The 115,343-nt window shown below is 71.3% G+C and carries 94 protein-coding genes and 1 pseudogene (1 of these 95 running past the window's edge); 66 read left to right on the forward strand and 29 right to left on the reverse strand.

Annotated features, from left to right (window positions below):
- Both cysC and LUU90_RS18930 read right to left on the reverse strand, forming a co-directional pair.
- Window positions 1-1,183: adenylyl-sulfate kinase (cysC, locus tag LUU90_RS18925; RefSeq protein WP_275005321.1), on the reverse strand; the 1,183-nt coding region annotated here is incomplete at its 3' end.
- On the reverse strand, window positions 1,180-2,187 hold the full coding sequence (locus LUU90_RS18930; RefSeq protein WP_275005322.1) for a sulfite exporter TauE/SafE family protein: 1,008 nt from the start codon (window positions 2,185-2,187) through the stop codon (window positions 1,180-1,182). The genes LUU90_RS18930 and cysC, both read right to left, overlap by 4 nt.
- 239 nt (window positions 2,188-2,426) lie before the next feature.
- On the opposite strand from LUU90_RS18930, the gene LUU90_RS18935 reads away from it, so the two are divergent.
- The 4 genes from LUU90_RS18935 to LUU90_RS18950 all read left to right on the forward strand — a co-directional run bounded on the left by LUU90_RS18935 (window position 2,427) and on the right by LUU90_RS18950 (window position 7,925).
- On the forward strand, window positions 2,427-3,308 hold the full coding sequence (locus LUU90_RS18935) for a 3'(2'),5'-bisphosphate nucleotidase CysQ (RefSeq protein WP_275005323.1): 882 nt from the start codon (window positions 2,427-2,429) through the stop codon (window positions 3,306-3,308).
- The gene (cysD, locus tag LUU90_RS18940) at window positions 3,305-4,207 is read left to right on the forward strand and encodes a sulfate adenylyltransferase subunit CysD (RefSeq protein WP_275005324.1); all 903 of its coding nucleotides are present in this window, start codon (window positions 3,305-3,307) and stop codon (window positions 4,205-4,207) included. Before LUU90_RS18935 ends, cysD begins: the two co-directional genes overlap by 4 nt.
- The gene (cysN, locus tag LUU90_RS18945) at window positions 4,207-5,529 is read left to right on the forward strand and encodes a sulfate adenylyltransferase subunit CysN (protein ID WP_275005325.1); all 1,323 of its coding nucleotides are present in this window, start codon (window positions 4,207-4,209) and stop codon (window positions 5,527-5,529) included. The genes cysD and cysN overlap by 1 nt, the downstream gene beginning before the upstream one ends.
- Before the next feature lie 203 nt (window positions 5,530-5,732).
- Window positions 5,733-7,925, forward strand: a complete 2,193-nt coding sequence (locus tag LUU90_RS18950) for an acyltransferase family protein (RefSeq protein ID WP_275005326.1) — start codon at window positions 5,733-5,735, stop codon at window positions 7,923-7,925.
- Between the two features lie 28 nt (window positions 7,926-7,953).
- Here LUU90_RS18950 and LUU90_RS18955 read toward each other — a convergent pair whose 3' ends face one another.
- Window positions 7,954-9,456 (reverse strand): S8 family peptidase, encoded by a 1,503-nt coding sequence (locus LUU90_RS18955; RefSeq protein ID WP_275005327.1) that lies wholly within the window; start codon window positions 9,454-9,456, stop codon window positions 7,954-7,956.
- A 238-nt stretch (window positions 9,457-9,694) separates the two neighbouring features.
- On the opposite strand from LUU90_RS18955, the gene LUU90_RS18960 reads away from it, so the two are divergent.
- Together LUU90_RS18960 and LUU90_RS18965 are read left to right on the forward strand one after the other, a co-directional pair.
- Window positions 9,695-11,803, forward strand: coding sequence for an acyltransferase family protein (locus LUU90_RS18960; RefSeq protein ID WP_275005328.1), 2,109 nt, complete (start codon window positions 9,695-9,697; stop codon window positions 11,801-11,803).
- Between the two features lie 130 nt (window positions 11,804-11,933).
- The gene (locus LUU90_RS18965) at window positions 11,934-14,048 is read left to right on the forward strand and encodes an acyltransferase family protein (RefSeq protein ID WP_275005329.1); all 2,115 of its coding nucleotides are present in this window, start codon (window positions 11,934-11,936) and stop codon (window positions 14,046-14,048) included.
- Here LUU90_RS18965 and LUU90_RS18970 read toward each other — a convergent pair.
- Window positions 14,045-16,240, reverse strand: coding sequence for an acyltransferase family protein (locus tag LUU90_RS18970; RefSeq protein WP_275005330.1), 2,196 nt, complete (start codon window positions 16,238-16,240; stop codon window positions 14,045-14,047). The genes LUU90_RS18965 and LUU90_RS18970 overlap by 4 nt on opposite strands.
- Before the next feature lie 102 nt (window positions 16,241-16,342).
- Here LUU90_RS18970 and LUU90_RS18975 point away from each other — a divergent pair, with 102 nt between their 5' ends.
- Complete coding sequence (locus LUU90_RS18975; protein ID WP_275005331.1) at window positions 16,343-17,071, forward strand: FMN-binding negative transcriptional regulator; 729 nt, start codon at window positions 16,343-16,345, stop codon at window positions 17,069-17,071.
- The gene (locus LUU90_RS18980; RefSeq protein ID WP_275005332.1) at window positions 17,068-18,651 is read left to right on the forward strand and encodes an amidohydrolase; all 1,584 of its coding nucleotides are present in this window, start codon (window positions 17,068-17,070) and stop codon (window positions 18,649-18,651) included. Before LUU90_RS18975 ends, LUU90_RS18980 begins: the two co-directional genes overlap by 4 nt.
- Before the next feature lie 144 nt (window positions 18,652-18,795).
- Here LUU90_RS18980 and LUU90_RS18985 read toward each other — a convergent pair whose 3' ends face one another.
- Both LUU90_RS18985 and LUU90_RS18990 read right to left on the reverse strand, forming a co-directional pair.
- Window positions 18,796-19,149 (reverse strand): DUF202 domain-containing protein, encoded by a 354-nt coding sequence (locus LUU90_RS18985; protein WP_275005335.1) that lies wholly within the window; start codon window positions 19,147-19,149, stop codon window positions 18,796-18,798.
- Window positions 19,146-19,505, reverse strand: coding sequence for a YidH family protein (locus LUU90_RS18990; RefSeq protein ID WP_275005337.1), 360 nt, complete (start codon window positions 19,503-19,505; stop codon window positions 19,146-19,148). Before LUU90_RS18990 ends, LUU90_RS18985 begins: the two co-directional genes overlap by 4 nt.
- Before the next feature lie 221 nt (window positions 19,506-19,726).
- Between LUU90_RS18990 and LUU90_RS18995 the strand changes: the two genes are divergently transcribed.
- Window positions 19,727-21,472, forward strand: a complete 1,746-nt coding sequence (locus LUU90_RS18995; protein WP_275005338.1) for a glycosyltransferase family 61 protein — start codon at window positions 19,727-19,729, stop codon at window positions 21,470-21,472.
- A 65-nt stretch (window positions 21,473-21,537) separates the two neighbouring features.
- On the opposite strand, the gene LUU90_RS19000 is transcribed toward LUU90_RS18995, so the two are convergent.
- On the reverse strand, window positions 21,538-23,349 hold the full coding sequence (locus tag LUU90_RS19000) for a gamma-glutamyltransferase family protein (protein ID WP_275005571.1): 1,812 nt from the start codon (window positions 23,347-23,349) through the stop codon (window positions 21,538-21,540).
- A 352-nt stretch (window positions 23,350-23,701) separates the two neighbouring features.
- On the opposite strand from LUU90_RS19000, the gene LUU90_RS19005 reads away from it, so the two are divergent.
- The 5 genes from LUU90_RS19005 to LUU90_RS19025 all read left to right on the forward strand — a co-directional run bounded on the left by LUU90_RS19005 (window position 23,702) and on the right by LUU90_RS19025 (window position 28,822).
- Complete coding sequence (locus LUU90_RS19005; protein WP_275005340.1) at window positions 23,702-24,346, forward strand: ABC transporter permease; 645 nt, start codon at window positions 23,702-23,704, stop codon at window positions 24,344-24,346.
- Window positions 24,343-25,581, forward strand: a complete 1,239-nt coding sequence (locus LUU90_RS19010) for a betaine/proline/choline family ABC transporter ATP-binding protein (RefSeq protein WP_275005341.1) — start codon at window positions 24,343-24,345, stop codon at window positions 25,579-25,581. Before LUU90_RS19005 ends, LUU90_RS19010 begins: the two co-directional genes overlap by 4 nt.
- The gene (locus LUU90_RS19015) at window positions 25,581-26,366 is read left to right on the forward strand and encodes an ABC transporter permease (RefSeq protein WP_275005343.1); all 786 of its coding nucleotides are present in this window, start codon (window positions 25,581-25,583) and stop codon (window positions 26,364-26,366) included. Before LUU90_RS19010 ends, LUU90_RS19015 begins: the two co-directional genes overlap by 1 nt.
- Window positions 26,367-26,442: 76 nt before the next feature.
- Window positions 26,443-27,387: a glycine betaine ABC transporter substrate-binding protein gene (locus LUU90_RS19020; protein WP_275005344.1), complete on the forward strand. Its 945-nt coding sequence runs from the start codon at window positions 26,443-26,445 to the stop codon at window positions 27,385-27,387.
- Between the two features lie 103 nt (window positions 27,388-27,490).
- Window positions 27,491-28,822 carry an Nramp family divalent metal transporter gene (locus tag LUU90_RS19025; protein WP_275005346.1) on the forward strand — a complete coding sequence of 444 codons (1,332 nt, stop codon included), beginning with the start codon at window positions 27,491-27,493 and terminating at the stop codon, window positions 28,820-28,822.
- Between the two features lie 73 nt (window positions 28,823-28,895).
- Here the strand turns inward: LUU90_RS19025 and LUU90_RS19030 are convergent, their stop codons facing one another.
- Complete coding sequence (locus LUU90_RS19030; protein ID WP_275005348.1) at window positions 28,896-30,080, reverse strand: glycosyltransferase; 1,185 nt, start codon at window positions 30,078-30,080, stop codon at window positions 28,896-28,898.
- Window positions 30,077-31,009: a hypothetical protein gene (locus LUU90_RS19035; RefSeq protein WP_275005349.1), complete on the reverse strand. Its 933-nt coding sequence runs from the start codon at window positions 31,007-31,009 to the stop codon at window positions 30,077-30,079. The genes LUU90_RS19030 and LUU90_RS19035 overlap by 4 nt, the downstream gene beginning before the upstream one ends.
- Before the next feature lie 127 nt (window positions 31,010-31,136).
- Between LUU90_RS19035 and LUU90_RS19040 the strand changes: the two genes are divergently transcribed.
- Genes LUU90_RS19040 through LUU90_RS19050 form a run of 3 tightly spaced genes read left to right on the forward strand, consistent with a single transcriptional unit; the run spans window position 31,137 to window position 34,475 of the window.
- Entirely contained in the window at window positions 31,137-32,168 is a 1,032-nt protein-coding gene (locus tag LUU90_RS19040) for an alpha/beta fold hydrolase (RefSeq protein ID WP_275005350.1), read from the forward strand.
- Window positions 32,169-32,179: 11 nt separating this feature from the next.
- The gene (locus tag LUU90_RS19045; protein WP_275005351.1) at window positions 32,180-33,241 is read left to right on the forward strand and encodes a glycosyltransferase family 4 protein; all 1,062 of its coding nucleotides are present in this window, start codon (window positions 32,180-32,182) and stop codon (window positions 33,239-33,241) included.
- Between the two features lie 40 nt (window positions 33,242-33,281).
- Window positions 33,282-34,475, forward strand: a complete 1,194-nt coding sequence (locus LUU90_RS19050; protein ID WP_275005352.1) for an acyltransferase family protein — start codon at window positions 33,282-33,284, stop codon at window positions 34,473-34,475.
- 42 nt (window positions 34,476-34,517) lie between these two features.
- On the opposite strand, the gene LUU90_RS19055 is transcribed toward LUU90_RS19050, so the two are convergent.
- On the reverse strand, window positions 34,518-35,345 hold the full coding sequence (locus LUU90_RS19055; RefSeq protein ID WP_275005353.1) for an RDD family protein: 828 nt from the start codon (window positions 35,343-35,345) through the stop codon (window positions 34,518-34,520).
- A gap of 67 nt (window positions 35,346-35,412) precedes the next feature.
- On the opposite strand from LUU90_RS19055, the gene LUU90_RS19060 reads away from it, so the two are divergent.
- The 6 genes from LUU90_RS19060 to LUU90_RS19085 all read left to right on the forward strand — a co-directional run bounded on the left by LUU90_RS19060 (window position 35,413) and on the right by LUU90_RS19085 (window position 42,104).
- Window positions 35,413-36,402 carry a stage II sporulation protein M gene (locus LUU90_RS19060; protein WP_275005354.1) on the forward strand — a complete coding sequence of 330 codons (990 nt, stop codon included), beginning with the start codon at window positions 35,413-35,415 and terminating at the stop codon, window positions 36,400-36,402.
- Between the two features lie 113 nt (window positions 36,403-36,515).
- Entirely contained in the window at window positions 36,516-37,748 is a 1,233-nt protein-coding gene (locus tag LUU90_RS19065; RefSeq protein WP_275005355.1) for a DUF7544 domain-containing protein, read from the forward strand.
- 1 nt (window position 37,749) lies between these two features.
- On the forward strand, window positions 37,750-38,373 hold the full coding sequence (locus tag LUU90_RS19070; protein WP_275005356.1) for a DUF4129 domain-containing protein: 624 nt from the start codon (window positions 37,750-37,752) through the stop codon (window positions 38,371-38,373).
- Window positions 38,370-39,680 carry a DUF4350 domain-containing protein gene (locus tag LUU90_RS19075; RefSeq protein ID WP_275005358.1) on the forward strand — a complete coding sequence of 437 codons (1,311 nt, stop codon included), beginning with the start codon at window positions 38,370-38,372 and terminating at the stop codon, window positions 39,678-39,680. The genes LUU90_RS19070 and LUU90_RS19075 overlap by 4 nt, the downstream gene beginning before the upstream one ends.
- The gene (locus LUU90_RS19080; protein WP_275005360.1) at window positions 39,677-40,741 is read left to right on the forward strand and encodes an AAA family ATPase; all 1,065 of its coding nucleotides are present in this window, start codon (window positions 39,677-39,679) and stop codon (window positions 40,739-40,741) included. The genes LUU90_RS19075 and LUU90_RS19080 overlap by 4 nt, the downstream gene beginning before the upstream one ends.
- A gap of 10 nt (window positions 40,742-40,751) precedes the next feature.
- Window positions 40,752-42,104: a DUF58 domain-containing protein gene (locus LUU90_RS19085; RefSeq protein WP_275005361.1), complete on the forward strand. Its 1,353-nt coding sequence runs from the start codon at window positions 40,752-40,754 to the stop codon at window positions 42,102-42,104.
- A 191-nt stretch (window positions 42,105-42,295) separates the two neighbouring features.
- On the opposite strand, the gene LUU90_RS19090 is transcribed toward LUU90_RS19085, so the two are convergent.
- From LUU90_RS19090 to LUU90_RS19100, 3 genes are all read right to left on the reverse strand, one after another.
- Window positions 42,296-43,429, reverse strand: coding sequence for a hypothetical protein (locus LUU90_RS19090; RefSeq protein ID WP_275005363.1), 1,134 nt, complete (start codon window positions 43,427-43,429; stop codon window positions 42,296-42,298).
- Between the two features lie 171 nt (window positions 43,430-43,600).
- Window positions 43,601-44,287 carry a response regulator gene (locus tag LUU90_RS19095; protein WP_275005364.1) on the reverse strand — a complete coding sequence of 229 codons (687 nt, stop codon included), beginning with the start codon at window positions 44,285-44,287 and terminating at the stop codon, window positions 43,601-43,603.
- Window positions 44,284-45,675, reverse strand: coding sequence for a sensor histidine kinase (locus LUU90_RS19100; protein WP_275005366.1), 1,392 nt, complete (start codon window positions 45,673-45,675; stop codon window positions 44,284-44,286). Before LUU90_RS19100 ends, LUU90_RS19095 begins: the two co-directional genes overlap by 4 nt.
- Window positions 45,676-45,870: 195 nt before the next feature.
- Between LUU90_RS19100 and mtrA the strand changes: the two genes are divergently transcribed.
- The 3 genes from mtrA to LUU90_RS19115 are packed head-to-tail and all read left to right on the forward strand — an operon-like array spanning window position 45,871 to window position 50,038.
- Window positions 45,871-46,551, forward strand: coding sequence for an MtrAB system response regulator MtrA (mtrA, locus tag LUU90_RS19105; protein ID WP_275005367.1), 681 nt, complete (start codon window positions 45,871-45,873; stop codon window positions 46,549-46,551).
- On the forward strand, window positions 46,551-48,311 hold the full coding sequence (gene mtrB / locus LUU90_RS19110; RefSeq protein ID WP_275005369.1) for an MtrAB system histidine kinase MtrB: 1,761 nt from the start codon (window positions 46,551-46,553) through the stop codon (window positions 48,309-48,311). The genes mtrA and mtrB overlap by 1 nt, the downstream gene beginning before the upstream one ends.
- Before the next feature lie 20 nt (window positions 48,312-48,331).
- Window positions 48,332-50,038, forward strand: coding sequence for a GerMN domain-containing protein (locus tag LUU90_RS19115; RefSeq protein WP_275005370.1), 1,707 nt, complete (start codon window positions 48,332-48,334; stop codon window positions 50,036-50,038).
- 110 nt (window positions 50,039-50,148) lie between these two features.
- Here LUU90_RS19115 and hpf read toward each other — a convergent pair whose 3' ends face one another.
- Complete coding sequence (hpf, locus tag LUU90_RS19120; RefSeq protein WP_275005371.1) at window positions 50,149-50,820, reverse strand: ribosome hibernation-promoting factor, HPF/YfiA family; 672 nt, start codon at window positions 50,818-50,820, stop codon at window positions 50,149-50,151.
- 233 nt (window positions 50,821-51,053) lie between these two features.
- Window positions 51,054-51,833, reverse strand: coding sequence for a ComF family protein (locus tag LUU90_RS19125; RefSeq protein ID WP_275005372.1), 780 nt, complete (start codon window positions 51,831-51,833; stop codon window positions 51,054-51,056).
- A 213-nt stretch (window positions 51,834-52,046) separates the two neighbouring features.
- On the opposite strand from LUU90_RS19125, the gene LUU90_RS19130 reads away from it, so the two are divergent.
- The gene (locus LUU90_RS19130; protein ID WP_275005374.1) at window positions 52,047-53,309 is read left to right on the forward strand and encodes a winged helix-turn-helix domain-containing protein; all 1,263 of its coding nucleotides are present in this window, start codon (window positions 52,047-52,049) and stop codon (window positions 53,307-53,309) included.
- A 25-nt stretch (window positions 53,310-53,334) separates the two neighbouring features.
- A complete protein-coding gene (locus tag LUU90_RS19135) occupies window positions 53,335-55,065 on the forward strand; it encodes a cation:proton antiporter (RefSeq protein ID WP_275005375.1) in 1,731 nt (576 codons plus the stop codon).
- Window positions 55,066-55,111: 46 nt separating this feature from the next.
- On the opposite strand, the gene mnhG is transcribed toward LUU90_RS19135, so the two are convergent.
- Genes mnhG through LUU90_RS19165 form a run of 6 tightly spaced genes read right to left on the reverse strand, consistent with a single transcriptional unit; the run spans window position 55,112 to window position 61,571 of the window.
- Complete coding sequence (gene mnhG / locus LUU90_RS19140; RefSeq protein WP_275005376.1) at window positions 55,112-55,438, reverse strand: monovalent cation/H(+) antiporter subunit G; 327 nt, start codon at window positions 55,436-55,438, stop codon at window positions 55,112-55,114.
- Window positions 55,435-55,782, reverse strand: a complete 348-nt coding sequence (locus tag LUU90_RS19145) for a monovalent cation/H+ antiporter complex subunit F (protein WP_275005377.1) — start codon at window positions 55,780-55,782, stop codon at window positions 55,435-55,437. Before LUU90_RS19145 ends, mnhG begins: the two co-directional genes overlap by 4 nt.
- A complete protein-coding gene (locus LUU90_RS19150; RefSeq protein WP_275005380.1) occupies window positions 55,779-56,390 on the reverse strand; it encodes a Na+/H+ antiporter subunit E in 612 nt (203 codons plus the stop codon). Before LUU90_RS19150 ends, LUU90_RS19145 begins: the two co-directional genes overlap by 4 nt.
- Window positions 56,387-58,054: a Na+/H+ antiporter subunit D gene (locus LUU90_RS19155; RefSeq protein ID WP_275005381.1), complete on the reverse strand. Its 1,668-nt coding sequence runs from the start codon at window positions 58,052-58,054 to the stop codon at window positions 56,387-56,389. The genes LUU90_RS19150 and LUU90_RS19155 overlap by 4 nt, the downstream gene beginning before the upstream one ends.
- Window positions 58,051-58,563, reverse strand: coding sequence for a Na(+)/H(+) antiporter subunit C (locus LUU90_RS19160; protein ID WP_275005382.1), 513 nt, complete (start codon window positions 58,561-58,563; stop codon window positions 58,051-58,053). Before LUU90_RS19160 ends, LUU90_RS19155 begins: the two co-directional genes overlap by 4 nt.
- A complete protein-coding gene (locus tag LUU90_RS19165; protein WP_275005383.1) occupies window positions 58,560-61,571 on the reverse strand; it encodes a Na+/H+ antiporter subunit A in 3,012 nt (1,003 codons plus the stop codon). Before LUU90_RS19165 ends, LUU90_RS19160 begins: the two co-directional genes overlap by 4 nt.
- A gap of 301 nt (window positions 61,572-61,872) precedes the next feature.
- Here LUU90_RS19165 and secA point away from each other — a divergent pair.
- The 22 genes and pseudogenes from secA to nucS all read left to right on the forward strand — a co-directional run.
- Window positions 61,873-64,660 (forward strand): annotated as a pseudogene (gene secA / locus LUU90_RS19170) (preprotein translocase subunit SecA); the annotation flags it as partial.
- A complete protein-coding gene (locus LUU90_RS26510; RefSeq protein WP_425596265.1) occupies window positions 64,657-64,818 on the forward strand; it encodes an SEC-C metal-binding domain-containing protein in 162 nt (53 codons plus the stop codon). The pseudogene secA and the gene LUU90_RS26510, both read left to right, overlap by 4 nt.
- A 230-nt stretch (window positions 64,819-65,048) precedes the next feature.
- Window positions 65,049-66,347, forward strand: a complete 1,299-nt coding sequence (locus LUU90_RS19175; protein WP_275005387.1) for a homoserine dehydrogenase — start codon at window positions 65,049-65,051, stop codon at window positions 66,345-66,347.
- Window positions 66,348-66,359: 12 nt separating this feature from the next.
- The gene (gene thrC, locus LUU90_RS19180; RefSeq protein WP_275005572.1) at window positions 66,360-67,475 is read left to right on the forward strand and encodes a threonine synthase; all 1,116 of its coding nucleotides are present in this window, start codon (window positions 66,360-66,362) and stop codon (window positions 67,473-67,475) included.
- Window positions 67,475-68,491, forward strand: a complete 1,017-nt coding sequence (gene thrB, locus LUU90_RS19185; RefSeq protein WP_275005388.1) for a homoserine kinase — start codon at window positions 67,475-67,477, stop codon at window positions 68,489-68,491. The genes thrC and thrB overlap by 1 nt, the downstream gene beginning before the upstream one ends.
- A gap of 365 nt (window positions 68,492-68,856) precedes the next feature.
- A complete protein-coding gene (gene rho / locus LUU90_RS19190) occupies window positions 68,857-70,719 on the forward strand; it encodes a transcription termination factor Rho (RefSeq protein ID WP_425596266.1) in 1,863 nt (620 codons plus the stop codon).
- Window positions 70,720-70,887: 168 nt separating this feature from the next.
- A complete protein-coding gene (gene rpmE / locus LUU90_RS19195; RefSeq protein WP_275005392.1) occupies window positions 70,888-71,106 on the forward strand; it encodes a 50S ribosomal protein L31 in 219 nt (72 codons plus the stop codon).
- A gap of 200 nt (window positions 71,107-71,306) precedes the next feature.
- Window positions 71,307-72,398 (forward strand): peptide chain release factor 1, encoded by a 1,092-nt coding sequence (prfA, locus tag LUU90_RS19200; RefSeq protein ID WP_275005393.1) that lies wholly within the window; start codon window positions 71,307-71,309, stop codon window positions 72,396-72,398.
- Between the two features lie 162 nt (window positions 72,399-72,560).
- Window positions 72,561-73,520, forward strand: a complete 960-nt coding sequence (prmC, locus tag LUU90_RS19205; RefSeq protein WP_275005395.1) for a peptide chain release factor N(5)-glutamine methyltransferase — start codon at window positions 72,561-72,563, stop codon at window positions 73,518-73,520.
- A 46-nt stretch (window positions 73,521-73,566) separates the two neighbouring features.
- A complete protein-coding gene (locus tag LUU90_RS19210) occupies window positions 73,567-74,274 on the forward strand; it encodes an L-threonylcarbamoyladenylate synthase (RefSeq protein WP_425596267.1) in 708 nt (235 codons plus the stop codon).
- On the forward strand, window positions 74,271-75,515 hold the full coding sequence (locus LUU90_RS19215; RefSeq protein WP_275005397.1) for an MraY family glycosyltransferase: 1,245 nt from the start codon (window positions 74,271-74,273) through the stop codon (window positions 75,513-75,515). The genes LUU90_RS19210 and LUU90_RS19215 overlap by 4 nt, the downstream gene beginning before the upstream one ends.
- Complete coding sequence (locus LUU90_RS19220; RefSeq protein ID WP_275005399.1) at window positions 75,512-75,970, forward strand: hypothetical protein; 459 nt, start codon at window positions 75,512-75,514, stop codon at window positions 75,968-75,970. Before LUU90_RS19215 ends, LUU90_RS19220 begins: the two co-directional genes overlap by 4 nt.
- A 157-nt stretch (window positions 75,971-76,127) precedes the next feature.
- Window positions 76,128-77,000 (forward strand): F0F1 ATP synthase subunit A, encoded by an 873-nt coding sequence (atpB, locus tag LUU90_RS19225; protein WP_275005400.1) that lies wholly within the window; start codon window positions 76,128-76,130, stop codon window positions 76,998-77,000.
- Window positions 77,001-77,128: 128 nt separating this feature from the next.
- The gene (locus LUU90_RS19230) at window positions 77,129-77,359 is read left to right on the forward strand and encodes an ATP synthase F0 subunit C (RefSeq protein ID WP_275005402.1); all 231 of its coding nucleotides are present in this window, start codon (window positions 77,129-77,131) and stop codon (window positions 77,357-77,359) included.
- On the forward strand, window positions 77,359-77,937 hold the full coding sequence (locus tag LUU90_RS19235; RefSeq protein WP_275005403.1) for a F0F1 ATP synthase subunit B: 579 nt from the start codon (window positions 77,359-77,361) through the stop codon (window positions 77,935-77,937). Before LUU90_RS19230 ends, LUU90_RS19235 begins: the two co-directional genes overlap by 1 nt.
- Window positions 77,937-78,749, forward strand: coding sequence for a F0F1 ATP synthase subunit delta (locus LUU90_RS19240; protein WP_275005404.1), 813 nt, complete (start codon window positions 77,937-77,939; stop codon window positions 78,747-78,749). The genes LUU90_RS19235 and LUU90_RS19240 overlap by 1 nt, the downstream gene beginning before the upstream one ends.
- A 56-nt stretch (window positions 78,750-78,805) precedes the next feature.
- Complete coding sequence (gene atpA / locus LUU90_RS19245; protein WP_275005406.1) at window positions 78,806-80,434, forward strand: F0F1 ATP synthase subunit alpha; 1,629 nt, start codon at window positions 78,806-78,808, stop codon at window positions 80,432-80,434.
- Between the two features lie 3 nt (window positions 80,435-80,437).
- Window positions 80,438-81,331: a F0F1 ATP synthase subunit gamma gene (locus LUU90_RS19250; RefSeq protein ID WP_275005407.1), complete on the forward strand. Its 894-nt coding sequence runs from the start codon at window positions 80,438-80,440 to the stop codon at window positions 81,329-81,331.
- Window positions 81,332-81,388: 57 nt separating this feature from the next.
- Window positions 81,389-82,864, forward strand: a complete 1,476-nt coding sequence (gene atpD / locus LUU90_RS19255) for a F0F1 ATP synthase subunit beta (RefSeq protein ID WP_275005410.1) — start codon at window positions 81,389-81,391, stop codon at window positions 82,862-82,864.
- A gap of 107 nt (window positions 82,865-82,971) precedes the next feature.
- Entirely contained in the window at window positions 82,972-83,232 is a 261-nt protein-coding gene (locus LUU90_RS19260) for a F0F1 ATP synthase subunit epsilon (RefSeq protein ID WP_275005412.1), read from the forward strand.
- Between the two features lie 12 nt (window positions 83,233-83,244).
- A complete protein-coding gene (locus LUU90_RS19265) occupies window positions 83,245-83,670 on the forward strand; it encodes a DUF2550 domain-containing protein (RefSeq protein WP_275005414.1) in 426 nt (141 codons plus the stop codon).
- Window positions 83,670-84,365, forward strand: coding sequence for an endonuclease NucS (nucS, locus tag LUU90_RS19270; RefSeq protein ID WP_275005415.1), 696 nt, complete (start codon window positions 83,670-83,672; stop codon window positions 84,363-84,365). Before LUU90_RS19265 ends, nucS begins: the two co-directional genes overlap by 1 nt.
- A gap of 79 nt (window positions 84,366-84,444) precedes the next feature.
- On the opposite strand, the gene LUU90_RS19275 is transcribed toward nucS, so the two are convergent.
- From LUU90_RS19275 to LUU90_RS19295, 5 genes are all read right to left on the reverse strand, one after another.
- Window positions 84,445-86,472, reverse strand: coding sequence for a beta-galactosidase (locus tag LUU90_RS19275; RefSeq protein ID WP_275005417.1), 2,028 nt, complete (start codon window positions 86,470-86,472; stop codon window positions 84,445-84,447).
- A 74-nt stretch (window positions 86,473-86,546) separates the two neighbouring features.
- A complete protein-coding gene (locus tag LUU90_RS19280; protein WP_275005418.1) occupies window positions 86,547-87,509 on the reverse strand; it encodes an aldo/keto reductase in 963 nt (320 codons plus the stop codon).
- The gene (locus tag LUU90_RS19285) at window positions 87,506-88,402 is read right to left on the reverse strand and encodes a carbohydrate ABC transporter permease (protein ID WP_275005420.1); all 897 of its coding nucleotides are present in this window, start codon (window positions 88,400-88,402) and stop codon (window positions 87,506-87,508) included. Before LUU90_RS19285 ends, LUU90_RS19280 begins: the two co-directional genes overlap by 4 nt.
- Window positions 88,402-89,337 carry a carbohydrate ABC transporter permease gene (locus LUU90_RS19290; protein WP_275005422.1) on the reverse strand — a complete coding sequence of 312 codons (936 nt, stop codon included), beginning with the start codon at window positions 89,335-89,337 and terminating at the stop codon, window positions 88,402-88,404. Before LUU90_RS19290 ends, LUU90_RS19285 begins: the two co-directional genes overlap by 1 nt.
- Before the next feature lie 53 nt (window positions 89,338-89,390).
- A complete protein-coding gene (locus tag LUU90_RS19295; RefSeq protein WP_275005424.1) occupies window positions 89,391-90,698 on the reverse strand; it encodes an ABC transporter substrate-binding protein in 1,308 nt (435 codons plus the stop codon).
- Between the two features lie 280 nt (window positions 90,699-90,978).
- On the opposite strand from LUU90_RS19295, the gene LUU90_RS19300 reads away from it, so the two are divergent.
- From LUU90_RS19300 to LUU90_RS19310, 3 genes are all read left to right on the forward strand, one after another.
- Window positions 90,979-92,232 carry an N-acetylglucosamine-6-phosphate deacetylase gene (locus tag LUU90_RS19300; protein WP_275005425.1) on the forward strand — a complete coding sequence of 418 codons (1,254 nt, stop codon included), beginning with the start codon at window positions 90,979-90,981 and terminating at the stop codon, window positions 92,230-92,232.
- Between the two features lie 79 nt (window positions 92,233-92,311).
- A complete protein-coding gene (locus LUU90_RS19305; RefSeq protein WP_275005427.1) occupies window positions 92,312-92,932 on the forward strand; it encodes a DUF402 domain-containing protein in 621 nt (206 codons plus the stop codon).
- An 85-nt stretch (window positions 92,933-93,017) separates the two neighbouring features.
- Window positions 93,018-93,626 (forward strand): GNAT family N-acetyltransferase, encoded by a 609-nt coding sequence (locus LUU90_RS19310; protein WP_275005428.1) that lies wholly within the window; start codon window positions 93,018-93,020, stop codon window positions 93,624-93,626.
- An 18-nt stretch (window positions 93,627-93,644) separates the two neighbouring features.
- Here the strand turns inward: LUU90_RS19310 and LUU90_RS19315 are convergent, their stop codons facing one another.
- Complete coding sequence (locus LUU90_RS19315; RefSeq protein ID WP_275005430.1) at window positions 93,645-96,062, reverse strand: glycoside hydrolase family 3 C-terminal domain-containing protein; 2,418 nt, start codon at window positions 96,060-96,062, stop codon at window positions 93,645-93,647.
- Window positions 96,063-96,344: 282 nt separating this feature from the next.
- Between LUU90_RS19315 and LUU90_RS19320 the strand changes: the two genes are divergently transcribed.
- The 3 genes from LUU90_RS19320 to LUU90_RS19330 all read left to right on the forward strand — a co-directional run bounded on the left by LUU90_RS19320 (window position 96,345) and on the right by LUU90_RS19330 (window position 100,011).
- Complete coding sequence (locus LUU90_RS19320; protein WP_275005431.1) at window positions 96,345-97,997, forward strand: extracellular solute-binding protein; 1,653 nt, start codon at window positions 96,345-96,347, stop codon at window positions 97,995-97,997.
- A gap of 71 nt (window positions 97,998-98,068) precedes the next feature.
- Complete coding sequence (locus LUU90_RS19325) at window positions 98,069-99,031, forward strand: ABC transporter permease (protein WP_275005573.1); 963 nt, start codon at window positions 98,069-98,071, stop codon at window positions 99,029-99,031.
- On the forward strand, window positions 99,028-100,011 hold the full coding sequence (locus LUU90_RS19330) for a carbohydrate ABC transporter permease (RefSeq protein WP_275005432.1): 984 nt from the start codon (window positions 99,028-99,030) through the stop codon (window positions 100,009-100,011). The genes LUU90_RS19325 and LUU90_RS19330 overlap by 4 nt, the downstream gene beginning before the upstream one ends.
- Before the next feature lie 20 nt (window positions 100,012-100,031).
- Here LUU90_RS19330 and LUU90_RS19335 read toward each other — a convergent pair whose 3' ends face one another.
- A complete protein-coding gene (locus tag LUU90_RS19335; protein ID WP_275005433.1) occupies window positions 100,032-101,048 on the reverse strand; it encodes a LacI family DNA-binding transcriptional regulator in 1,017 nt (338 codons plus the stop codon).
- 295 nt (window positions 101,049-101,343) lie between these two features.
- Between LUU90_RS19335 and LUU90_RS19340 the strand changes: the two genes are divergently transcribed.
- From LUU90_RS19340 to nrdF, 10 genes are all read left to right on the forward strand, one after another.
- Entirely contained in the window at window positions 101,344-102,648 is a 1,305-nt protein-coding gene (locus LUU90_RS19340) for an ABC transporter substrate-binding protein (RefSeq protein WP_275005435.1), read from the forward strand.
- Window positions 102,641-103,621, forward strand: coding sequence for a carbohydrate ABC transporter permease (locus LUU90_RS19345; protein ID WP_275005436.1), 981 nt, complete (start codon window positions 102,641-102,643; stop codon window positions 103,619-103,621). The genes LUU90_RS19340 and LUU90_RS19345 overlap by 8 nt, the downstream gene beginning before the upstream one ends.
- 1 nt (window position 103,622) lies before the next feature.
- Entirely contained in the window at window positions 103,623-104,519 is an 897-nt protein-coding gene (locus tag LUU90_RS19350) for a carbohydrate ABC transporter permease (RefSeq protein ID WP_275005438.1), read from the forward strand.
- A gap of 55 nt (window positions 104,520-104,574) precedes the next feature.
- Window positions 104,575-106,842, forward strand: a complete 2,268-nt coding sequence (gene yicI, locus LUU90_RS19355; RefSeq protein ID WP_275005440.1) for an alpha-xylosidase — start codon at window positions 104,575-104,577, stop codon at window positions 106,840-106,842.
- A complete protein-coding gene (locus LUU90_RS19360; RefSeq protein ID WP_275005442.1) occupies window positions 106,839-108,275 on the forward strand; it encodes a GH1 family beta-glucosidase in 1,437 nt (478 codons plus the stop codon). The genes yicI and LUU90_RS19360 overlap by 4 nt, the downstream gene beginning before the upstream one ends.
- A 136-nt stretch (window positions 108,276-108,411) precedes the next feature.
- Entirely contained in the window at window positions 108,412-109,842 is a 1,431-nt protein-coding gene (locus LUU90_RS19365) for a serine hydrolase domain-containing protein (RefSeq protein ID WP_275005443.1), read from the forward strand.
- Window positions 109,843-110,243: 401 nt separating this feature from the next.
- Entirely contained in the window at window positions 110,244-110,486 is a 243-nt protein-coding gene (nrdH, locus tag LUU90_RS19370; RefSeq protein ID WP_020017613.1) for a glutaredoxin-like protein NrdH, read from the forward strand.
- Window positions 110,487-110,539: 53 nt separating this feature from the next.
- Window positions 110,540-110,974 (forward strand): class Ib ribonucleoside-diphosphate reductase assembly flavoprotein NrdI, encoded by a 435-nt coding sequence (nrdI, locus tag LUU90_RS19375; RefSeq protein ID WP_275005445.1) that lies wholly within the window; start codon window positions 110,540-110,542, stop codon window positions 110,972-110,974.
- A gap of 38 nt (window positions 110,975-111,012) precedes the next feature.
- Window positions 111,013-113,118 carry a class 1b ribonucleoside-diphosphate reductase subunit alpha gene (gene nrdE / locus LUU90_RS19380; protein ID WP_275005574.1) on the forward strand — a complete coding sequence of 702 codons (2,106 nt, stop codon included), beginning with the start codon at window positions 111,013-111,015 and terminating at the stop codon, window positions 113,116-113,118.
- Window positions 113,119-113,169: 51 nt separating this feature from the next.
- A complete protein-coding gene (nrdF, locus tag LUU90_RS19385) occupies window positions 113,170-114,150 on the forward strand; it encodes a class 1b ribonucleoside-diphosphate reductase subunit beta (RefSeq protein ID WP_275005446.1) in 981 nt (326 codons plus the stop codon).
- 733 nt (window positions 114,151-114,883) lie between these two features.
- On the opposite strand, the gene LUU90_RS19390 is transcribed toward nrdF, so the two are convergent.
- Window positions 114,884-115,343, reverse strand: the 3' portion of a protein-coding gene (locus tag LUU90_RS19390; RefSeq protein WP_275005448.1) for a PadR family transcriptional regulator. The gene runs 128 nt beyond the window's last position; only the last 460 of its 588 coding nucleotides appear in the window; its start codon lies beyond the right edge, outside the window; it ends in the stop codon at window positions 114,884-114,886.

The following is a 115,343-nucleotide window of genomic DNA, read 5'->3' on the forward strand; positions in this document are numbered from 1 at the left end:
GGTCGGCGTCATCGGGCTCCTCGTAGGGCGAGGAGATCCCCGTGAAGTCGGGGAGCTCGCCGGTGCGCGCCCGGGCGTAGAGGCCCTTGCGGTCGCGGGCCTCGCACACCTCCAGCGGCGTGCTGACGTGGACGAGGACGAAGCGTGCGCCCGCCTCCTGGGCCAGGGCCCGCACCCGTGCCCGGCCCGACGCGAACGGCGCGATCGGCGCCGCTATCGCGATGCCGCCGTGCTCGGCCACGAGCGCCGCGACGTAGCCGATGCGCTCGACGTTCATCTCCCGGGACTCCCGGTCGAAACCGAGCCCCTTGGACAGGTGGTGGCGCACCGCGTCGCCGTCGAGCAGGGTGGTCCGCAGGCCGTCGTCCGCCAGCTCGGCGGCCAGGGCGCGGGCCACCGTCGACTTGCCCGAACCGGACAGGCCCGTGAAGAAGACGACGGTGCCGCGTCGGTGGTCGACGGCTGCGGCGCGGGTCACCTCGGCGGCCGAGGCCGGCGGGTAGAGGGCGGCCACGGCGGCGTCGCGCACGTGCGGCAGGTCGGTGACGGCGGAGACGGTGGACGCCGAGCGGTGGGCCGCGAGCGTGTCGGCGCGGGACGCACCGTACGCGGCCGCGATCTCCTCCAGCGTCACGCCGTCCGGTCCGGACCACGGGACGACGACGGTGCGCACGCGTGCGCGGGTGCGCTCGGACAGGGTGTCCGTCAACGCGGCGGCCGCGCGCACGAGGCCCGGGGCGCCGACGGACCCGGGTGCCGGGGTGCGGCGCGAGACAGGGACCAGGAGCAGCACGGTGCCGGCCTGCTCGGCCAGCGCGACGGCGGCGTCGGTCTCCTGGCGCGTGGGCACCTCGGTGACGAGCAGGCCGAGCGCATCGGTGGCGACGGCGTCCCCGGCGTCCAGGTCCGCACGGACCTCACGGGCCGGCCGGCGTACGGCGTCGTCCCACTGGGGGCCGATCGCCGGCGCGAGAGGCTTCAACGGCTCGAGCGTGGCCGGTGTGCTGCCCGCCGGCGGCACGAGGCGGGCCAGCGGTGTGTTCTCCGCGTCCGTCAGCAGGGCACCGGCGGCGGCGTCGGGCCAGGCGTCGGCGAGCACCGACGGCGCGACGGCTCCCCCGAGGGCCAGCTCGAGAAGGTCGAGCTCGTCCTCGGACAGGACGCGTGCGGGGAGGTCGGTCATTCGCGGCGGCTCGTTTCTGCTGGGTCTGCTGGAGGGGCGACCCGACGTTCCACCGGGCCGACCGCTGGGTCATCGCCTTCGGCGTGCACCGCCGGAGCCGAGCGCGCCACGGGTGCGGCGAAACGACGCCGGACCCAGAACCAGATCAGGTTACCGCCGACCAGCGCCGCGACGGCAGCGCCCAGCACGACGGGGAGGCTGGCGCCCAGCAGCTTGAGCGCGGACGCGAGCAGCAGGATCGCCAGGGCGCGCCGGATGATGCCGCCCGGTGCGCGCGACGAGACGTGCGCGCCGAACCAGGCGCCGGGGATCGCGCCGATGAGGAGCGACGTCGTGAGCCCGAGCTCGAAGTCGCCGTACAGGATGTGTCCCAGCGACGCCGCCGCGACGAGCGGCACGGCCTGGACCAGGTCGGTGCCCACGAGCTGTGACGCCTTCAGCGCCGGGTACAGGAGCAGGAGCACGACGATGACCACCGAGCCCGCCCCCACCGACGTCATGCCGACGAGGAGTCCTGCCACGGCACCGAGGATCACGGTCGGGACGGGGCGCACCACGAGCTGCTTCTCCGGGGCCGTGGGCCGGGCGGGGCCCTCGCCGAGCGCCGAACGGCTCCGGACCATCTGCAGCACCGCCCGCACCACGAGGCCGCCGGACGCGATCAGGAGCGCCACCCCGAGCACGGTCTTGAGCGCGGCGTCGAGAGCGTCACCGGCCGGCAGGGCGCGGATGAGCAGGGCGCCGGAGAAGGCGGCGGGCACCGATCCGACGCAGAGCCACAGGACGAGCTTCAGGTTCACGGTCTTGCGCCTCAGGTGCACTATCGCGCCCGCCGGCTTCATGAAGAGGCTCGCGACCACGTCGCTCGACACCGCCACCAGGGGGTCGACCCGGAACACGAAGATCAGCATCGGTGTCATGAGCGCGCCGCCGCCCATCCCGGTCAGGCCGACGATGAACCCGACCATCAGGCCACCGAGGACCAGGGGGATCTCGATGCTCATCAGGGGCGCTCCTCAGGTCCGGTGCTGAAAACCCTTATTCCGATCAACTCCATCGGAATAGTAGGCATTAGACTCTCCTGAGGCGGCTAGAGGCGATTACAGGTCTGCTGGCGCTCGATCGCATGCCGGAATGGTAGCCTCGGCGCGTCCGCCGGACCTTCGCGCACGGCATCTTGGCGCTTGTCGAGCGCCGCGCAGGGCGGCCGGATCACCGGAGAAGACGTCCACCCTGGAGATTGATGAACGCGCCGTTCCCTACGCTCCCTCAGACGTCGCTCGACGACGACGCACTCGCCCACGCACTCGCCTCGGGAGCGGCGGAGGTGCTCCTCGCGCTCCGCGCCGAGGTCGACGCCGCCGGCGGCTCCTTCGTCGCCAAGGAATTCAAGGACGCGGGTGACGCCGCTGCTCAGGCGTGGCTCGCGGCCGCACTGACCGCCGCCCGGCCCGCCGACGCCGTCCTGTCGGAGGAGGCCAAGGACGACTCGTCCCGCACCCGTGCAGATCGTGTGTGGATCATCGACCCGCTCGACGGGACCAGAGAGTTCGCCGAGCGGCACGTCGACGGCCCGCACGCCGGGCAGTGGCGCGACGACTTCGCCGTTCACGTCGCGCTCTGGGAGCGCGGTGCCGGGCTGACCGTCGGGGCGGTGGCCCTGCCCGCACGCGAGCAGGTCCTGACCACCGCGGACGCCGTCGTGCCGGAGGACCGGAGCCAGGCCGTGCTGGCCGGCGTCCGCCCCCTGCGGATCGCCGCGAGCCGCAGCCGTCCGCCCGCTTTCGTGGCCGCTCTGGCCGAACGCGGCGACGTCGAGCTCGTGCCGATGGGGTCCGCGGGCGTCAAGATGATGGCGGTCGCCGACGGTACAGTGGACGCTTACGTCCACGGGGGTGGGCAGTACGAGTGGGACTCCGCGGCGCCGGTCGCCGTGGCACGGTCCCGAGGGCTCGTCTGCACCCGTCTCGACGGATCTGAGCTCGAGTACAACCGGGAGAGCCCCTGGCTCCCTGACCTGTTCGTATGCCCCCCGACCCTGGCTCCGCACCTGCGTGAGCTGCTCGACACCGTTGGTGTCGCGTCCGTGGTCGGGGCAGATAGCAAGGAAGGTGCCCAGTCGTGAAGAGTCACGTTCTGAGCCAGCTGCGCAGCCTGGAAGCCGAGAGCATCCACATCATGCGCGAGGTGGTAGCCGAGATGCAGCGGCCGTGTCTGCTGTTCTCCGGTGGCAAGGATTCCATCGTCATGCTGCACCTCGCGGTCAAGGCGTTCGCTCCGGCGCGGGTCCCGTTCCCGATCATGCATGTCGACACCGGGCTGAACTTCCAGACCGTGCTCGACTGCCGTGACCGGTGGGTGGAGCGGACGGGCGTGCAGCTGGTCGTCGCCTCCGTGCAGGAAGGGATCGACCGGGGACTGGTCCAGGAGGAGCCCAACGGCTCCCGCAACCGGATCCAGACGCCGGTGCTGCTGGAGGCCGCCGAGAAGCACGGCTTCGACGCCCTGTTCGGCGGTGGCCGGCGTGACGAGGAGAAGGCCCGCGCCAAGGAGCGCGTGTTCTCCTTCCGCGACGACTTCGGCCAGTGGGACCCGAAGAACCAGCGTCCCGAGATCTGGAACCTGTACAACGGTCGCGTCCACCAGGGTGAGTCCATCCGGGTGTTCCCGCTGTCCAACTGGACCGAGCTGGACATCTGGGCGTACATCGAGGCCGAGAACATCGACCTGCCTGACCTCTACCTCGCCAAGGAGCGCGAGGTCGTGGAGCGCGGCGGCATGCTCTACGAGGTCAACGACTTCACTCCGCTCAAGGACGGCGAGACCGCTCAGGTACTGTCCACGCGCTACCGGACGGTCGGCGACGCGAACCTCACGGCATGCGTCGAGTCCACCGCGTCCACGCTGCGCGACGTCGTCGAGGAGGTCGCGGCGGTGCGCCTGACCGAGCGCGGCGCCACGCGCGGCGACGACAAGGTGAGCGAGGCCGCGATGGAAGACCGCAAGAAGGAAGGCTACTTCTGATGACGACGACCCTCCCCGAGGCCGGTCCCGCCTCCGAGCCGCACAACGAGGTCGTCAGCGGCGACCTCCTGCGGTTCGCCACGGCCGGCTCGGTCGACGACGGCAAGTCCACCCTGATCGGCCGCCTGCTGTTCGACAGCAAGTCGATCTTCGCCGACCAGCTCGAGTCGGTGGAGCAGGTCAGCAAGGACCGCGGCAACGACTACGCGGACCTGTCGCTCCTGACGGACGGCCTGCGCGCCGAGCGCGAGCAGGGCATCACCATCGACGTGGCCTACCGCTACTTCGCGACGCCCAAGCGCAAGTTCATCATCGCGGACACGCCGGGCCACACGCAGTACACCCGCAACATGGTGACGGGGGCCTCGACGGCCGACGTCGCGCTGATCCTCGTGGACGCGCGCAAGGGCGTCGTCGAGCAGTCGCGTCGGCACACGTTCCTCGCCACGCTGCTCGGGGTGCCGCACGTGGTCGTCTGCGTGAACAAGATGGACCTCGTCGACTACGACGAGCAGGTGTTCGAGCAGATCCGCGCCGAGTTCACCGAGTTCGCCTCACGCCTGCGCGTGCCCGACCTGACCTTCATCCCGGTGTCGGCCCTGGTGGGCGACAACGTGGTGACCAGGTCGGAGAAGATGCCGTGGTTCGACGGCTCGCCGCTGCTCAGCCACCTGGAGCGGCTGCACGTCGCCTCGGACCGCAACCTCGTCGACGTGCGGTTCCCGGTCCAGTACGTGATCCGGCCGCAGCAGAACGACGCGCGCGACTACCGCGGCTACGCGGGCACCGTCGCCTCCGGCGTCATGAAGCCGGGCGACCGGGTGCTGGCGCTCCCGGCCGGCCTGGAGACGACCATCGAGTCCATCGACACGGCCGACGGGCCCGTCGACGAGGCCTACCCGCCCATGTCGGTCACGGTCCGCCTGGCCGACGAGATCGACATCTCCCGCGGCGACATGATCTGCCGCCCGAACAACGCCCCGACCGTCACGCAGGACATCGACGCCCAGATCTGCTGGATGGACGAGTCGGCGTCGCTGGTGGAGGGCAAGAAGTACGCGATCAAGCACACCACCCGGTGGGCACGGGCGATGGTCAAGAACATCAACTACCGCGTCGACGTCAACACGCTGCACCGCGACGAGGACGCAGAAGAGATCAAGCTGAACGAGATGGCCCGGATCCGGCTGCGTGTGACACAGCCGCTCTTCGTGGACGCCTACCAGACCAACCGCCAGACGGGCGCGTTCATCCTCGTGGACGAGGCGACCAACAAGACGGTCGCCGCTGGCATGATCGGCGGGTCCGCTCGCCAGTACTGAGCGGCCGCACCGAACGTCCCCAGAACGTGACCGGGTAGTTCACGGACTCCCTGATACGCTCCACATCGCCGGAGGGCCGCCGACCTGTGTCGGCGGCCCTCCCATGTTGCACACACGCTGCCTGGTCAGGACGCTCATGCTCCATCGGGAAGATCCCCGCGAGCAGCGAGCCGGACCCGCACGCTGACCCGGAGGTACCCCAGGTGACGGTCGTCTCGAGCTCCTTGCCGCCCTCGTCGGGCACGGCCCGGGACGTCCCGAAGCACGCGCGCGCCGTGCCCGGTGGCCGCTTCCGGCGTCCGGGTACCGATCGAGCGGGGCACACAGGCGGCCACATCCCCGAGCTGCACGGTCTGCGCGGTCTGGCGCTCGCCCTCGTCGTGGCGTTCCACCTCTTCGGCAACGGCCGGGTGTCAGGCGGCGTCGACGTCTTCCTGGTCCTGTCCGGTTTTCTCGCGACCGGTTCGCTGCTGCGTCGTGCCGAGCGCCGCGAGCTGCGTCTGGGCGAGCACTACGGGCGCACGTTCTCCCGGCTCGTGCCGCCGGCCCTCCTGGTGCTCGTCGCCACGGCGGGCCTGGCCTGGTGGGTCATGCCGGAAGGTACCTGGAGCCAGACCGGCCGGGAGATCCTGGCCTCGGCGCTGTACTACGTGAACTGGGAGATGATCTCCGGCCAGCTCGCCTACGGCGCAGCGGGTCCCGAGACCAGCCCGCTGCAGCACTTCTGGTCGATGTCGGTCCAGGGTCAGTTCTTCCTGGCCTGGCCGGTGGTCGTCCTGATCCTGGTGGCGCTGGCACGCGCCGCGCGAACCAGCGCCCGTGGCGTGCTGCTTGTGGCGGTCGGGGCCGCGACCGCGGCGTCGTTCGTCTTCGCGCAGGACCTGCATGCCGCCGACCAGCCGGTCGCCTACTTCCACTCCGGGGCCCGGTTCTGGGAGCTGGGCCTGGGCGGCTTCCTCGCGCTGGCGCTGCCGTGGCTGCGGCCCCCGGACTTCCTGCGCCCCGTCCTGGGGTGGGTGGGCCTCGGGCTCGTCGTGTCCAGCGGCTTCGTGCTCGACGGCGGCGCTCTGTTCCCGGGGCAGTGGGCGCTGTGGCCGGTGACCGGCGCGCTCCTCGTCCTGCTGGGCTCGGGAGGCAGGGCTGTCTGGGGGCCACGCGGCCTGCTGCAGGTGGCGCCTCTGCGCTTCGTCGCCGACATCTCGTACGCGCTCTACCTGTGGCACTGGCCGCTGCTCATCGCCTACCTGCACTACACGGACCGGGACCGGGTGGACTGGCTCGGCGCCGCCGCGATCATGACCGCGTCGGTGGTCCTGTCGTGGCTCACCAACAAGCTTGTCGCCGACCCGGCCCAGCGGTTCCGCGTGGCGTTCGGCGGGGTCCGCGCGCTGGTGGCCGCTGCCGTCTGCGTCTCGCTGGTGGCCGGCAGCGCCGTCGTCGGGCTCACCCTGCTCGAACGACGGGACGCGGCGCTGCTGGCCGCCGCGAGCGAGGCGGCCGAGGCGGCGGCCGAGCAGACGGGACCCTCCGAGTATCCCGGTGCGCGCGCTCTGAGCCCCAGGTACAGCGATCCGGTGCCGCACGACGTACCCGTCCAGCCCGCACCGGTGGTCGCGGCGCAGGACCGGCCCGCCGTCGACGGCGACGGCTGCATCGAGAGCAACACCACGACGTCGGCGACCGGGGTGCCCCTGACCTGCGTCCTGACGGACGCACCGGACCCGGACCGGGTGGTGGTCATGGTGGGTGACTCGCACACCATCCAGTGGACGCCCGCGATGACCGAGATCGGCCGGACCGAGAACTGGCGGGTGCTCCTGCTGGCGCGGCGCGGCTGCCGGCTGGCCGTCCCCGCCGAGCCGCTCGTCGAGATCAGCGCCTGCTGGCAGTGGCGGGCCAAGGCGCTCGATCTGCTCAAGCAGATGCGACCCGACGCGGTGATGGTGATCGGGAGCCGCACGTCGCCGACGGCGACCGGTGACCAGGTGCACCCGGACGAGGCACGTGCGTGGCGGCAGCTGGAGAAGGTGGGCATCCGGACCGTGACGATCCGCGACAACCCGCGGTTCGAGTTCGACGTCCCCGCGTGCGTGGAGGAGTCCGGCGGCTCGGCCTGCGCACGGCCACGGTCCGACGTCTACGTGTCGGCCAACCCGGTGGGGGCGGCACCGGGGGTGCCGCAGACTGCGGCGCACCTCGACCTGACCCCGTTCATCTGCGGCCCGCAGCTGTGCGAGGCCGTGGCGGGCAACGTGCTGATCTATCGCGACGACGACCACCTGACGGCCACCTATGTGACGACCCTCGAGAAGCCGCTGCACCGCGCGCTGCGTACGAGGGCCCAGTGGCTCTTCGCGGACCCGATGAACGGCCCGCTGGTCCGTCAGCGCTACTGACGGACCAGCGGGTTCCGCTCGGCGGGGACTAGCCGAGAGTCACGGCGTCGAGGGCGTCGGCGATGCCGTCACCGTAGAAGCTGTTCTCCTCGAGCCCGCCCACGCAGGCCGGCCCACGCGTCGTCGTGGTGCACTCGTGGTCGTCCGCCTGGGTACGGACCGCCGCCTCCAGCTGCGCGGGGCTCCAGCGCGGGTGCGCCGACTTCATGAGCGCCAGGACGCCCGCGACGTGCGGGGACGCCATCGACGTGCCGCTCTTGAGGTCCCAGGTGCCGTCGAGCTCCGTGGACAGGATCGCGCTGCCCGGGGCGGAGACGTCGATCTTGCCGAGGCCGCGGTTCGAGAACGGGCTCAGCTCCTCGGCCTGGGTCAGCGACGAGACCGTCACGACGCCGTCCAGCTCCGCGGGGATGTCCTCGCAGCCGGAGTTGATCACCCGGTTCACGGCCGTCGAGTCGTTGGGGCTCGACGCGTCGGTGGTGTTGTTGGCCAGGTCGGTGGCGGCGTTGCCCGCCGCGGCGGCGTGCACGACGCCCCGCTTGGTCGAGAAGTCGACGGCGCGGCGCACGGCTTCCTTCGCCGCCGCCTGGTCGGGCTGGTCCTCGCACCAGTACATGAACGGGTCGACGTAGTACGAGTTGTTCGTGACGTCCATATGGTGCATGCCCGCCCAGATGAAGCCGCAGACCGCGTACTCGGGGTAGATGAACCCGTCGTCGTTCACGACCTTGACCGAGGCCATCGTGACGCCCGGGGCGACGCCGACGATGCCGACGCCGTTCTGCGCCGCGGCGATGGTGCCGGCGACGTGCGTGCCGTGGTCGGACGTGGTCGGCAGCCAGCCGGTCGCCGACATGTCCGGCCTGCCGCCGTCGGCGCAGTTCACGGACTGGTCGGCGTCGACCTGGCTCGCCAGGTCGGGGTGCGTGGCGTCGATCCCGGAGTCCAGCACGCCGACGACGACGTCGGGTGAGCCGGGGTTGATCTCGATGGCCTCATCGGCCTTGATCATCTCCATGTCCCACTGCGTGGCCTCACCCGGGTCGGGGACGGCGGTGGTGCCGGCCGGCTCGTCGACGGTCCAGCCGGTGGTGTCCTTCTTGGCCTGGCCCACCACGGTCTTGCTCTTCTTCGCCCCCTCGGCCTGGTCCGCACCGGGGGTGCCCTCGGTGGGCGAGACGGTGCGGGTGGCACCCACGGACTCGACGACGCCCGCACGGTCGGCCGCGAGCACGTCCTCGCGGAAGGAGCCGTTGGCGGAGTGCGCCACGACGACGCCGATCTGCGGCCAGGCCTGCACGACGACGCCTTCCGCGCGGGTGACGGCCTTGACGGCGAGGCGCGTGTCACGGGCGCCGGCGCGCTCGGTGTTGACGACGTACGAGAACAGGGCGCCGTCCGGGGTGACGATCGGGACGGGCGTGGACTCCGGCTCGTCAGCCGCGTTTCCGGCGACACTGCCGAGCGCGGTGAGCGCGAGCGCCGTCGCGGTGGCGACGGCGAGTGCTCGCCGGGAGTGGGAGATGCGCATGGATTCACTCTCCTTGAGGTGTGAGCCCCAGATGGGGATTTCCCGCAACCTACCGTGTGCGGAGAAATCTGCCTCACGACAGCGGGGAGGAATCCGTGGTGCGCGTGACGAGTATCCGATGTAACTAGTAGGGTATCTCGCGTCCGCGCGGAGACCGCGGCCGAACCGGAGCGCCTGCTCCCGAAGTCCCAGCGCCCCCGAGACCACGAAGAGCCCGACACGGAATGACTGCCACAGGATGACGGCGACGACGACCAGACCGTCCGCACGGCCCGCCTCAGCCGACGTGCTGCCGACGGCTCCGCCACGGAGGTTCCGCCCGGAGGTCCAGGCTCTGCGCGCCCTCGCGGTGCTGCTCGTCATCGTCTACCACATCGACCCGGCCCTCCTGCCGGGTGGGTACATCGGTGTCGACGTGTTCTTCGTGATCTCGGGCTTCCTGATCACCGGCCACCTGTGGCGCGAGGCGTCGTCCACCGGCCGGGTGAGCCTCATGAAGTTCTGGGCGGCGAGGGCCCGGCGCATCCTGCCCGCGTCGCTCGTCGCGACGGTCGGTACCCTCGCCATCGCGTTCGTGCTCCTCCCGCTCGACCTGCTCGAGCTGTGGTGGCGCCATGCGCTCGCCTCCGTGTTCTACGTCGAGAACTGGACGCTCGCGGCCGATGCCGTCGACTACCAGGCCGCGGACAACGAGCCCACGGCGTTCCAGCACTTCTGGTCGCTCGGAGTGGAGGAGCAGTTCTATCTCTTCTGGCCCCTGCTCGTGGTGCTCGCCGTCCGGCTCCGGTCACACGGCTCCTGGCGGCGCTCCGCGGAGGCCCGTGACACCGCCGGGCTGCGCGTGACGCTCCTGGTGCTCTTCGGCCTCGTCGTCGCCGGCTCCCTCGTCTGGAGCGTCGTCGAGGTCCGAGCGGGAAACCCCGTCGCGTACTACTCGACGCTGACGCGGGTGTGGGAGCTCGGCGCCGGCGGGGTGCTGGCGCTGCTGATGCGGGACACCGAACGGTTCGGGTCGGTCCGCAACACCCTCGCGGTGGGCGGTATCGCCCTGATCGTGGCCGCTGCCTGCTTCTTCGACGACGCGACGCCGTTCCCCGGGCTCGCGGCGCTGGTCCCGGTCCTCGGCACGTGCGCGGTCATCGCCGCGGGGCGTACGTCCGGGCCGGGCTCGCTGCGCAGGATCGCCGAGTCGTGGTCGGTGCAGCGGGTCGGTGACGTCTCCTACTCCCTGTACCTGTGGCACTTCCCGGTGGTCGTCTTCTTCTCCGTCCACGCAGGGCGGACGCCGGAGGGGCCCGACGTGCTGGCGCTGCTCGTGACCTCGTTCACGCTCGCCATCGCCAGCTATGTGCTCGTCGAGCGCCCGGTGCGGACCCTTGCCTGGTTCCGTCCGGACGGTCGCCTGCTCGTCTCCGCCCTGCTCGCCATGGTGCTCGTCGCCGGGCTGACGCTCGCCCTCCCGCTGCGCGCCCAGGGGGTGCTGGGGGAGTGGGACCGGCGGGCGGAGTCGGTCGCCGCGGAGGTCGATGCCCGTGTGGCCGAGAGCATCGCGGACGGGTACGTCCCGTTCGTCGCCGGCGACACGGCGATCACCCCGAACCCGCTGCGCGCCGACGACGACCAGGCGCCCGATGTGGGGCGGTGCCTGGCCGCGCAGGAGGACGAGACCACCCCGGCCTGCGAGTTCGGCGAGACGGAGGACCCGGTCGCGACGGTGGCCGTGGTCGGCGACTCGCACGCCGAGATGTTCACGGAGCCGATCGCCACCGTCGCGGCCGAGCGCGGCTGGCGGGTGGTCTCCTACCTGCACTCGGGGTGCCCGTACAACGCGGAGCGTCGCGACAGCGAAGGAGACGTCGAGGGATGCCTCGCCGCGAACGAGCGGACGCGGGACGCGCTGGCGGCGCTCCGGCCCGAGCTCGTGGTGACGACGTCGTACGAGAACCTCGGCTTCGAGCGCCGGGGCGCGGAGGAGCAGCCCGGGGCAGCCGGCTACGCCGAGGTGTGGAACGAGCTGGTCCGTGCGGGGTCCCAGGTGCTGGTCATCCGGGACACGCCGCAGGCCTCCGAGCGGGTGGTCACATGTGTCACCGAGGACTACGGGAGCCCGGAGCGGTGCGCGAAGTCCAGGAGCAGGGCGCTCGACGAGCGCGACGTCGTGCCCGCGGCGCTCGAGCAGGCGCCCGGGGTGCGCTCCGTCGAGTTCTGGGACCGGTTCTGCGACGACGACACCTGCCCGGCGGTCATCGGTAACACTCTCGTGTACCGCGACCTCCACCACGTCTCGCGGACCTACATGCGCACGCTGGTCGACGACCTACGGGAGGCGCTGCCGCACAACCTGTGAGAGCCCGCTCGGGGGCAGGGCACGCCGAGACGTCACGTTTCCGTAACGCGCCCGTTCTGTGGCATCGTGAGGCCTCGTCTGTCCACAGACGTCCCATCTGCCCCCGAGACAGTGAACGGCGCCCATCAGAATGACGGCCACGACGACCGAACCGTCCGCACCGCAGGAATCAGCCCCCGCGAGACCGTCGGCCCGGCCGCGCAAGTTCCGTCCGGAGGTCCAGGCGCTCCGTGCGCTCGCGGTCCTGCTGGTGCTCGTCTACCACATCGACCCGGACGTGCTGCCCGGTGGCTACATCGGTGTCGACGTCTTCTTCGTCATCTCCGGGTTCCTGATCACCGGTCACCTGTGGCGTGAGGCGTCGACCACCGGCGCGGTCAGCCTCAAGAAGTTCTGGGCGGCCCGCGCCCGGCGGATCCTCCCCGCGTCGCTCGTCACGATCGTCGGCGTGATCGTGCTCGCGCAGATCTTGCTCCCGCCGTCCCTGGTGCAGACGTGGTGGCGTCAGGCCCTCGCCTCAGTGCTGTACGTCGAGAACTGGGCCCTCGCGGCCGACGCCGTCGACTACCAGGCGGCGTCCAACGCGCCCACGGCATTCCAGCACTTCTGGTCGCTCGGTGTGGAGGAGCAGTTCTACCTCGTGTGGCCCCTGCTCGTGGTGCTCGCCGTCGCGCTGTGGGGTGGCGCGCGACGCGCGGCCGCCACCCGCAACCCCGAGGTCCTGCGCGGGCTGCTGCTCGTGATGTTCTCCCTCGTCGGCCTCGCGTCCTTCGCGTGGGGCGTCCAGCAGTCCATGGCCGGCGACCCGGTGGCCTACTACTCGACGCTCACCAGGGTCTGGGAGCTCGCGGCCGGCGGCATCCTCGCGCTGGTGATCCGGGACACGGAACGGCTGCGGCCGCTGCGCAACACGCTCGCGGTGTTCGGGGTCACCACCATCGTCGTCGCGGCCTGCGTGCTCGACGACGGAACGCCGTTCCCCGGGTTCGCCGCGCTCGCGCCGACGCTCGGTGCCTGCGCGTTCATCGCCGCGGGCCGGACGGTGGGCCCCGGCTCGCTCCGGGCGATCACCGACACGTGGGCGGTCCAGCGGGTCGGCGACATCTCGTACTCGCTGTACCTCTGGCACTTCCCGGTGATCGTCTTCTTCGGCGTCCACACGGGCCGCGACCCGGGCGCGACCGACGTCCTGGCGATCCTCGCGACGTCGTTCGCGATGGCCATCGCCAGCTACGCGCTGGTCGAGCAGCCGATCCGCGTCTCGCGCTGGTTCCGGGCCGACGGCCGCATGCTCCTGATCTCCCTGGTCGCGATGGCGCTCGTCGTCGGCCTCGCCGCTTCCCTGCCGCTCCGGGTGAGCGGGACCAACGAACAGTGGGACGAGAACGCGTCGACCATCTCCGGCGAGGAGAAGGAACGGGTCGAGGAAGGGCTCGAGGAGGGGTTCAGCCCGTTCGTCGGCGGGGACACGGTGATCAAGCCGAACCCGCTCAAGGCCGGGTACGACAAGAGCTCGACGCTCGGCAGGTGCCTCGGCGCGGCGACCGAGGACCCGGTGCCGCCCTGCGAGTACGGCGAGACGGAGAACCCGACCGCCACGGTCGCCGTCGTCGGGGACTCGCACGCTGGGGTCCTGGCGGAACCGCTGCTGACCGTGGCCGAGGAGCGGGGATGGCACGTCGTCACCTACCTGTACGGCTCCTGCCCGTTCACCGACGGGTACCGGGCCGACGGCGAGGAGGCGCACATCGAGGGCTGCCACACGGCCAACCAGGAGACCCGGGCCGCGCTGCGCGAGCTCGATCCCGACCTCGTGGTGACGACGTACCTCGAGAGCACCCGCTTCGCCGCGGCGGACGGGGAGAAGGTGCCGGGTGCGAGCGGCCTCGCCGAGGTGTGGAACGAGCTCACCGCGCGGGGCAGCCGGGTCGTGGTGTTCCGGGACAACCCCGCAGCGCGCAAGGACGTGGTGGAGTGCGTCAGCGACAACTACACGGCTCCGGAGGAGTGCGCGACGCCGCGTACGGACGCGCTCGCCGGCCGTGACGTCGTGCCGGCCGCGGCGAAGCTCGCCCCGCAGGTCAAGGTCGTCGACCTGTCCGAGAAGTTCTGCGACGAGGCCACCTGCCCGGCGGTCATCGGCAACATCCTGGTGTACCGGGACGACCATCACGTGACGCGCACCTACATGACCCAGCTCACGGACGACATCCGCGCGTCCCTGCCGAAGCAGCTCGCGCGCTAGCCGCCCGCGCCGTCGTCGAACAGCCAGGGCGCGCCGGCCCGCAGCTGCCGGCCGACGACGGGGGTGAGCGTGCGCACGTACGTGTTCGTCAGGTGGTCGTCGTCCCGGTAGACGAGCACGTTGCCGACCACGGCGTCGCACCGGTCCGGCCCGCAGATCGAGTCGCTGAGGTCCAGGTGGACGACGTCGGCCGGTACGCGGGGCGCCGTCGTCACGGGTGAGACCTCGGCGAGCTGTTCCGCCCGGGGGCGCCCGCACGCCTCCGGCGAGACGGCGTCGGCCATGCAGTCCGGCACGAACCACTCGAAGCGGGGGTTGTCCCGGACGGTGATCACGGCGATCCCGGCGTCGTCCAGGGTGCGCCACGCGTCGACCTGGCCGGGCAGCACCTCCTCCGGCGTGCCGTCCTCGTACGTGCGCGTGCCGACCACGACCACGGCGTCCGGGCGGGCGGCCAGCAGGGCCGGCAGTGCCTGCTCGTTCCACGTGGCGCACGACGGCGACCGGGTCACGCCGGCCTCGGCCGACGTCTCCAGCCGGCATCCGTGCTTGAGCATCTCGCGCAGCTCCCAGCCGTGCTCGCGGGCGAGCGCGCTGAACGCCTCCTCGTACTGCTGCTCGTGCGAGGCACCCGCGAGGTAGACGACGGCGGTCGGCTCCGTCGAGGCCACCACGGTGCACTCCAGCAGCTCGGCCCGGTCGCTGCCCTGGGCGCAGCCCGGGCGGTCCGGGTGGTCGTCGTACGCGACCCAGGTCGCCGGCCGGAACGGGGCGGCGGGTGGCGCGTCGGCGAGCGGCGCGTCCGGCTCGAGCGCGGCGGCGCCCGGATGGTCCGGGGACGGGGCCCGCAGCGCGGCGACGTCGTCCTGCACCCGTGCGTCGTGCCCGGCCGCCGCGGCCTGGGTGCCCCCGAGCACCACGACCGCGACGCCGGCCAGCACCGCGAGCGTCCGCCGGCCCGACGGCGTCGTACCGGCACGCGCGGCGACGTCGCCCGTCAGGTGGGCCGGGCCGGGCACCGAGCTCCCGGCACCTGCCTGCCGCGCGGCGAGACGGACGGCGAGGCGATCGGTGACGCGGGCGAGCACCGGCTCGGCCACGTACCGGGTCGTGAGCCACGCGAGGACGGTCGATATCGTGAGGACCCCGGCGGCGGACACCGGGTTCACGTTCCGGGCGCCGGTCACCAGGAGCCAGAAGACCAGGACCGGCCAGTGCCACAGGTAGAGGGCGTACGAGATCCGCGCGCCGAAGCGGAGGGGCGTGCTGTCCAGCAGTCGCTCGACCCCCTGCGTGGTCAGGGCGGTGGTCGGGGCGGTCGCGATCAGGATCAGGGCGGCCCCGCCCACGGGGACGAGGGCCCACGCGCCGGGGAACACACGGGCGCCGTCGACCAGGAAGCCCGACCCGGTGACCAGGGCGAGCCCGAGCCAGCCCAGGGCGTGCCGCGACCGGACCCGGACCGTTCGGGGCAGGCCCGACCGCAGGGCCAGGGCGAGCAGCGCGCCCGCGCCGATCTCCCAGAACCGGGTGAACGTGCTGAAGTACGCGAGGGGCTGGTTCACGGTGACGAGCCACAGGGCGCCGGCGAACGACGCCCCGGTGGCGATGCCCGTGACGGTGGCGAGCAGGGCGGCGGGGGAGACGCGGTGGTCGCCGATCCGCCGGGCGCAGGCGGCCAGGCCCAGCACCAGCAGCGGCCAGACGGCGAGGAACTGACCCTGCACCGACAGCGACCAGAAGTGTTGCAGCGGGCTCGCGTCCGGTCCGGCGGCACCGTACGCGAGCGAGGCGTGCACCAGCTCCCAGTTCTCCCAGAAGGTCGCCGACGCCCCGACCTCGCGCAGCCCCGCGGACCATCGCAGACGGGGTGCGAGCGTGAGCAGGGCGACCGTGACGACGGCCAGGACCACCAGGGCCGCGGGCAGCAGGCGGGCCAGCGTGCGCGCGTAGTGCGCCGCCAGCCGTAGCGTGCCGGCCTCGGCGCGGCGCAGTACGGTGCCCGTCGTGAAGTACCCGGTCAGCAGGAGGAACACGTCGACACCACCGGAGACCCGGCCATGGCCGAACAGGTGGAACGCGACGACGAGGATCAGGGCGAGGCCGCGCAGACCGTCGACGGCGCCGATCCGCCGCGGCGGGTGGACGGCGGCGGGTGCGGGCGGCGTCGGCGCACCGATGACGACTGGCACGTCGCCGAACGTAGGCGGGGCGTCTTACGCCGAGGTGGAGTGCGGGTGACGTCCAGGTCTCGACTGCGTCGCGAAGCCCGTCGGCGGTGGTTCGATGAGCCTGTGATCCACACGAGCGACTACGAGATCGAGGACGAGGCCCGCGTGCGCGACCTGGTCCGCAACCACGGCTGGGCCACCCTCGTCTCGGTGGCCGACGACGGTGCGCCCGTCGCCTCCCACCTGCCGGTCCTCCTGGAGGAGACGCTGCCGGGGGAGCCGATGAGCCTGCTCACCCACGTCGGCCGGCCCGACGAGGTGCTGCACCGGCTCGACAGCGGCCGTGAGTCGCTGCTGATCGTCCAGGGACCGCACGGCTACGTGTCGCCCGGCTGGTACGACATGACCCCCGCCGTGCCGACGTGGAACTACGTGGCGGTCCACCTGCACTGCGCGGTCGAGCTGCTCGGACCCGAGGAGACGTACGCGATCCTCTCCGACACCGTCGACCGCTACGAGTCGGTCATGCCCGACCCGGTGCGCCTGCCTCGTGTGGAGGAGTACGCCCGGCGCATCGCCCAGGGCGCCGCGGGGTTCCGTCTGCGTGTCACGCGGTGGCAGGGCAAGGCCAAGCTGAGCCAGGACAAGCCGCGGGCCGTGGCGGAGCGCGTGGTGACGGCGCTGGAGTCGGACCCGCACTACGCGCAGCCCGCGCTCGCGGCCGAGATGCGGGCCGAGCTCGGCCGGCGTCCCGGTGGCTCGGCGGGCAGTACGGCCGGTAGCGCGGTGGACGACACGCTCGGCGACCTGCCTGGCGGCGCTGCCGGCGGCCTGCCTGGCGGCGCTGCGTGAGCGCCGGGGACGGCGTCGGCGAGCCGCTGCTGCTGACCGGTGCCCGCCTCGCCGGGCACGGCAAGCCGGTCGACCTGCTGCTGCGGGGCGGCAGGGTGCGCGCGGTCGCGCCGTCGGGCACGCTGGCGGGTGGCGACCTGGGCGACGGCGGCCGGGCCGGCGTCGCGGGTACCGGTCTCGGTGCCGGGCCGGTGGAACGCGTCGACCTCGCGGGGCGCACGGTCCTGCCCGGCCTGTGGGACAAGCACGTCCACCTCACGCAGTGGGCGCTGGTGCGGCGCCGGCTCGACCTGTCGGGCGCCGGCTCGGCGGCCGAGGCGGCGGCGCTCGTCCGCGACCGCCTCGCCGACGGACCGCCCGAGCCAGGAGCCGCGCTGGTCGGGTTCGGCTTCCGGGACGGTCTGTGGCCGGACGTCCCCACGGCGGCCCTGCTCGACGCCGTGGCGGGCGACGTACCGGTGGTCCTCGTGTCCGGCGACCTGCACTGTGCCTGGCTCAGCACCACCGGCCTCCGGTACGTCGGCGTCGACCAGCACCCCACCGGGGTGCTGCGGGAGAGCGAGTGGCTGCCGCTGGCCGCCGTCGTCGACCGGGTGGCCGACGACCTCGCCGACGCCTGGGTGACCGACGCCGCCGCGGCAGCCGCGGCCCGGGGCGTGGTCGGTGTCGTGGACCTGGAGATCACCGACAACCTCACGGCCTGGCGCCGCCGGTTCGCCGGAGGATTCGACGCGCTGCGCGTCCGGGCCGGCGTCTGGACGTCCTGGCTGGACGACGTCCTCGCCGAGGGCCTGCGCACCGGCGACGTGCTGCCGGGCACGGGCGGCCTGCTGCAACAGGGCCCGTACAAGGTGGTCACGGACGGCTCGCTCAACACCCGCACCGCCTACTGCCACGACGCGTACCGCGGCCTGACCGGGCCGGAGGCGCACGGGATCCTGTCCGTGCCGCCGGACGAGCTGGTCCCGCTCATGAAACGTGCCCACGGCGGCGGGCTGGAGTGCGCGATCCACGCGATCGGCGACCACGCCAACGCGCTCGCGCTCGACGCCTTCGCGGCGACCGGCGCTCGCGGCTCGGTCGAGCACGCCCAGCTCCTCGACGTCGCCGACCTCGCCCGGTTCGCCGAGCTCGGGGTGGTCGCGTCCGTCCAGCCGGAGCACGCCATGGACGACCGCGATGTCGCCGACCGGTACTGGACCGGGCGCACCGCCCGGGCCTACCCGTACGGCTCCCTGGACGGCGCCGGGGCCGTGCTCGCCCTGGGCTCCGACGCACCGGTCGCCGCCCTCGACCCGTGGGACGCGATCGCGTCGGCCGTCAGCCGGGCCCGGGACGGGCGCGCTCCGTGGCACCCGGAGCAGCGCATCGGGCTGCGGACGGCGCTGGCGGCATCGACGGACGGGCGCGGGCTGTACCCGATGGCGGGCGGCCCGGCGGACCTCGTGGTGCTGGACGCGGACCCGCTGAGGGACGGCGTCGGGGCCGACGCCGGGGACGGCGGTGCCGCGGACGCCCTGCGCCGGCTGCCCGTGGCGGGCACCCTGCTGGCGGGCCGATGGACCCACCGGTCGTTCTGAGTCCCGGCCCGTGGGTTCCTGACCATCCACCCCGACACGCTGCGCGCGACACGCCGACCGTGGTGTGCAGTGTGTCGGGGTCGATCGTCAGAGGGCGCGCCGCACGGTGCGGTCACCCGGCCAGGCGTTCACCCGGTCGTCCGGTCAGGCGTTCAGCGCGCTCCGGATCAGGTAGGCCCCGCACGCGACGCCGAGGACCAGGGCGGCAGCGGTGGCCAGAGCGATGGGTGCGGCTCCGTGGTCGAGCGAGCCGGTGGTGCGCAGTGCGGTGTTGGCCCGGCGGTAGCCGATCGCAGCGGCGACGTAGGCGGCGACCGCCAGGCCCGCGCCGGTGACACCCGCGAAGACGGCGAGGACGCCGGCCGTCTCGACGGTGAACCGCATGGCGATGAGGCTGGCGACCCCGAACGCGAGGCACGTGCGGCGCCAGGCCAGCAGGGTGCGCTCGGTCTGCAGCCCGGGGTCGTAGACGCTTTCCTCGTCGGTCGCCCGGCTCATACGAAGATCCCGATGGTGACCAGCGCGACCGCGACGATGATGCCCACGACGAGCAGCCCGCCGACGGCGAGGCCGGGCAGCGGCTGGCCCCGGCGCAGCGCCGTCTCGGTGGCGGACCAGCCGAGCCAGGCCTGGATCGCGGCGACGGTGCCGAGGACGAGGAAGACGCCGGCCGCGGCCACACGCCAGCCGGTCGAGGCCGGTAGCGAGAGCGCTTCGAGGGCGAACGCACCGGCGTACATCCCGAGCGCGGTGCGCAGCCAGGCCAGGAAGGTGCGCTCGTTGGCGAGGCTGAACCGGGGGTCCGGCTCGTCGCCGTCGCGGTAGACGCGCTGGGGGAATCGCTTGGCGGTCATGCGCGCGGACACCCGCAGCCGCACCCGTCGTGTTCTGCCTCCGTATGCGCGTTCGTCGTCACCGTCCCAACGGTAACGGCGTCCGAGCGCAGCACGGCGGACGGGCCGCCGCCCCGGGCTGATCACCCTCCACTTACCGGGCGCGAACGGGAGCCAGGAGCAACAATGACGAGATGAGACCCCCCAGGTCCAGCCGGGTCGAGCCTCAGGAGGAGCATCCTGTGGCCCTTCGCCGGCAGCTCGAGCTCATCCGTTCCGTGGCCGACCCTGCTGACGTCCGCGTCCTTGTCGTCCTCTGTGACGACCGCCCGGTCATCGTGGGCCGCAACTTTCAGGACCGTTACCCGGACGCCGACCTCACGGTCCTGTCGAAGGTCCGGGCACGTCCCGAGGGGCGCCCGTTCGGTCTGGTCCAGTTCAGCAGCGACCAGGCCGTCGTGCGCGCGCTCGCGGCCCTGCCGCCCCCCGACCTGGTCGTCGACCTACGGAGCGGGCGCCCGGACGACGTCCGCGCCACCTTCCGCCGGGCCTTCCTCGCCCTGGCTGACGGCGGCCGGTACATCACCCGGCAGGAGCCCCGTACCCCGGCCGACCGGGGCGACCTCGTCGACGACGTCAGGGACCTCGTCGCTCGCAAGGGCATACCGACCCCACAGCGGCGATCCCTGAGCACCGCGCTCGACCTGGGCCTGGTCCAGGCGCTGGCCGGCGTGGCCATCGAGGACGGCTTCCTGGTGCTCCGCAAGAGCGGTGAGCACGTCATGAAGCTCGGTGCGGACGAGACGCGTACGGCGCTCGCGGCGCGGGGCGTCGAGCAGCGCGTGATCGCGCGGGTCCCGGCGGAGCGGCGGACGTCGGCGTCGTCCGTCTGGTCCAGCGACCCGGTGCTCGCCGCCGAGCGGCTCTCCCCGACCATCGACGTGGGTGAGCTGGTCTGCACCGTCTACGAGGACGTGCTGTGCGCACCGCGCCAGGTGGCGGTGGTGGAGCGCCTCCTGCTCCCGACCTCCTACTTCCTGCCGGGGCGAGCAAGTCGCAGGACGCGGGGCATGAGCTACTTCGGCAGCGACTACTCGGCGCTCCCGCCGTCCGACGCCGAGCCGGAGCCGCTGCCCGGGACGTACTACCACCTGGACAACCAGATCGCCGGCCACTACGGGCACGTCATCACGCACGACCTGTCGAAGCTCTGGGCGTGGGACGCGGCACGCGCCGCGTATCCGGACGTGAAGGTGCTGATCAGCCCGGGCGTCGAGACGGGTGAGGTGCCTCGTTACACGTACGAGCTGCTGGAGGCGTTCGGCATCGGCAGGGAACGGGTCCACGTGATCACCGGACCGGTCCGCGCCGAACGCCTGATCACGGCCACACAGGCCTTCCAGCAGCCGAAGTTCCTCAGCCCCGTGGCGCGGGACGTCTGGGCGCGGGTCTCGGAGGGCCTGCTGCCGCGTGCGGGACGAGGCACGCTGCCGGAGCGGGTCTTCGTCGCGCGCAGGGCCGGGTCACGGCGGCAGTGCCTCAACAGCGACGAGGTGGAACGGCGCTTCCGGCGCGCGGGGTTCGTCACGGTCTATCCCGAGGACCTGTCGCTGCCGGACCAGGTGCGGCTCTTCTCGAGCGTGCCGGTCGTCGCCGGCTATGCGGGCTCGGGGCTGATCAACACCGTGTTCTCGTCCGGGCCGGCCACGCGCATCGTGCTGGCGTCGAAGAGCTACTGGGCGACCAACGAGTACCACATCGCCGCCGTGTACGGCGGGGACGTGCACTACTTCTGGTGCGACCCGGTGCCCTCGGACGGACTGCCGGGGCGAGCGCAGGACGATCCCCGGCTCGGGTCGAGCGAACCGGAGAACCAGCCGGCCGCCGGCGGCCGGTTCCATGCGGACTTCGTGTTCGACATGGAACGCGACGGTCCCGCGCTCGACAAGCTCCTGCTGTCGTTGGAGGCGCCGGCCCGGCAGCCGTGACGGGCCCCGCGAGACGGTGTGACGCGGGGCCCGTCACGCACGTGGTGTGACGCGGGTGCCGTGCGTCAGCGTCCTGCGGCGTACCCCTGTGCCCCCCTCGGGTTGGCGGCGGCCCCCAGCAGCCCGGTGGCCGGGTCGCGGGTCACGGCGGACAGGCGCCCGAGCGCCCAGTCGCCGGCCCGGGTCACCACGTGCCCGCGGCGTTCCAGTCCCGCGATGAGGTCGTCGCCGAGCCGGTCCTCCACGACCGCGCCGCCCGGCGTCCAGGTGCGGGGCCAGAACGAGCCGGGGAACGACGTCGTGTGCAGGGCCGGGGCGTCGATCGCCTGCTGCGGCGTGTACCCGCCGACGAGCACCCGGAGCAGGAACAGCAGCTGCCACTGGTCCTGCTGGTCGCCGCCCGGGGATCCGAGCGCGATCAGCGGCTCGCCGTCGCGCAGCACGAGCGTGGGCGTGAGCGTGGTCCGCGGCCGCCGCCCGGGCACCAGGGCCGACGGTGACGCCTCGTCCAGCCAGGTCATCTGCAGCCGTGTGCCCAGGCAGAACCCCAGGCCGGGCACGGTGGGGGAGGACTGCAGCCAGCCGCCCGACGGCGTCGCCGAGACCATGTTGCCCCAGCGGTCCACGACGTCGATGTGGCAGGTGTCGCCCCGGGTGGCGCCGGTGTGCGCGGGAGAGTCGGGCTCGACCACCGAGGGCACCTCGACCGTCGGTTCGCCGACGCCGGCCGCCGCACCGCCCGTCGGCGCACCCGGCAGCGAGCCGGCCGGGGCGCTGGTGGCGTACTCGGTGCGCAGGGTCGGCACGGGCGGCGTCGGGCGGCCCGGCACGTCGCCCGGGCGCACCTCGTGGCTCGCGGTGTCGGTGATCAGCGCACGGCGCTGTGCCGCGTACTCCTCGCCGAGCAGGTGGTCGAGCGGCACGTCCTCGGTGGCAGGGTCGCCGTACCAGACGTCGCGGTCCGCCATCGCGAGCTTCTGCGCCTCCAGGATCGTGTGTGCGCCGAGCTCGGTCGACGGGTCGAGGGCCGCGTCGTCGAAGCCCTCGAGGATCTTGAGCGCCGCCAGCAGGGCCGGGCCCTGTCCCCAGGCGCCGGTCTTGGCGATCGTGTACCCGCGGAACGTCGCGGTGCAGGCGTCCTCGTAGGACGCCTCGAAGCCGGCGATATCGGCGGCCGTCATCACCCCGGCGTGGTCGCCGCCGTCGGCGTGCCGGTGCGGGGTCCGGACGAACGCCTCGACGGCAGCGCCCACGCGTTCGCGCCAGGCGGCCCGGGCGAGGTCTATCGCCTGCCGGCGGTCCGCCGCACCGGAGCCCGCCGCGACGACGGCGTCCAGCAGGTCCGCGTACTCCGGGTTGGTGACGAGCGTCCCCGGCGCGGGGGCCTCGCCGTCGAGCAGCCAGTGGGCGGCCGAGGTGGGCCAGTGGTCGCGGAACAGGCCGGCGACCAGCGAGAGGGTTGCGCTGACCCGGTCGAGCACCGGGTGGCCGTCGCGGGCGTACCCGATGGCGTACGCGAGGACGTCGCCGAGGTCCCACGTACCGTGGTCACGCAGGAGCAGGAGCCAGGCGTCGACGCTGCCCGGCACCGCCGCCGCGAGGGCGCCGGAGCCCGGGACGAGGTCGAGCCCCTCGGCCCGGAAGTGCTCGATGGTGGCGCCGGCGGGCGCCGGCCCCTGACCCATCAGCACGCGTGGGGCCGAGGGCGCGTCGGCGGTGACGAAGACGCCGGTCATGTCGCCGCCGGGCCCGTTGAGGTGTGGTTCCACGACGTGCAGCACGAACGCCCCGGCGACCGCCGCGTCGAACGCGTTGCCGCCCCGTTCGAGCACGGCCTGGGCGCTCGCGGTGGCGATCCAGTGGGTGGAGCCCACCATGCCGAACGTGCCCTGGAGGTCGGGCCGCGTGACGGGGCCGACAGGCGGGGCGAAGGACGAGGTGCCGAACGTGGCCGACGACGGAGCGTGCACGAAAGAGGATCCAATCCGAGGTTGACGGGGACCATTGCATACAACCATGGCTGCCACGGCCGAGGTGTATGCGACGTGATTCCGGGAGCGGTGCGGCTCCGGGGCAGCGCGTGACCGCGCTGGACCACACCTTACGATCGGGTCACAGAAAAGCCAGCAGACGGTCATCTGACCGTTCGGCGCGCCGGCCGCCCGTACGGTGGCGCTGCGCGGGCTGCCAGGCGGCAGGCCGCAGCACCCCCCTACGTAACGAGCCTTTGTGACCTTTACCGAATACCTGACGCGTAACTATGACAACCTTCTCGAGCTCGGTCTCGAGCACCTCAACCTGGTCCTCGTCTCCATGGGGATCGCGCTGGTCGTGGGCCTGCCCCTCGGGATCGTGGCCCACCGCAACGGGTTCCTGCGCAACCCGATCCTCAGCACCGCGGGGTTCTTCCTGACCCTGCCGTCGCTCGCGCTGTTCGCGATCTTCATCCCGGTGTTCGGCATCGGGGCGCCACCCGCTATCGCCGCCCTCAGCCTCTACGCGCTGCTGCCGATCGTGAGCAACACGGTCGCGGGCCTCGCCTCGGTGAGCCCCGCGGTGGTCAAGGCGTCGCAGGGCATGGGGATGACCGGCTTCCAACGGCTCCTCAGGGTCGAGCTGCCCCTGGCCTGGCCGGTGATCCTCACCGGCATCCGTGTCTCCACGCAGGTCGTCGTCGGTATCGCGGCCATCGCCGCGCTCGTGGGCGGTCCCGGTCTCGGTACCGAGATCTTCCGCGGCCTGCGCTCCCAGGGCAACGCGAGCGCCCCCAACCTCGTGTACGGCGGCACGCTCGGCGTCATCGTGCTGGCACTCCTGCTCGATGCCGCCTTCCTCCTGATCCGCCGACTCACCATCTCGCGAGGTATCCGATGACCACCACCGACACGTTGACGCAGCCCGGCCCGGCGAGGTCCGGCGCCAAGCCGATGATCGAGCTCCTGGGCCTCACCAAGCGGTTCCCCGGTACCGCGGAGGCCGCGGTGGACGGTCTCACGCTCACGGTCGACGAGGGCGAGATCACGGTGCTCGTCGGCCCCTCCGGCTGCGGCAAGACCACCTCGATGGAGCTGATCAACCGGCTCATCGAGCCCACGTCGGGCCGGATCCTCATCGACGGCAAGGACATGACCCACACGAACCCGGACGAGCTGCGCCGGCACATCGGGTACGTGATCCAGGAGACCGGGCTGCTGCCGCACCGCACCATCGCGCAGAACGTCGGTATCGTGCCCAAGCTGCTCGGCTGGGACAAGGCGCGGATCGCCGCACGAGTCGACGAGCTGCTCGAGATGGTCGGCATGGACCCGGCGACGTACCGCGGGCGCTACCCCAAGGAGCTGTCCGGCGGACAGCGTCAGCGCGTGGGCGTCGCCAGGGCGCTCGCGGCGGACCCGCCCGTGATGCTCATGGACGAGCCGTTCGGCGCCATCGACCCGATCACGCGAGAGCGGCTGCAGAACGAGTTCCTCCGGCTGCAGCAGCAGGTGCGCAAGACCATCATCTTCGTCACGCACGACATCGACGAGGCACTCAAGATGGGCGACCGGATCGCCGTGCTGCGCAACCAGTCGCACATCGCCCAGTACGACACGCCGGAGAACCTGCTCACGAGCCCGGCCGACGACTACGTGTCGGACTTCATCGGGACGGGCGCCTCGCTGAAGCGGCTGAACCTCAGCCGCGTGCGGGACATCGAGATGGCGACGGACGCGCCGACGGCGAGCGTCTCGGCACCCGTGGCCGAGGTGCGCGCCGCGCTGCTGGCGTCCAGCTGGACGTCCCTGCTGCTGCTCGACGCGGCCGGCCGCCCCGTCCGGTGGGTCACCAGCCGCGACCTGGGCCGCGCCGAACGGGGCGCGGCGCTCGCTGACGTCGGCCTGCCCGTCGAGGCGATCGTCGAGCCTCACGCGACGCTGGCGGACGCGCTCGACGAGCTCATCGCGTCCAACGTGGGCTGCACGGTGGTGGTCGACGGGTCGGGGGCCTATCAGGGGATCGTGGACCTGGAGACGATCATGATCGTGGTCCGGACGGTTCGGGACGAGTACGAGCGGTTCCACCTCGCCCAGAAGCTCGCCCAGCAGCCGGCCGACGGTCGGGCGCGCTGATGGCGGACACCGCACTCGCCACCCGGGCGACCGGCGGGCCGGACAGCGCCGTGCTGCGGCGCGGCGGCTCCGGGCTGAGCTGGTTCGGCATGCCGGTGCTGCTCGCCGTGATCCTGGGTGCCACCTACCTGTGGGTGGGCTCGCTCGAGCTGGACACCATCGAGCGGCGCACCCTCAACGCCGACCAGCTGACGCGGAGCACGCTCGAGCACCTGCACATGACCGCCGTCTCCACGGCCATCGTGATCGTGCTCGCGATCCCGCTCGGCGTCCTCCTGTCGCGGCCGTTCGCCCGCCCGGTGGTGCCCGCGGTGCTGGGGGTCGCGAACATCGGCCAGGGGGTGCCGTCGTTCGGGCTGATCACCATCGTGATTTTGTGGACCTCGCTGGGCTTCTGGCCCATGATCATCGGCCTCGTGGCCTGCTCGATGCTGCCCATCCTGCGCAACACCATGGTGGGGCTGGAGCAGGTGGACCGCACGGCCGTCAAGGCGTCCCGCGGTATGGGGATGTCGCCGCTGCAGGTGCTCCTCAGGGTCGAGCTGCCGCTGGCCTTCCCGGTCATGATCGCCGGCATCCGCACCGCCCTGATCATCAACGTCGGCACCGCGACGCTCGGGACGTTCTTCGGCCAGGGCGGGCTCGGCTTCATCGTCTACAACGGCATCACGCTCAACCGCACGCCCGTGCTCATCACGGGTGTGGTCCTGGTCTCGGCGCTGGCGCTGCTGGTCGACTACCTGGCCGGGGCTCTCGGCCGGCTGCTCGCCCCACGGGGCTTGTGACGCGACGCCCGTGAGCGGGCCTCGCGCGGAGCGGCACTCTCGACGAACAACGCTCTCGAAAGGAGCATCAATGCGCATGAAAAAGGTATTCACCACGGCAGGTCTCGTCACGCTGTCCTTCGGGCTGGCCGCGTGCGGCGGAGGTGACGACGGCGGGTCCGCGACCGGCGGTGCCCTCGACGGCGCCGACATCGTCGTGGGGTCCAAGGACTTCGACGAGCAGCTCGTCCTGGGCAACATCACCAAGCTCGCGCTGGAGAACGCCGGCGCGCAGGTCGACGACCAGATCAACCTCGGCGGCACCGACGCGGCGCGCGCCGCGCTGACCTCCGGTGACATCGACACCTACTGGGAGTACAACGGCACCGCCTGGATCAGCTTCTTCGGCGAGACCGAGGCGATCCCGGACCGCATCGAGCAGTACGAGGCCGTACGCGACCGCGACCTCGAGGAGAACCAGCTGGTCTGGATGCAGCCGGCGGAGTTCAACAACACCTACGCGCTCGCGTTCCCGACCGAGGCCGCCGAGGAGCTGGGCAACCCCACCACGCTCTCCGACCTGGCCGCTCTCGCCCAGGACGACCCGGACGCCGTGACGGTGTGCGTCGAGAACGAGTTCTCCACGCGGGACGACGGCCTGCCGGGCCTGGAGGAGACGTACGGGTTCGAGTTCGTGGGGGACGACGTCACGGTGCTCGACACCGCGCTCGTGTACACGGCGGCGGACGCGCAGGACCCCTGCAACTTCGGTGAGGTGTTCACCTCCGACGGCCGGGTGGCCTCGCTGGACCTGACCGTGCTCGAGGACGACAAGGGATTCTTCCCCCTGTACAACCCGAGCCCCGTCTTCCGCGAGGAGGTCTACGAGCAGTACGGCGACCAGCTCGACGAGATCTTCGACCCGATCTCCGCCGCGCTCACCCAGGAGGAGATGACCATGCTCAACGAGCGCGTCTCCGTCGACCTGGAGCAGCCCGCGGACGTGGCCGAGGACTGGCTGACGGAGCAGGGCCTGCTGTAGGTCCCCGGCTCCGGTCGCGCCCGCGGCCCGACTCGCCCACCCGGCGGGACGGGCCGCGGGCGTGCCTCTTTCCGGCGGGTGAAAGCCTGGGTACAGTCTCGCCATGGAAAAGGACAATGAGGTCACTTCGCAAGGGTTGACCGAGGGGGCGTCCACGCCGGGCGGCGGGGCTGCCGCCGGGTACGACGGACCCCTCGAGAAGCCGCGCTGGAAGATCGTCGGTCCGGGCCTCATCGTCGCCGCCACCGGTATCGGCGCGGGCGACCTCGTCGCCACCATGGTCGCGGGCAGCAACTACGGGTACGCGCTGCTGTGGGCGGTCATCCTCGGCGTGGTCATCAAGATCGTGCTGGTCGAGGGCGCCGGCCGCTGGTCGCTCGCTACCGGCCGCACCATCTTCGACGGCTGGAAGTCGCTGGGCCTCTGGGCGGTCGTCTACTTCGGCATCTACGTGGTGGTGTGGGGCTTCAGCTTCGGCGCCGCCGCGATGTCGGGCACCGGCCTCGCGCTGAACGGTCTGTTCCCGGGGATCGACGTGCGGTACTGGGCGATGCTCGCCGGTGTCGCCGGCCTGCTGCTCGTCTGGTTCGGCAAGTACAAGCCGTTCGAGAACGTGATGGCGGTCCTCATCGGCGTCATGTTCGTCACCGTCGTCGGCTCGGCGCTGCTGACCACCCCCAACCTCGGTGAGATCGCCGCGGGCCTGGTCCCGATCATCCCGGAGGGCGCGGTACTCAACACGCTCGGCCTCGCGGGCGGCGTCGGCGGCACGATCACCCTGGCCGCCTACGGCTACTGGCTCGCCGAGAAGGGCTGGGACACGCCTCGCTGGATGCGGGTCATGCGGATCGACAACGCCTGGGCCTACGTCATGTCCGGCATCTTCGTGGTGTCCATGCTGATCGTGGGTGCCGAGCTCCTGTACTCCGCCGGCATGGCCGTGGCCGACGGCGAGGAAGGGCTCATCGAGCTCGCCGACGTGCTCTCGCAGCGGTACGGGTCCTTCATGGCCCCGCTGTTCCTCGTCGGGTTCTTCGCCGCGACGTTCTCGTCGGTGCTCGGCGTCTGGCACGGGGTGTCGCTCATGTTCGCGGACTTCGTCGCGACCATGCGCAACCTGCCGAGCGACGACCGCCGCCGTGGCGCAGGCGGCACGTACTACCGGATGTACATCCTGTGGCTGACGTTCCCGCCGATGGCGCTGCTGTTCCTCGACCGGCCGATCCTGCTCGTGGTGATCTACGGCGCGCTGGGCTCGCTGTTCATGCCGTTCCTGGCGCTCACCCTGCTCATCCTCATGAACTCGAAGGCCGTGCCGCTGCAGTGGCGCAACCGGTGGTGGATCAACGTGATCCTCGTCCTGGTCGCCGCGATGTTCCTGTTCCTGGGTGGCAACGAGCTCATCAAGGCAGTGGCGCCGCTCCTGGGCGGCTGACCGGGTCGCTGGCGGGGCGCCGCTGGTCGAGCCTGCCGGGACCGGTCCCGACGGGCTCGACCAGCTGGAAGGGTCAGGCGGCCGCTGCGGTCTCGCGCATGCTCTGGACCTTGTCGTAGATGGCCTCGAACGCGTCGAGGGTGCCGTCCACGGCGTGCGCCGCGACGAGCTCCCGGCTGGCCGCGCCCATGCGGCGGCGCAGGTCGGCGTCCGCCAGGAGGTCGCCGATCCGGTTCGCCAGCTCGCGCACGTCGCCCGGGGTGTAGAGCCAGCCGTTGACGCCGGGGCGCACCAGGTGGGGCAGCGCCATCGCGTCGGCGGCGACGACCGGCAGACCCGAGGCCATCGCCTCGAGGGTCACCAGGCTCTGCAGCTCGGCCACGCCGGGCATGCAGAACACGTCGGCGGAGGAGTAGGCGGTCAGCAGCTCGTCGTCGGGCACGTAGCCGCGGAAGCGGACACGGTGCGACACACCGGAGGACGCGGCGAGCGCCGCCCACTCGTCGGCCTTCACACCGGTCCCGACGATCTCGAGGCGGCCGGGCAGGTCGGCGGGGAGGAGGGCGAAGGCCCGGATGATCTCGTCGACCCGCTTCTCCTGGTCCAGACGACCGACGAACAGGACCGTCGGCTCGGTGCGGCCCTCCCGGACGGTGGTGGTGTACCGGTCGGTGTCGATGCCGTTGGAGACCGGGATCGCGTGGGTGAGCCCGGCGTGCTGTGCGAGCAGGTCGACGGCGCGCGGGGTGGGGGCGGTGACGACGTCCGCCTTCGCGTAGACGCGGCCGATGTCCTGCCAGAGCAGGCGCCCGACGGCGCGGTGCATCGTGCTGGGTACCAGGAGGTAGCCGACGAGGTTCTCGGGCATCAGGTGGTTGGTGGCCACGATGGGGAGGCCCGCCCGGTGCGCGGCGTCGACCAGGGCGCGGCCGACGATGAAGCTGCCGTTGGTGTGCACGACGTCGGGCTGGACCTCGTCGAGGACCTCGGTGACCGCCCGGCGGGTCTCCCAGGGCAGGGAGATCTGCAGGTTGTGGTGCGTGGGGTACCGGCTGGAACGCAGGCCGTGCAGGACGACGCCGTCGCGCTCCTCGCGGACGGGCCGGCCGGTCGGCGACGGCGCGACGACGTGCACCTCGTACCCGCGGCGGGCCAGACCGGTGGCCAGGCTGCCGGCGAACCGGGCGGCACCGTTGACGGCAGGCGGGTAGGTATCGGCGCCGATCAAGATCGTGCGGGGAGTACCGGGCAGGTTCACTGTGCTGTACCTCTCGATGGTTCGGGAAGTCTCGAAGGGGTGGAACGCGCCGCGCGGGCCGCGACGGCGTCGGGGTGAAGCCGAGCAAGGACGAGGACCCCGGCGGCGGCGGCGAGTGCCGCACCGCCGAGGAGGAACCAGGTGGCGAGGGGCGTGTCGGCGCCCTCACCGAGGAGGACCGCGCCGAGGAGCACGGCCACTATCGGGTCCACGACGGTGAGGCACGCGACCACGACCTCGGGCGGGCCGGAGGGGTAGGCCTGCTGCACGAGCCAGCCGCCCAGCACCATCGCGACGACGGCGCTCGTTCCCGTACCGAGCACCTGCGGGTCGTACCAGGGGGTACCGCCCGCGAGCTCCTGGAAGATCACCCGCATCAGCGCGGAGAGAAGGCCGAACGCGGTGGCAGCCGCCGTCGCGCAGGCGACGCAGCGCAGCCATCCGCCGGTCGCCAGGCCGCCCGCGCCCAGTGCGACGACGACGGCGCCCACGATGAGGACCGTCGGCAGGGTCGAGCCGGGTGGGGGCACGTCGCCCGTCGCGGCACCGACCGAGGCCGCGACGAACACCGCTACGCCGGCCATGGTCAGGGCGACACCGAGGAGCACGCTGCGGCTTGGCGCACGCCGTGACCGGAGCGAGGAGAACAGCACCGCTACCGGGACGGCGAGCACACCGATCGGCTGGACCAGACGGAGCGGTGCGAGCGCCAGGGCGATTGCATGAACGATCGTGCCGCCTGCCGCGAGCCCGAACCCGGCCAACCAGCCGGGTCGCCGGGCGATCCTGGCGAGGCGGTGGAGGGACAGGACACGTTCGCGGGGGAGTGGCTGCCCGTAGAGGTCGGCGACCTCGCGATGCTGCAGTACCGCAGCGCCGGCGAACAGGGCGGCGCCGAGGACGGCGAGGGCGACCGCTATGGCTGGCATGGGTCAACGGTGACGTAAGGACGGCCTTCTCCGCCACCAGGTTTCCCCCCGGAATCGCATGGGGGTTTACCCCCATCTTTCTCGGACCCCTCCCGCGGCGGCCGCTCACGTGCTTAGGGTCAGCGCGATGAACACCGACACGCACCCGCGTCGCCGTGCCGCGCCGCCGCACGAGGCAGCGCAGCGCGCACCGCACGCGCCCCCGCAGAACGCACCGTACGCGGGACTCGTCGCGGGCACATCCGCGCGCGACGAGGACCGGGAGATCCGGGGCGTCCACGCACACGTCCGGGTGTACGGCGACCCTCTCGCGCCGCACCGGCTCGTGTTCCTGCACGGCCTCCGTGGCGACCACCACGGCCTGGAGCCGATCGTTGCGAATCTCCTGCTACAGCGCCCTGACCTGCAGGTATGGGTGCCGGACCTGCCGGGGTTCGGTGCTTCGGCACCGCTCCCGGACGGTGTGCACGACGTCGCCGGCTACGCCGCCTGGACGGCCGAGCTGCTGGCCGACGTCATACCTCAGGGGGATGCCGTCCGCCCTGAGGGGGACGCGGTCCTGGCCGGTCACTCCTTCGGGTCGATCGTCGCGGCCGCGACCGTCGCGGCGTCCGACGCGCCCGCCGTGCGGGGTCTCGTCCTGGTCAACCCGATAGCGACGGCGGCGCTCGCGGGGCCCCGGCGCGTGCTGAGCGCCGTGACGGTGGGGGTGCACCGGCTGGCCGCGGCGCTCCCGGAGGTCATCGGGACGGCACTTCTGCGTCATCAACTGTTCACCCGGATCGCGAGCGTGGCGATGGTCACAACCCGCGACCGGAGCCTGCGGCGCTGGATCCACGCGGAGCACGACAGGTACTTCTCGGGCTTCGCCGACCGGCGCTCGCTGCTGGAGGCGTTCCACGCGTCCGTCGGGACCGACGTCGCCGCCTACGCCCCGGCCATCGGCGCGCCGACGCTGCTGGTGGCGTCGGAGAACGACGACGTCGCCCCGCTGCCCGCGCAGCGCGTGCTCGAGGCGATGTTCTCGCGTGCGCGGCTCGTCGTCGTCCCGCGGGTCGGACACCTGGCGCACTACGAGGCGCCGGACGTCGTCGCGCGGGAGATCACGGGGTTCCTGGGGGCTCTCGACGAGGCCAGGACCGGGCGGGACGAACAGTGAAGGAAGATCAGGTGAAGATCGTCGTCGACTGCCGATATCTGCGGGTCGGCCGCCACGACGGCATCAGCCGGTACACCGCGGGAATCGTGACCGCGCTGGCGCGTTTGCACCCCGTCGAGGTACTGGTCGACGACGAGCGCCAGCTCGACCACCTGCCTGACGGCCTGCCGTGGCACCTGGTGAGCGCCCCGACGAGCTGGCGCGAACCGTTCGTCGCACGACAGGTACGCCGCACGGGCGCCGACGTCGTGTTCAGCCCGATGCAGACCATGGGCACCTGGGGACGCGACTACCGGGTGGTCCTGACGCTGCACGACCTCATCTACTACCGGCACCCCACGCCGCCCCGGAACCTGCCGGCCGCCGTGCGCCTGCTGTGGCGGGCCTTCCACCTCGCGTGGTGGCCGCAGCGTCTGCTGCTGAACCGGGCCGACGCGGTGGTCACGGTCTCGGAGACCACGCGCGACCTGATCGCGCGTCACCGCCTGACCCGGCGCGAGGTGACGGTCGTGCCGAACGCGCCCGACCCCGTGCCGGAGCTGCCGGCCGGCCAGGCGGCCCCCGCCCGGACCCGTTCGCTCGTCTACATGGGCTCGTTCATGCCGTACAAGAACGTCGAGCTGCCGGCGCGCGCCATGGCGCGGCTGCCCGGGTGGGAGCTGCACCTCATGAGCCCGGTCACCGCCGAGCAGCGGGAGCGGCTGCGGGGGCTCGCCGGCGAAGGCGCGCTCGTGTTCCACGACGGCGCGTCCGACGAGGTCTACCGCGATGTCCTGCGCCGCGCCACGGCGCTCGTCTCCGGATCCCGGGACGAGGGCTTCGGGCTCCCGCTGGTGGAGGCGATGGCGGTCGGTACGCCCGTCGTCGTCAGCGACATCCCCGTGTTCCGTGAGGTCGGCGGGGACGCGGGCGCGTACGTCGACCCGGACGACGTCGACGGGTTCGTCGCCGCGGTCCGCGAGCTCGACGACCCGGGGGTCTGGGCCGAGCGATCCGCCGCCGCCCGGATCCGCGCCGCAGGATACGACTGGAACTCTTCGGCCAAGGTGTTGCTCGCGCTTCTGGTAGGGTGAATTTTGACCGTTATCGTTCCGTGATCTAAGGTCTGCGGCGATGACCAGCCTGAAGAGCACGCCTGCGAACTTGCCCGAGGCAACCGCCACGACCACGGGTGACGAGCGCCGGAAATCCTCCGGCCGGCTCGTGGCGATGGACGGCCTGCGCTTCGGCGCCGCCGCGGCGGTACTCCTCTACCACTTCACGGCGACGTCGACGGTGACCAGCTACTGGGGCGTCGACCCCGTGGACGCGTTCCCGATGCTCAACGAGGTCACACGGTACGGCTGGCTCGCGGTCGAGCTGTTCTTCATGATCTCCGGGTTCGTGATCCTGCTCAGCGCCGACGGCCGGGGGGTCGCCGGCTTCGTCGCCTCACGCGTAGGCCGGCTCTTCCCGGCGTACTGGGCCTGCATCGTGCTGACGGCGGGGCTGCAGCAGGTGTGGTCGGGCGGCCGCCAGACCTCCCTGACCGAGACGCTGGTCAACCTCACGATGGTGCAGGACCTGTTCGCGGTCACCGGCGTCCAGGTCGTCTTCTGGACCCTGCTGGTGGAGCTCAAGTTCTACCTGCTCGTGTTCGTGGTGCTGGCGTTCGGCCCGCTCACCCGCAACCGGGTGCTGGCGTTCGCCACGCTCTGGCCGCTGACGGGCTGGGCGGCGCAGGAGCTCGGCGCCCACTGGCTCACCGACCTGCTGGTGCCGAACTACGCCCCGTACTTCGCCGTCGGCATGCTGCTGTTCCTCGTGTACCGCGACGGCTTCGACCTGATCAGCAGCGCGCTGCTCGTGGGAGGTGTCACGCTCTGCGTGCTGCGTGTCCTCGAGGCCGCCGGCCGGGCGTCCGACCTGCAGGGCGTGCCGGTGAACCCGGTCATCACCGTGATGCTCCTGCTGGCGAGCGTGGTCGCCGTCTGGGCGACGACGCTCCCGGGCCGGACGGTCCCACGCCGTCGGACGGCGGCGGTGCTCGGCACGGTCGGCGCGCTGACGTACCCGATCTACCTGGTGCACACCCAGTTCGGGTACGCCGTGATCGACGTGCTGGCGCACGAGACGACCCGGACGGTCGCGCTCATCGCCGCCGGTGCGCTGAGCCTGGTCCTGGCCGTGGTGATCCACTACGGCGTCGAGCGGCCGACGTCGGCCCGGTTGCGCCGGGCGGTGCAGACCGGGCTGCAGCGGGGTGGTGAGGCGGTGCGCTCGCGCCTCTCGAGGCTGTCGGACACGCAGGCCACCCGGTTGTCCTGAGGCCCGGCCCGCGCGGCCCGGCCGGCCGTTCGGTGGGGCTGCTCAGCGGGGCGGGTCCGCCACCGCGAACGGAAGACGGTGCAGCAGCTCGGCCTGCTCCTCGGCCCGCTGGCGCTCCCGCTGGCCGGCGGCGAGCTCGCGGTCACGGCGCTCGGCCAGGACGGCGTGCAGGAACGCCTCGGGATGGGTCCCGGCCGGCGGCCCGGGGGCCACGTAGCGCTCGATCCGGCCGGCGAGGTCGTCGCCCAGCCTGGCCCGGGACTCGGGTGCGAGCCGGGCGGCGCGGCCCAGGAACTGGCGGGCGGCCAGCGCAAGCCCGTCCGGCAGGCGGCGCATGTCGGCGGTGTGCGCCCACGGGGCCAGGGTCTGGGGCATCACGATCGGGGCCGACGCCGGCCTGCCGCCCCGCACCCGCACGGCGTACGTGCCGGCGGCGAGGTCACCGAGGCGCTTGCCCTTCGCGTTGGCGAGCGACGTGATGGCCGCGATCCCGCCGAGCGTGAGCCACAGCTCGAACACACCGATCAGGGCGCGGACGAGGGCGTGCCGGAACCGGACGGGGCCGCCGTCGTCGCGCACCACGCGGATGCCGCACGCCAGCTTGCCGATCGAGCGGCCGCGCGACAGGGTCTCGATCGCGACGGGCAGGCCCACGACGACCAGCGCGCTCACCACGGAGAAGATGATCACCGCGACGTCCTGGCTCGCCGCGGCGGTCTCGAAGAACCACACGCCGACCCGGACCAGGACGATGATGACGACGACGGCGAGGATCACGAAGTCGAGCATCGCCCCCATCGCCCGGGTGATGAAGGACGCCGGACGCGCGTCCAGCACCACGCCCTCGCCGATGACTATGCCGTCCTGCACGGTTCCTCCGGTCGGGGTGTCGGGCTTTCGAGGTCACGTCGTAACTCTTGTGCGGCAGACTACCGCCGTGGACATCGACGCCTTCACCGCCGTGCACGCCGCAGAGTGGGACCGCCTCAAGGAGCTCTCGTCGCGCCGCCGTCTCGACGGCGCCGAGGCCGACGAGCTGGTGCGCCTGTACCAGTCGGTGGCCACGCACCTCTCGACCGTCCGGTCCGCCGCGCCGGACCCCGCGCTGGTCACGCGCCTGTCGGACGTGCTGAACCGGGCACGTACCCGCATCGCCGGGTCGCACGAGCCCGCGTGGCGCGAGGTGGTCCGGTTCGCGGTGGTGTCGATGCCCGCCGCGTTCTACCGGATCCGCTGGTGGTCGCACGCGGTCACGGCGGCCTGCGTGCTCGTGGCGATCGTCTCCGGCATCTACATCGCCACCGATCCCGACGCGATGAACGACCTGATGCCCCCCGCCGCGCAGGAGGAATACGTGAACAACGCGTTCGCCTCCTACTACGAGCCGGGCGCCGGGTTCGCCGGCGTCGTGTGGACCAACAACGCGCGGATCGCCGCGCTGGCCGTGGCCGGAGGCATCACCGGCTACTTCACGCTGAACGTCCTCTGGATGAACGCGGTGCAGATCGGCGCCACCGGCGGCATGATGGCCGCCCACGACCAGCTCGACCTGTTCCTCACGCTCATCGCGCCGCACGGCCTGCTCGAGCTGACCTGCATCTTCGTCGCGGGCGCCGCGGGGCTGCGGCTCTTCTGGACCCTGATCGACCCCGGGCACCGCAAGCGGTCGGTCGCCATGGCCGCCGAAGGGCGCTCCCTGATCACGACGGTCATCGGCCTCGCGGTGGCCCTCGGCGTCTCCGGGATCGTGGAGGGCTTCGTCACCGGGTCGGAGATGTACTGGTGGCTCAAGATCGTGATCGGCGCGGTGGTGCTGGCCGCGTTCTGGGCCTACGTGTACGTGCTGGGCGGGCGGGCCGCCCGCGCCGGTGCCACCGGAGACCTCGCCGAGCACGAGGCGGGAGCCACCGTGGTCACGGCTGGGTGACAGTTGCGCGGAGCTGCCGCCGCACCGGCCAGTTTCGCGGCCGGCTGTCAGCCCCGCGTACTAGGGTTGCCGCGCAGGCACGACCCCAAGACGACACCCGGGAGCACGCCCCCATGACGACGCCCGAGAGCGCACCCGACCAGCCGGCGCAGCCGACGCCCCAACAGCCCGCAGGGTCCCAGCCCGCCGGCTGGGGCGAGCCGCCGCGGTACGGTCAGTACGCGCCCGGGTACGACCCCGCCGCGCCGCCCGCCCCGGCCCAGCCCCAGTACGGCACACCGCAGTACGGGGCACCCCAGTACGGGGCACCCCAGGGTGAGCCCGCGGCGCAGTACGGCCAGAGCCAGTACGGGCAGTACACCCCGTACTCCTCGCAGGTCCCGGGTTACCGCCCGCCGGCCGACAAGCCCGGCATCGTCCCGCTGCGCCCGCTCAGCCTGGGCGAGCTGTACGACGGCGCGTTCGGCGCCGTCCGCCACAACCCGGGCGTGACGCTGGGCCTGACGGCGATCATCGTGGTCGCGGCCGTCGCGGTCGGCACCCTGATCAGCATCCCGCTCACCACGCTCTTCACCGATCTGTTCGGCAGCCTGTTCGCCGAGGTCGGTTCGGACCCGGCGTTCGAGGACCTGGGCTTCACGCAGGACATGCTCGGCGTGACCTACGGGTCGGCGCTCGGCACCGGCCTGCTGCTCACGCTCGCCACGCCGCTCGCGATGGGCGTCATGGCCATCTCCGTCAGCGACTCTGTCATCGGGCGCAAGATCTCCGTGTCCGACGCCTGGGCCCGCACCGCCAGGCGCGCATGGTTCCTGATCGGGTTCTCGCTGCTCAGCATGCTCGCCGTGATCCTCGCGTACGCCCTGGCCGTCGGCATCGTCGCGGGCCTGTTTCTCGTCGACCCGACCGTCGGTGTGATCGGCATCTTCCTCGTGCTCGCCGCGCTCGTGGTGGGCCTGGTGTGGGCGTTCACCCGCATCGTGCTCATCCCGCCGGCTCTCGCGGTCGAGGGCGGCGGTTTCTGGGAGACGTGCCGGCGCGCATGGAAGCTGACCCGGGGCACGTTCTGGCGGGTGCTCGGCATCTACCTGCTGACGTCGTTCATCCTCAGCATCATCGGCCAGGTCGTCGCGATCCCGGTGGGGCTCCTCCTGGGCCTGTTCATGGTGATGCAGAGCGGCGCTGGTCTCGCGGTCAGCTACGGCATCACGTACGTCATCACCGGCGGCATGAGCGTGCTGTTCCTCGGCGGTGTCGTCGCCCTGCTCTACATCGACACCCGGATGCGACGCGAGGGACTGGACGTGCAGCTGCAGGCCGCGGCTGCGGCCGCGTCGGACAAGTGACATGAGGGCCGATCTGCCCGTCGTCCCGGACCGGGACACCGCACGTGAATGGCTCAGCAGCGAGCTGCAGCGCCCCGAGTACGCCGAGCGGGAGTCGCTGCTGATGCGCCTGATCGGCTGGGTGCTGGACTGGCTGAGCAGGATCGACTGGCCCGTCGCGCCGATTTCCGGCGCGCAGCTCGGGATCACCGTCGCGCTCGTCGCGGCGGTGGTCCTCCTCATCGCCTGGCTCGTGGCCGGGCCGGTACGGCTCGGGCGCGAGCGCGCGCGGTCCGCCGAGGTGCTCGACAGCGACGACGCCCGCACCGCCGCGCAGATGCGCGCCGCGGCCGACGCGGCGGCGGCGTCGGGTGACTGGCGGACGGCGTCCATCGAGCGTTTCCGTGCCGTCGTCCGCTCCCTGGAGGAACGTGTGATCATCGAGCCGCGACCCGGCCGCACGGCCCAGGAGGCCGCGGCCGACGCCGGCGTGCGCCTGCCCGACCAGGCCGCCGGCCTGCGCTCCGGCGCCGACCTGTTCGACGGCGTCGAGTACGGCGATCGTGTCGCCACGGCGGCGGACGACGCGGACCTGCGTGCTCTCGATGCCGCGGTCACCGCCGCTCGCCCCGGGGTCGCCGTATGACGTCCTTGCCGCCGGCCGCGATGCCGCCCAGCCCCGCACCGCCCTCGCCGACGCCACCTACCCCGCCCGCCGGTGCGTCCGGCGCCCCGACGGGACCCGCGGACGACGCTCCGGTGGTCATCGGCGACGACACGACCGGCCGCTCCCGCGCCGCGATCAGGTGGCGCCGGCTGCGCTGGCCCCTGACGGTGTTCGTGGTGGTCGCCCTGCTCGTCGTGTTCCTTGCGGTGGTACGCCCACCGACGTCGGCCGCCCCGTACGCCCCGGACAACCCGGAGCAGGGCGGCGGTATGGCCGTGGCCGAGGTGCTGAAGGACCAGGGGGTGCGAATCACCCACGTGACCACCGTGGCCGAGGCCGTGTCGGCCGCCGGACCGGACAGCACCCTCCTGGTCACGCCGAACCCGTCGTTCTTCGCCGACGACCAGGTCTCCGCCCTGAACCGGACGGGCGCCGATCTCGTGGTCCTCAACCCCGACTTCGGCGTGGTCGGAGGCGTGAGCCGGAACACCCTCGACTCCACGTACGGCGAGGCCGACGCGCCCGTGGCCCCACAGTGCGACGACCCGACGGCGCGGGCGGCGGGCGACCTCGCTCTGCGGCCCGGCCTGACCGACACGTCCACCGCGGGGGACGACGTGCGCCCGGTCCTGTGCTGGCCCGACGGGCTGGGCGCCTACGCCTACGCCCGCCTGGACTTCCCGGACCGGTCGGTGACCGTGGTGACCGACCCGGCGGTGCTCCGCAACGGCACCGTCCTGGAGGAGGGCAACGCGGCGCTCGCGCTGCGGATGCTCGGGCAGCACGAGGACCTGGTCTGGCTGGTGCCGGACCCGATGGACGTCAGCACCGGTGACGACGAGCCCACACCCGCCGAGCTCAGCCAGGTGAACGAGCTGATGCCGCCCGGTTCCGCGCCCGTCGCCCTGATCGCCGTGCTCGCGGCCGTGCTGCTCGCGCTGTGGCGCGTGCGGCGGATGGGACCGCTGATCGTCGAGGACCTGCCGGTGCTCGTCCGGTCGGCCGAGGCCACCCGCGGTCGCGCCCGGCTCTACCGGGCCGCGCGCGCCCGCGGGCACGCGGCCGCCGGCCTGCGGGCGTCGACGGCGGACCGGATCGCCACGCGCCTCGGCCTCGCCCGCTCGTCCGACGCCACTACCGTGGTCGACGCCGTCGTCGCCGCTACCAACCGCCCGTCGCAGCAGGTGGCAGACCTGCTCTACGGCCCACCCCCCGCTGACGACGCCGCGCTCGCCGAGCTCGCGCGCCGACTCGACATCCTGGAGAGCGAGGTCCACCGACCGTGACCGAACCAGCCTTCCCCCAGCAGCCCGCGCCTCAGCCCGCTGAGCCGACGGAGCCGCAGCCGACCCCGGCGCCGCAGCAGACCACCGAGCCGCCCACGCCGCCCGCCCCGTCGCAGGAGCTGCGCACCGCCCTGGCGGCGGTCCGTACGGAGGTGGGCAAGGCCGTCGTCGGGCAGGACGCGGCCGTGACGAGCCTGCTCATCGCCCTGCTCTGCCAGGGGCACGTGCTCCTGGAGGGCGTGCCGGGCGTCGCGAAGACGCTCCTGGTCCGCACCCTTGCCGCGGCCCTGAAGCTGGACACCAAGCGCGTCCAGTTCACGCCCGACCTCATGCCGGGCGACGTGACGGGATCGCTCGTCTACGACGCGCGCACCGCCGAGTTCTCGTTCCGTGAGGGCCCGATCTTCACCAACCTGGTGCTGGCGGACGAGATCAACCGCACGCCCCCCAAGACCCAGGCGTCACTGCTGGAGGCGATGGAGGAGCGGCAGGTCTCGGTGGACGGCACGCCCCGCCCGCTGCCCGACCCGTTCCTGGTGATCGCCACGCAGAACCCCGTCGAGTACGAGGGCACCTACTCGCTGCCGGAGGCCCAGCTCGACCGGTTCCTGCTCAAGCTCGTGCTGCCGCTGCCCGAGCGCGACCAGGAGGTGGAGGTCCTCGCCCGGCACGCCGCGGGCTTCGACCCCCGCAACCTGGCCGCTGCCGGCGTGACCCCCGTGGCCGACGCCGACATCCTCGAGCGCGCCCGCGCCGAGGTGGCCCGGGTCCAGGTCTCGCGTGAGGTGCTCGGGTACGCGGTGGACGTCTGCCGCGCCACGCGCTTCTCGCCGTCGCTCTCGCTCGGCGTCTCGCCGCGTGGCGCGACCGCGCTGCTGCGCACGGCGCGGGCCTGGGCGTGGCTGTCCGGACGCTCCTTCGTGACCCCCGACGACATCAAGGCGCTCGCCCACCCGACGCTGCGGCACCGCGTGCAGCTGCGTGCGGAGGCCGAGCTCGAGGGTGTCACCGCCGAGGGCGTGCTGGACACGGTGCTGGCCTCCGTGCCCGTGCCGCGCTGAGGCCGGGCGCATGGTCGTGACGTGGCGGGCCGCCGCCCTGATGGGGCTCGGTGTGGTTCCCGTGCTGCTCCTGCCGGCGAACGGGACGGTCCTCGTGTGGTCGGTGGTGGTGGTCCTGGCCTGCGTCGCCGACCTGGTCCTGGCCGCCTCACCCCGACGGGTGGCGGTGCAGCGGCGGGTACCGGGTTCGGTCCGGCTGCGCTCCGAGGCGACGAGCGAGCTGGTGCTCCGGAACGTCTCCGGGCGGCGGCTGCGCGCCGTGGTCCGGGACGCGTGGGGGCCCTCGGCAGGCGCGGGTCCGGGGCGGGGGAACACCGAGCGGGTACGCCCCGCGGCGGGCGGATCGGGTCGCCACCACGTGGACCTGCCCGACGGCGAGGCCGCGCGCCTGCCCACCACTCTCGTGCCGACCCGGCGGGGCGACCGGACCGCGGGCGGCGTGACGATCCGCAGCCTCGGCCCGCTCGGACTGGCGGGCCGTCAGGTCACCCTGCCTGTACCGGGCCGTCTCCGGGTGCTGCCGGAGTTCGCGAGCCGCAAGCATCTCCCCTCGCGCCTGGTACGGCTGCGGGAGATGGACGGCCGTGCCGCGGTGCAGATCCGCGGCGAGGGCACCGAGTTCGACTCGCTGCGGGAGTACGTGGTGGGCGACGACGTGCGCTCGATCGACTGGCGCGCCACCGCGCGGCGTCGTGAGGTCGTGGTGCGCACGTGGCGGCCCGAGCGGGACCGGCGCGTGCTGATCGTGCTGGACACGGGCCGTACGTCCGCCGCACGGGTGGGCGCGGCGGACTCGACCGGCGCACCCCGGCTGGACACCAGCATCGAGGCGGCGCTGCTGCTCGCGGCGCTGGCCGGGCACGCGGGTGACCGGGTGGAGCTCGTCGCGTTCGACCGGACGGTGCGCTCCCGCGTGGTGGGCGCGGCCGGCCCTCGGCTCATGCCGGCCATGGCGGAGTCCCTGGCCACCGTCGAACCGGTGCTGCTGGAGACGGACTGGCCAGGTGTGGTGGCGCAGGTCCGGACGCGCATGACGCAGCGCGCCCTCGTGGTGCTGCTCACCACCCTCGACCCGGCGGCCGTGGAGAACGGCCTGCTGCCCGTGGTGGACCAGCTCGCGCGCGACCACACGGTGGTCGTCGCGTCCGTCGCCGACGAGGAGGTGGCGGGGCTGCGCTCCGGCCGGGACTCGGTCGCCGAGGTGTACGACGCCGCGGCAGCCGCGCGCGGTGACCTGGAGCGCACTGCCGTCACGACGATGCTGCGCCGCTACGGGGCGGACGTCGTCGAGGCGCTGCCGGACGACCTGGCTCCCCGCCTGGCGGACGAGTACCTGGCGCTCAAGGCGGCGGGGCGGCTCTGACGATCAGGGCGACCCGCTGCGGGCCCGACGGCGACCCGCTGTGGTCCCGCGGCGGCCCACCCAGTCGTACGCGCCGCCTGCCCTCGCCGCCTGTCGACTGAATGTCGACAGCACCGAGCCCCGTCCGGTGCGGACCCGCCGGAACCGCACCGGCGGGGATCCGCGCCCGAACGGGGCTCGGTCTGCTTCTGTCAGGCGTTGTTGGCCACGATGGCCAGGCTCCGCACCTTCACGTCGAAGTGCGGCGACCCGATGAACTTGTTGTTCGAGGGGCCGAACGACGTGACGCCACGGGTGTATCCCAGCCGGGTGCGGCCGTCGTACTTCCACACCCAGGGCCCACCGGAGGACCCGCCGCCGAAATTGCAGCCGACGATCTTGGACGTGTGCGGGACAGCCTTGACCTTGGCCACGGTGCCCGTGCAGGCCCACATCACCTCGCCGTTGTCGAGGTTGGACGGGTAGCCGAAGATCGCCGCGGTGAAGCGGAAGGACTTGCTGATCATCAGCCCGTTGCCGCCCACGGCCTTGACGACGCGCGCGTTGTTCGCGTTCGTGTAGGTGGACAGGAACCCGACGTCCCGGCCCCAGCCGCGCGTGGTGCCGCCGTACCTGGTCCACGCCCGGAACGTGTGCAGCGTGCGCGCCTGGAACATGCCGTACGGCGCCGGCTCGCTCGCGTACCCGTTGTACTTCGGTACGAAGACCACGTTGTTGTACCAGCTGCCGCCCCGCCCGCTGTGCACGCAGTGCCCGGCGGTGATGACCACACGCTTCGAGCGGGTGTTGAGGGCGGAGGCCGAGCAGTACCGGTCGCCGTTGACACCGCCGATGAAGAGCTTGCCGGTGCTGATCGGGAACCTCTTCACCCCGAGCGGCTGCATGCCGCCGGCCTGACCGACCGCCTCGGCGTCGGCGGGCGCCGCCGGCCGGGTGACGACGACGTCGTCCGCCGCGGCCTTGCCCACGGGCGCCTTGCTCGCGGCGGAGGCGTCGGCCACCATGGTGCGGGCGAGGGTCTGCGCCTTCTCGGCCACGAACGCGCGGTCACCGGCCTCGTCGAGGGATGTGGCCGCGGCCATCCGTTCCGGGGTCCAGTAGTCGAGGACCGCGGGGTCGCCGCCCTGGGCGTCGACCCGGCGCGCTTCCTGCTGCGAGTAGGTCCGGGCCGTCGACCCGTTCGTCTTCAGTACCGGTGCGACGGTCGACACGATACCGTCGTCGTCCGTGGCAGAGACCGGGGCCGTGACCGGGGCCGTGGGCGTCGCGCCCCAGGCCATCGGCACGCTCACCACGGTGGCTGTCAGCGTGACGGCAGTGGCCATGGCGGCTAGCCGTAGCTTCTGAGTACCGCCCATAAAAGTTCTCCTCTGTTTGTCCCGCACGTCCACTTCGACTGCTATCTACCGCTTTCAGTAGGGTAGAGAGGAAGTGTTAGAGGGTCTACCTTTTGCTGGTATCAGGTCGGGCAAGAACTGGTTCAGGACCGGGTGAACTCACACCCCGAGATGGCGGAGCACAGCCAGGACGCGACGGTGGTCCGCGGCGTCCTGCGGCAGATCGAGCTTGGTGAAGATCGCCGCCACGTTCTTCTCGACGGCCCCGTACGACAGGTGCAGCAGATCGGCGATCGCGCCGTTCGACCGGCCCTGGGCCATCAGGCCCAGCACCTCGCGCTCCCGGGCGGAGAGGCGCTCCAGGTGGTCGTCCTGGCGTGCGGAGCCCATGAGCTGCGAGACGACCTCGGGATCCAGCACCGTCGCGCCGCCGGCCACCCGCACGAGCGCGTCGACGAAGTCGCGCACGTCGGCCACCCGGTCCTTGAGCAGGTAGCCCACGCCGTGCGCGCCACCGGCCAGCAGCCTGCTCGCGTACCGGGTCTCGACGTACTGCGAGAACAGCAGCACGGGCAGGCTCGGGTGCCGGCTCCGCAGGCCGAGCACCGCCCTCAGGCCCTCGTCGGTGAAGGTGGGCGGCATCCGGATGTCCGCGACGATCACGTCGGGCAGCGACCCCTCGCGCACGAGCCGGGCGACCTCGCGTTCCAGGGCAGCGCCGTCCCCGACGGAGGTCACGGTATGGCCGCGCCGCGTCAGGAGGGCGGCGAGCCCGTCCCGCAGGATCGCCGAGTCCTCGGCGAGGAGAACCCGCAGGCTCGACGGTGGCTCGTGCTGCCTGGTCATGCGCGGCCGAACGGGGTGGCGGTCGGCAGGGTCACGGTGACCACGGTAGGCCCGCCGGCAGGGCTGGAGAGGTCGAACGTGCCGTCGACGGAGCGCACCCGCTCGGCCAGCCCGGCCAGGCCGGACCGCAGGCCCGAACCGTCGGGCGGCACGACGGCCGCGCCACCCCGGCCGTCGTCGCGCACGCGGATCCGGACGGCGCCGTTCGTGCCGCCGAGCGGCTCGACCAGGACGTACACACCGGTGGCGCGGGCATGCTTGGCCGCGTTGGTCACGAGCTCGGCGACGGTGAAGTAGGCGATCGACTCCAGGGCCGGTGCCAGGCGGCCGTCCGCCTCCACCGCGGGCTCGACGTCCACGGTGACCGGCAGGGCGGACCGTGCGGCGAGGGTCTCGAGCGCGACGGTGAGGCCGCTGTCGAGAGCTGGCGGGTGGATGCCCCTGGCCAGCTCGCGCAGCTCCGTGAGCGCCTCCTTCGTGGACGAGTGGGCGGTGTCGACGAGCTCGGCCGCCTGCTCGACGTCGCCGCCGTCGACCAGGTGCTCGCGGGCCTCGCCGAGCTGCATGGCGACGGCGACCAGGCGGGCCTGCGTGCCGTCGTGCAGGTCGCGCTCGATGCTGCGCAGGCGGGCGTCGGCGTCGTCCACCGTGCCGGTGCGGGACCGCTCGAGCTCGGCGACCCGCAGGCTCGCGCGGGTCGGGCTGAGGAGACCCCGGGTCAGAGCCCGGAAGAGCATCGTGAACATCCGGGTGATCCAGGGCCAGCAGAGGACCACCACGAGGCCGGCCAGCGCGGCCAGCGCGAGGCGCGGCGGGGTGTCCAGGAAGTACGACTGGCCGAACTGCGCGCCGCGGTGCAGCTCGCCGTCGGACCCGAGCTGCGGCGGCAGGAACCGGTACCAGAACCAGTAGGTGAGGCCGCCCAGCCCGGTGCCGAGGAACGTGACGCTCACGGCGAACGACAGGATCGAGAGGGGGAGCGCGACGAACATGAAGAGCAGGGCGCGCCAGCCGGCGGCGTCGCCGAGCATCGAACCGACGGTTCGCCAGAAGCCGCGCGGCCGGACGTACGGGGCGGGCGCCGCGACGTCGACGTCGAGCAGGTCGCGGGCCAGGCCGCGGTAGGCGGCGGCCCAGCCGCGCGCACCGAGCACGACGGCGCCCGCCACGAAGAGCCCGACCACCGTGACGGCGATGCCCGCGGTGAAGCTCACGGCGAAGATCGTGTACGTGAACGCGAACGGCGCGAGCAGCAGGACCAGGGCGAGGTAGCCCTGCTCCCGCCAGGTGCGGCCCGCGAGAGGAGCGGTGAGGAAGCCCGGGCCCGGACGGGTGGCGGGGCCGGTCGCGGAGCCGGCCGCGAGCCGGTCGACGGTCATGGTTGTCATGGTGCCAGGTTGCCCCTTGCCGGGGTCGCGCGACAGGGTGCCGACCACCAGGTTCGACGGGGGACGTCCCCCGTCGGAGATGTCCGGTGCGCCCGAGCGTGGCGAGGTGCTCCTGGCGGGTGAACCTGTGGCCTTCCCGCGCCCTGGCGGGCGGGAAGGCCGGTTTTACTGGACCAGCCTGGCACACTGGAGGGCATGAAGGTACGAGTTCTCGTCGTCGACGACGACACAGCACTGGCGGAAATGATCGGCATCGTCCTCAAGGGCGAGGGGATCGATGCCGTGTTCTGCGCCGACGGCGACTCCGCGCTGGGGATGTTCCGCACCCACCAGCCGGACCTCGTGCTGCTCGATCTCATGCTGCCCGGCAAGGACGGTGTGCAGGTCTGCCGTGAGATCCGCGCCGAGTCCGGTGTGCCGATCATCATGCTGACGGCCAAGACCGACACGCTCGACGTCGTGGTGGGCCTGGAGTCGGGCGCCGACGACTACGTCTCCAAGCCGTTCAAGCCCAAGGAGCTCGTCGCCCGGATCAAGGCCCGGATGCGTCGCAGCGAGGACCCGGGCCCGGAGCGCCTCGTCGTGGGCGACGTCGAGATCGACGTCACCGGCCACACGGTTATGCGCGACGGCGAGCGCATCGCGCTCACGCCGCTGGAGTTCGACCTCCTCGTGGCGCTCGCCCGCAAGCCGTGGCAGGTGTTCACGCGCGAGGTGCTGCTCGAGCGGGTCTGGGGCTACCGGCACAGCGCCGACACGCGCCTGGTGAACGTCCACGTCCAGCGCCTGCGCTCGAAGATCGAGCGTGACCCGGAGAACCCGGAGATCGTGCTCACGGTGCGCGGCGTCGGTTACAAGGCGGGCGCGACACGCTGATGCCGCACGGCCTGGTCACGTGGCTGCGGCGGGCGGTGCACCGGGCCCGGGTGGTCACGGTCCGGTCCACCCGGCGCGCGGTCGCGCAGTGGCGCTCCTCCCTGCAGCTGCGCGTGGTCACCACCGCGCTGGCGATCGGCTTCGCTGCGATCGCCGTGCTCGGGCTGTACCTGTCGACGTCGGTCCGGGACGGCATCTATGAGCAGCGGGTCGCCGCCATCGACAAGGAGGCCGCCGCGCTGACCGCGCGGGTGTCGCAGAACTTCTCGGACACGGCGACCACGTCGGACGGCGAGCTGCAGACCCTGCTGCTGGACACGATGGCGACCCTCGGCGCCACGAGCGGCTCCACCGCGGACGAGTACTTCCTGATGCACGAGCTGGGCACCACCGCGCAGGTGGCCGATTTCGCCTCCCGCGCCGATCTGACCGACGTGGTCATCACCAGCGAGCTGCGCGAGGCGAACCTCGCCTCCGAGGACGACCAGGTGCTGCAGGCGGTCGGCATCCCGACGACGGACGGGTCCGGCATGGACCAGCCGGGTGTCATCGTGGGCTCCACTGTCCAGGCCTCGCCCGACGCCAGGTACGAGATCTACTACCTCTACTCGCTGGAGCCCGAGCAGGAGACGCTGTCGTTCGTGCACCGCGTGCTCCTCGCCGGCGGGTTCGGCATGCTGGCGCTGCTCGGCGTCGTCACCTGGACCATGGCCCGGCAGACGGTGACGCCGGTGACCCGGGCGGCGACGGTGGCGGAGCGGCTCGCCGAGGGGCACCTGTCCGAGCGCATGCCGGGCGCCCGCGGCACCGACGAGATGGCGAGCCTCGCGCGGTCGTTCAACGAGATGGCCGAGAGCCTCCAGGACCAGATCCGGCGCATGGAGGAGCTCTCGGCGATGCAGCGCCGGTTCGTGTCCGACGTCTCGCACGAGCTGCGCACCCCGCTCACGACCATCCGCATGGCGAGCGAGATCATCCACGAGTCGCGGCACCAGATGGACGAGGACGCCGCTCGCTCGGCCGAGCTGCTGCTCGGCCAGATCGACCGCTTCGAGTCGCTCCTGTCCGACCTGCTCGAGATCAGCCGGTTCGACGCCGGCGCCGCCGTCCTCGACGCCGAGCGCCGCGACCTGCGTGACGTCGTCATGTCGGTGGTCGAGCAGGCCGCCCCGCTCGCGAACAGCAAGGACGTCCGGGTCTCGGTACGTCTGCCCGACGCCGACGCGGCGGCCGACTTCGACCCGCGCCGGATCGAGCGCATCCTGCGCAACCTCGTGGTCAACGCGATCGAGCACGCCGAGGAACGGCCGGTCGAGGTGACCGTCGCCGAGGACGACCGCGCCGTCGCCGTCGTCGTGCGCGACTACGGCGTCGGCATGACCAAGCAGGAGGTCGAGCACGTCTTCGACCGCTTCTGGCGGGCCGACCCGGCGCGCGCCCGCACGACCGGCGGGTCCGGCCTGGGCCTCGCGATCGCCCTCGAGGACGCCCACCTGCACGCCGGGCGCCTCGACGCGTGGGGACGTCCCGGGCAGGGCGCGAGCTTCCGGCTGACGCTGCCGCGCAGCGCCGGCGTGCAGGTGGGCGAGCCGCCCGTGACCATGGCGCCCGCGTCGCACGAGCCCGGGCTCCGGACCGGCCAGATCCCCGTGATCAACCCGCCCACCGGCCCGACCCCGACGGCGATCCCGGACCTGTCCGATCCCGGGGACACCGACGCGGTGGGGATGTCCGCCGGCAACGACGTGGAGGTGCACTGATGCGTAGGAGAAACCACGTCGTGACCGCCGTCGCAGCGCTGGTCTGTGCCGTCACGCTCGGGGCCTGCGCCCAGATCCCGACGTCCGGCCCGGTCCGGGTGGGTGACGCGAGCGTGGATCCGCAGGTCGACATCGCGCTGCTCCCGCAGGGGCCGGCGCTCGGTGCCGAACCGCGCGGGATCGTGTCGGGATTCCTGGGCGCGGCCGTCGCCGCCACGACGTCCCCGAAGGAGTACCAGACCGCACGGGAGTTCCTGACCGAGGACGCCGTGGAGACGTGGGACCCCGAGGGGTCGGTGCGGGTGGTCCGTGAGCCGCCGCTGCTGGAACCGCTCGAGAGCAGCGTGGACATCAAGGACGACGAGACCGTCGAGGTGGCCGCGCGCGCGACGACCATCGCGACCCTCGACACCACCGGCGCGTACACCGAGGTGGGGAACCCGCGGGAGCTGAGCTACCGGTTCACGCTCACCAAGGTGGGTGGCGAGTGGCGCATCTCCGGGCTCGACAACGGGGTGCTCGTGCCCGCCAACCTGTTCGCGAACCAGTTCCGGGCGACGCGCCTGTACTTCCCCGCCGAGGGTGCCATCAAGAGCTTCGTCCCCGACCTGCGCTGGTTCCCGCGGCAGTCCTGGCGCCGGGACGCGGTCCAGGAGCTGCTCGCCGGTCCACCCGAGTGGCTGCAGGGGGCCACCCGGTCCCTCGTGCCGGAGGGCACCCAGCTCGTGTCACCGTCGATCCAGGACACGGACGGGGACGAGCCTGTCTCCATCCGGCTCAGCGACCAGATCAGCACCGCCGCTGCCGCCGAGCGCTCCGTGATCGCGGCGCAGATCTCGGCGACCCTCTCCGAGGGTGCGGGCCGTACCGTGTCCGTGGACCTGTTCAGCGGCACCAATCGCCTCTCCGTCGACGAGACGGACGTCGACCTGCCCGCCACCATCGTCCAGGCGATGACGCTGCAGGACGACCAGCTGTACCGCGTCGAGGACGGCAGGCTCGTCGAGCACGACGTGCCCGTGGACCTGTCGGCGTTGGACCCGACGGCGCTCGCGCTCAGCCCGGCGACCACGCCGATCGTGGTCCGGGACGGTACCGACCAGATCGTGAACGTCTCGTCCGACGACGAGGACGGCCCGGTGACGCTCATCGCCGGAACTGACCTGGCGGCTCCTTCGGTCGACAAGTTCGGCAACACCTGGAGCAGCGGCGACACGGGCGAGCTGCAGGTGTCGACCAAGACGGTCGAGGTGGTCGAGGTGGAGCCCGAATGGCTGAGCGGCCGCAAGGTGATCAGCGTGTCGGTGTCGCCCGAGGGGTCGCGCATCGCGGTCGTGAGCCAGGCACCGACAGGTACGCAGGTGCAGGTGGCCGGCATCGTGCGCAACGACCAGGATGTTCCGGTCTCCCTCGCGTCGCCCATCGCGGTCGCGGCCCCGGTAGGCCGCGTCGAGGAGGCCCGCTGGTCCGGGCTCACGACTCTCGCGCTCCTGGCGAGCGATGGCGAGGGCACGTCGGGCGTCTGGACCGCCGGAGTGGGCGGCCTGCCGGGTGCCGGCGGCCAGTCGAAGCAGCTGCCCGGACTGACGGACGTCGAGCAGCTGGCAGCCGGGGTGACCGACCAGGGGATCATGGTGATCACCAAGGACGGTGACCTCGAGCACGAGGAGACGGGCGTCTGGCAGCCGCTGGCCGAGGACGTCGACTTGGTCGCGTACCCGGGCTGACCCGCCGTAGGACGACACCGGCGAAGTAGGACCGCGGCGCGGGCCGCGGTGCTACTTCGCCAGAGTTTCTGTCTCGCTCGTCTATCTCGTCAGGGTCTCGCCCCGGCGGATCAGGTCAGGTCGGTGACCGGCGCCGTGCCGCACGTGTTGTCGAGCTGGATCACACCGAACGACCAGCCCTTCCGCTTGTAGAGCACCGAGGGACGCGACGTCTCCTTGTCGATGAACAGGTAGAAGTCGTGTCCCACCATCTCCATCTCGTAGACGGCGTCGTCGAGCGTCATCGGGTCCGCGTGGTGGAGCTTCTGCCGGATCACCACGGGTGAGTCGCCGATGGTGGTCTCCACGGAGTCACCGGGCTCGGACAACGCGGCCGGCGTCGAGATCTGTGCCTCGGGTGCGTCGGCGGACGCGTCGTCCTCCTCGAAGATCTCCTCGAGAGGGCGGACGTCCACGGGGGCGAGCACCTTGTTGTTCCGGTGGTCCTTGCGCCGGTCGCGGGCGCGACGCAGGCGCTCGTTCAGCTTGTCGATGGCGAGGTCCAGGGCGCCGAAACGGTCGTCCGCTGCGGCCTCCGCGCGGATCACCGGACCCTTCGCGCGCAGTGTGAGCTCCACTCGCTCACGGTTCTCGGAGAGCCGCGGGTTGTTCTCGTGCGTGACTTCCACATCCACTCGACGTACGTAGGGAGACAGCAGCTCTACCTTCGCGAGCTTCTCCTCGACGTGCTGGCGAAACCGGTCCGCCACGTCCGTGTGCCTGCCGACAACGACAATTTCCATGTGCGTATCTCCGCTCCGGGAACTCTGGGCCACGCCGTCCCTTGCCGGCGGCGCGCGCCCGTCTCTACTCGTCTTGGCACCCCCTGCTACCGGTGCCGGGCACGAACCACCTCCCGTCGCGTATACCCCGACAACCTCGTCAGAGCTCCGATCCAGCGTGGAACGTTCAGGCTAACTCCGTCACCTGGGTAACGACAGCCCCAACGGACAGTGAACAAGGCGACAGAGATCTGTCAGACTTTCAGGTTCTGCTCAGTTTCCTGCCGGGATCCCGCGGCGGGCGCGGTGCGGTCCTCGGTCTCGTGCGCCGGAGGCGGCGTCGCTGCCAGCACAGTTGCCCCCACGACGTCGTGACCGGCCTCCTCGAGCGCTCGTTCGACGGCGGCCAGGGTCGCCCCCGTCGTCAGCACGTCATCCACAAGAATGCAGACGGATCTTTGTCCGAGCGCCCGGGACCCGCGTCTCGTCATGCGGACGGCGCCCGAGAGGTTGCGCCCGCGTGCCCGGGCGCCGAGGCCCACCTGGTCCCGCCCGGTGCCCCGACGGGCGAGGGCGGGCACCAGCCGGGCGCGGATCCCCGCGTCGTGCAGCCCCTGGGTGACCGCACGGGCCAGGACCGTCACCGGCTCGCGCCCCCGTGCCCGACGCGCCGCGCCCGTCGAGGGCACGGGCACGACGGCGACCGGCGCGTCGCCGAGCGCGGGCACGAGCACCGGGCCGATACGGGCGGCTGCCCGCCGCATCGCGGGTCCGAGGAGCCGGTCGATGTCGACCCGCCCACGGTCCTTCCAGTGCACGACGACGTCGCGCACCGGCCCGGTGTACGGCGTGAGCGCCCACACGGGTACCGGTGGGACCCTGTCGAGCCGGTCCAGCCGGGGCGCGCCACGCTCGGCACGGTCCGGCGAGCCGGCCAGGTGTGCGGCGCACCCGGCGCACCACCGCACGTCGAGCTCGCCGCACGGACAGGCGACGGGCAGCAGCAGGCGGGCGAGCTCACGGACGGGGTGCACACCACCACGCTCCGGCACCCGCGCCGCCCCCGCTGCTTGTCCACAACCCCACGGTCCCGCGCGTCGCGTACGAGGTGTCCTCGGGGACGCGGGGGACGCGGGGGACGCGGGGGACGTGGGGGACGTGGGGGACGTGGGGGACGCCGACGGCACGTACTCCGCACTCGCCGGTCCGGGCGGGGGAGTGTCAGTGGGTCGGGGCACGATGGTCCTGTGCAGCCGATCTCCCTGTCTCTCGACCAGGCCCGCCGGGTGGCCATCGCGGCCCAGGGCCTGAACCGCCCGCGGGCCGACGGCCCGCGCACGATGCGGCACGTGCAGGGGGTGATCGACCGGCTCGGCCTGCTCCAGATCGACTCGGTGAACGTCCTCGCCCGGGCGCACCTGCTGCCGCTGTTCTCACGCCTGGGGGCGTACGACACCGACCTGCTCGACCGGGCCACGGCGTCGGGTAGGTATGCCCGGCGGACGGGCACGGCCGCCTCCGCCGACCGCCGCCTCGTGGAGAGCTGGGCGCACGTCGCCGCCTACGTGCCCCCGCGCACGTGGCCGTTGCTGGCCTTCCGGCGCCGCTGGTTCGCGGAGGAGTACGACTGGCGCGAGCTGGACGGCGTACGCCTGCCGGACGCCCCGCAGGTCGCCGAGGTACGCGACCTGGTCGCGGCGGAGGGACCGCTGTCGGCGTCCCAGATCCACGACCGGTTCGTCTCCGAGGGGCGTTCGGTGCGCCGCAAGCGGGGTACGTGGTGGGACTGGAGCACCGAGAAGCGCGTGGTGGAGCACCTGTTCTTCACGGGCGAGGTGGTCTCCGCCGGCCGGAACACGCAGTTCGAGCGGTTGTACGACCTGCCGGAGCGTGTACTGCCGGCATCGGCCCTCGACGAGGTGCCCGAGCTCGAGGCCAAGCGGACCCTGCTGGAGCTCGGGGCACGGGCGCACGGCATCGGTGTGGCACGGTGCATCAAGGACTACTACCGGCTCAAGGGGCCGGTGGCGGACCAGGCGCTCGCCGAACTCGTGGAGGAGGGCGTGCTGCTGCCCGCGCGTGTGGCAGGCGGCTCCGAGCAGTGGTTCCTGCACCGGGACGCCGTGCGCCCCCGGCGGGCCACGGGACAAGCGCTCCTCGCACCGTTCGACCCCCTGGTGTGGGAGCGCAAGCGGCTGGAGCGCCTCTTCGGGATGCGCTACCGGATCGGCATCTACACCCCGGCCGCCCAGCGTGTCGACGGGTACTACGTGCTGCCGTTCCTCGAGGACTCACAGCTCACGGCCCGGGTGGACCTCAAGGCGGACCGCGCAGCGGGCGTGCTGCGCGTGCAGTCCGCGCACGCCGAACCGGCACTGACCGCGGACACCCCTGCACGACTGGCGGCCGAGCTTCGCGAGATGGCCCGGTGGCTGGGGCTCGAAGGGGTGACCGTGCAGGCCAAGGGGTCTCTTTCACCCGCCCTGCACGCTGCGACGGCCATGGGCTGAAACATACGGCAACTAAACTCTGCACATGGGAACCGCTGCGATCTTCCTGCTCGTCACGGTCGCGGCCGGTCTCGGAGCGGTCCTGCTCCGGCTGCCGCCCCTCGTGGGCTTTCTGGTGGCCGGGTTCGGGCTGCACGCGGTCGGCCTGGCGGAGCCCGGCTATCTCGGAACCCTCGCTGACCTCGGCGTGACCCTGCTGCTCTTCGGCATCGGGCTCAAGCTCGATGTCAGGACGCTGCTGCGCAGGGACGTGTGGTTCACGACCGTGGCGCACCTCGTGATGAGTGTCGCCATCGCCGTCGGGTTCCTCGGCCTGCTGGGCGTGATCGGGTTCTCGATGCTCGAGGGGGAGGGCCTGGGAGTCCTCGCGCTGCTGGGGCTCGCTCTCTCGTTCTCCTCCACCGTCTTCGTGGTCAAGGTGCTCGACGGCCGCTCCGACCAGTCCGCCCTCTACGGCCGGATCGCCATCGGCGTGCTCATCATGCAGGATCTGATCGCCGTCATCTTCCTGTCCGTGGCGTCGAACCACCCGCCGAGCCCGTGGGCCTTCGGCCTCGTGCTGCTGATCCCGGGCGCCTGGCTGCTGCGCAAGGTGTGGTCGAGGGTGGGCCACGGCGAGCTGCAGGCCCTGTTCGGTGTGGCGGTCGCGCTCGGCCCCGGCTACGCGCTGTTCGACGCGGTCGGGCTCAAGGGCGACCTGGGCGCCCTTGTCATGGGCATGCTCCTGGCCGGCCACCCGGCCGCCACCGAGCTCTCGCGCAACCTGTTCACCCTCAAGGAGCTGCTGCTCGTCGGCTTCTTCGTGTCCATCGGGTTCTCGGGCGAGCTCACCTGGCAGGCCGCGGCGATCGGCCTGCTCATGCTGCTCATGCTGCCGCTGCAGGGCATCGTGACCGCGGTGCTGCTGCGGATGATGCGGCTGCGCAAACGCACGGCGATCCTGTCCGGCCTGGTGCTGGCCAACTACTCGGAGTTCGGCCTGATCGTCGTCGCCGTCGGTTCCCAGACCGGCCTGCTGCACGACGAGTGGCTGGTCGTGCTCGCCGTCGCCGTGGCGGCCAGCTTCGTGCTCTCCTCGGCGGTCAACACCCGCGGCAACGAGTACGCGATGGCGCTCGCCAGGCGTTTCCCGTCCAAGCCCAACGAGTGGCTGCACCGGGAGGAACGGCTCATCGACATATCGGGCGCGGAGGCGCTCGTGCTGGGTATGGGACGCGTCGGACGCGGCGCCGTCCGGCAGCTGCGCGAGGACTACGGCATGAACGTGGTGGGCGTCGAGCACGACCCGGCGCGCGTCGCCACCCTGCGCACCGCGGGCTTCACGGTGGTGCAGGCCGACGCCACCGACATCGAGTTCTGGGGTCGGGTACGCAGTGCCGGGGCGGTCCGGCTCGCGATCCTGGCCATGCCGTTCCACGCGGCGAACCTCATCGCGTTGTCCCAGCTGCGCGCGAGCGGATTCGAGGGCACCGTCGCCGCCGTCGCACGGTACGACGACGACGTGGCCGAGCTCGAGCGGCACGGCGCCGACGCCGTCTTCCACCTGTACGGCACGGCCGGCCTGGCGCTGGCCGACGAGGCGGCGGAGGCGGCGTTCGGTTATGTCGCCGCCGAGGAGATGCGCGACGCGCAAGCGGGACGCCGAGGAGTGCTGGAACCACCGCCGGGGCCGGTCACCGAACCCGTCACCGAACCCGTCACCGAGCCTGTCACCGAGCCTGTCACCGGAGCGGGCACCGGGGCCGGCGCCGCCTGATCCTGCCTGCCGATCCCGCGTGCCGATCCCGCGTGCCGATCCCGCGTCAGCGGCCGCCGTCGTCCATCTCGAGGAACTCGGGCTCGACCTTGCCGGTGCGCAGGCCCGCCGAGCCCACCATGTGGGCGGCCACCGGGGAGGTCATCAGCTGGAAGATCGCCACGAGGACGAGCATGGTGACCGAGCTCCGGTCCTGCAGCCGGAGAGCCACCCCCGTCAGCAGCAGGAGCATGCCGAGCACCTGGGGCTTGGCCACGACGTGCACTCGGGCGAACAGGTTGTCGAACCGTACGACCCCGACCCCCGCGGAGAACGAGAAGAAGGCGCCCAGCAGCAGGCAGACCGCGGCGGCGGCGTCGGTCACGAGACTCATGGGCCCTCCTGCAGGTCGGGGGTGTCCGGGCCGGTCGGCCCGCCGGTCGACGTCGGCCGCGTGTCGTCCGGCCGCCGTTCCTTGGGCGGTTCGGCGGCGGCGAAGCGCGCGACGGTCACCGACCCGATGAAGCCGACCATCGACAGCACCACGAGGATCGGTATCGACTCGGTGCGGCGGGACAGCGCCGCCTCGACCGCGATGGCGCCGACGAGCGCGGTGGTCAGCACGTCGAACGCCACCGACCGGTCCAGCATCGAGGGCCCACGCTCCATCCGGACGACGGCGAACAGGGCGCCCACGGCGAGCAGCGCCGTGGCGACGATCCCCACGACGAGCATCATGGCTGCCCCTCCTTGCCCGGCGTGGCTGCCGGACCGCCGGCCGGTTCGGCCAGGCCGAGCCGGACCAGGTCGGCGCGCGTCGCGAAGGCCCGCAGCAGGCGCTCCTCGAGGGCCCGTACCGACTCCCGGACGCCGTCGGGACCGCCCGAACCGGCGAGGTCGAGCACGTGCAGCCGCAGGGTGCTGCCGGCCCGGTCGAGATCGACCACCACCGTGCCGGGGACCATCGACGACAGCCCCGCGGTGGTGGCGATGAACAGGTCCGACGTCGAGCGCAGCGGTACCGGCACGAGCCCGCCGCGCGGCGTCGGGCCGGGCCGGACGGCGGTCCAGGCCACCTGGAACGACGCGACCACGAGGTCGGAGACGAAGCGTCCGACGAGATGGGCCAGCGGACCGGGCCGCAGCGTCCCGGCGGCGCCGATGGGTGGGAGCGGGAAGGCGAGCGCCACCAGCGCGCCGAGCGCGACACCGGCCAGCACGTTCGCCCACGACAGGTCGCCCCACAGGAGCACCCAGAGCGCGGCGCCCATCACCATCGTCGGCCACAGCGCGGTGATCCGTCGTGCCCGGTCGCGCCACGGACGTTCGGGGTCGGTGCCCGTCATGGTCGGTCCTCCTCGCCGTCGTCGGTGACATCGTCGGACGTGCCGGTACCGCGGGGCGCCCCGTCGGGGAAGACCGCGTCGACGTACGAGTGTCCGTCCATGGCCGTGTCGGCTGCCCGCGCCGCGTAGTCGTAGAGCGGGCCTGCCGCGACGGTGAGGCTCACGCTCAGGGCGACGAGCGCCGCCGTCGGGCCGACCATGCCCCAGGGCAGGGGAGAGGGCTCCGGCACCCTCACGTCCTCGGGAGCGGGCTGCCAGAACGCCTTGTTCCAGGCCCGGACCACCGCGTACAGGGTGAGCAGCGAGGTGACCACCGAGCCGACCACCAGGGCCCAGGCGAGGACCGAGCCGTTCAGCACGCCGGCTTCCAAAAGACCCACCTTGCCGAGGAAGCCGGACAGCGGCGGGATGCCCGCGAGGTTCATCGCCGGCACGAAGAAGAGGATCGCCAGTCCCGGGGCGAGCGTCGCGAGGCCGCCCAGGCGGTCGAGCGACGTCGTACCGCTGCGTCGCTCGACGAGCCCGACCACCAGGAACAGCGCCGTCTGCACGGTGATGTGGTGCACCACGTAGAAGATAGCCGCGGCGGTGCTCGCCTGGGTCGCCAGCGCGACGCCGAAGATCATGTAGCCGATATGGCTGACCAGCGTGAACGAGAGCAGGCGTTTCACGTCGTCCTGTGCCACCGCGCCGAGGATCCCGACGAGCATCGTGGCGAGCGCCAGCACCAGCAACACCGCCTCCAGCGTCTCGTTCGGCGGGAAGAGCAGGGTCTGGGTCCGCAGGATGGCGTAGACGCCGACCTTCGTGAGCAGGCCCGCGAACACCGCGGTGACCGGAGCGGGCGCCGTCGGGTACGAGTCGGGGAGCCACGCCGACAGGGGGAAGATGGCCGCCTTGATACCGAAGCCGAGGAGCAGCAGGGCCTGGATGCCCAGCCGCACGCCGGGATCGATGTCGGGCAGACGTTCGGCGAGCTGGGCCATGTTCACCGTGCCGGTCGCCGCGTAGACCAGGCCGACGGCGAGCAGGAACACGATCGAGCTGAGCAGCGCGACGACCACGTAGACGCTGCCCGCCCGGATGCGCTCGCTGGTGCCGCCGAGCGTCAGCAGCACGTACGAGGCGGCGAGCAGGATCTCGAACCCGACGAAGAGGTTGAACAGGTCCCCGGCGAGGAAGGCGTCAGCGACGCCGGCCGCCAGGATCAGGTACGTCGGGTGGAAGATCGCGACGGGCAGGACGTCACGCTGCCTGCCCTCGTCGGCGTCCGGGTCCTGCGCCTCGAGCGCCTTGCGCAGCTCCTCCGCGTCCTTCGTGGCCGGCGCGGCCCGGTCGTTGCCGTCCGCGATGCCCTGCGCCATCGAGTAGAGCAGCACGCAGAGCAGCATGATGCTGCTCACGAGCAGCATGAGCGAGGCGAGGGGGTCGGCCACCAGGTTGACGCCGACCGGGGCCGCCCAGCCGCCGAGGTCGATCGCCACCGGTCCGTCCTGGGCCACGACCACCAGGCCCGCGGAGGCGGCCGCGACGACCGACAGGGCGACGACCGAGATGATCCGCTGGGCGCGCTGGTACCGGTGCAGCGCCAGGGCGAGCCCCGCCGCGAACAGCGGCACCAGCACCGGCAGGGGGACGAGGGTCTGCACGGTCCACAGGTTCACGATCCGTCACCCCCGCGGTTCCGTGGCTGCTCCACGGTGTCGGGCAGCGCCACCTCGTCACGCGCGGCCACCGCCTCCTCGTCCAGGGTGACGCCGGACTCCACGGCGTCGCTGTCGGCGTACGACGGCGCGTCCTCGATGGCGAGGCGCGCGATGCGGGTGTCCTCCAGGTCGTCCTGCACCTCGTCGTGGCCGTGCAGCTGCCAGGACCGGTAGGCCATGGCCAGCACGAACGCGACCAGCGCGAGCGTGATGACGATGGACGTCAGGATCATGACCTGTGCCAGCGGGTCGCTCATCGGCTCCGGGTCGTCGGTGCCGGTGATCGGCGGGGCGCCGGCCCGCCCGCCGGCCAGCAGGATCGCGAGGTTGACCCCGTTCCCCAGCAGCACGAAGCCGAGGAGCACGCGGGTCAGCGACCGTTCGAGCAGCAGGTAGACCCCCGCGGCGAACAGCACACCCACGGCCAGGAGAAGGGCGCCGGAGGGGACGTTGTCGAGCACGATCACGCGCGGTCACCTCCTGCCCGGTGCGCCGTGCGGCCGTGCGAGCCGACGGCACGGGAGTGGGGCTCGGCCTGCCGGTCCAGCTCGGCGCCGAACGTGCGCAGGATGTCGATGACCAGGCCGATGACCACGAGGAACACTCCGACGTCGAAGAACAGGCTGGTGACCAGGTGCACGTGCCCGAGCACGGGCACGTGCAGGTCGAGGATCGTGCTCTCGAGCGCCGCCTGGCCGGCGAGCAGCGCGACGAGCCCCACGCCCGCCGACAGGAACAGCCCGGTGCCGAGGACGAGACCGGGGTGGACCGGGGCCGCCGCGCCGAGCTCGTAGCGGCCGCCGGCCAGGTAGCGGACGGTCAGCGCCAGGCCGGCGACCAGGCCCGCCGCGAACCCGCCCCCCGGCGTGTTGTGTCCGCTGAACAGCAGGAACAGGGCGAACAGGATCATCGGGTGGAACAGCACGCGGGTGAGCACCTCGAACAGCACGGACCGCTTGCCGGGGTCGAGGGTCGGGCCGGCGAGCAGCCAGGAACCCGGCCGCACCTGCCGGGCGCCGGCGCGTGCGGCGCGCTCGCCGGGCTCGTCGTCCCCGGCGGGGCCGAGGCGCAGCACGTCATCGCTGCGCTGGCGCAGGAAGACGAGCGAGGCGACGCCGGTGGCGGCGACCAGCAGCACCGAGATCTCCCCTACGGTGTCCCAGGCGCGGATGTCGACGAGGGTGACGTTGACGATGTTGTGCCCGCCGCCGAACGTCTCGGCCTCCTCGGGGAAGTCGACGGAGACCGGCAGGTGCACCCGTACGAGCGGCGCGGCGGCGACGAACATCATGACGACGAGGCCCGTGAGGACGCCGATCGCCAGCCTGACCCAGCGGCTCGCCGCCAGCGGCCGGTCCGAGAAGTACGGCGGCAGCCGGCGCAGCACCAGGACCATGACGACGAGCGTCAGCGTCTCGCACAGGACCTGGGTCAGCGCGAGGTCGGGCGCTCCGTGCAGCAGGAACAGAGCGGCGTTGCCGTATCCCGCGACACCCATGAGGAACACCGCCTTGAGCCGGCGGCGCGCGCGGGCGGTCAGGACGGCGGCCACCACGACCACCAGGACGACGACCAGCTGGGCGGGGCCGTCCCACGGCACCATCGCGAACGGGCCGAGGTGCAGCACGTCGTCACGTCCCGCGGCGTCGGCCGCGACGGGTAGCGCGCCCGCACCCGTCTGGCCCACGAGGCCCGCGGCGAGCGCGACCCCCGGGCCGACCGCGAGCACCACGAGGATGACCCCGAGGTAGAAGGGCAGGGAGCCGCGCTGGGTGCCCGCGGTGACGTCGCTCGCGAACCGGTCCAGGCTGCGCATGAGGCGCCGGTAGACGACGTCGGCTCCGTCCGGGAACCAGAGTGCCCCTTGCAGCCGTTCCACGCGTGTGCGCTGCCAGAACATCAGCACGCCCAGCAGGAGCACCGCGCCGGTGACCGCGAGGACCGGGGTGAGCCCGTCCCAGAGGGTGAGGTGCCCGGGGTCGCCGACGGGATAGGTGTCGGCGTACGGGCCGAGCAGCCGCTCGCCGACCTGTGGCACGAGGGCCACCGCGAGGCCGAGGACCGCGAGGACCAGGGGCGGCGCGACCATCCAGAACGGCTGGGGGTGGGCGACGTCCGGCGCCTCGTCCGGCACCTCGTCCTGCCCGACGCCCGACGAGGCGGGCGCGGCCGAGGCCGGCAGGCGGGGCTTGAAGGCCCCCCACAGGAACCGGAGCCCGTAGGCGACCGTCAGGGCCGAGCCCACGGCGACCACCGCGATCATGATCCGGCCCAGCAGGTCGTCGTCGTGCGCCCACGCGGCGAGCGCGGCCTCCTTGGCGACGTAGCCGGCGAACGGCGGCAGACCGATCATCGACGCGGTGGCGAGCGTGGCGGCCAGCGCGGTGACCGGCAGGCGGCGTCCGACTCCCGCGAGCTTGCGCAGGTCGCGGGTGCCCGCTGCCGCGTCGACGACGCCGACGACCAGGAACAGCGAGGCCTTGAACAGGGCGTGCGCGCCCAGGAGCGCCAGCCCGGCCAGCGCCGTCGCCCGCGTCCCGTAGCCGAGCAGGAGCGTGAGGAGCCCGAGCTGGGAGACGGTGCCGAACGCGAGGACGAGCTTGAGGTCGTGCTGGCGCAGCGCCCGGTACCCGCCGAGCAGGAGCGTGGCACCGCCGAGCACGAGCACCACGGTGCGCCAGGCGGCCAGGTCGGAGAACGCCGGCGCGAACCGGGCGATCAGGTAGATGCCCGCCTTGACCATGGCGGCGGCGTGCAGGTAGGCCGAGACGGGCGTGGGCGCGGCCATCGCGGCGGGCAGCCAGAAGTGCGTGGGCACGAGCGCGGACTTGGTGGCGGCCCCGGCCAGCAGGCAGACCGCGGCCGCCGTGACGGCGGGGCCCGACGGCGGGTCGGCGATGACCGCCGAGAGGCTCCAGGTCCCGGCGGTGACCCCGAGCACCACGACACCGACCAGCATCGCGAGGCCGCCGGCGGTGGTCACGATCAGCGCCTGCATGGCGGCCCGGCGGGACGAGGTGCGGTCCGCGTAGTGGCCGATCAGCAGGTAGGAGAACACCGTGGTGAGCTCCCAGAACACGAACAGCAGGAGCAGGTTGTCGGCGACCACGAGGCCCGCCATCGCGCCGGCGAACGCCATGAGGAAGCCGCCGAACCGGCCGAGGCCGCGCGCCTCGCGGGAGAAGTAGGCGCTGCAGTAGAGCATCACCAGGGCGCCGACGCCGCCGACCACCAGCAGCATCACCCAGGCCAGGAGGTCCAGCCTGAGGTCGATCGCGAGGCCGAGCGCGGGGATCCAGGGCAGGTGCTCGGCCGGGGCACGCCCCTCCAGGACGGCGGTGGCCTGGGCTAGCGCGTAGATCGTCGCGCCGGCCGGGCCGAGGGCGAGCACCCAGAAGGCGCGCCGGCCCAGGGCAGCGACGAGGGCGGGGGCGGCGAGAGCCAGGACCCCGTGGGCGAGGAGTACCAGAAGCACGTCCGGACCGTCCTGTCAGGGCTCGTCGACAGGACGTCGTGGCCGCGGTCCCGGGAAGAACCCGGTCGAGCACGGGACGGCATGCCGCGCGAGCGCGGGCGGGTGGGCGATGGTGCTCACTTTATCCGGTGGTCGGGGGAAGGGCCGGAGGGCGCTCCGCGGAACCCTTCTACGGCCGCGGTCGTTACCCCTGGAGCGAACCCACCGGTCCGCCTTCCGTCTTTGGGCCACAGGCGCAGGTTTACGGCCTACGATGGACGACGGCGAAACTTGACGACGACCTGGGAGAACCCGCGTGTCCATCCTCGACAAGGTCCTACGCATAGGCGAAGGACGTGTCCTGAAGAAGCTGCACTCCGTGGCTGAGCAGGTCAACCGCTTGGAGCCCAGCTTCGTCGAGCTGAGCGACACCGAGCTGCGTGAGGAGACCGCACGTTTCCGGGAACGGCTGGCGCACGACGCCACCCTGGACGAGCTCATGCCGGAGGCGTTCGCGGCGATCCGCGAGGCGGCTCACCGCACGCTCGGCCAGCGGCACTTCGACGTCCAGATCATGGGTGGTGCGGCGCTGCACCTCGGCAACATCGCCGAGATGCGCACCGGTGAGGGAAAGACGCTGGTGGCCACGACCGCCGCGTACCTCAACGCGCTCTCCGGCGACGGCGTGCACGTCATCACCACCAACGACTACCTGGCCAAGTACCAGGGCGAGCTGATGGGCCGCGTCTTCCGGTTCATGGGCATGACCACCGGGGTGATCCTGTCGGGCCAGACCCCGGCGCAGCGGCGCGAGATGTACGCCGCGGACATCACCTACGGCACGAACAACGAGTTCGGCTTCGACTACCTGCGCGACAACATGGCATGGTCCGTCGACGACCTGGTGCAGCGCGGGCACAACTTCGCGATCGTCGACGAGGTCGACTCGATCCTCATCGACGAGGCTCGGACGCCGCTGATCATCTCCGGCCCCGCGGCCGGTGACGCGAACCGCTGGTACAACGAGTTCGCCAAGGTCGTGCGCCGCCTGGTGCCGACCGTCGACTACGAGGTCGACGAGAAGAAGCGCACCGTCGGCGTGCTCGAGCCGGGTATCGCGAAGATCGAGGACTACCTCGGCATCGACAACCTCTACGAGTCGCTGAACACGCCCCTGATCGGGTTCCTCAACAACGCGATCAAGGCGAAGGAGCTGTTCAAGCGCGACAAGGACTACGTCGTGCTGAACGGCGAGGTCATGATCGTCGACGAGCACACGGGCCGTATCCTCGCGGGCCGTCGCTACAACGAGGGCATGCACCAGGCCATCGAGGCCAAGGAGGGGGTGGAGATCAAGGCGGAGAACCAGACGCTCGCCACGATCACCCTCCAGAACTACTTCCGCCTGTACGGCAAGCTCGCCGGCATGACCGGTACCGCCGAGACCGAGGCCGCCGAGTTCCAGAGCACGTACAAGCTCGGCGTCGTGCCGATCCCGACCAACCGGCCGCCGCAGCGCATCGACCAGCCCGACCTCGTCTACAAGAACGAGGACGGCAAGTTCAACGCGGTGGTCGCCGACATCGTGGAGCGGCACGCCTACGGCCAGCCGGTCCTCGTGGGCACGACCAGCGTCGAGAAGTCGGAGCTCCTGAGCGCCAAGCTGAAGAAGGCCGGCGTGCCGCACAACGTCCTGAACGCGAAGGAGCACGAGCGCGAGGCCGCGGTCATCGCGATGGCGGGCCGGAAGGGCGCCGTCACGGTCGCCACGAACATGGCAGGCCGCGGTACGGACATCATGCTCGGTGGTAACGCCGAGTACCTCGCCGTCACCGACCTCGCCGAGCGGGGCCTCGACCCGGTCGAGACGCCGGACGAGTACGAGGCGGCCTGGCCGCAGGCGCTCGAGAAGGCGAAGGAGCGCGTCGCGGCGGAGCACGACGAGGTCAAGGAGGCCGGTGGGCTCTACGTGCTCGGCACCGAGCGCCACGAGTCCCGCCGTATCGACAACCAGCTGCGCGGCCGGTCCGGTCGTCAGGGCGACCCGGGCGAGTCCCGGTTCTACCTGTCGATGCAGGACGACCTGATGCGGCTGTTCAACTCCGGTCTCGCCGAGTCGATGATGAACCGGGCCGGTTTCCCGGACGACATGCCGCTCGAGTCCAAGATGGTCACGCGCGGCATCATGTCCGCGCAGGGCCAGGTGGAGTCGCGCAACTTCGAGATCCGCAAGAACGTCCTGAAGTACGACGACGTCCTGTCGCGTCAGCGCAGCGTGATCTACGCCGAGCGCCTCCGCGTGCTCGAGGGGGAGGACCTGCGCGAGCAGGTGCAGCACTTCCTCACGGACACCATCACCGACTACGTGAACAACGCGACGTCGGACGGCCCCTCCGAGCAGTGGGACCTCGACGCCCTGTGGACGGCCCTCAAGGCCGTGTACCCGGTGTCCCTGACGCCCGAGGAGGTCGTCGAGGAGGCCGGTGGTATCGACCGGCTCACCGGCGAGATGCTGCTGGAGGAGATCCTGTCCGACGCGCGGGTGGCCTACCAGGCGCGTGAGGACGAGCTGACGTCGCCGGCCATGCGCCAGCTCGAGCGCCGGGTCGTGCTCTCGGTGCTGGACCGCAAGTGGCGTGAGCACCTCTACGAGATGGACTACCTCAAGGAGGGCATCGGGCTGCGTGCCATGGCGCAGCGCGACCCGCTGGTCGAGTACCAGCGCGAGGGCTTCCAGCTGTTCCAGGCCATGACCGACGCCATTAAGGAGGAGTCGGTCGGGTTTCTGTTCAACCTCGAGGTCACGGTGCAGCAGCCGGACGCGGAGCAGGCCGGCGAGGGCAGCTCGGATCTGCCCGCCGTCGGGCCGGTCCCGCCGCGCGGGCGCCTGGGCACGGGCCAGCCGGACGCGCCGCCGACCACGCAGATCCCCGCGGTGCAGCCTCCGGCCGCACCGGGGCAGGGCCAGCCGCCGGCGCCGCGGCAGCGCCGTGCCGCGGGTGCCGCCACGGAGCCGATCCTGCTCGCGAAGGGGCTCGACACCCCGAGCCGGCCGCAGTCGCTGACGTACTCGGCACCGAGCGAGGACGGCTCGGGCTCGGCGTTCGTGCAGTCGTCCGACGGCGCCCGCCGTCGTGCGGCTCTGCACGGCGAGGCGACCGCCGCCACGAGCGACGGCCGCACGTTCCCGGGCACACCGCGCAACGCGCAGTGCCCGTGCGGCTCCGGCAAGAAGTACAAGGTCTGCCACGGGATCAACGAGGCCTGACCCCGCCCCACCCCGCCGAGGTAGTCGTCTGGCGAGGTAGTCACCTGGCCGTCGCCGGGCGACTACCTCGCCTCATGACTACCTCGCCCCATGACCACCTCGGCGATGTCATGGTGAGACGGCCGCCTCGCGTGTCGGACGCGGCGGTTACCCTGATCGCAACGTCCGGAACTCCCGTGTGGAACTCGCACCGGACCGGACCGTTCCCCGAAGACGAAAGCAGGATCGCTGTGCCTGTCCACCTCCCCGAGCCCGCACGCGGGCTGCGTGTTGCACTCCTCGGCTGTGGCGTCGTGGGCACGGAGGTGGCCCGGATGCTCCTCGAGCAGGGCGCGGATCTCGCCGCCCGCGTCGGCGCACCGCTGGAGCTCGCCGGGATCGCGGTCCGCGACGCGGACCGTCCTCGCGACGCCGTCATCCCGCGCGACCTCCTGACGGAGGACGTGGAGTCGCTGGTGGACGGCGCGGACATCGTCATCGAGGTGATGGGCGGCATCGAGCCCGCTCGTGCCCTGCTGCTGCGCGCCATCGAGAGCGGCGCGGCCGTGGTCACCGCCAACAAGGCGCTCCTGGCGGCGGACGGTCCCACGCTCTACAAGGCTGCCGACTCCGCGGGCGTCGACATCTACTACGAGGCCGCCGTGGCGGGCGCCATCCCGATCGTGCGCCCCGTGCGGGAGTCGCTCGCCGGCGACTACGTGCGCCGTGTCCTCGGCATCGTCAACGGCACCACGAACTACGTGCTGGACCAGATGGCGACGAGCGGCCTCGGCCTCGACGAAGCGGTCGAGCAGGCCCAGGAGCTCGGCTTCGCGGAGGCGGACCCCACCGCCGACGTCGAGGGGTACGACGCCGCGGCGAAGGCCGCGATCCTCGCCAGCCTCGCCTTCCACACCCGCGTCTCGGCCGACGACGTCGCCCGCGAGGGCATCACGGGCGTCACCGCCGACGACGTCGCCTGGGCCGCGCGGACCGGCCACGCCGTGAAGCTGCTGGCCATCGCCGAGCAGACCGGTGAGGGAGTGTCCGTGCGCGTGCACCCGGCCCTGGTCCCGCTGGAACACCCGCTGGCAGGCGTCAAGGGTGCGTTCAACGCGATCTTCGTCGAGGCCGACGCGGCCGGCCCGCTCATGTTCTACGGCCAGGGCGCCGGCGGCCGGCCCACCGCCTCGGCGGTTCTCGGCGACGTCGTCTCGGCGGCGCGCCACCGCGTGCTCGGCGGCAAGGGCCCGCAGGAGTCCACCTACGCGGCCCGCCCGCTGCTGCCCGCCGACGCCGCCGTCACGCGCTACCAGGTCCGCCTGCTCGTCGCCGACCTCCCCGGCGTGCTCGCCCAGGTCGCGGGAGTGGTGGGCGACCACGGCGTATCGATCGACACGATGCGCCAGACCGGTCCCTCCGAGGGCACCGCCGAGCTGCTCCTGACCACCCACGCCGCCCGCGAGGCATCGCTGGCTGCCACGATCGCGGCGGTGCGCATGCTCGAACCGGTCCGCGAGATCACGTCCGTCCTGAGAGTCGAAGGCTGAACCGTGCCCGTGCTGCCCGCTGAACCGAACCTTCCGTCCGCCGCCTCCGGCGGTGCGCCCACGTCGCGCCTCTGGCGCGGCGTGATCGCCGAGTACGCCGACCGCATGCCCGCCCACGTCCGGCAGACGATCGTGACGCTGGGCGAGGGTGGTACGCCGCTCGTGCCCGCGCCGGCCCTGTCCGAGCGCACCGGCGCCGACGTGTACGTCAAGGTCGAGGGCATGAACCCGACCGGCTCGTTCAAGGACCGTGGCATGACCGCCGCGATCTCCGCGGCTGCCGGTCGTGGCGCCAGGGTCGTGGTGTGCGCGTCGACCGGCAACACGTCGGCGTCGGCGGCCGCGTACGCGACGCGTGCGGGCATGATCTGCGCGGTGCTCGTGCCGGACGGCAAGATCGCGATGGGCAAGCTGAGCCAGGCCGTCGCGCACGGCGCACGGCTGCTGCAGGTGGACGGCAACTTCGACGACTGCCTCGTGGCGGCCCGCAAGCTCGCGGACACCCACCCGGTGGAGCTCGTCAACTCCGTGAACCCGGACCGCATCGAGGGCCAGAAGACCGCGGCGTTCGAGATCGTGGACGCCCTGGGCGACGCCCCCGACATCCACCTCCTGCCCGTGGGCAACGCCGGCAACATCACGGCGTACTGGAAGGGCTTCCGGGAGTACGCCGAGGCCGGCGTGGCCAGCCGGACCCCGGCGATGTGGGGCTTCCAGGCCGCTGGTGCCGCCCCGATCGTGAAGGGCCACCCGGTCGACGAGCCGGACACGATCGCCACGGCCATCCGCATCGGCAACCCTGCCTCGTGGCAGCTCGCCGAGGAGGCCAGGGACACGTCCGGCGGCGTCATCGAGGCCGTGACCGACGACCAGATCCTCGCGGCGCACCGGATCCTCTCCGCCGAGGTGGGTGTGTTCGTGGAGCCCGCGTCCGCGGCCGGTGTCGCAGGCCTCCTGGCGCGGCACGAGCGCGGCCTGGTGCCCGCCGGGGCGCGCATCACCATTACCGTGACCGGCCACGGGCTCAAGGACCCGAGCTGGGCGCTGCGTACTCCCGACGGCGGCGACGTGGAACCCGTGCGGGTGTCCGCCGACGTCGTCTCGATCGCCGACGCGCTGTCCCTCTGATGCAGCTCGGCGCCGACCACGTGCGGGTCCGGGTGCCCGCCACGAGCGCGAACCTCGGCCCGGGGTTCGACTCCCTCGGACTGGCCCTCGCCCTGTACGACGAGGTCGACGTGCGCCTCGTCGCGAGCGACGAGGTGGTGGTGGACGTCGACGGGGAGGGTGCCGGGCAGGTGCCCCTGGGGGAGGACCACCTGATCGTGCGTGCGCTGCGCCGCACCATGGACCTGGCGGGCGCCGTACCGACCGGCATCCACATGACGTGCCACAACGTGATCCCGCACGGCAGGGGACTCGGGTCGTCGTCCGCGGCGGTCGTGGCCGGGATCGTTGCCGCGCGTGCCCTGCTGGCCGAGCCGCGGGCCATCGACGCCGCCACCGTGCTGGCGCTGGCCACGGAGTTCGAGGGACACCCGGACAACGCGGCGCCCGCGATCCAGGGCGGGGCCACCGTCGCGTGGACCACCGACGACGGCCCACGCGCCGTCGGCCTCGACGTCGACCCGACGATCGAGGCGACCGTGCTGGTGCCCGACGTGCGGCTCGCCACCGCCCGCGCGCGTGCCGCCCTGCCCGAGCAGGTGCCGCACGGCGACGCGGCGTTCACGGCCGGCCGGGCGGCCCTTCTGGTGGAGGCGCTGGCCCGGCGTCCGGAGCTCCTGTTCGACGCCACCGAGGATCGCTTGCACCAGCCCTACCGCGCGGCGGTCCTCGGAGCCTCCACCGAGCTGCTGCGTGCGTTGCGCGACGAGGGCGTGCCGGCCACGATCTCGGGCGCCGGACCGACGGTCCTGGTGCTCGCGGGACCGGACCACCGGGCCCGGCGTGACGCCGTCCTGGCGGACCTCGTGGACGAGACTGCGGGCTGGCGGCGACTGACCCCGGGAATCGACACGACCGGTGCGCGCGCCCGGAGGATCTCCGGTAACACGGGTGCGCTATCGTCCGCCTCGAAAGGTGCTACGGGGAGTCATGTCCTACCAGGATCGCCAGCAGTACGGGGTGGTAGTATGCAGTGAACCTTCGGGATCGCACGTCCTGAGCCATGGTGGCGGGAACTCGGATTCAACATCGGTCCTCACCGCCTATCCGGTAGAGCTACTTCACAGAGTCTCAGCCGATCAGTCGTGCCCGTTGCAGGCCGTGACCAACGGCCACTGCATCTCGCGAGAAGGCAGACAACGCCCCCGTCAGCCGTCGTCGTCGTACCACGGATGCGAGGTTTTTCGCGTTCCGGCCATTCAGCGCCGGGCGCCCACCATCCCGCGGCCCGCGATCACGCGACAAGCCGCAGTTCGAGGGGGAAGGGTCCTTCGTGACAGACACCACCGATAACGCTCAGTCAGCCGCCGGCCGCACGGCCGGCACCGGAGCACTGAGCAGCATGCGCCTCGCCGAGCTCCAGGCACTCGCCGGAGACCTGGGCGTGAAGGGCACCTCCAGGATGCGCAAGAGCGACCTCGTGGACACGATCCGCGAGAAGACGGGCGGCGCGACGAAGCGTCCGGACCGTGCCGCCTCCGCCGCCGAGAAGCCCACCACCACCAAGCCTGCCCGTGCCGAGGCGCCGGTCGCCGCCGCCGAGGTCGTCGCCTCGGGTGTGCGCGCCGACGCGAGCACGGATGCCGAGAAGGCCGCCCGCCTGGCCGAGCTGGCCGAGGCCGTCGCCGCCCCGCGCGAGCAGGGCGGCGGACGCCGCTCCGGTCGCGGACAGGGCGCCCCCGAGGGGAACGTCGAGAAGTCGGGCGACGACAAGGGTCGTGGCGCCCAGGCCGGCGCCGGTCGGCAGAACGCCCGCGCCAACGAGCGTGGCACCGACCGCGGGGCCGCGCGCAACGCCGAGCGCAACAACGCCGAGCGCAGCAACGCTGAGCGGAGCAACGCCGAGCGGAACAACGAGCGCGCCAACGACCGCGCCAACGAGCTGGACGAGGACCGCAACTCGCGCCGCCGTCGTGGCCGGGACCGTGGTCGGGACCGCAAGCGTGGCCGCGGCCGTCAGGGTCCGGACGTCGCGGGGCTCGACAACGTCCCCGAGGTGCGGGAGGACGACGTCCTGCTGCCGGTCGCGGGCATCCTCGACATCCTGGACAACTACGCGTTCGTGCGGACCTCGGGCTACCTGCCCGGCAACAACGACGTCTACGTGTCGCTGAACCAGGTCAAGAAGGCCGGTCTGCGCCGCGGTGACGCCGTCGTCGGGGCCGTGCGCCAGCCGCGCGACGGCGAGGAGCCGCCGACGCAGCCGACCGGGCGCAACGCCAAGGTCAACAAGGTCAACGCCCTGGTGCGCCTGGACTCCGTGAACGGCATGACGCCGGAGGAGGCGCGCGAGCGTCCCGAGTTCACGAAGCTGACGCCGCTGTACCCGCAGGAGCGCCTGCGCCTCGAGAACCCTGAGGCGACCAAGCTCACGCCGCGCGTGATCGACATCGTCGCGCCGATCGGCAAGGGCCAGCGCGGCCTCATCGTCGCGCCGCCCAAGGCCGGCAAGACGCTGATGATGCAGCAGATCGCCAACGCCATCTCCCTGAACAACCCTGAGGTCCACCTCATGGTCGTGCTGGTGGACGAGCGCCCGGAAGAGGTCACCGACTTCGAGCGTTCGGTCAAGGGCGAGGTCATCTCCTCGACGTTCGACCGGCACGCCTCGGACCACACGCTGGTCGCGGAGCTCGCGATCGAGCGCGCCAAGCGCCTCGTGGAGCTGGGGCAGGACGTCGTGGTGCTGCTCGACGGCATCACCCGCCTGTCGCGTGCCTACAACCTGGCCGCCCCGGCGTCGGGCCGCATCCTGTCCGGTGGTGTGGACGCCGCTGCGCTCTACCCGCCCAAGAAGTTCTTCGGTGCCGCCCGCAACATCGAGGACGGCGGCTCGCTGACGATCCTCGCCACGGCCCTGGTCGAGACCGGGTCGAAGATGGACGAGGTGATCTTCGAGGAGTTCAAGGGCACCGGCAACATGGAGCTGCGGCTGTCGCGGTCCCTGGCCGAGAAGCGCATCTTCCCGGCGATCGACGTCAACGGCTCGAGCACGCGACGCGAGGAGATCCTCATGTCGAAGGACGAGCTCGCGATCGTCTACAAGCTGCGCCGCGTCATGGGCGCGCTCGACCAGACGCAGGCCGCCGAGCTGCTGCTCGGACAGCTGCGGAAGACCAAGACCAACGTCGAGTTCCTGCTGCACGTGCAGAAGACGACGCCGGGCGGTCTGACCGAGGACGACAACGTCGGCGAGACCGTCTGAGGCCCAGCGGAACCGCAGGCTCAGGCGGCAACAGCGCCGTCTGACCTACGTCACACCAGTCTTCCTCGCCCATCCGGGTGAGGTAGTGGCAGAATGATTGGCTGGCTCGCTGGTTCACGTCACTGCTGTTCTGCAGGGCGACCCAGCGGCATCACATCAAGGAGCATCATGAGGGCTGGAATCCACCCCGAGTACGTCGTCACCGAGGTCAGCTGCACCTGCGGTAACACGTTCACCACGCGCAGCACCGAGACGTCCGGCAAGATCAACGCCGACGTCTGCAGCGCCTGCCACCCGTTCTACACGGGCAAGCAGAAGATCATGGACACCGGTGGCCGCGTGGCCCGGTTCCAGGCGCGCTACGGCAAGAAGGCCGACGACAAGTAGCGACTTCGCAGCGCCGGCGGTCCGGCCCGACAACCTCTCCAGGGGCAGTCGGGTACCGGACCGCCGGCGCTGTTGCTTTGCCCACCCTCTTCACCCCACCCCACCGTTGAGTGCTGGGTATTTGTCGAGTCGGCCTGCCGAATCGCACAGATATCCAGCACTCAACGGGGCGGGTGGGCGTTTCAGGTAGGAGAACCATCGTGACCGAGTCGTCGTTCGCCGCCGTCGGGCCGCTGCTCAGCGAGCACACCGAGATCGAGTCGGCGCTGGCGGACCCCGCCGTGCACGCGGATCCCGGGCGCGCGCGCACCCTGGGCCGGCGGTACGCGGAGCTCAACCAGGTGGTCGGCGCGTACCGCGCCTGGGAGCAGGCGCACGACGACGCCGAGGCCGCCGCGGAGCTCGCCGTCGACGACGCGTCGTTCGCCGAGGAGCTGCCGAGCCTCAAGCAGGCCGAGGCGGTGGCGGAGGAGAAGCTGCGCCGCGTGCTGGTGCCCCGCGACCCCGACGACGGCCGCGACGTCATCCTCGAGATCAAGGCGGGCGAGGGCGGTGAGGAGTCCGCGCTGTTCGCCGCGGACCTGCTGCGCATGTACCTGCGCTACGCCGAGCAGCAGGGCTGGTCCACACAGCTGCTGGAGGCCACGGAGTCGGATCTCGGCGGGTACAAGGACGTGCAGGTCGCGGTCAAGGCGAAGAGCGTCCAGGGCCCGGAGGACGGCGTCTGGCACAGCCTCAAGTACGAGGGCGGCGTGCACCGCGTGCAGCGGGTCCCGGTCACGGAGTCGCAGGGCCGTATCCACACGTCGGCGGCCGGAGTGCTGGTGTTCCCCGAGGTCGACGACCCGGGCGAGCTCGAGATCGACCAGAACGACCTGCGGATCGACGTCTACCGCTCGTCCGGCCCCGGCGGGCAGTCCGTCAACACCACGGACTCCGCGGTGCGCATCACGCACGTGCCCACGGGCATCGTCGTCTCCATGCAGAACGAGAAGTCGCAGCTGCAGAACCGCGAGCAGGCCATGCGTGTGCTCCGTGCCCGTCTGCTGGCGGCGCAGGCCGAGGCCGCCGCGGCCGAGGCCGCCGACATGCGCCGCTCGCAGGTCCGCACCGTGGACCGATCCGAGCGGATCCGGACGTACAACTATCCCGAGAACCGGATCGTGGACCACCGCACCGGGTACAAGGCGTACAACCTCGACCAGGTGCTCGACGGCGACCTGGGCCCCGTGGTGCGCTCGGCGATCGAGGCCGACGAGGCGGCGCGGCTCGCGGCGGCGTCCGGTGTCTGAGGCCTCGCGTTCGGGCGTCTTGCCCGCTGGGCGGGCGGAGGAGCAGGCTCGTGCTGTGTCGGGAGCTGCTGTGTCAGGAGCTGATGTGCCCGGAGCCGATGTGCCCGGAGCTGCTGTGCCCGGAGTTGCTGTGGTCGGAGCTGCTGTGGTCGGAGGAGTGCGGTGAGTGCACGGCTGGTGAAGTGGGCTGCTGAGGAGCTGGCCGGCGCCGGGGTCGCGTCGCCCCGGGCCGACGCCGAGGTGCTGCTGGCGCACGCGCTCGGCGTGGACCGGGGGGAGCTGCGGCGACTGGTCGTGCTGGGCCGCGAGGTGCCCGACGACGTGGCTGCCGTCTTCTCCGGGCTCGTCGCCCGCCGAGCCGCCCGGGAGCCCCTGCAGCACCTGACCGGGGTCGCGGCGTTCCGGCACCTCGAGCTCGCGGTGGGCCCAGGGGTCTTCGTGCCCCGGCCCGAGACCGAGGAGGTGGCGCAGGCGGCCATCGACGAGGCGGCCAAGGTCGTCGGCGAGCGGGAGAGCGCCGTCGTCGTCGACCTGTGCACGGGCAGCGGGGCGATCGCGCTGGCCGTCGCCACCGAGGTGCCCGGTACGCAGGTGCACGCCGTCGAGCTCGCCAAGGACGCGCACGCCTGGGCGGAGCGCAACGTCGACGCCATGAGTGCCGCGGCGGCGGCGGCAGCGGGCATCGAGACAGGCGGCACGCCGGAGCGGATCGTGCGGCTCGTCAAGGGCGACGCCCGCACCGCGCTGTACGGCATCGACGGCCTGGCCGACGTCGTCGTCTCGAACCCGCCGTACGTGCCCTCGGACGCCGTGCCCGTGGACCCCGAGGTCGCCGAGCACGACCCGGCCGTCGCGCTGTACGGTCTCGGTCCCGACGGGCTGGAGGTGCCGCGGGGCATCACGGCCGCCGCCGCGCGGCTGCTGCGACCCGGCGGGCTGTACGTCATGGAGCACGCGGAGGTCCAGGCGGAGGCGGCGCGCGACATGGTCGCGGCGTCGCGTGACGCCGACGGGCGGCCCACGTTCGGGGAGCCCGAGACCCGCAAGGACCTGACGGGCCGGCCTCGTATGGTGCTCGCGCGCCGGCTGGGCCCGGGGCGGAACGCCGGGCACGGGCGATGAGGGCATCACCCGGGGCCCGGATCGTGAAAGACTGTTGCGCGTGAGTGTGCCTGTACAGCCCGTGCTCGACGCCACCGACCCGCAGACCTGGGGCCCAGCGATCGACGAGGCAGTGAATGCGATCTCCCGTGGCGGGCTCGTGGTCCTGCCCACCGACACCGTGTACGGCATCGGTGCCGACGCGTTCGACGAGGCCGCGGTAGCCGCGCTCCTCGCGGCCAAGGGGCGCGGCCGGCAGATGCCGCCGCCGGTCCTGGTGGGTGAGGTGGCGACCCTCGACGGCCTGGCCACAGACGTGCCCGACGAGGCCCGCAAGCTCGTCGAGGCGTTCTGGCCGGGCGGTTTCACGATCATCCTGCGCGCGCAGCCGTCGCTGCAGTGGGACCTCGGTGACACCGGCGGCACCGTCGCCCTGCGGATGCCGGACCACCCCGCGGCGCTCGCCCTGCTCAAGCGCACCGGCCCGCTGGCCGTCTCCAGCGCGAACAAGTCGGGCAGCCCGGCCGCGCAGGACGTGGCGGACGCCGAGCGTCAGCTCGGCGACTCGGTGGCCGTCTACCTCGACGGTGGCGAGGCGCCGGGCGGCGTCGCCTCCACCATCGTGGACGCGACGGGTCCGACGCTGCGCGTCGTCCGCGAGGGCGCCGTGTCGCTCGAGGCGCTGCGCGAGGTGGCCGACGTCGAAGGAACCCGGACGTCGCCCGAGGACGACCCGAGCGATCTCCCGGCCGGTGCCGCGGAGGACGACGAGTGAGGGTGTACCTGCTCCTGATGCTCGTGGCCGCCGCGGTCACGTTCCTGACCACGCCGTTCGCCCGCTGGGTGGCGCTCAAGACCTCGGCGATCTCCGCCGTCCGGGCGCGCGACGTGCACTCGGTGCCGACGCCGCGCCTCGGTGGGCTGGCGATGCTGATCGGCATCATCGTGCCGGTCCTGCTGGCCTCCCAGATGCCGTTCCTGTCCGGCGTGTTCAGGGATCCCCAGGCGTGGGGCATCGTGGGCGGGGCCGCCATCGTGTGCGCGCTCGGCTGGGCCGACGACAAGTGGGACCTCGACTGGATCACGAAGCTCGCCGGCCAGGTGCTGGCCGCCGGCTTCATGGCGCTGCAGGGCGTCCAGCTCATCACGATGCCGATCGCGGGCGTGACCATCACGTCGTCGCGCATGTCGCTCGTGGTGACCGTGCTGATCATCGTGATCGCGATGAACGCCGTGAACTTCGTGGACGGCCTCGACGGGCTGGCCGCCGGCATCGTCGCCATCGGCGGCACCGCGTTCTTCCTCTACACCTACGGGCTCACCCAGCAGGTGTCGGCGGACAACTACGCCAGCCTCGCGTCGCTCATGCTCGCCGTGATGGTGGGCGTGTGCGTCGGGTTCCTGCCCCACAACTTCCATCCCGCGCACATCTTCATGGGGGACGCCGGGTCGATGCTGATCGGGCTCGTGATGGCGGGCGCCGCGATCAGCGTGACCGGCAACATCCCGCCGGGCGTCATGTCCGGCGCCCAGGCCCTGCCCGCGTTCATCCCGCTGCTGCTGCCGGTCGCGGTGCTCATGCTGCCGCTGCTCGACATGGGCCTGGCGGTGATCCGGCGGCTGGCCGCCGGCAAGTCGCCCATGGCCCCCGACCGCATGCACCTGCACCACCGCATGCTCGCCCTCGGCCACTCCCACCGCCGTGCCGTGGTGATCCTGTACGTGTGGACCGCCGTGTTCGCCTTCAGCGCCGCGGCGCTCGTGCAGTGGGACTGGGAGATCGTGCTGATCTGGACCACCGTGTTCGTCGTGCTCGCGCTGCTGGCCACCCTGGGCCCGCTGCGGCACCGCGGCCGCTTCCTGGACGACGACGTCGCCGCGCTCTCCGGCCAGACACCGAGGGTCCCCGCCACGGTCGGGGCCGGTGTGGCGGAGCCGCGCGTCGTCCCGCAGGGCGCCCGCCCGAGCGCTGCTCACCTGAGCTCTGCGCCCAAGACCAAGGAGACCATCGAATGACCGAGCAGAACCCGACCGCGCCGCAGCCTGCCGGCGAGAGCTTTGCCGCCGAGCGTGCCGTGCTGCGCGTCGCCGGGCGGGACGGCCTCCTGCTGGTGGCCGGCCTGGCGGTCCTGGGCTCGATCGCCGGCTACCTGCTCGCCGGCCTGCCTGGCGTGTGGGGAGCCCTGGTCGGCGCCGCTCTCGCAGGGTTGTTCTGCGGGGGCACCGTCCTGTCCATGCTGTTCGCGGTGGGCAAGGGCCCGACGGCCACCGGTGCGATCGTGATGGGCGGCTGGCTCATCAAGATCGCCGTGCTGATCGGCGTGCTGGCGGCGCTGGCCGGACTCGACTTCTACGACCGCTGGACGCTCATGGCGGTGGTGCTGGTCGGCGCCGTCGGCTCGGCGCTGCTTGACTATCGTGCGGTCAAGAGCGGCCAGGTCCCGTACGTCCGACCCGACGCAGAGGCCTGACCCGTCCCGGTGTCCTGGTGCGGTACGCGCGCCAGGTTGCGCATTACGTCACAAGGGGCTGTGTTATGCGGTTCCACGGCCAAAACCACGTGGGATATAGGTTAGGCTTACGCCGAATCCATGACGGCCAGGCCCGATGGCGCGCCCGTTCCGCCACTTGCGGAGAACGCGCGCAGGGCCTAATGACCACCTGGGAGTCCTCCTGTCCACGCATGCGACGTCCGTAATCCTCGCCGCCACCGAAGGCCACGAGGGTGAGGGCGGCTTCCACACGCCGTCGATCTCCGACTTCTTCCCGTCGGCCATCCTCTTCGAGGGCACGATCTTCCAGATCGACCGCCTCTGGATCATCCGAATCATCGCCACCCTGGTGCTGCTGTCGATCTTCGTGATCGCCGCCCGCCGGGCGAAGGTGGTACCGGGTCGGTTCCAGGCAGGCGTCGAGTTCCTGCTGAGCTTCGTCCGGGTCCAGATCGGTGAGGAGATCATGGGCAAGGAGCGCTCTCGTCGCTTCGTGCCCATGCTCACCACCATCTTCCTGAGCATCCTGGCTTTTAACCTCACGGGTGTGATCCCGGGCCTGAACCTCGCCGGTACCTCGCGAATCGGGCTGCCGCTGGTCCTCGCGCTCTGGGTGTTCGTCACCTACTGGGCGGTCGGCATCCGGAAGCACGGGCTGGGCGGTTATCTCAGGGCGAACCTCTTCCCGCCCGGGGTACCGTGGCCGATCTACTTCATCCTGACGCCGATCGAGCTGCTGCAGCTCCTCATCATCCGGCCGGGCTCGCTGATGGTCCGACTGGTGGCCAACATGGTCGCCGGCCACATCATCCTCGTGCTCTGCTTCGCTGCTACGCAGTTCTTCGTCGTGGACTCGGCAGGCACCGGGCTGATGATCTTCGGAGCGCTCACGCTCCCGGCCGGCATCTTCATGACCCTGTTCGAGGTTCTGGTCGCCTTCCTGCAGGCGTACATCTTCGCCCTGCTGGCCGCGGCCTACATCAACATGTCGCTGGAGGAGGAGCACTGAGACTGCTCCCTTCTCCTGGCGGCGCTGCATAGCTTCACCTGGAAAACCCGCGACGGGCGCACCAGCGCCTCCGCACACCATGCGACGCCGAACCGACCGGTCCGGCGCCCAACGGAAGGAAGACGCAAGTGGACGTCATCACTCTCGCCGAGGTCAGCGGCAACGTGAACACGCTCGGGTACGGCCTCGCCACGCTCGGCCCGGGTATCGGCCTCGGTATCCTCATCGGCAAGACGATCGAGGGCATGGCTCGCCAGCCCGAGGTCGCCGGCCAGCTCCGCGCCACCATGTTCCTCGGTGTCGCGTTCGTGGAGGTGCTCGCACTGCTCGGGCTCGTCGCCGGCTTCCTGTTCCAGTGATGGTGGCGCACTCGAGCGCCGCCCGAGCAGCGGCGCCAGCAGAAGAGCCGCAGGGTATCGAGCTGTTCCTGCCCGCCGGATACGACATCTTCTGGTCGGCGGTGGTCATGGCGATCATCGCGGCGGTGTTCTACAAGCTGGTCCTGCCCCGCATGAACGCCGTCCTGGACGAGCGCGCCAGCCTCATCGAGGGTGGCATCGCGAAGGCCGAGGAGGCGCAGAAGCAGGCTGACGAGGCGCTGGCTCAGCAGCAGCAGCTGCTCGCCGAGGCGCGTGCGGACGCCGCTCAGGTCCGTGAGGAGGCGCGTGCCGAGGGCACCGCCATCATCAAGGACCTCAAGGTCAAGGCGAGCGAGGAGGCGGCGCGCATCACCGAGACCGCCCGTCGCCAGATCGAGGCCGACCGTCAGGCCGCTTCGGTGTCCCTGCGCACAGAGGTCGGCGCGCTCGCGACCGACCTGGCGTCGAAGATCGTGGGCGAGTCCCTCGAGGACTCGGCTCGGCAGTCGCGCGTGGTTGACCGCTTCCTCGACGAGCTCGAGGCAAGCCAGGCCGTGGCAAGCAACAAGGAGGCGTGATGCGGGGATCGAGCGGGGCATCGCTGACGGCGGCGCAGGAGCGCTTCGAGCCGGTGCTGCGCGCCGCAGGTACGGACGCTCTGGCCCTGGGTGAGCAGCTGCTCACCCTGGTGTCGGCGCTGGACGACTCCGCTGCGCTGCGCCGCTCGCTCGCCGACCCCTCGCGCGAGGGTGAGGCCAAGGCCGGCCTGGTGGCCGACCTGCTGAGCGGTTTCGACGAGCGTGTGGTCGACCTGGTCTCCGGCCTGGTCCGGTCCCGCTGGGCGAGCGACGCGGACCTGGCCGACGCCGTCGAGCGTCTCGGTGTGGACGCCGTCCTGGCGTCCGCCGAGGCGCGCGGGTCGCTCGAGACCGTGGAGGACGAGCTCTTCCGGGTCAGCCGAGGGCTCGACGGTCAGCGCGAGGCCAAGCAGGTTCTCTCGGACGCCTCGACGGCTCCCGAGCGCCGTGTGGCGCTCGTGGACTCGCTGGTGGGCGGCAAGGTAGACGTGGTGACGCAGCGTCTGGCGCAGCGGGCGACGTCCGCACTGCGGGGCCGTCGCTTCGTGCAGACGATCGGGTGGTTCGGCGACGTCGCTGCAGAGCGTCGCAAGCGTCTTGTCGCCGCAGTGACGAGCGCGACAGTGCTCACGCGCGAGCAGGAGCAGCGCCTCGGTGCGCTGCTCGAGCGTTCGTACGGGAAGCCTGTGCAGCTGAACGTCACCGTGGACCCGGCAATCGTCGGGGGCATGCGCATCCAGGTCGGCGCGGACGTCGTCGACTCCACCGTCCTGTCGCGCCTTGCGGACGCATCGCGTCGGCTGGCCGGCTGAACACGTGAACATGAACCTTCCGCCGCGGCTTTCGCGGCCACGACAGGAGAAGAGCAATGGCTGAGCTGACGATCCGGCCGGACGAGGTCCGGGCCGCACTGGACAGCTTCGTGAAGTCCTACGAGCCCCAGGAAGCGGTCGCCGAGGAGGTGGGCCGCGTCGCGTACGCAGCGGACGGCATCGCCCGCGTCGAGGGCCTCCCGGGTGTGATGGCCAACGAGCTGCTGCGCTTCGAGGACGGCACGCTCGGACTCGCGCAGAACCTGGACGTCCGCGAGATCGGTGTGGTCGTCCTCGGCGAGTTCACCGGCATCGAGGAGGGCCAGGAGGTCCGCCGTACCGGTGAGGTGCTGTCGGTCCCCGTGGGCGAGGGTTACCTCGGCCGTGTGGTCGACCCGCTGGGTACCCCCATCGACGGCCTCGGTGCTATCGAGACGGAGGGCACCCGTGCCCTTGAGCTGCAGGCGCCCGGCGTCATGCAGCGCAAGTCGGTGCACGAGCCGCTGCAGACCGGCATCAAGGCGATCGACTCGATGATCCCGATCGGCCGTGGTCAGCGTCAGCTGATCATCGGTGACCGCCAGACGGGCAAGACGGCGATCGCGGTCGACACGATCATCAACCAGAAGGCGAACTGGGAGACCGGGGACCCGAAGCAGCAGGTGCGCTGCATCTACGTCGCCATCGGCCAGAAGGGTTCGACCATCGCCGCCGTGCGTGGCGCCCTCGAGGAGGCCGGTGCGCTCGAGTACACGACGATCGTCGCGGCTCCGGCGTCCGACCCGGCAGGCTTCAAGTACCTCGCGCCGTACACCGGCTCGGCCATCGGCCAGCACTGGATGTACCAGGGCAAGCACGTCCTGGTCATCTTCGACGACCTGTCGAAGCAGGCCGAGGCCTACCGTGCCGTGTCGCTGCTGCTGCGCCGCCCGCCGGGCCGCGAGGCCTACCCGGGTGACGTCTTCTACCTGCACTCCCGTCTGCTCGAGCGTTGTGCGAAGCTCTCGGACGAGCTGGGCGCGGGCTCGATGACCGGTCTGCCGATCATCGAGACGAAGGCGAACGACGTCTCGGCGTACATCCCGACGAACGTCATCTCCATCACGGACGGCCAGATCTTCCTGCAGTCCGATCTGTTCAACGCCGACCAGCGTCCCGCCGTGGACGTCGGTATCTCGGTCTCCCGAGTCGGTGGTGACGCGCAGATCAAGGCCATGAAGAAGGTCTCCGGCACGCTCAAGCTGGAGCTGGCGCAGTTCCGCTCGCTCGAGGCGTTCGCGATGTTCGCGTCCGACCTCGACGCGGCGTCCCGCGCGCAGCTGCAGCGCGGTGCCGTCCTGACGGAGCTGCTCAAGCAGCCCCAGTACTCGCCGTTCGCGGTCGAGGACCAGGTCGCGTCCGTGTGGGCCGGTACCAAGGGCAAGCTCGACGACGTCGCGGTCGAGGACGTCAAGCGGTTCGAGTCCGAGCTGCTGGACCACCTGCGCCGCAAGACCGACGTCCTGGAGACGATCCTCAAGTCCGGCAAGCTGGAGTCCGACACGGAGGAGGCGCTGAGCGCCGCCGTGGACGACTTCCGGGCGGGCTTCCAGAAGAGCGACGGCACGCCGCTCGTCGGTGGCAGCACCGAGGACGGCCCCGTCGACGTCGAGCAGGCGCAGATCGTCGTCAAGAAGAAGGCCTGACCCGTGGCCGGTGGAGCTCAGCGCATCTACAAGGCGCGGATCAAGTCGACGCAGTCGCTGAAGAAGATCTTCCGCGCGCGTGAGCTGATCGCCGCTTCCCGCATCGGCAAGGCTCGCGCGGCGGCAGCGGCGGCGGCGCCGTACGCACAGGCGATCACCCGTGCGGTGTCGGCTGTCGCGTCGCACACGGACATCGACCACCCGCTCACGCAGGAGGAGGGCGGCAACCGCGCAGCGGTGCTCGTCGTCTCCTCCGACGCGGGCATGGCCGGCTCCTACCCGATGGCGATCGTCCGTGAGGCCGAGAAGCTTGTCGGGCAGCTGACGGCCGAGGGCAAGGAGGTCGTGCTCTACGTGGCTGGCCGCCGCGCGGTCGCGTACTACACGTTCCGTGGGCGGGAGATCGCCAAGAGCTGGTCGTACGGTTCGGAGAAGCCGACGCCCGAGGCGGCGCAGGACATCGCCGAGACGCTCCTCGAGGTGTTCCTCGCGGAGGAGTCCGACGGCGGTGTCAGCGAGATGCACGTGGTCTCCACGCTGTTCGTCAACATGGTGACGCAGCGGGCCCGGGTGGTGCGCATGCTGCCGCTCGAGGTGGTCGAGGGCGTGTCCGAGGCCGACGAGCACGAGGCCCTGCCGCTCTACGACTTCGAGCCGTCGCCCGAGGCCGTGCTGGACGAGCTGCTCCCGCGGTACGTGCAGCAGCGCATCTACGCGATGCTGCTCGACGCCGCCGCGTCCGAGCTCGCCGCGCGTCAGCGGGCCATGCACACGGCGACCGAGAACGCCGAGGACCTGATCCGCACGTACACCCGACTGGCCAACCAGGCACGTCAGGCGGACATCACCCAGGAGATCAGCGAGATCGTCTCCGGTGCCGACGCCCTGGCGTCCTGAACCGACCGAAAAGACTCCCCGCCGGAGGACCCTCCGGCCCACCGAAGCGAGGCAAGTATGACCGCCACCACCGTGGAACCCACGGTCGAGCACACGAGCGGCTCCGGCACCGGCCGGGTCGCTCGGGTGATCGGACCCGTCGTGGACATCGAGTTTCCCGATGACGCGATCCCTGAGATCTACAACGCGCTGACCGTCGAGATCGACCTGTCCGGCAAGGGCGAGAACAAGTCCGTGCTGACGCTCGAGGTCGAGCAGCACCTGGGTGACTCCCTGGTGCGCGCCATCGCCCTGAAGCCGACCGACGGCCTGGTCCGCGGCGCCGTGGTGACCGACACGGGCGAGCCCATCAGCGTGCCCGTCGGTGACATCACCAAGGGCAGGGTCTTCAACGTGACCGGCGACGTCCTGAACCTCGCCGAGGGCGAGAAGTTCGAGGTCACCGAGCGCTGGCCGATCCACCGCAAGGCTCCGGCCTTCGACCAGCTCGAGTCGAAGACCACGATGTTCGAGACGGGCATCAAGTCCATCGACCTGCTCACCCCGTATGTCCAGGGTGGCAAGATCGGTCTCTTCGGTGGTGCGGGCGTCGGCAAGACGGTCCTCATCCAGGAGATGATCCAGCGTGTCGCCCAGGACCACGGTGGTGTGTCCGTGTTCGCCGGTGTCGGCGAGCGCACCCGTGAGGGCAACGACCTGATCGCCGAGATGGACGAGGCGGGTGTCTTCGACAAGACGGCCCTCGTCTTCGGCCAGATGGACGAGCCGCCGGGCACGCGTCTGCGCGTCGCCCTGTCGGCCCTGACGATGGCGGAGTACTTCCGTGACGTGCAGCAGCAGGACGTGCTGCTCTTCATCGACAACATCTTCCGCTTCACGCAGGCCGGTTCCGAGGTCTCCACGCTGCTCGGCCGTATGCCGTCCGCCGTGGGTTACCAGCCGAACCTGGCCGACGAGATGGGCCTCCTCCAGGAGCGCATCACCTCGACGCGCGGTCACTCCATCACGTCGCTCCAGGCCATCTACGTGCCCGCTGACGACTACACCGACCCGGCCCCGGCGACGACGTTCGCCCACCTGGACGCCACGACCGAGCTCTCCCGAGAGATCGCGTCGAAGGGTCTGTACCCGGCGATCGACCCGCTGGCCTCGACGTCCCGCATCCTCGACCCGCGCTACGTGGGCCAGGAGCACTACGACGTGGCGACCCGCGTGAAGTCGATCCTGCAGCGCAACAAGGAGCTGCAGGACATCATCGCGATCCTCGGTGTGGACGAGCTCTCGGAAGAGGACAAGACGGTCGTCGCGCGTGCGCGCCGCATCGAGCAGTTCCTCTCCCAGAACACGTACATGGCCGAGAAGTTCACGGGTGTGGTGGGCTCGACGGTGCCTCTGTCGGAGACCATCGAGGCATTCAAGAAGATCGCCGACGGTGAGTTCGACCACATCGCCGAGCAGGCCTTCTACAACATCGGTGGACTTGAGATGCTCGAGGAGAACTGGGCACGGATCCAGAAGGAGTACGGGGCCTGACGCCTCGGACACCTCCCCCCCGTGCGTGATGCCGCCCCGCTGGGCATGCCAGAATCAGGCAACCCGGCAGGGGCGGCATCACGCCCGCTACATCGGAAGGAGCTCTCGTGGCAGAGCTGAGCGTGGACCTCGTGTCCCGGGACCGTAAGGTCTGGAGCGGTGCGGCGACCCAGGTGAGCGCGCCGTCCGCGGACGGCCAGATCGGCATCCTGGCGAACCACACGCCGCTGCTGGCTGTGCTTCGCCCCGGCGTGATCAAGGTCGACACGGCTTCGGGTCCGGCCGTCGAGGCGCAGGTCACCGGCGGTTTCGTGTCCGTTGACAACAACCTCGTCACCCTTGTGGTCGACGAGATCTCCCTGGTCTGAGGGAGAGCGCGAGTGCCGGGCGTCATCTGGATCGCGATAGCGGTGCTCGGCGCGCTCGCGCTTGTGCTCGCGGCGGGTATCTCCCGACTGCGGACACTCTCTCGCAGAGTGGGTTCGTTCAACTGCAATGCCCGGCCGACCGGTAACCCCGAGGGTTCCTGGACGCCGGGCATCGCCCAGTACGCGGTGGGCCGGATCGAGTGGTGGCGGTGCTGGTCGCTGTCACCCCGTCCGGCCCGCACGTGGTACCGGGAGCGGCTGGTCGTCACCGGCCGCACCCCGCTGGACCCGGACGAGCGTGGTCAGGGTGACCACTACCTCGTCCAGTGCCGGTACGACGGGCTCGACTTCGAGCTCGATCTCGCCGCCGGCGACTACTTCGGCCTCGCCTCCTGGCTCGAGGCCGCCCCTCCCGGACGACAGGATCTGGTTCTCTGATGCGGCTGGTCGTGGCCGACTGCTCCGCCCTCTACACGGGCCGCCTGACCGCGATGCTCCCGCCGGCTACCCGGCTGCTCGTGGTCAAGGCTGACGGAAGCGTGCTGATTCACTCCGACGGCGGCTCGTACAAGCCGCTGAACTGGATGAGCCCGCCGTGCACGCTCGCCGTGCGCGCGCCGTCCGAGGAGGCCGCCGCGCGCGGCGTCACCGAGGTGTGGACGGTGCAGCACGCCAAGTCGGACGACCGGCTCGAGGTCGAGCTGTTCACGGTGCACCACGACTCCGCGCACGATCTGGGCATCGACCCCGGCCTCGTGAAGGACGGCGTCGAGGCGCACCTGCAGGAGCTGCTCGCCGAGCAGATCGCCCTGCTGGGCGCCGGGCACACCCTGGTTCGCCGTGAGTACCCCACCGCCATCGGCCCCGTGGACATCCTCGCGCGGGACGGCTCGGGCTCCACGGTCGCCGTGGAGATCAAGCGCCGCGGCGACATCGACGGCGTCGAGCAGCTCACGCGGTACCTCGAGCTGCTGAACCGCGACCCGATGCTGGCACCCGTCCGCGGCGTGTACGCCGCCCAGGAGATCAAGCCGCAGGCTCGCGTGCTGGCCAAGGACCGCGGCATCGCGACGCTCCTGCTCGACTACGACGCGATGCGCGGCGTGGACGACCCGGAGTCCCGCCTCTTCTGACTCCGACGTCGCTGGTCGAGCTTGTCGAGACCGGTCCCGACAAGCTCGACCGACGGCGACCGACGGCGAGCAGTGCGGGCTACAGCGGCGTCACCGACCACGCGGCGTCGGGTGCCTCCCGGACGACGGCGTACCCGCCGGCGGGCAGCACGATGCCGTCGTCCGTCGGGGCGTCCGTGACGAGATCGTGGCCCGGACCGGCTACCCGGACCGGCCGGTCGCCGTGGTGCAGCAGGAAGAGGTACGTGGCCTCCGCGCCGCGACGGCGGATCGCCTCGACCCCGGTGCCGGCCGCCTCGGGGACCACGGCACGTACGTCGTGCTCCGCGAGCAGCGCCCCCACGAACCCGTCCCACGACTCCTGGACCATCCGCGTCGAGACGTACGTCGCGGCGCCGTCCCCGACACGGCGGCGCGTGACGGCCGGCAGGCCGGCGAGGGGCCCCTGGGCGTACGTGGCGACGACCTTCGCCTGGGGCGGGTCCATCCGCTCGGTCCACTGCTCGACGACGGACCCGTCGCTGAGCTCCTGCGTCTCGTCCGGTGCGAGGGGAAGATGCTCGGTGACCCGGACGCCCAGCAGGTCACGGAGCCGGCCGGGGTAGCCGCCGGGGACCACTCGCTGGTGCTCGTCCGCGACGCCGGTGAACCGCCCGACGACGAGGTGCCCACCGGACTCGACGTACCGGGTCAGCCACGCCACGGTGTCGGCGTCCAGTGCCATCAGGGTCGGCACGAACAGCACCCGGTAGCGGCCGACGTCGGCGCCCGGGCGCGCGAAGTCGGCGGCGACCCCGGCGCGCCACAGGGCGCGGTGCGTCGCACGGACCTCGGTCGTGTAGTCGAGGTCGTCGTTCGGCAGGTGCGGCGTCTGGAGCGACCACCGGCCGTTGGCGTCCCACAGGATCGCGACGTCGGCCTCGACGACCGGCCCGTCCTGGGGCGGCTCCGCGATCTCCTGGAGCCGTCCGAGGAGCGCGCCCAGCTCGGCGACGCCCTCGTAGGTGCGGCTCTGCGGACCCGCGTGCGGCACCATCGCGCTGTGCCACGTCTCCGAGCCGCCGGCCGATGCCCGCCACTGGAAGAACAGTGCGCCCTGGGAACCCCGGGCGACGTAGCCCAGGGAGTTGCGGATCATCCGGTCGGGGTCCTTGAACGACTGCCGCGCACCGACCCGGATACCGGACGCGCTCTGCTCCATGAGCAACCACGGGCCGTCACCCCACGCACGGGTCAGGTCGGCGCCGTACGCGACCTGGGCCTCGCCGTCCGGGCCGGGTGTGTCGAGATAGTGGTCGACGGAGGCGAGGTCCAGCTGTTCGCTCCAGTCCCACTGGTTGAGGTGGTCCCAGGTCGGCTGCATGAAGTTCGTCGTGACCGGTGCCGTCGAGCCGGCCGTGCGGATCTCGTCCCGCTGCTCGGTGCACGCCGCGAGCATCTCGTCGGAGCAGAACCGCTTGAAGTCCACGGCGTGGGCCGGGTTGGCCAGGTACTGCGTGGTGCGCGGCGGCAGGATCTCTTCCCAGTCGTCGTACCGCTGGGACCAGAACGCCGTGTACCAGGCGTCGTTGAGCGCCTCGAGCGAGGCGTACCGCCCCTGGAGCCAGCGGCGGAAGGCAGCCGCGGCGTGCGGGCCGTGGTCGATGGTGCCGTACTCGTTGTGCACGTGCCAGCCCCGCAGGTGCGGGTGGTCGCCGTACCGCTCGGCGAGGAACCGCGCGACGCGGCGTGCTGCCTGGCGGTAGGCGGGTGCGCTGATCGCGTACGTGTCGCGCGAGCCGTGGGAGACGTACGTCCCGTCGGCCCGCACCGGCAGGGCGTCCGGGTGCGCCCGGGTGAACCACGGCGGCGGGGACGCGGTGGGCGTCGCGAGGAAGAACCCGATGCCGTTCGTGTCGAGGAGCGCGACGACGTCGTCCAGCCAGCCCGGCTCGAACTCTCCTTCGCGCGGCTCGAGCGCGGCCCACGAGAAGACCCCGATGGTCACGGTGTTCACGCCTGCCCGGCGCATCAGCGCCATGTCCTCGGCCCAGACCTCGCGCGGCCACTGCTCGGGGTTGTAGTCGCCGCCGAAGAGCAGGCGGTCGGGTACGAAGGGAACCGTCATGGGTCGTCCTCGGGTCGGTGGTGGGTGGGACAGTCGAGCGAAGGGTGGGCGGCGGCTGCGGTCACCGGCCGAGCTCACCGGCCGAGCTCACCGGCCCAGTGGGCCCGGTCGGGCAGGGCGGCGTCGAGCTCGGGCCAGATGTCGTCCGGCACGTCGGCGTCGGCCCAGGCCGTGACCTGGGTGAGCTGGGCGACGCTCGACACCCCGACGATCGTCCCCGCGACCCTCGGGTCACGGTTTCCCGCGCGCAGCGCCAGCGCGCCCACGGGAAGCCCCGCCGCACGAGCGACCGCGCGGATCCTCAGGACGGCGTCCCGCTGGACGGGGTCGACGTCGCGGTAGTGGTAGCTGCGCACGGGTCCGTCGTCGTCGGCGAGGGCGCCGCCGCCGAACGGGGCGGCGTTGAGGACGCCCACGCCTCGGTCGGCGCAGTCGTCGAGCAGGGTCTCGGCCGACCGGTCCAGGAGCGTGAGGCGGTTGTGCGTCACGACCGCCTCGAACTCGCCGGTGGCGACGTACTGCCGCAGCAGCCCGATCGGTCCGCCGGCCACCCCGAGGTGGTCGATCACGCCCGCATCACGCAGCCCGAGCAGGGCGCGGACGGGTCCGTCGGGCGCCATGGCGTCGGCGAACGCCATGCGTTCCGGGTCGTGGAAGTGCACCAGTGGCAGCCGGTCGAGGCCCAGGCGGTCGAGGGACTCGGCGACCGACGCGCGGACGCGGGCTCCCGAGAAGTCGCCGGTACCGGGCACGGGATCGACCTTGGTGAACACCTGCACGGCACCGTCCTCCGCGACACCCGCTGTGCCGCCCGCCGTGGCGCCCAGGCCCGCGAGGGCAGAGCCGATGAACGCCTCGGCCTCGCCGTACTCGTTGCTGGTGTCCCACGTGCTCCATCCCGACGCGGCGGCGGCGTGCAGCACGGTGGTGGCACCTGCGGCGTCGAGCCGGCGTCCGATACCGGACGTTCCCAGGACCACGGCGGGAACGCGCAGGCCGGTGGCTCCCAGCACGTGCTCGGTGAACGCGGCGCTCATCCCTTCAGCCCTCCGCTGATCAGGTCCAGGCGCCAGTAGCGCTGCAGCACGAGCATCATCGCGACGAGCGGGATGATCGCCACCGCCGACCCGATGATCGCCAGGGTGTAGAGAGACGGCGTCCCGGAGCCCTTGGACAGCAGCGTGTACAGGCCGACGGTGAGCGGGTACATCCGTTCGTCCGACAGCATGATGAACGGCAGCAGGAAGTTGTTCCAGATGCCCACGAACTGCAGCAGGAAGATCGTCACCATGCCGGGCACCATCATCGGCAGGGCGACGGAGACGAAGACGCGCGTGTCGTTCGCGCCGTCGATGCGCGCCGCCTCCATCGTCTCGGTCGGCACGGCCGAGACGGCGTAGACCCGGGCCAGGAAGATGCCGAACGGCGAGATGAGGCACGGCAGCAGCACCGACCAGTACGTGCCGGCCAGGCCGATCTTCGACATCAGCAGGTACTGCGGGATGGCCAGCGTGATGCCCGGCAGCAGCACGCCGCCGAGGATCGCGTAGAACACGACCTGGCGTCCCGGGAAGTCGTACTTGGCCAGCGCGTAGCCGGCCATCGTCGAGACGAGGGTGCACGCGACCGCGCCCACACCCGCGAAGACGAGGCTGTTGAGCGCCCACTGCGCGTACTGGCCGTCGCCGTACGCGAACAGGTCGCCCAGGTTCTCGACCAGCCCGCTGCCGGGCAGGAAGGTGAAGGTCGAGAAGAGCTCGGAGCTGGACTTGGTCGAGGCGACCAGCACCCAGACCACGGGGACGAGGCAGTACAGGGCGCCGAGCACCAGGACCACGGTCGGCAGGATCGCGCCACGCGGTCGAGGGCGGGGGCGGTCGGCGACGAGGCGCCGGCCGCCCGCGGGGCGGGACATGGTGGCGGTGCTCATCAGGACTCTCCGAACGAACGCTTCTGCGTCAGGCGCAGCAGGATGACCGACACGACGAGCGTGCCGAGAGCGAGGGCGACCGACGACGCGGCGGCGAGCGACAGGTTGTCCCGGGTGAAGGCGTCGCGGTAGATCATCATCAGCGGCACCCAGGTCTGGGAGATCTCGCTCGTCATCGGCCGGAGCGTCGTGGGCTCGCCGTACACCTGGAGCGTGCCGATGAGGGCGAACAGCCCGGTCAGGACCAGCGCCGGCGCGACCAGCGGGATCTTGATCCGGTAGGCGATGTCCCACTCGCTCGCACCGTCGAGTCGTGCCGCCTCGTACACGTCCGCGGGGATACCGCGCAGCGAGGTGTACAGGATGATCATGTTGAAGCCGACCCCACCCCAGACCGCGATGTTGGCGACTGCCGGGAAGAGCATGCCGCCGTGCAGCACGTCGACGCCGTCGAGCCCCACCCGCTCGAGGATCCAGTTGCCCGGGCTCGTCGAGGGCAGGTAGAGGAAGCCCCACAGGAGCGTGGCCACGACGCCCGGCACCGCGTACGGGATGAAGATCGCGGTGCGGGCGAACCGGGCGCCCCGCACCCGCGGCAGGTCGAGCAGCAGGGCGAAGGTCAGCGCGAGCCCCAGGGTGAGGGGGACCGCGATGATGCCGTAGATCGCGAGGCGGCCCAGCCCCGCGAGGAGCTCGGGAGCGGTGAACGCCGCGACGTAGTTGTCCAGCCCCACCCAGGTCTCCTGGCGGACGCCGAACGGGCCGCCGCCCGCCATGCGCATCCCGCGGAAGCTCAGGTAGAGCGCGTAGCAGATCGGGATCGCGAGGAAGGCGATGAACAGGACCCCTGCGGGCAGGAGGAAGAGGTACGGGGCTGCCCAACGGCGGCGCGCACGGCGGTACGCGAGCGAGGGCGGGTCGGTGACGGCGCTCATGGCGGGCTGCTCCTTCGCAGGCCGGGTGCCGGCGTTGCCGCCGGCCCGGGGTGTTACTTCTGGGTGACCTCGAAGCCGGTGGTCCTCATGTCCTCGACGACCTCGTCCTCGGTCGTGGTCAGGACGTCGCGCAGGGGCGCGCCGTCCGTGACCGCCGTCGACATGGCGTCCTGGAACGCGCTCGACGCGACGTTGACGTTGGGTCCCCAGCTGATCTCCGGGATCGTGGTCCGCGTGATCTCCGCGGCGGTCTCCCAGTAGTCCTCCTGCTGCGGCATGAGCAGGGGCGGGTCGCTCTCCAGGGTCAGCTCCTGGCCGGCGAGCGAGGCAGGGTACTGGCCCTGCTCGATCTGGGCCGCGGAGGCCTCGTCGGCGGTGCCCATCCACCGGGCGAACTCGGCGGCGGCCTCCGCGTGCTCGGTGGACGTCGTCACCACGACGGCGGATCCGCCCTGGAAACCGACCGCGGGGTCGCCCTCCTCCCACTGCGGGAGCGGGGCCATCGCCCAGTCGCCCGCGCTCTCCTCGGCGATGCCGTAGAGCACGCCGGCGGCCCAGAGGCCCGCGGGCCACGAGAGCACCTCGCCCTGGTTGACCTTCGCGTTCCACTCGGGAGTGAGCAAGGGCTCGGCCAGCACCAGGTCGCGGTCGATGAGGTCCTGCCAGTAGTCGGCCACCGCGACGGACGCGTCGTCGTCGAAGTCGACCGTCCAGGTGTCGCCGTCGACCGACCACCACTCCGCGCCTGCCTGCTGCGCGTACCCGGCGAACCCGCCGAACTCGGCCGGGGCGAAGGTGGTGATGTAGGAGTCGGGGTCGGCCTCGTGGACCGTCTCCGCCGCCTCGGCGAACTCCTCCCAGGTGGTCGGGACCTCGATGCCGAGCTCGTCGAACCGGGCCTTGTTGTAGGTCAGGGCCTGGGGGCCCGCGTCCTGCGGCACCCCGTAGGTGGCGCCGTCGAAGGTGACCTGGCTCCACACGCCGGGGGCGAACTCCTCCTCGAGCCCGTCGGCGTGCTCGGAGATGTCGGCGGCGACCCCGGCCACGATCATCGCCGGCAGGGTGTTGTACTCGACGATCGCGACGTCAGGAGCGTTGCCCGCACGGGTGGCGGTCACCAGCTTGGCCGACGAGTCGGTCCCGCCACCGGCGTCGGTCCGCTTCACCTGGATGTCCGGGTGGGCGGCGTTCCAGGCGTCCACCATGGGCTGTTGCGCCGTGCCCCACGCCCAGTAGTCGAGGGTGATGGGGCCGTCGGGGCCGGCATCGTCGCCTCCGGAGCCGGTGCCGGACGAGCAGGCGGCGAGCGCGAGGGCGACTGCTGAGAGCGTGGCCATGGCCGGGACAGTCCTACGCATCATTCACATCTTCCTTGACGTGCGGTGAAGGCTCTCGCAGCTGCGCGAAGCGCTTCGATGAATAGGTAGCATCATTGCCAGGCGAAAACAGGGCTGTCAAGGCCCGTCCCACCAGGAGGCTCCTGCTTTCGGGCAGCTTCCGGCCGGATATGACAGCCGGGGCCGAGGCTCAGTGCGTCGAAGCGGTTGCGCGTCGATGACGCCCCGGACGTGTCCTCGGGCAGGTCAGACCGCCGGACGGGACGGCGACCGGCCCCTGTCGGGACCCTGGCAGGATGTCCGCATGACTGATTCCGGTGCTCTCGTGGTGCGTGGTCGTCTGGTCCGGCCCTCCTCGGTGGTGGACGACGGCGTCGTCGTCGCCTCGGGTGGCCGGGTCACGTTCGCCGGCTCGGTGTCCGACGCCCTGGCGACCGGCTACGGCCCCGCCGTCGAGACCGTGCCGCCCGCTCCCGAGACGTACGTGCTGCCCGGGCTCGTGGACCTGCACAACCACGGTGGGGGCGGCGTCTCGTTCCCGGACGTCACCACTGCCGACGAGGCGCTGGCGGGTGTGCTCGAGCACCGCCGTCACGGCACGACCGCCCTGCTCGCGTCGCTCGTGACGGCCCGGCCCGAGGTGCTGCTGAAGCGTGCCGCGGTGCTGGCCGAGCTCGCGGTGGCCGGCGAGATCGAGGGCCTGCACGTCGAGGGGCCGTTCCTGTCGCACCGCCGCCGGGGCGCACACAACCCGGCTGACCTGCAAGAAGGCAGCAGCGAGCTGGTGCGGGACCTGGCCGAGGCGGCCCGCGGGTTCCTCCGCACCATGACCGTCGCGCCCGAGGTGCCCGGCGTGACCGGTCCCGGTGGTGTCGCCGAGGCGCTGGTCGACGTCGGCGCGCTGCCCTCCCTGGGGCACACCGACGGCAGCACCGAGCAGGCGGAGGCGCTGATCGCGCAGGTGACGGACGCCCTGGCCGCCGCGGGCAGTGCACTCGGGCCGATGACGGCCACGCACCTGTTCAACGGGATGCGTCCGCTGCACCACCGCCGGCCGGGCCCCATCGCCGCATGCCTGGCGGCCGCGGCCCGTGGTGCCATGGTCGTCGAGCTCATCGGCGACGGCGTGCACCTCGACGCCGCGACGGTCCGCTCGGTGTTCGACATGGTGGGCGCCGACCAGGTGGCCCTGGTGACCGATGCGATGGCGGCGGCCGGCATGGCCGACGGCCGTTACGAGCTGGGCCCCATGTCGGTGCAGGTGCTCGACGGCGTCGCCCGCGTGGTGCCGGAGGCGGACCCGTCCGGCGCCCCGGCGGAGGGGGCGATCGCGGGGGGCACCGCGCACCTGATCGACGTCGTGCGCTGTGCCGTGGCCGCGGGCGTCCCCCTGCCCGACGCCGTGCGGTCCGCCACCGCCGTGCCTGCTCGGGTCCTGGGGCTGACCGGCGAGGTCGGCAGCCTGGAGCCCGGTGCCCGCGCCGACGTCCTCGTGACGGACGCGACCCTGCGCCCGCTCCGCGTCCTGCGCCACGGACTCGACGTAGCCCGCCCCTGACCGGTCCGGATGGGTGGGCGCCACGCGCGTTGATGTCGTGGTCGCCGTCGCGTAACCGACCGCTGTTAACGTGCCGGGCATGACGGTTCCCGTGTTCCAGCCCGGCCAGACGGTAGTGCGCCGCGAGATCATGCGGGGCGAACCGTGGATCGCGATCCCGCAGGTGTGCGTCCAGGACGACGGCGACCTGCTCGTCACCTACACCCCTGGCGGCACCCCGATGGTGTACCCGGAGACGGGCACGTTCCCGGTGGGGGAGCACCCGTGGAAGCTCTCGGGCAGCACGCACTGGCGCGGCCACGGCCGGCTCGAGCTGCACTGGGCCGGGGTGGAGCACTCCCTCTTCCTGTTCTGGGCCGGGCCCCAGCGTGCCTTCCAGGGTTGGTACTTCAACCTCGAGGACGCGCCCCGCCGCACCCCCATGGGGTTCGACACGCTCGACCACGAGCTGGACGTCTGGTGGGGCGCCGACGCCGAGACCTACGAGTTCAAGGACGTGCCCGAGTTCGAGGAGACCGGGCCGGCACGCTATCCGGGCCGCATGGACCAGATCCGTGCCGAGGGCGACCGGATCGCCCGCCTGCTCGACGCCGGCGAGCTCTGGTGGGACAAGGCCTGGGCCGACTGGACGCCCGACCCGGCGTGGCAGCCTCGCGAGATCCCCGCAGGCTGGGCGAGCGTGCCGTTCGAGACACGCTGACCTCGACGTACCGGCGGGCAGACCATCCGGTGGCCGGTGGGGTAATACCGGTGGCTCAGCCGACGCAGGGCGCTACGGTCGGACCGTGCCTTCTACCTCGCCGCTCCCCAGGCCCGTCCCCGACCCCACCGCCCGCACCGCACCCGGCTCGGCCCGACCGGCCCGTGAGTGGCCCCTGGCCACCGACCGCCTCAGCCTCCGTCCGGTGGTCGCCGCCGACGCCGAGGCGTTTCTCGGCTGGCGCTCGCGCCCCGACGTCGTGCAGTTCATGTACCAGCCCCCGTGGGACCGGCCGACGGCGGAGACGAAGCTCCGCACCTGGTCGAACGCGCCGTTCGAGGAGGTGGGCGACGTTCTGGTGCTGGCGATCGAGGTCGACGGCGCCGTCGTCGGCGAGGCGATGCTCAAGTGGGCACCGGGCCCACGCCAGGCCGAGCTCGGCTACGGCCTGCACCCCGACGTGACCGGGCGCGGCCTCGCGACCGAGGCCGCCCGCGCCACCCTGGAGCTCGCCTTCACCAGGTACGGCTTCCACCGGGTGTACGCGCGGATCGACGAGGAGAACCTCGCCTCGGTCCGCGTGGCCGAGCGGCTCGGCATGCGCCGCGAGGCGCACCTCCTGGAGAACGACCTGCGTGACGGCGTCTGGTCCAACGAGGTGATCTACGCGCTCCTCGACCGCGAGCTCCCGTAGCCCGCGGTCGAGGTGGCCTCAACCGACGGTGAGCTCGGCCCGCACCCGGAGGTCTCCGGCCGACGGCCCGGACGCCACCGTGTAGGTGCCGGGCTGCAGCACCATGGCGCCGTCGTGCCGGACGGCGAGCGCACCCAGGTCCAGCGGGACCGGCACCTCGGCGAGTGCGCCCGGCGTCAGCCGGACCCGGGCGTACCCGAGCAGCTGCCGCGCCGCCGCGGGCACCGGCAGGTCGGGTGACAGGCCGTGGACCGCGACGAGCTCGTCCACAGGCCGGTCCCCGGAGTTGTGCACGGTGACGACCGCGGTGGTGCCGCCGTCCTGCACCAGCCGCAGACCCTCGTACCCGACGGTCGTGTAGCTCAGCCCGTGCCCGAACCAATAGGCGGGCTCGTCCGCCAGGTGCCGGTAGGTGACACCCTGGCGGGCGACGTCGTAGTCGAACAGGTCGCCGGCCTGGGCCTCGGTCGCCGGCCAGGTCTGCGCGAGCCGTCCGTAGGGCTCCGCGTCCCCGGACAGTACGTCGACCAGCCCGTTCCCGACCTCCTGCCCGCCGTGCGAGGCCCAGACGAGCGCCCCGGGCGTGCCCCCGGCGCCGGGCAGCCCTGGTCCGAGCACGTACGGGTAGGACGAGGTCAGCACCAGCACGGCCGCCGGGCAGGCCTCGCGGGCCACGCGCCAGGTCTCGGCCATCGAGGCGGGCAGCTCGAGGCTGGTCCGGTCCTCGGTCTCGCGTCCGCCCAGGTGGGGGTCGTTGCCGGCCGCCACGAGCACGACGTCGGCGCCCGTCGCCGCCCGCGTGATCTCCGCGTGCCCCGACGCGACCGTGCGCCACGTGAACCGCTCGGCGTCCGCCAGGCGGGTGCCGTCCGCAGCCAGCAGTCCGGATCCGCGCTGCACCCGCACCCATCGTCCGCTCGCCACGTGGTGCAACGACCAGGTGCCGTCGGCGTGATGGTGCCGCCGGAACGACTCCTGCACCACCCAGCCGCCGACACGTTCGGCGTCGGCTCGCAGGATCCAGCCCGCACCCGTCAGGAGGCGGCCCGAGGCCACCGAGCCGAACGTGAGCAGGCCGTCGCCCCAGTCGGTGACGTCGAGGTGGGTCTCCTTGCCCGCGTCGGACGCCGAGACCGTCACCTCGCCCTCGGCGGTGACCGTCACGTACCTGCCCGTCGATGCCGCGTGCAGGGCCACCCGGTCCGACCCGTCGGCGACCTCCACGACGGCGTCGGGGTACCGGTCGGCGACCGCGCGAGCGAGGGAGACCGTGTACGGCGGGGTGCCGGAGTACCAGTCGGTCAGCACCCGGTCGGCCAGCGGGCCGACGACGGTGATGCGCTCGGGCGCCCGGAGCGGCAGCGTCCCGTCGTTGTGCAGCAGCACCACGGACTTCGCCGCCGCCTCGCGGGCCAGCACGCGGTGCTCGGGCAGATCGATGGCCTCGGGCCCGATGGTCGCGTACGGGTCCGCGGCCCCGTCGAGCTCGCCCGTACGGAGCCGCAGCTCGAGCATGCGCAGGGCCGCGGTGTCGACGTCGTCCTGCGACAGCAGGCCGGCGGCCAGGGCCTCGCGGAGGCGGTCCAGCGTGACGGAGGCGTCGGCGTCGTTGTCCGTGAACGAGTCCAGGCCGGCCCGCACGGCCGCCGCGTGCGACTCGGCGTGGGAGGCGAAGGCCCGCTGGACGGAGACCAGGAACGTGGGCGCGCCCGCGTCGGACACGACGGCCACCGACCCCGGGGCCCAGGACCGCAGCTCGGCCAGGAGGTCGCCGGAGGTATGGGCCGGAACCCCGTTGACCAGGTTGTACGAGGGCATGACCGCCCCTGCCACCCCTGCCTCGATCGGGCCACGGTAGGCGGGCAGCTCGTACTCGTGCAGCGTGCGCTCGGACAGGTTCGACGACGTCGCCGAGCGATCCGTCTCGTTGCCGTACCCGAGGAAGTGCTTCAGGGCCGGCACCGTCTTCCAGACCGTCGGGTGGTCCCCGCGCAGGCCGCGGCAGTACGCCGTCGCGAGCTGGGACACGAGGCGGGGCTCCTCGCTGTACCCCTCCTCGCCGCGGCCCCAGGCCGGGTGCCGCAGCGGGTTCACGACGGGTGCCCAGACGTTCAGCGAGACCGCCGGGTCCTCGGCGTGCTTGGCCCGCAGCTCGGTGGCGACCAGGTCGCCGAGCCGGCGGAGCAGGTCGACGTCCCACGTCGCGCCCAGCCCGACCGGCTGGGGCAGTACGGTCGCGCGGCCGAGCCACGCGACGCCGTGCAGCGCTTCCGCGCCGGTGTGGAAAGCTGCCAGGCCCAGCCGTTCGATCGGGGGCTGGTGCTGGTGCAGCAGGCTCAGACGCTCCTCAGGGGTGAGGCGGTCCAGGAGGTCACGGGCCCGGTCGGCGAGTGGCGCCGCGGGGTCACGGAAGAGGGGCTGGGTCTCGTGTGGCACGTCGTCCTCGAAACGGTTCAATGATCCGGCGCTCGCCGTTCCGCGGCCGCGCCGGTGCGGTCAGGGTGGAGGATACGCCACACGAACGGCCTGGATGCTGGGAAGCCACGCCCCAACAGCACGATCGGGTTAAAGAACTGGACAAATGATTGCTTCCTCTCGCGGCCTTGCCCTACTGTTCTGGCATCGACGGAGGTCGAAGCGCTTCGACGTTGATTCGCTTCCTCTTCGCCGGGTCCGGGCACACTGACGTGCCGCGCTGTCCACGAAGGAGTGAAAGCCATGACAGCACCTCTGCTGACCGGTCGGCTCGACCGGCGGTCGTTCCTCGGTTTTCTTGCGGTCGGCGCCGGTGTCGTCGGCGTCCCGTCCCTGCTCACCGGCTGTACCACCACGGGTGGCGGGCCTGCCGTCGAACCGGGGACCGTGACCGCGTCGAACCTGCCCACCTACGTGCCCATCGAGTACGTGAAGCCGGACTTCCCGAGCGTCAACGGCTCCACCGCGGGCTACGCCAGCATTCCCGAGGAGCTCGTCACCGCATTCGAGACCCCGCCGGGGGCCGGCGGCACCTACACGGCGATGACGCCGCTGTGGAGCACCATCCCGTCCACGCGGGGCAACGAGTACTTCGACGCGGTGAACGAGGCACTCGGGACGACCGTCGAGTTCCAGATCTCGGACGGGAACACCTACGGCGACAAGCTCGCCGCCGTCCTCGCGTCCGCCAAGGACGTCCCCGACTGGGTGTCCGTGCCCACCTGGAACATCCCGCCGCGGTTCGGTCAGGCCGTCGACGCCCTGTTCCAGGACCTCACGCCCTTCCTGGCGGGCGACAAGGTGAAGAAGTACAAGAACCTCGCCAACCTCCCGACCGACGCGTGGCGGTTCGGTGTGTTCAACGACAAGCTCTACGCGCTGCCGTTCCCCGGCGACGTCATCAACAACGCGATCTTCCACCGGGCGGACATCTTCGCCGAGCTGGGCATCGACGCCGCGCCGACCACGGCCGACGAGCTGCTCGAGCTGGCCAAGGAGGTCACCGACCCGGGCAAGAAGCGCTGGGGCGCGAACGACATGTGGGTCGCGGCGAACATCATGTTCGCGGTGCCGCCGTCGGACCGCTGGAGGCTGGACGACGCGGGCAAGCTGATCCACCGCATCGAGACCGAGGAGTACCGGGCGGCGCTGGACTGGCAGATCAAGCTGTACAAGTCGGGTGCCGTGCACCCCGACGCCGTGGCCGACCGGCCCGAGGCCGCGAAGCCGAACTTCGAGTCCGGCGCGGTCCTCATCACCACCGACGGTGTGGGCGGCTGGCACGAGGCGCTGGGTCGGATGCAGACGACGAACCCGGACTACGACCAGCGTCCGTTCCCGTTCTTCGCGGCCGACGGCGGCGAGCCCGCGCTGTGGAAGGGGAGCCCGGTCAACATCTTCTCGTTCCTCAAGAAGACCGACGACACGGCGCGGATCGAGGAGCTGCTCGCCGTCGCTGACTTCCTGGCCTCGCCCTTCGGCACCGAGGAGTTCCAGCTCATCAACTACGGCGTGGAGGGCACGCACTACACCCTCGACGAGGACGGCCTGCCCGTGCCGACCGACCGGGCGGCCACGGAGGTCGCGCAGTCGTACATCTTCCTGGTGGACCCGCCGGTGGTGAACGCCAAGGTGCAGTACCCCGGTTTCGTCGAGGCGTTCTGCACCTGGCAGGCCGAGGCCGCCCAGTACCTGGTCGAGGACCTGTTCTACGGCATGCAGATCACCGAGCCCGCCCAGTACGCCTCGCTCAAGACCCCGTTCGAGGACCTCGAGAAGGACATCGCGCGCGGGCGCAAGTCCATGGCCGACCTCGACGACGCGGTGGCCACGTGGACCAGCTCCGGCGGTGAGGAGCTGCGCGCTTTCTACCAGGAAATCCTGGACAAGAAGTGAGCGTCGCGAGCTCCACGCCGAGTACCGAGGAGGCCCCCGGCGCCGCGGACACCGGGGACACCGCCGCCGGCATGGCGAGCACACCGCCCCCGGAACACCGGGCCGACCGTGTGCCGCACCGCAAGATCCCCTGGACCACGCGGATGCGGCGGGACCGCTCCCTGCTGATCATGGTGGCGCCGGCGGTGCTGCTCCTGGCCGTGTTCGCCTACGTGCCGATGGCCGGCAACGTGGTGGCCTGGCAGGAGTACTCGCCGTACGTCGGCATCCGGAACAGCCCTTTCATCGGATGGGCCAACTTCGAGCGCGTCTTCACCAACCCGCTGTTCCTCGACGCGGTGCTGAACACGCTGGTCATCACGGCGTTCCAGCTCGTGTTCTTCTTCCCGGTGCCGATCGTGCTGGCGCTGCTCCTGAACAGCGTCCTGACACCCGGCCTGCGCACGACGATCCAGTCGATCGTGTACCTGCCGCACTTCTTCTCCTGGGTGATCGTCGTGACGATCTTCCAGCAGATCTTCGGCGGGGCCGGCGTGCTCGCGAGCAGGATGCGCGACGCGGGTTACTCGGGCTTCGACCTGATGACCAACCCGGACACGTTCCTGCTGCTCATCACCGCGCAGTCCGTCTGGAAGGACGCCGGCTGGGGGATCATCATCTTCCTCGCGGCGCTCGCGACGGTGGACCCCCAGCTCTACGAGGCCTCGGTGGTCGACGGCGCGGGCCGATGGCGCCGTATGTGGCACGTGACGCTGCCTGCGATGCGGCCGGTGATCATCCTGCTGCTGATCCTGCGGCTGGGCGACTCGCTCACCGTCGGGTTCGAGCAGCTCATCCTCCAGCGCGGCGCGGTCGGGGTCGACGTCGCGGAGGTGCTCGACACATTCGTCTACTACCAGGGCGTCGTGAACGGCGACTGGGCCTTCGCGGCGGCCGCCGGGCTCGTCAAGGGTCTGGTCTCGCTCGCCCTCGTCCTCGGGGCCAACAAGCTCGCCCACCTCGTGGGCGAGGCGGGGGTGTATCAACGCGCATGAGAATCGAATCCGAGACAGTCGCCGTGAAACCGGTGCCGAAGCAGCCGTACCGCCGCTCCGCCCGGTACCGCGCCCTGCTGCGCGGCAAGAACCGCCCGGTCTGGGAGGAGGACCCCAACCCGCTGGGGCTCGTCGTCAAGGGGGTCGCCCTCCTGGTCATCGTGCTGACCGTGCTGTTCCCCCTGTACACGGTGGTGCTCACCAGCCTCTCCACACAGGCGGACGTCGTCCGGTCCGGCGGCCTGGTCATCGTGCCGGGCGGCCTGTCGCTCTCCGCCTACACGCAGATCCTGTCCGGCGGGATCGTCACGCGAGCCACCATCGTCAGCATCGGGATCACCACGGTCGGCACGGTGCTCTCCACCACGGTGTCCGTGCTGGCGGCGTACGGGCTCAGCCGCCCGGGCTCCTTCGCCCACCGGCCGGTGCTGTTCCTCTTCCTCATCACCATGTTCTTCGGTGCGGGGATGATCCCCACCTACCTGCTGGTGAGCAACCTCGGGCTGATCGACAGCTACTGGTCGCTCATCCTCCCGGGGGCGGTCAGCGCGTTCAACGTGCTGATCCTGCGGGCGTTCTTCATGGGCATCGACCGGTCCATCACGGATGCGGCCCGCATCGACGGCGCGGGAGACTGGCGCATCCTGGGCCAGATCGTCCTGCCCATGTCGAAGGCGGTGGTGGCGGTCGTCGCGCTGTTCTACGGCGTCGGCTACTGGAACGCGTTCTTCAACGCGATGCTCTACATCAACGACAACGCGAAGTGGCCGCTGCAGCTGGTGCTGCGGTCCTACGTGCTGCAGGGGGTGACCCTCCCGGGCAGCGGCGTGGGCCAGGTCGATGTCGACGACGGCGCGGTGACCGGTCTGCCCGTGAAGATGGCCGTGATGGTGCTCGCGATCATCCCGATCCTCGTGGTGTACCCGATGGTGCAGCGGCACTTCACGAAGGGCGTGATCTTCGGGGCCATCAAGGGGTGATGCGCCAGGGGCGCCCGCCGTCAGTCGTGCCCGGCGGCGGGCCCGTACGCCGAGCTCTCGCGCTCGGTGAGCACGGGGGCGAGCAGCCTCGTCTCGGACGGCTGCTCGCCCTCGAGGCGCGTCATCACCATGTCCACGGCCACCTTGCCGATGTCCTCGGCGGGCAGGTCGATGCTGGTCATGGGGATCCGCTGCGAGAGCGCCACGTCGGTGGGGCAGACCGCCACCACGGACATGTCGGTGCCGACCACTGCTCCGCGCTCGGCGAGGCGGGCCAGCACGTGGGGGAGCGCACCCTCGTTGTGCACGATGATCCCCGTGGTCTCCGGGGCGGTGGCGAGCAGCGTGTCCACGGCCTCCGAGGCGCCCGCGGGCGTGGAGTCGCACGCCTCCACCTTGACCGTCACACCGGAGCTCTTCGCCTGGTCGCGCAGCCCTCGCATGAGCCGCTCGGCGTAGGACGTGTGTCGTCGCAGCACCTCGGGCGGGGAACCGATGAGGGCGACGTCGGTGTGGCCGGCCTTCACGAGGTGCCGGACGGCGAGCCGGCCGGCGGCCTCGAAGTCGAGGTCCACACAGCTCAGGCCCTCGGGGTCCTGCGGCAGGCCGATGAGCACCGTCGGCTGCTTGGCGGCCGCGACGAGGGGCACCCGCGGGTCGTCCGCCTCGATGTCCATCATGACCAGGGCGTCGACCATGGAGCCGCTGGTCACCCGGTCGAGGCCGCTCACGTCGTCCTGGGTCAGCAGCAGCACGTCGTGGTCGAAGTCCCGCGCACGCGTCACGACGCCCGCGACGAACTGCATGATGACGGGCACGCTCACGCCCACGCGCAGAGGCGCCATCAGGGCGATCACGTTGGTGCGGGACGAGGCGAGCGCCCGTGCCCCGGCGTGCGGCCGGTAGCCGAGCTTCTCGATCGCGCGCTCGACACGTGCCCGGGTCGGTGCGGAGATGGGCCGCTTGCCCGACAGCACGTAGGACACGGTGGAGGTCGAGACCCCCGCCGCCTTGGCGACGTCGTCGATCGTAGCCACGGTGCTCCTCTTGAATCGTTACCGCAGTGTGCCCTGGAAGTGGGTCCGGTGCGGTGGCAGGTCGTACGCGTCGGGCACCGGGCACTCCAGTGTGCCGTATGCCAAGTAAGCGCTTCGATGGAATCCTAGCCCACTTGTGCCCATGTGGCACTGGACACCTACGGGGCACTGGGGTTAGCGTGTTGAAACGCTTCGACGATCGTGACGCAGAGGTCGGGTCGCGCGGTGGCAATGCAGCCCACCGAGGTCGAGCACTGAGCCCGCGACCGGGCTCTGCGAATCAAGGAGACATGCAATGAAGCACCAGCGGACTATGACCGCCGTGGCGGCCGCGATGGCCGGCGCCCTGGCCCTGACCGGCTGCACCGGCCAGAGCGGCGGCGGTGGCGACACCGACGACAGCACCCTGACGATCTGGCACTACGAGAACGAGGACTCGGCGATGGGCAAGGCCTGGGCCGAGGCCATCGAGATCTTCGAGGAGGAGAACCCCGACGTCACGGTCGACGTCGAGAAGCAGACGTTCGAGCAGATCCAGAAGAACGCCAAGATCGTGCTCACGGGCGACGACGTGCCGGACGTCATGGAGTTCAACAAGGGCAACGCGACGGCGGGCCAGCTCGCCGCGCAGGGCCTGCTGACCCCGCTGACCGACGCCGCCACCGAGCGCGGCTGGGACGAGAAGCTCACCGGCTCGCTGGCCACCACCGCGACGTACGACGAGCAGGGCCTCATGGGTTCCGGCGAGTGGTACGGGGTGCCGAACTACGGCGAGTTCGTCGGCGTCTACTACAACAAGGACATGTTCGCCGAGCACGGGCTCGAGGTGCCGACGAACCTCGACGAGTTCGAGGACGTCCTGGCCGCCTTCAAGAAGGAGGGCATCACGCCGCTGGCCGAGGCCGGCGCCGAGTACCCGCTCGGCCAGCTCTGGTACGAGCTCGTCCTCGCCTACGGCGACCGCGCCCTCGTCGACGACTACCAGCTCTTCGCGAACGACGTCGACTTCCACAACGAGGCGATGACCCAGGCCACGGAGAAGCTCGACGAGTGGATCGACAAGGGCTACATCGCCTCCGACTCGGCAGCGCTCACGGCCGAGGACATGGGCGTCTCGTTCATCGACGGCACCTACCCGCTCATGGTCAGCGGGTCCTGGTGGTTCGGCCGCCTCGCGACCGAGGTCGAGGCCGACTGGGGACAGTTCAACTTCCCGGGCAACACGCTGCACACCGGCTCGTCCGGCAACCTCTGGGTCGTCCCGGCCAACGCCGACTCCCCGAGCCTCGCCGAGGAGTTCATCGACATCACGCTCCGGCCCGAGGTCCAGAACATCCTCGCCGTCGAGGGTGGCCTGCCCGTCGCGGGCGACGCCTCGGTCATCGAGGACGAGCGCACGCGCGAGCTCACGGAGAACTTCCAGGCGATCCTCGACGAGGACGGCCTCGCGTACTACCCGGACTGGCCAGTGGCCGGCTACTACGACGTGATCGTCAGCGAGCTGCAGTCCCTGGTCAACCGGTCCAAGACCCCGGACGAGGTGCTGGACGGTCTCCAGAGCTCGTACGACGAGGGCAAGGCCGACCTGCTCGATGGCTGACAGCACTCTCACCGAACGGCGCTCGCGGGCCACTGACGGCCCGCGAGCCCCGGGCGGTACGCGCCGCCGCCGTCGGGCGGAGTGGGTGGCGTACCTGCCCTACCTGCTGCCAGGGGCGATCGCGTTCGCCGTGGTGATCGGGTACCCGCTCCTGACGAACGTGTACTTCAGCCTGTTCAAGTGGCGCGGCGGCATGGCGCCGCTGCGTTGGAACGGCCTGGGCAACTACGTGGACCTGCTGGGCGACGACAAGTTCTGGACGTCGTTCGGCAACTCGCTGGCGATGATCGTCGCGATGGTGCTGGTGCCCACGCTGCTGGGCCTCGTGCTCGCCGCCGTGCTGTTCGACTACCTCGGCCGGCGGTTCGGTGCGCGGGTCTCGTCGGTGCTGCGTGCCACCTACTACCTGCCGCAGATCCTGCCCGTCGCCGTGGCGGGCGTGCTGTGGAACTGGATCCTGAACTCCCAGACGGGCGCGCTCAACGCGATCCTGCGCGGGGTGGGCATCGAGTCGCCGCCCAACTGGCTCGGTGACCCCACGACAGCGCTGCCGTCGGTGATGCTCGTGCTGATCTGGGTCCAGATGGGCTACCCGGTGGTCATCTTCATGGCCGCCCTGCAGCGCGTGGACCCGGAGCTCTACGAGGCGGCCGAGCTCGACGGCGCCGGCTGGTGGGACCGGTTCCGGGCCATCACGGTGCCCCAGATCCGGCCGGAGATCTTCGTCGTGACGCTGACCTGCACGGTCGCGGCGCTCAAGGTGTTCGGTCCGATCTACGTGCTCACCCGCGGTGGGCCGGAGAGCTCGACCCTCGTGCCGAGCTACTACTCGTACCTGAGCTTCTTCGACAAGTCCCAGGTCGGTTACGGGTCCGCGATCGCCACGGTGCTCACGCTCGTGATCGTCGTCGTGGCAGCGGTCATCCTCGGCCTGCAGAACCGGGCCGAACGACGTGAGAGGGAGGGGATCTGACATGGCACTCGCCACAGACGCGCGACCGGCCTCACCGGCGGCTCAGGTGCGCACCACCGCCGTCGACTCCCGCTACCGCCGCGGTCCGGGCCGCTGGCTCGTGCTGGCCGTCGCGGTGCTCGTGGGCCTCGCGGTCCTCGCGCCGTTCGGGATCATGCTGCTGAACGCGTTCAAGTCGCCGCAGGACTACGCGGCGAACGGGCCGCTGTCGTGGCCGTCCGGGCTGTACCTCGACGGGGTGGTGGCGTTCTGGGAGCGCACCGAGTTCCCGGTGAAGCTGTGGAACTCGTTCTTCATCTCCGCGGTCGTCGCCGTGCTCGGAGCGCTGCTGTCGCTGCTCAACGCCTACGCGATCGGCATCGGCCGGGTGAAGGGGCGGCTGTGGATCATCGCGCTGTTCCTGCTGGCGAACATGCTGCCGCAGGAGGCCCTGATCTACCCGCTGTTCACCATGGCGCAGGCGGTGGGGCTCTCGAACTCGCAGTGGTCGGTGATCATCATCTTCACCGTCATCCAGTCGGCGTTCGGCACCTACCTGCTGTCCTCGGTGCTGGGCACGTTCCCGCCGGCGCTGCTGGAGGCCGCGGCGCTCGACGGCGCGAGCCGGTGGCGCATCCTCTGGCAGGTCGTCTTCCCGATCGTGCGGCCGACGCTCTCGGTCCTGATGATCTTCTTCTTCATCTGGACCTGGAACGAGTTCTTCATCCCGCTGGTGATGCTGACCAGCAACGACACCCAGACCATCCCCATCGCCCTGGCATCGCTGCAGGGCGACCGGATGATGGACGCGCCGACGATCAACGCGGGCTCGCTCGTCTCGCTCGTGCCCGCCGTCGTGTTCTTCCTCATCTTCCAGCGCACCCTGACCCGGGGCGTGACCGCCGGGGCGGTCAAGTGACCGGGCGCACCACAACGGACCCCTACGCCGAACAGAAACGAGTGAGGCCCAAGCCATGAGATTCACCGACGGCTACTGGCAGCTGCGCCCCGGCGTCGAGATGCTGCGTCCCCGGGACATCGACTCCGTCGAGGCCGGCGACAACACCCTGACCGTGTACGCGCCCACCGCGCCGATCACCAAGCGTGGTGACACCCTGAACCGCCCGGCCGTGACGGTCACGTTCGACGCCCCGGCCGACGACGTCATCGGCGTGCGCATCGAGCACCACCAGGGCCGCCGCGACCCCGGCCCGCACTTCGCGGTCAACCGTGAGCCGGGAGCGGTCAAGGTGGTGGTGCCCGAGTCCGGCCCCGCCGAGCTCACGTCCGGCGGCCTCACGGCCCGCGTCGGTACCGACGGCCCGTGGCACGTCGACTTCGTGGCCGACGGCGAGGTGCTCACCTCGTCGTCGGACCGGAGCGTCGGGATCGCGAGCACGCCTGACGGCGACTTCGTGCACGAGCAGCTGGCGCTCGGCGTCGGCGAGCACGTCTACGGGCTGGGCGAGCGGTTCGGCGCGTTCGTGAAGAACGGCCAGAGCGTGGACGTCTGGAACGAGGACGGCGGCACCGCGAGCGAGCAGGCGTACAAGAACGTGCCGTTCTACCTGACCGACCGGGGTTACGGCGTGTTCGTGGCCCACCCGGAGCGGGTCTCGTTCGAGGTGGGGTCGGAGGTCGTCAGCCGTACCCAGTTCTCGGTGCCGGGGCAGTCGCTCCAGTACTACGTGATCCACGGGCCCACGCCCGCCGAGATCCTGCGGCGGTACACGGCCCTGACGGGTCGCCCCGCGATCGTCCCCGCCTGGTCGTACGGGCTGTGGCTCTCGACGTCGTTCACGACGAACTACGACGAGGCCACCGTCACGAGCTTCATCGACGGCATGGCCGAGCGGGACATCCCGCTGTCGGTGTTCCACTTCGACTGCTTCTGGATGCGGCAGTTCCACTGGTGCGACTTCGTGTGGGACCCGGCCACGTTCCCCGACCCCGAGGGCATGCTCGCCCGGCTGCACGAGCGTGACCTGAAGGTCTGCGTGTGGATCAACCCGTACATCGCCCAGCGCTCGCACCTCTTCCGCGAGGGCCGGGAGAAGGGGTACCTGGTCACCACGGCCGAGGGCGACGTGTGGCAGTGGGACAAGTGGCAGGCCGGCATGGCCCTGGTCGACTTCACCAACCCCGACGCCACCGCCTGGTACCAGGACAAGCTGCGGGTGCTCCTGCGCCAGGGCGTGGACAGCTTCAAGACCGACTTCGGCGAGCGCATCCCCACCGACGTCGTCTGGCACGACGGGTCGGACCCGCAGCGCATGCACAACTACTACGCGTCGCTGTACAACAAGGTGGTCTTCGAGCTGCTCGAGGAGGAGCGCGGGCGCGGCGAGGCGGTCGTCTTCGCGCGGGCCGCGACCGCCGGCACGCAGGCCTACCCGGTGCACTGGGGTGGCGACTGCGAGTCCACGTTCGTCTCCATGGCGGAGTCCCTGCGCGGGGGCCTGTCGCTGTCGCTGTCCGGGTTCGGCTACTGGAGCCACGACATCGGCGGCTTCGAGGGCACGCCCGACCCGGCCGTGTTCAAGCGGTGGGCGGCCTTCGGCCTGCTGTCCTCGCACTCCCGGCTGCACGGTTCGAGCTCCTACCGTGTGCCGTGGGCGTTCGACGACGAGGCGGTCGACGTCACCCGGAAGTTCACGAAGCTGAAGCTCCGGCTCATGCCGTATCTCGGCGGGCTCGGCGTGACGGCCGCGGGCGAGGGCCTGCCGGTCATGCGCCCGATGGTGCTGCAGTTCCCCGAGGACCGGACGGCGGCGTCCGTCGACACGCAGTACATGCTGGGGCCGTCGCTGCTGGTCGCACCGGTCTTCCACGAGTCGGCGGTCGAGTACTACGTCCCCGAGGGGGAGTGGACCCGCCTGCCCGACGTCACGGCAGCGGGCCTGGCGCCGACCGTCACCGGCCCGCGCTGGACCGCCGAGGAGCACGGCTACGACAGCCTCCCCGTGCTCGTGCGGCCCGGTACCGTGCTGCCGGTCGGGGCGCGCGACGACCGGCCCGACTACGCCTGGGCCGAGGGCGTGACGCTACGCTGCACCCGTCTGCCCGAGGGGTTCGACGAAGAGGTGCTGGTTCCCGGCGGCACCGGGGCCCCCGCGACGTTCCGTGTGCGGTGCGCGTCCGGTGCTGTTCATGTGACCAGCGATGACGCCCCCGGCGAGTGGGGCGTCGAGTACGAAGGACGGACAGTACGGGCCACCGGCCCGGGAGAGGTGGCACTGTGAGTGCACGGAGTTTCCCCGCGGACTTCCTCTGGGGGTCGGCGACGGCGTCGTACCAGATCGAGGGCGGTGCGACCGAGGGTGGGCGCGGCCCCTCCATCTGGGACACGTTCTCGCACACGCCCGGCAAGACGCTGAACGGTGACACGGGTGACGTCGCGGACGACCACTTCCACCGGTGGCAGGAGGACGTCGAGCACATCAAGAACCTGGGTCTTGGCGCGTACCGGTTCTCCATCGCCTGGCCGCGCGTGCAGCCGGGCGGCTCGGGGGAGTTCAACGCCGAGGGCATCCGGTTCTACTCCGACCTCGTGGACGGGCTGATCGCCGCGGGCGTCAAGCCCGTGGTGACGCTCTACCACTGGGACCTCCCGCAGGAGCTGGAGGACGCCGGCGGCTGGACCAACCGTGAGACGGCCTACGCCTTCGCGCGGTACGCGCGGCGGATGGCCGAGGAGCTGGGCGACCGCATCGACGTCTGGACCACGCTCAACGAGCCGTGGTGCACGGCGTACCTGGGCTACGGCTCGGGCGTCCACGCGCCGGGCCGCACGGAGCCCCTGGCGGCGCTGCAGGCGGTGCACCACCTGAACCTGGCGCACGGCCTCGCGGTCCAGCAGATCCGCGAGGTGCTCGGCGAGGCCGCGAAGACCTCGATCACGCTGAACCTGCACGTCTTCCGGCCGGACGACCCGTCGTCGTCGGCCGACCAGGGCGCCGTCCGCAAGGTCGACGCGCTGGCCAACCGGGCGTTCCTGGCACCGGTGCTGGAGGGCGTGTACCCCGCCGACCTGCTGGAGAACACGGCGTCGGTCACCGACTGGTCCTTCGTGCACGACGGCGACCTGGAGATCACGAAGCAGCCGCTGGACGTGCTGGGCGTGAACTACTACTCGACGGCGCGGGTCAAGCACTACTCCGGCGAGGGCGAGCGTCAGCAGGCGGACGGGCACAAGGACTCCGCCGGCACCCCCTGGATCGCGGCGGACGACGTCGAGTTCCTGCCGCAGCCGGGCCCGTACACCGCCATGGGCTGGAACATCGAGCCCGCCGGTCTGACGGACCTGCTGGTCTCGCTGCGCGACTCCTACCCCGACCAGCCGCTCATGGTCACGGAGAACGGCGCGGCGTTCGAGGACACCGTGGTGACCGAGGACGGCGTGGCCCGCGTGCACGACGAGAAGCGCGTCTCGTACCTGCACGACCATGTCGATGCGCTGGGCCAGGCGCGCGACCAGGGCGTGGACGTGCGCGGGTACTTCGCGTGGTCGCTGCTCGACAACTTCGAGTGGGCGTACGGGTACGACCGCCGGTTCGGCATCATCCGGGTCGACTACGAGACCCTGGAGCGCACCTGGAAGGACTCCGCGCACTGGTACCGGCGTCTGGCCACGACGGGCACCCTGCCGGCCGTGGACGAGGTCTCCCCGGCATAGCACGGCTGTCCGGCGGGCGGGCCCCCGGGCGGGGCTGGCCCGGATGGTCGGCAGTACGTCAGGAGGTCGGTAACCCGGGTTGCCGACCTCCTGACGTTCTGCCGACCTCTCTGGTCTGCTTCGGTATCTTCGGGGAGTGAGCGGAGTGAGCGGAGTGGACGATGGGCTGGGTGTCGCGCTGGGTGACGTGGTCGCCGGGCTGCGCGATGGCTCCCGGGCTCCCGCGCTGTCCGCGGCCGCGGGCCGTGGTGGGGACGTGGTCTGGGCCGGTGCCGTCGGCGCGCCCGCCCGTGCGGGCACCGACGGCGGTCCGACGCCGGAGCATGCGTTCCGCATCGGGTCCATCACCAAGCCGATGGTCGCCGTGGCGGTCATGCGCCTCGTCGAGGAGGGCAAGGTGGCGCTGCACGACCCCATCGGTGCCCATCTGCCCGACGCGCCTGCGGCGGACGCCACGATCGCCGAGCTCCTGAGCCATACCAGCGGCCTGCCCGCTGAGCCGGCGGGAGCCTGGTGGGAGCGGGCCGGCGGATCGACCTGGGAGCAGATCGTCGCCTCGGGCCTGCCGCGGCTCGTCGCTCCGGGCACCCGGTACCACTACTCGAACGTGGGCTTCGCCGTGCTGGGCCGGCTCGTCGAGGTGGCGCGCGGGCGGGCCTGGGACGAGGTGCTGCGCGACGAGTTGTGGGCCCCCCTCGGCATGACCGCCACCGGGCGGGTACCCGCGGGGCCGCACGTACGGGGATACGCGGTGCACCCGCATGCCGACCTCGTGCACGACGAGCCGGTGGCCGACTACCTGGCCATGGGCCCGGCGGGCGAGCTGTGGTCCACGCCGTCGGACCTCGTGCGGTTCGGGATGTGGCTGGCCTGCCACGACACGCTGGGCGCGGCTGGCGACGCCGTGCTGCCGGTCCCCGCGCGCAGGCTCATGACCGCGCCTCGCGTGGTCGTGGACGAGCCCGGTGCCGCCTGGACCGGCACCTACGGCCTGGGCGTCCGGGTCCGCAAGGACCTGCTCGACCTGCCGGGGGAGGGGTCCGTACCGGTGCGCACGGTGGGCCACTCCGGCTCGGTGCCGGGCTTCACGGCGGACCTGCGCGTCGATGTCGGCTCGGGCGACGCCGTGGCGGTCATCGGCTCGAGCACCGGCGGGTTCGGTGACGGGACAGGGCTGCTCGCGGCCCTGCGGGGCGTGCGTCCCGACGTCGGGCGTGCCGACGCGGGGCGTGCCGGCGCCGGGGGAGGCGTCGGTGCGGGTCTCCCTGAGCTGACCGGAGCCTGGTACTGGGGGCCGGTGCCGTTCACGCTTCGCCCCGAGGGCGACCGGCTCGTGCTGGCGGGCACCGCGGGCGGGCGGGCGACCGAGTTCGTGCCGGGCGGGACGCCGAGGACGTGGGTCGGCGTGACCGCCGGCTACTGGCAGGGCGAGACGCTCCGGCCCGTCGAGCAGGAGGGCCGGGTGGTCGCGCTCGACGTCGGCACCTTCTGCTTCACCCGGAGCCCGTACGCCCCCGAGGTGGAGATCCCCGGCGGGCACGACGGCGTCGGCTGGCACGCGCTCTGAGCGGTCCGCTGTGACCCGACTCACGGTCTCTATCCAGGCTCGCGAGACACGCCGAACGGTCGCGACACGCCGCTACCTGAGATCACTTTTTTCGTTCTCCGGGACCCTCCGCGGGCGCGTGAGGTGCCGGTTCCCGGGGTCCGCGCGTCCGGGCCGGGAGCCGCGCCAGCAGGCCGCGCGCGCGGCCTACCGGGCGGTGTCAGAGGCTCGTGGCAGCATGGTCCATGGGCGTCGCGAGCTGGTCCGGCGTAGTGCGTCGTTCATCCTCAACCACTACATCTCGTAGCCAGGCGGATGTCAGACACAACGTGTAGTGTTTGAGGCAGCGGGAGACGCAGACCCGCTCACAAAGCACATCGGTGTAAGTTCACAGATGTCCTTCGAGGTCAGAGGAGGCGGACATGAGCGTCACTGTCTACAGCAAGCCGGCATGCGTCCAGTGCGACGCGACGTACCGGGCACTGGATCGCAAGGGTGTCGAGTACACGGTCGTCGACATCACCCAGGACGCCGAGGCGCTCGAGATGGTTCGCGGCCTCGGGTACCTCCAGGCGCCGGTCGTCGTCGCCGGCGACACCCACTGGTCGGGCTTCCGCCCCGACCAGATCAGCGCGGTCGCCGCGCTTCAGGCTGCTTCAGCCTGACCTGAACCACAGCAACACCCTGTACTACCGCAACGTCGGCAAGGAGGCGTGACGTGGGTTCACTCGTCTACTTCTCCAGCGTGTCAGAGAACACGCACCGGTTCGTCCAGAAGCTTGCTCTCGACGAGCTCGGGATGTCGGTGCACCGGATCCCGCTGCGCCCGGCCGACGGATTTCTGCGCGTGGACGAGCCCTACGTCCTCCTGGCCCCCACCTACGGTGGCGGCAACGAGGGCGGGGCCGTCCCACGGCAGGTGAGGAAGTTCCTCAACGACGAACACAACCGGTCGCTCATTCGCGGCGTCATTGCTGCGGGGAACACCAACTTCGGAGCTGCGTACTGCATCACCGGGGACATCATCGCTGCAAAGTGTGACGTCCCGTATCTGTACGCCTTCGAGCTACTGGGAACTGCGCAGGACGTCGCGCGCGTCCGCAACGGATTGGGACGATTTTGGCAGCAACAACCACTGAGTCTCTCAGCGTGACTGAGGGCCTGAGCGAGATCCCCCTGGAGAGCATCCAGATGGACTACCACTCGCTCAACGCGATGCTGAACCTGTACGGGCCGGACGGGAAGATCCAGTTCGAGAAGGACCGCGAGGCGGCCCGCCAGTACTTCCTGCAGCACGTGAACCCGAACACGGTCGAGTTCGACACGCTCGACGAGAAACTCGACCACCTCGTCGAGGCCAAGTACTACGACCCGACCGTGCTGGCCAAGTACTCCCGCGCGTTCGTCAAGGAGCTCTTCCAGCTCGCGTACTCGAAGAAGTTCCGCTTCGAGACGTTCCTGGGCGCCTTCAAGTACTACACCTCGTACACGCTCAAGACGTTCGACGGCAAGAAGTACCTAGAGCGCTTCGAGGACCGCGTGACCATGGTCGCGCTCGGCCTGGCCGACGGCAGCGAGCAGACGGCGCGCGACATCGTCGAGGAGGTCGTCGCCGGGCGGTTCCAGCCGGCGACGCCGACCTTCCTCAACGTCGGCAAGGCACAGCGCGGCGAGCCCGTGTCCTGCTTCCTGCTGCGCATCGAGGACAACATGGAGTCCATCGCGCGCAGCATCAACTCCGCGCTGCAGCTCTCCAAGCGCGGCGGCGGCGTGGCGCTGCTCCTGAGCAACATCCGCGAGCACGGTGCGCCGATCAAGCACATCGAGAACCAGTCGTCCGGCGTCATCCCCGTGATGAAGCTGCTGGAGGACTCCTTCTCCTACGCGAACCAGCTCGGCGCGCGTCAGGGCGCCGGTGCCGTGTACCTGCACGCGCACCACCCCGACATCATGCGGTTCCTCGACACCAAGCGGGAGAACGCGGACGAGAAGATCCGCATCAAGACGCTCTCGCTCGGTGTGGTCATCCCGGACGTCACGTTCGAGCTGGCCAAGAAGAACGCGGACATGCACCTGTTCAGCCCGTACGACGTCGAGCGGATCTACGGCGTGCCGTTCGCCGACATCTCCATCTCGGAGAAGTACGACGAACTCGTGGCCGACGACCGCATCCGCAAGACCACGATCAGCGCTCGTGACTTCTTCCAGACGCTCGCGGAGCTGCAGTTCGAGTCCGGCTACCCGTACATCATGTTCGAGGACACGGTGAACGCGGCCAACCCGATCAAGGGCCGCATCACGCACTCCAACCTGTGCTCGGAGATCCTGCAGGTGTCGACCCCGTCGACGTTCAACGAGGACCTCTCGTACAGCGAGGTCGGCCGGGACATCTCCTGCAACCTGGGTTCGCTGAACATCGCCAAGGCGATGGACTCGCCGGACTTCGGCCGCACGATCGACACCGCCATCCGCGCGCTGACCGCGGTGAGCGACCAGACGTCGATCGAGTCGGTCCCGTCGATCAAGCGCGCCAACGAGAGCGGTCACGCGATCGGCCTGGGCCAGATGAACCTGCACGGCTACCTCGCCCGCGAGCGCATCTACTACGGCTCCGAAGAGGGCATCGACTTCACCAACATCTACTTCTACACCGTCGCGTACCACGCGATCAGGGCGTCCAACCGCCTGTCGATCGAGCGCAACACGAAGTTCGGCGGGTTCGAGGACTCGAAGTACGCCACCGGCGAGTACTTCGACAAGTACGTCGAGCAGGAGTGGAAGCCGGCGACGGAGCGCGTCGCGCGGCTGTTCGCCGACGCCGGTGTGTCGATCCCGACGCAGGACGACTGGCGCGCGCTGCGGGCCTCGGTCATGGAGCACGGCATCTACAACCAGAACCTCCAGGCCGTGCCGCCGACGGGTTCGATTAGCTACATCAACAACTCGACGTCGTCGATCCACCCGGTGCCTGCCAAGATCGAGATCCGCAAGGAAGGCAAGCTCGGTCGCGTCTACTACCCGGCGCCGTACATGACCAACGACAACCTGGACTACTACCAGGACGCGTACGAGATCGGCTACGAGAAGATCATCGACACGTACGCCGCGGCGACGCAGCACGTGGACCAAGGCCTGAGCCTCACGCTGTTCTTCCCGGACACCGCCACCACGCGCGACGTCAACAAGGCGCAGATCTACGCGTGGCGCAAGGGCATCAAGACCCTGTACTACATCCGCCTGCGTCAGCTGGCACTGGAGGGTACCGAGATCGAGGGCTGCGTCTCCTGCATGCTCTGACCGGTCCCTGCCGCCAGTCTCGCCCGAACCGCCGCTCCTGAAGGAACACCCATGTCGCCAACCGGCAAGCTCAAGCTCATCGATCGCGTGACAGCGATCAACTGGAACCGCCTCGAGGACGAGAAGGACGCCGAGGTCTGGGACCGACTGGTCGGCAACTTCTGGCTGCCGGAGAAGGTCCCGGTGTCCAACGACATCCAGTCGTGGAACACCCTCTCGGAGCACGAGAAGACCATGACCTCGCGGGTGTTCACCGGCCTGACCCTCCTGGACACCATCCAGGGCACGGTCGGCGCGGTGTCGCTGATCCCGGACGCGATCACTCCCCACGAGGAGGCGGTGTACACCAACATCGCCTTCATGGAGAGCGTGCACGCCAAGAGCTACTCCTCGATCTTCTCCACGCTGCTCTCGACGCCGGAGATCGACGCGGCGTTCGAGTGGTCCGAGAACAACGCGAACCTGCAGAAGAAGGCGGAGATCGTCCTCGACTACTACCGGGGCGACGACCCGCTGAAGCGCAAGGTCGCCTCGACGATGCTCGAGTCGTTCCTGTTCTACTCGGGCTTCTACGCGCCGATGTACTGGTCCTCGCGGGCGAAGCTCACGAACACGGCCGACCTGATCCGCCTCATCATCCGTGACGAGGCGGTGCACGGGTACTACATCGGCTACAAGTACCAGAAGGGCCTCGCCCAGCTGACGCAGCCCGAGCAGGACGACCTCAAGGCGTACACGTTCGACCTGCTCTTCGAGCTGTACGAGAACGAGGTCGAGTACACCGACTCGCTCTACGGCGAGCTGGGGCTCACCGAGGACGTCAAGAAGTTCCTGCGGTACAACGGCAACAAGGCCCTGATGAACCTTGGCTACGAGGCGTTGTTCCCCAAGGAGGACACGGACGTCAACCCGGCCATCCTCGCGGCCCTGTCCCCGAACGCGGACGAGAACCACGACTTCTTCTCGGGGTCCGGCTCGTCGTACGTGATCGGCAAGGCCGTGGAGACCGAGGACGACGACTGGGACTTCTGACCTCGTGTCGGGAGCCCGTCGCCCATAACGGCTGATCAGAGGCCCGGAACCGCAGATCCCTGCGGTTCCGGGCCTCTTTGCGTGCCGACTCTCCATAGACACAGGAGGTCGGAGACGGACGGAAGCACCCCTTCAGTGCGGCACGGGGGTGGCACGCGCACACCTGTCGTGTGCCGATCAGAGGAGCGCGGTCGGCTGGGTCCCCCCACTCGCACGACGACCGCCGTCGACCCAGCGATCCGGCTCAGGTTCTGGGCGCAGTGGACACGGATGGGGACACCCGATGCTTGATCAGAGGTGTGCGCGCTCTGCCTCGCGCGTCGAGCAGCACGCGGACGGCACCGATCCAGACCAGCGTGGATCCGAGAAGGTGCAGCACGACCACGAGTTCGGGTAGGCCGGCTGCGACCTGGATGACTCCTACAACCGCCTGGGCGGTGAAGAGCATGAGGAACGCGGTCACGCGCCGGTGCAGCCTGGGGCTGACGGCGTCCCGCCGCGCGTACCTTGTGCCACGTCACGGTGGCTCAGAAGGATTGCGAGCAGCCGATTGCCGAACTCGATCAGGCCAGCTCAACGGGGTGTTCATCGATCAGACTCCATGAGTGCGACTGACATTCGGACGCGTGGGCTTGCTCCGTGGTTTGCTACGAGACGAAGGGGTCGATCGCCCACAGCCACGTCCCGTGTCTCGTAGCGTCCACGGACGGCACGAAGCGCCGCCCAGATCCTTTCATCCCTTCTCGGGGAACCGGCCGCTCGGTGGTTCGTCGTCCGCCATCGGGTAGGCGCCGGACTCGAGTCGGGCGATGAGGCCCTCTGTCCATTCGATGGCGCTGTCCGCCGAGTGTGCCCAGAATTGGACCGCCTCGACGTGATGGCCCCAGTCTTCGTCCGGATTGAGTTCGTACTCGCGGACCACCCGCGTACGCCGTGTCCGGAAGGCCTCGATGCGGAGCCGGAGCAGCTCGACGGCCCGGGCGCGGGTGAGGGTGGTGATGAACCCGATTCCTGCCATCGTCTCGGAGACGTCGCGGCCGTCCGACGAGAGTGCGCGTTCGAGCAGGGTGACGAACTCCGCGTGCCCTGCGCTCGTCACCGCGTACTCCACCCGTGCGGGGCCTTCGGCACCCTGGCCGGAGTCCGTCCTGTCGATCAGCCCGTCCTGGGCCAGACGACGTAGCGCGTGGTAG

Origin of the sequence: Promicromonospora iranensis (assembly GCF_028994775.1) — a bacterium.
GTDB classification, from domain to species: domain Bacteria; phylum Actinomycetota; class Actinomycetes; order Actinomycetales; family Cellulomonadaceae; genus Promicromonospora; species Promicromonospora iranensis_A.

Excerpts from the sequence above, each read along its gene's own strand:
- LUU90_RS18930 (WP_275005322.1), bottom strand. The coding sequence starts at position 2,187 with ATGAGCATCGAGATCCCCCTGGTCCTCGGTGGCCTGATGGTCGGGTTC.
- LUU90_RS18935 (WP_275005323.1), top strand. The coding sequence starts at position 2,427 with ATGAACGCGCCGTTCCCTACGCTCCCTCAGACGTCGCTCGACGACGAC.
- cysN (WP_275005325.1), top strand. The coding sequence starts at position 4,207 with ATGACGACGACCCTCCCCGAGGCCGGTCCCGCCTCCGAGCCGCACAAC.
- LUU90_RS18955 (WP_275005327.1), bottom strand. The coding sequence starts at position 9,456 with ATGCGCATCTCCCACTCCCGGCGAGCACTCGCCGTCGCCACCGCGACG.
- LUU90_RS18960 (WP_275005328.1), top strand. The coding sequence starts at position 9,695 with ATGACGGCGACGACGACCAGACCGTCCGCACGGCCCGCCTCAGCCGAC.
- LUU90_RS18965 (WP_275005329.1), top strand. The coding sequence starts at position 11,934 with ATGACGGCCACGACGACCGAACCGTCCGCACCGCAGGAATCAGCCCCC.
- LUU90_RS18985 (WP_275005335.1), bottom strand. The coding sequence starts at position 19,149 with ATGAGCCGGGCGACCGACGAGGAAAGCGTCTACGACCCCGGGCTGCAG.
- LUU90_RS18990 (WP_275005337.1), bottom strand. The coding sequence starts at position 19,505 with ATGACCGCCAAGCGATTCCCCCAGCGCGTCTACCGCGACGGCGACGAG.
- LUU90_RS19000 (WP_275005571.1), bottom strand. The coding sequence starts at position 23,349 with ATGGTGGGCTCCACCCACTGGATCGCCACCGCGAGCGCCCAGGCCGTG.
- LUU90_RS19010 (WP_275005341.1), top strand. The coding sequence starts at position 24,343 with ATGACCACCACCGACACGTTGACGCAGCCCGGCCCGGCGAGGTCCGGC.
- LUU90_RS19015 (WP_275005343.1), top strand. The coding sequence starts at position 25,581 with ATGGCGGACACCGCACTCGCCACCCGGGCGACCGGCGGGCCGGACAGC.
- LUU90_RS19020 (WP_275005344.1), top strand. The coding sequence starts at position 26,443 with ATGAAAAAGGTATTCACCACGGCAGGTCTCGTCACGCTGTCCTTCGGG.
- LUU90_RS19025 (WP_275005346.1), top strand. The coding sequence starts at position 27,491 with ATGGAAAAGGACAATGAGGTCACTTCGCAAGGGTTGACCGAGGGGGCG.
- LUU90_RS19035 (WP_275005349.1), bottom strand. The coding sequence starts at position 31,009 with ATGCCAGCCATAGCGGTCGCCCTCGCCGTCCTCGGCGCCGCCCTGTTC.
- LUU90_RS19040 (WP_275005350.1), top strand. The coding sequence starts at position 31,137 with ATGAACACCGACACGCACCCGCGTCGCCGTGCCGCGCCGCCGCACGAG.
- LUU90_RS19050 (WP_275005352.1), top strand. The coding sequence starts at position 33,282 with ATGACCAGCCTGAAGAGCACGCCTGCGAACTTGCCCGAGGCAACCGCC.
- LUU90_RS19065 (WP_275005355.1), top strand. The coding sequence starts at position 36,516 with ATGACGACGCCCGAGAGCGCACCCGACCAGCCGGCGCAGCCGACGCCC.
- LUU90_RS19070 (WP_275005356.1), top strand. The coding sequence starts at position 37,750 with ATGAGGGCCGATCTGCCCGTCGTCCCGGACCGGGACACCGCACGTGAA.
- LUU90_RS19075 (WP_275005358.1), top strand. The coding sequence starts at position 38,370 with ATGACGTCCTTGCCGCCGGCCGCGATGCCGCCCAGCCCCGCACCGCCC.
- LUU90_RS19085 (WP_275005361.1), top strand. The coding sequence starts at position 40,752 with ATGGTCGTGACGTGGCGGGCCGCCGCCCTGATGGGGCTCGGTGTGGTT.
- LUU90_RS19090 (WP_275005363.1), bottom strand. The coding sequence starts at position 43,429 with ATGGCCACTGCCGTCACGCTGACAGCCACCGTGGTGAGCGTGCCGATG.
- LUU90_RS19095 (WP_275005364.1), bottom strand. The coding sequence starts at position 44,287 with ATGACCAGGCAGCACGAGCCACCGTCGAGCCTGCGGGTTCTCCTCGCC.
- LUU90_RS19100 (WP_275005366.1), bottom strand. The coding sequence starts at position 45,675 with ATGACAACCATGACCGTCGACCGGCTCGCGGCCGGCTCCGCGACCGGC.
- mtrA (WP_275005367.1), top strand. The coding sequence starts at position 45,871 with ATGAAGGTACGAGTTCTCGTCGTCGACGACGACACAGCACTGGCGGAA.
- mtrB (WP_275005369.1), top strand. The coding sequence starts at position 46,551 with ATGCCGCACGGCCTGGTCACGTGGCTGCGGCGGGCGGTGCACCGGGCC.
- hpf (WP_275005371.1), bottom strand. The coding sequence starts at position 50,820 with ATGGAAATTGTCGTTGTCGGCAGGCACACGGACGTGGCGGACCGGTTT.
- LUU90_RS19135 (WP_275005375.1), top strand. The coding sequence starts at position 53,335 with ATGGGAACCGCTGCGATCTTCCTGCTCGTCACGGTCGCGGCCGGTCTC.
- mnhG (WP_275005376.1), bottom strand. The coding sequence starts at position 55,438 with ATGAGTCTCGTGACCGACGCCGCCGCCGCGGTCTGCCTGCTGCTGGGC.
- LUU90_RS19145 (WP_275005377.1), bottom strand. The coding sequence starts at position 55,782 with ATGATGCTCGTCGTGGGGATCGTCGCCACGGCGCTGCTCGCCGTGGGC.
- LUU90_RS19150 (WP_275005380.1), bottom strand. The coding sequence starts at position 56,390 with ATGACGGGCACCGACCCCGAACGTCCGTGGCGCGACCGGGCACGACGG.
- thrB (WP_275005388.1), top strand. The coding sequence starts at position 67,475 with ATGCAGCTCGGCGCCGACCACGTGCGGGTCCGGGTGCCCGCCACGAGC.
- rho (WP_425596266.1), top strand. The coding sequence starts at position 68,857 with ATGCGCCTCGCCGAGCTCCAGGCACTCGCCGGAGACCTGGGCGTGAAG.
- rpmE (WP_275005392.1), top strand. The coding sequence starts at position 70,888 with ATGAGGGCTGGAATCCACCCCGAGTACGTCGTCACCGAGGTCAGCTGC.
- LUU90_RS19220 (WP_275005399.1), top strand. The coding sequence starts at position 75,512 with ATGACCGAGCAGAACCCGACCGCGCCGCAGCCTGCCGGCGAGAGCTTT.
- LUU90_RS19235 (WP_275005403.1), top strand. The coding sequence starts at position 77,359 with ATGGTGGCGCACTCGAGCGCCGCCCGAGCAGCGGCGCCAGCAGAAGAG.
- LUU90_RS19240 (WP_275005404.1), top strand. The coding sequence starts at position 77,937 with ATGCGGGGATCGAGCGGGGCATCGCTGACGGCGGCGCAGGAGCGCTTC.
- atpA (WP_275005406.1), top strand. The coding sequence starts at position 78,806 with ATGGCTGAGCTGACGATCCGGCCGGACGAGGTCCGGGCCGCACTGGAC.
- atpD (WP_275005410.1), top strand. The coding sequence starts at position 81,389 with ATGACCGCCACCACCGTGGAACCCACGGTCGAGCACACGAGCGGCTCC.
- nucS (WP_275005415.1), top strand. The coding sequence starts at position 83,670 with ATGCGGCTGGTCGTGGCCGACTGCTCCGCCCTCTACACGGGCCGCCTG.
- LUU90_RS19275 (WP_275005417.1), bottom strand. The coding sequence starts at position 86,472 with ATGACGGTTCCCTTCGTACCCGACCGCCTGCTCTTCGGCGGCGACTAC.
- LUU90_RS19280 (WP_275005418.1), bottom strand. The coding sequence starts at position 87,509 with ATGAGCGCCGCGTTCACCGAGCACGTGCTGGGAGCCACCGGCCTGCGC.
- LUU90_RS19285 (WP_275005420.1), bottom strand. The coding sequence starts at position 88,402 with ATGAGCACCGCCACCATGTCCCGCCCCGCGGGCGGCCGGCGCCTCGTC.
- LUU90_RS19290 (WP_275005422.1), bottom strand. The coding sequence starts at position 89,337 with ATGAGCGCCGTCACCGACCCGCCCTCGCTCGCGTACCGCCGTGCGCGC.
- LUU90_RS19295 (WP_275005424.1), bottom strand. The coding sequence starts at position 90,698 with ATGATGCGTAGGACTGTCCCGGCCATGGCCACGCTCTCAGCAGTCGCC.
- LUU90_RS19300 (WP_275005425.1), top strand. The coding sequence starts at position 90,979 with ATGACTGATTCCGGTGCTCTCGTGGTGCGTGGTCGTCTGGTCCGGCCC.
- LUU90_RS19305 (WP_275005427.1), top strand. The coding sequence starts at position 92,312 with ATGACGGTTCCCGTGTTCCAGCCCGGCCAGACGGTAGTGCGCCGCGAG.
- LUU90_RS19320 (WP_275005431.1), top strand. The coding sequence starts at position 96,345 with ATGACAGCACCTCTGCTGACCGGTCGGCTCGACCGGCGGTCGTTCCTC.
- LUU90_RS19325 (WP_275005573.1), top strand. The coding sequence starts at position 98,069 with ATGGCGAGCACACCGCCCCCGGAACACCGGGCCGACCGTGTGCCGCAC.
- LUU90_RS19330 (WP_275005432.1), top strand. The coding sequence starts at position 99,028 with ATGAGAATCGAATCCGAGACAGTCGCCGTGAAACCGGTGCCGAAGCAG.
- LUU90_RS19340 (WP_275005435.1), top strand. The coding sequence starts at position 101,344 with ATGAAGCACCAGCGGACTATGACCGCCGTGGCGGCCGCGATGGCCGGC.
- LUU90_RS19345 (WP_275005436.1), top strand. The coding sequence starts at position 102,641 with ATGGCTGACAGCACTCTCACCGAACGGCGCTCGCGGGCCACTGACGGC.
- LUU90_RS19350 (WP_275005438.1), top strand. The coding sequence starts at position 103,623 with ATGGCACTCGCCACAGACGCGCGACCGGCCTCACCGGCGGCTCAGGTG.
- yicI (WP_275005440.1), top strand. The coding sequence starts at position 104,575 with ATGAGATTCACCGACGGCTACTGGCAGCTGCGCCCCGGCGTCGAGATG.
- nrdH (WP_020017613.1), top strand. The coding sequence starts at position 110,244 with ATGAGCGTCACTGTCTACAGCAAGCCGGCATGCGTCCAGTGCGACGCG.
- nrdE (WP_275005574.1), top strand. The coding sequence starts at position 111,013 with ATGGACTACCACTCGCTCAACGCGATGCTGAACCTGTACGGGCCGGAC.
- nrdF (WP_275005446.1), top strand. The coding sequence starts at position 113,170 with ATGTCGCCAACCGGCAAGCTCAAGCTCATCGATCGCGTGACAGCGATC.